The sequence below is a fragment of the Actinomadura sediminis genome (genome assembly GCF_042675525.1).
Lineage (GTDB): Bacteria > Actinomycetota > Actinomycetes > Streptosporangiales > Streptosporangiaceae > Spirillospora > Spirillospora sediminis.
The window spans coordinates 1-82301 of record NZ_JBHTJA010000021.1 but is presented as its reverse complement, the minus strand read 5'-3'; the positions used below and the strand labels follow the sequence as shown (position 1 = coordinate 82301).

Genomic DNA, 82301 nt, shown 5'->3' with positions numbered 1-82301 from the left:
GGCCGGGCGGACGCCGCGACGGCGGCGGCGCGCGAGCCCGACCTGGGCCGGCCGCGCAGCGTGGTCGTGCGCTCGGGCGGGACCAGGCCGGTCGCGACCGCGTCGGCGACGTCGGACGGGAGCGGCGCGGGGGTGCCGACGATCCGCCGGTAGTCGGGGTCGTCGGCGAGCGCCCCGTGCGACGCCGTCCGGTGGAGGAGTTCCTCCAGGGAGATGCGGGCGCCGGGGTCCTTGCGCGCACCCAGGCCGATGAGCTCGGCGAGGTGCGGATCGACCCCGTCGACGTCGATCTCGCCGCTGAGCGTCCGGTGGATGATCGCCTCAATGCGGCCGCCGCCGAAGGGCGGGCGCCCGGTGGCGGCGTAGGCGACGGTCCCGGCGAGCGCGAACACGTCGGAGGCGGGCAGCGGCTCCTGCTCGCGGACCACCTCGGGCGCGACGTAGCCGGGGGTGCCGTTCCACGCGCCGGTCCGGGTGATCTGCGTCTGGTCCTCGCCGCGCGCGATGCCGAAGTCGATGAGGCGCGGGCCGTCCGGGGCGAGGATCACGTTGCCGGGCTTGAGGTCGCGGTGCTGGACGCCCTGCCGGTGGATCTCCAGGAGCCCGTGCGCGAGGGCGGCGAGCAGCCGCAGGCACGTGCCGGGTGGCAGCGGCCCCTGCCCGGCGACGGCCTGCCGCAGCGTCGGGCCGGGAACGTACTCGGTCGCGAGCCAGTAAGGCGGCGCGTCCAGCCCCGCGCCGACCATCTGGGCGGCGAAGCGGCTGCGGACGCGCTCGACCGTCGCGACCTCGCGGCGGAACCGGGCGAGGGCCTCCGGCGCGTCGAAGCCGTCGCGGATCACCTTGACGGCGATGTGCCGGCCCGCGCCGGTGAGGCCGAGGTACACCTGGCCCATGCCGCCCGCGCCGAGGCGCGCGAGCAGCGGGTAGCCGCCGATCTCGGCGGGGTCCTCGGGTCGCAGTGGCTCCACGGTCAGCGACCGTCCCGTCGTGCGCGCATGCCCGGAATGATCTCATTCCGGACGGGCGCGCGCCGCCGGAACGTACGGTTCGGCGGGCGTTCCCGGGCGTGTGCGGCGCCCCGGCCCCGGTCAGGGCATGCGGCGGATCTCGTCGATGACGGCGGGCATCGCGGCGTTCGTGTCGCCGAACCAGGCGAGGAGGAAGTCGATCTGCTCGTCCGTGCAGCCCGCGAGCCGCTCGCGGAACCGCCGGGACATCGGCTCGAAGTACCGTCCGGTGCGCTCCGCGGCGCCGGGGACCAGTTCGACGATCACGCGGCGCCGGTCGTCGGGGTCGCGGGTGCGGCGGACGTGCCCGGACTTCTCCAGCCGGTCGATGACGGCGGTGATGGCGCCGCCCGTCGTGATGCCCATCAGCTCGGCGAGGCCGCCGGGCGTCTGCGGGCCGCCGAGGGCGAGCGCGTTGACGCACTGCGCGTCCGTGACGTTCATCCCCGACTTGGCCGCCGCCGCGTGGTGCAGCAGGACGGTGTACATGGTGGTGCGCCGCAGTTCCGCCGCCAGTCTGGCCGCCCGCCCGTCCGCCGGCCGCCCGCGTTCGGGGGTCGCCACGACCCACCTCCGTCATCTCGCGTCTGGAGCGTTCGGAGAGTTTAGCGGGCGGGCCGACGCGGCGGCCGGGGCGACCTCGCGGGCCGAGGCGCGGGCGTACGGCCGCGGGCGCCAGGCGTGTGGGTCAGGTCATGGTCACGGACGCCGGAACCAGTATCCGGGCGGCCCTATCATGGTTTTTGTTAGGCCCGCTAACAGTGGGTCCAGGCATGGCCCCGAACCTCACAAAGGCTCGGGGCCGACCCGTATCGAGGCCCGCACGGCGTCAGCGGGCCTCCTCCGCGACCTGCTTCGCCCAGCGGTAGTCCGCCTTCCCCGCCGGCGAGCGCTTCATCTCCTTCACGAACGCGTACGTCCGCGGCACCTTGTAGCCCGACAGCTCGCGGCGGCAGTGCGCGTCCAGATCGTCCGGTGCCGGGGCGTCCCCGGACGGCTGCACCACGGCCGCGACGCGGTTCCCCCAGCGCTCGTCCGGGATGCCCGTCACGACCGCGTCGTACACCGCCGGGTGCCCCTTGAGGACGGCCTCGACCTCCTCCGGGAACACCTTCTCGCCGCCGGTGTTGATCGCCTGCGACCCGCGCCCGAACACGGCGATCGAGCCGTCCTCCTCCACCGTCGCCATGTCGCCGGTGAGCAGCCAGCGGCGGCCGTCCACGACGGGGAACGTCCGCGCGGTCTTCTCCGGGTCGTTGTAGTAGCCGTGCGCGATGTACCCGCTGCGCGCTACCTGCCCGATGACGCCCGAACCGGGACGGACGGGCCGGAGCGCGTCGTCGAGGACCGTCACGTTCTCCACGTCCGGCGCGAACCGCAGCCCCTTCTCCGGCGACGACCCCGCCACCGCCTCCGCCGTCGACCCCGATTCGGTCGAGCCGAAACGGTCGAGGATCATGCTGTTCGGGAGGAGCTCCTGGATCCGCTCCCGGACGGTCCCGGTGAGGATCGCCCCCGTCGAGACGAACGCCAGCAGGGACGAGGTGTCGTATCCCCCGCGGGCGAGTTCGTCCGCCATCGGGATCGCCATCGCGTCCCCGGTGACGGTGAGGGAGTTGACCTTCTCGCGCTCGATCGTCCGCCACACCTCGGCCGCGTCGAACTTGCGCGTGTAGACGAGCGTCGCGCCCATGAACCACGCGATCCACGTGGCCATCTGCGCGGCGCCGTGCATGAGCGGCGCGATCGGCATCATCACCATCGGGCCGCCGTTGCGCGCCAGCTCCACGACGTCCTCGGGCCGCTCCGGGCGCGGGAACGTCGGGTTCCAGAACGCGAACAGCATCTGCTCGGTGGACCACATGACGCCCTTCGGCATCCCCGTGGTGCCGCCCGTGTAGACGATGTAGGTGTCGTCGGACGAGCGCGGCGGGAACCCGCGCCCGCCGTCGGCGTCCCGGACCGCGTCCTCGTACCGGACGGCGCCCGCGATCGCCGGGGCCCCGCCCACGGCGACGAGGTGCCGCAGCCTCGGGACCTCGGGGACGACCGCCGCGACCCGCTCCTCGAACTCCACGTCGTACAGCAGGGCGACGCTGTCGGAGTCCTGGTAGAGGTAGCGGAGCTCGGCCTCGACGTACCGGTAGTTGACGTTGATCGGCACCGCGCGGATCTTCAGCGCGGCCAGCAGCGCCGCCGCGTACTCGACGCCGTTGTAGAGCTGGACGGCGACGTGCTGCCCGGGTTCGACCCCGGCCGCCGCCAGGTGGTGCGCGAGCCGGTTGGCGTGCTCGTCCAGCTCGGCGTAGGTGAGCCGCCGGTCGCCGCACACCAGCGCGGTCCGGTCCCCGATCGCGTCCGCGACTCCTTCGAACAGGTCAGCGTGGTTGTACTCCATCGGACACCCTCCGAAGGGGGGTTGAGGTGGGGAGGGACGGGAGGTTCACGGCTTCTCGCTGCCGACGATCCACATCGCGTAGAACTGGGCGCCGCCGCCGTAGGCGTGCCCGAGGGCGCGCCGGGCGCCGTCCACCTGGTAGTCGCCGGCCCGGTCGCTGACCTGCATCGCGGCCTCCGCGAAGCGGATCATCCCGGACGCGCCGATCGGGTTGGACGACAGGACGCCGCCGGACGGGTTCCACGGGATGTCGCCGTCGAAGGCCGTCGCGCCCGACTCGGTGACCTTCCAGCCCTCGCCGTCGCCGCAGAACCCGAGGTTCTCCAGCCACATCGGCTCGTACCAGGAGAACGGGACGTACACCTCGGCGCAGTCGAGCTCGCGGCGCGGGTCGGCGATCCCGGCCTGCCTGTACACGTCGGCGGCGCAGTCCTTGCCGGCCTGCGGGCTGACGTTGTCGCGGCCGGAGAACGTCATCGGCTCCGAACGCATCGCCGCCGCCTGCACCCACGCGGGCTTGCCGGGCGCCTTCTTCGCGGCCTCCTCGGACGCGAGCACCATCGCGCACGCCCCGTCCGACGACGGGCACGTGTCGAGGTAGCGGATCGGCTCCCACAGCATCGGCGTCGACTCGACCATCTCGCGGGAGATGCCGGGAATCTTCAGGTGCGCGTACGGGTTGCGCAGCGCGTTCTCGCGGTCCTTGACGGCGACGAGGTGCCCGATGTGCTCGGGCGCGCCCGACCGGCGGATGTAGGCGCGGATGTGCGGGGCGAAGTAGCCGCCCGCGCCCACCACCAGCGACGTCGTGAACGGCGAGTTCACCGTCAGCGCCCACGTCGCGTTCGACTCCGACTGCTTCTCCCACGCCAGCGTGAGCACCCGGTCGTGGACGCCGCTGCGGACGAGGTTCGCCGCGACGATCGCGGTGGACCCGCCGACCGAACCGGCCGTGTGCACCCGGATCAGCGGCTTGCCCGCGGCGCCCAGCGCGTCCGCGAGGAACACCTCCGGCATCACGACGCCCTCGAACAGGTCGGGGGCCTTGCCGACGACGATCGCGTCGATGTCCCGCCACGTCAGCCCCGCGTCGTCGAGCGCCCGCCGGGCCGCCTCGCGCAGCAGCCCCGCGATCGACACGTCCAGGCGTTTGGTCTTGTACTGCGTCTGCCCGACGCCGATGACCGCACAGGAGTTGGCCATTACTTCTCTCCCGACATCACGCACACGAGGTTCTGCTGCAGGCAGGGGCCGGACGACGCGTGCCCGAGCGTCCGCGCCGCCGTCCCGTCGTGGATCCGGGCCGCGGCCTCGCCGATCCGGATGAGGCCCGCCGCCATCAGCGGGTTCGCCGCGAGCGCCCCGCCGGACGGGTTGACGGTGACGCCGTCGCCGAGCCCGAGGGCCTCGCGCAGGATCAGCTCCTCGTGGCTGAACTGGGCGTGCAGCTCCGCGACGTCCACGCCCGCCGCGCCGGCCTTCTCCCCCGCGATCCGCGTCGACTCCGAACGGGTCAGGTCGCGGGCGCCCGGCGAGTGCGGCTCGACGCGGTGGTCGAACCCGGTGATCCACGCGGGACGTTCGCACAGCTCGCGGGCCTTGTCGCCGGCCGCGAGGACGATCGCCGCGGCGCCGTCCGTCAGCGGTGCGACGTCGTGCTCGCGCAGCGGCGCGACGTCGTAGCCGGCGCCGTCCGCGGGGTCGGGCAGGTCGAGGGCGAACGGGTTGCCGCGTCCGGCCGCCCGGGACCGCGCCGCGACCGCGCGCAGGTCGTCCTCCTTGGCGCCCGACCTCTCCATGTACGCGCGGGCCTGCATGGCGGCGAGCGACACGTGGTCGACGCCGAGCGGCGCCAGGTAGTACGGGTCGTGCTGCTGCGTGAAGATCGCGCGGATGTCGTTCTGCGTCGACTTCCCGAACCCGTACACCAGCGCGGTGTCGACCTCGCCGATCTGCAGCTTCACCCACGCCTCGTACAGCGCCCACGCGCCGTCCATCTCGACGTGGCTCTCGGAGATCGGCGGCCACGCGCCGACCGTGTCCAGCGCCGACACGAACGCGAACGGGGCGCCCTGCAGGTAGTCGCACGACCCCGAGCAGGTGAACCCGAACCGGGTCAGGCCGGTCCGCTCCTTGATCGCGCCGATCACCGGGGCGAGGATCTCGGTCTCCAGCAGCCCCTGGTCCTCGCCGCTGTGCTCGCTCTGCGTGAAGGCGACGACGGCCACTTCTCGCATCAGAGGTAGTCCTTGATCTCGTCGAAGGGGACGTCCGGCTCGTCGATGGGCGCGAACCACTTGATGTTGTGCACGCTCGCGTCCCACTCCTCGCGGGGCCGCCACTCGGCCTTGACGCGCATGCCCATCCGGACCTGGTCGGCGGGGATGCCGGCGACCAGCGTCAGGATCGGGACGCCCGCGCCGTCCAGCAGGACGTAACCGGACACGAACGGCACCTCGGGCGCCCGCGGGTCGGGGATGTTGTTGACCGCGTACGTGGTCAGCGTGCCGACGTCAGGCAGCTCGACCTCCTCGGTCATCGGCACGCCATCGCGCGGGCACGTCTCCTTCATCGGGACGATGACCGCCTCGCACACCGGGCACCGGTTGCCGAGGATGCGGCCCCGCGACATGCCCTCCAGGTACCGGCGCAGCGCCCGCCCGCCGCTCAGCCGGTACTCCAGCCTCGCCTGCGGGTTGATCATCGTGACCTCGGGCAGGAAGCACTCGATGTCGCCGATCGTGCCGGTGCGTTCCGCCCGCCACTTCGGCCGCACCCGCATCCCCGTCTTCAGGAACTTCGGCGGCTCCGCGCCCGCGTCGAACACGCCGACGTCCAGCGCGTGGACGAGCGCGGTGTCGGCGCCGTCCGGGCGGATCAGCGCCCACGCGAACGGACGGTCGAACGGGTGCTCCTTCGCCGGGTGCGCCACCCACGACCAGGTGGTGACGGTCCCGACGGGCCCGACCTCGACGAACTCGTCCGTGACGTCGTCGCCGGTGTCGGGGTCGTACTCGGTCGGCGGCACGAGCACGCGGCCCCCGCCCGTCCGGACCCCGACCAGCCGGCCGTCCCGCAGCTCGCTCAGGAACCGCCCGATGACCGGGCCGACCGAGCGGGTGTAGCCGCCGGGGAACTCGACGACGTGGTTCACGTCAGATGGCACTCTCACGGTCCTTCCAGTACGGGTCCCTGAGCTTGCGCTTGAGCAGCTTGCCGTTCGGCTCGCGCGGCATCGTCTCGATGAAGTCGATCGACTTCGGCCACTTCATCTTCGCGAGCCGGCCCTCCAGGGACGCGAGGATCTCGGCCGCCAGATCCGGGCCCGGCTCGACGCCCGCGGCGGGCTCCACGACCGCCTTGATCTGCTCGCCCCACTCGTCGTCGGGGATGCCGAACACGGCGACGTCCGCGACCTTGGGGTGCATGGTGATCTCGTTCTCGATCTCGGCGGGGTAGATGTTCGCGCCGCCCGAGATGATCATGTCGGCCTTGCGGTCGGACAGGAACAGGAAGCCGTCCTCGGTGAGGTAGCCGATGTCCCCGACGGTGAAGAAGTCCTTGAGCCGGTCCTTCTGCGTCTTCTCCTTGTCGCCCTTGTACTCGAAGTCCGCACCGGCCATCTTCATGTAGATCGTGCCGTGCGTCCCCGGCGGGACGGGCTCGCCGTCGTCGTCCACGATGAGCAGCTCGCTGATCGGCCACGCGTTCCCGACCGTCCCGGGGTGCGCGCGCCAGTCCGCGGGGCTCGCGATCGTCCCGCCGCCCTCGGTCGCCGCGTAGTACTCCCAGATGCAGTCGCCCCACCACTCGAGCATCTGCTGCTTGATCGGCACCGGGCAGGGGGCCGCCGCGTGGATCGCCCACTTCATCGACGACACGTCGTACCGGTTCCGGACGTCCTCCGGCAGGGCCAGCAGCCGCTTGAAGTGCGTCGGCACCATGTGCGTGTTGGTGACGCGGTACTCCTGGACGAGCCGCAGGCAGTCCTCGGCGTCCCACTTGTCCGTGTAGACGAGCGTGTGCCCCATGTGCAGCGCCGTCCCGCCGAACTGGGTGACGGCGGTGTGGTAGTTCGGCGACGTGATCAGGTGCGCCTGGTCCTCGCCGCCCGCCGGGCGTCCCGGCGGGATGCCGAACAGGCCGAGCAGGAACGTCATCAGCTCCGCGCTGTCGTCCGGGTCGATCCCCATCAGCGCGCGCTTCACGCCCTTGGGCCGTCCGGTCGTCCCGGACGTGTAGTGCATCGTCGCGCCGTTGCTGCGATCGTCCGGCAGGGTGTCCGGCTGCCCGTCGACCAGCTCCGCGTACGACCGGAACCCCTCGACCTCGCCGAACGCGAACCGCCGGTGCGCCTCGATGGCCTCGCCCGCGCGCACGCCCTCCTTCGCGTACCGCTCGTGGACGAAGAACGCCTTCGCTTCGCTGTCCTCGACGATGTAGCCGATCTCCGGGCCCGTGAGGTGCCAGTTGATCGGCGTGTAGTACCAGCCGGCCTGCAATGCGGCGAGGTAGAGCACGAGCCCCTCGACGCCGTTCGGAACGAGCCCGCAGATCCCGTCGCCCGTCTTCAGGCCGAGACCGCGCAGCCCGTGGACGAGCCGGTTCGAGCGCGCGAGCAGGTCGCCCGCGGTGTACCGCGTCCCGTCCGGGTCGACGGCGGCCACCCATTCGGGATCGGCCTGCGCCAACCGCCAAAAGCCCAACGCTCCCATCGGGTCTCCCTCCGTGAGCACGGGTGAGCGCCGTCACACTCCGGCGCCCGACTGCCAAAGTAGATCACGTTCTCGTTTTGCAGAGCAAGACCTACCGGCCGGGGAAGACTCTTACTAGAATCTGTTCTCGTTTCTTAGCCTGCAGGAGGGGACCGCCGTGGAACGGCTGCCGATCAGCACCGAGCACTGCACCGTCGAGCGCGACGGTCACGTCGTCATCGTCACGATGAACCGTCCGGAGGCGCGCAACGCGTTCAGCTCAGAGATGCTGGTGGGGCTCGCGGAGGCCTGGCAGTACATGTCCGACACACCCGAAGTACGGGTCGGGATCCTCACCGGCGCCGAGGGGACGTTCTGCGCGGGCGCCGACCTGAAGGCGATGGGGCGGCAGCCGGACGACCCCGAGATCCGCGAGCGGATGGCCCGGATCGAGAACTTCCACTGGAAGGGCCTGCTCCGCGAGGGACGCCCCACCAAGCCGCTCATCTGCGCCATCGAGGGCTGGGCCGTCGCCGGCGGCACCGAACTCCTCGCGGGCACCGACCTGCGCGTCGTCGCCGAGGGCGCCACCCTCGGCCTGTACGAGGCCAAGCGCGGCCTGTTCCCGATGGGCGGCTGCGCCATCCGGCTCCCCCGCCAGATCGGCTACGCGAACGCGATGGACATCCTGCTCACCGCCCGCTCGGTCTCCCCCAAGGAGGCCCTCGACATGGGCCTCATCAACAAGATCGTCCCGGACGGCACCGCCCTCGCCGCCGCCCGCGAGCTCGCCGACCAGATCGCCGAGTGCGGCCCCCTCGCCGTCCAGGCCATCCTGCGCACCTACCGCGAGACCGAGCACCTCTCGGAGGAGGAGGCCCTCAAGATCTCCGACGAGATCGGCTGGCCCGTCATCGGCTCCGAGGACGCCAAGGAGGGCTCGAAGGCGTTCAAGGAGAAGCGCGCCCCCGTCTACAGGGGCGAGTGACGCCCTACTCGAACTCGATCGCCCCGATCGCGCCCGCCGCCAGGCCCCGCGCCTCCCGGACGGACTCCCCGTCCGGGAGGTCGACGCTGAGAACCACCGTGACCAGCACGTTCGCCTCCCGCGCCACGAGCCGGACGACTCCGTGCCCGGGCTTCTCGACGCACGCCTCGTCGCCCAGCCCGGGGACCGGCGCCGAACAGCCCTCCGCACGGGACGCGTAGAAGACGCGCGCGCGCTCGGACGCGCCGCCGTCCGGCCCTCGCCCCTGCATCTCCAGATGCACGCTCAGTACCGAGTCGTCACCGGCGGCCCAAAAGCACTCGCGTCGCTCCTCGCCGGCCTGCGCGACCGGCTCCGGCCGCGCCCCCGGGGCGATCCGGGCCACCGCCGCCTCGTCGACCACCGAGCACGGTGCGGGCAGCCGCGCCGCCTCGTTCCGTCCGGGCCACCACCCGGCCGTCCATGGGCTGGCCAGGTAAAGGCACAGGGCGCACACGAGCCCCAGAACGCCCACCAGCCCGGCATGGCCCACGACCGCCGCCCGCCTCCCCCAGGGCCGTAGCGGCACGAAAACGATCCGGTCCCGATGCGCCCCGGCCTTCGCGAGAATGGCCTCGACCTGAGCCGCCATCGCGCCTTCGGACGTCGGCGTTCCGAAGGTCGGCGCCGGCAGCGGAGCACGCCGCCCCGTCCGCGTCGTCACGACGAGGCCGAACCCGGCCGCCGGCCCCCGCGGCGTGACGGCGATCTCCGCGATCTCCCGCCACGGCAGGCGCGCGGACGTCCAGGCCCTCCGCCAGGCGATCCCCTTCGCGTTCACCGTGGTCCGCACCCACGGAGCCCGCCCGGTGAGCACGACGGCGACGTAGACGAGCAGGGGCGCGGCCGTCATGACCCCGCCGGGCCCCACCAGCATGGCCATGCAGACGGCGTAGAAGATCAACGTCACGATGACGGGCCCCAGGACCGCCCACTGCCGCCACGGACGCAGAACGAGCGATTCCGTGTCATCAGCCGGGATCATGGGGCGAGGCTAGCGAACCGCGCACGCCTGTCACGGCCCGGCGGAGGGGCCCGCACGGACGCCGGAGAACGCGCCGAGGTTGACCCGCCCGCCCGCCTGTCCGAACGAGGACAGGGCCATTGCCCAGCGAGAACGCGCACCAGCATGATTTCTCACCTCGAAGAGGGGGAAATCGTGACACGCACCTTCGCCGCCGCATGCGCGGCCGCCGCACTCGTCCTCACCGCCTGCGGCTCGACGCCCGCCACGCCGACGAAGGCCGCGGCCTCGGCGTCCCCCACGACCCCGGCGGCGACGACCTCGGCGGCGGCCGCCCCCGCCGGGACGACCCCGGCCGTCGAGAAGCGCACGGTCACCAGGACGCGGCCGATCCCGTTCAAGACCAGGAAAGTCAAGGACCCGTCGCTCGACGCGGGCACCACGCGGGTGAAGCGGCGCGGCGCCGCGGGCGTCATGACCTACAGCTACGAGGTGACGTACACGGACGGCGAACCGACCGGCAAGAAGCTGCTCGGCAAGAAGGTCACGAAGAAGCCCGTCACCGAGATCGTCGCGATCGGCACGAAATCGGAGCCGCGGTGCGACGAGAACTACAGCGGCGCCTGCGTGCCGATCGCGTCCGACGTCGACTGCGCGGGCGGCAGCGGCAACGGCCCCGCCTACGTCCAGGGCCCCGTCCGCGTGATCGGCGACGACGTCTACGGCCTGGACCGCGACGGCGACGGCACCGCCTGCGACACCTGACCCCGGCTCAGCGCCGACGGCGGGCGACCGCGAAACGGTAGAGGTCGCCGCCCACGGTGATGCGGCCCCGGTAGCCCACCTTCCGCGCGCTGCGGCGCGCGGCGGCCCGCCACCCCGCGTCGGACAGCACCGAGGGGCCGGCCGGCGAGATGCGGCCGACCACGATCTGCCGGGCGCCCGACTCGACCCCGATGGCGCCCCCCACCTCGGTGTGGACGGCGCCGATGCTCGACGACCGGGGGCGCGTAGTCGATGCCGGCAACCGCGTCCCGGTGGAGCGCCGGGCCGTGCGGGATCGTCGTCACCTTGACGTCGTCGTTCTCCATCACCCCGAACGGCTCCATCTCCGGCGCGGGTTCGCCGGCACTCGCCCCGAACGACGCGGGCGGCCGGATCTCGTGGAACCGCGTGTAGTCGGCGGGGCCGCTGCCCACGTGACGTCGATCGGGCGCTGGAACCCCCGTGCCCCCACGACCCCGGCGGCCGCGCCGAGCAGGACCAGCTCGGCGCCGCGGCGGACGGGACGAGCCCGGCGATGATCGCGATCTCGAATCCCGCCCATCACCCGCGCGAATCCCCCGGCACCGTCCGACCTAGTAGCCGTTCTCCTCGCACCAATTCGCGATCAGCGGCAGCGCCTTCTCCGGATTCTCCAGATTCTCGTCGTAGATCCGCACCAGCTCCTCGTCGAGGTACGGGCGGGCGGACTGCACCTTCATCAGCGCCATGACCGCCCCGCCCCGCGCCGGGAGAGAGCCGTCCGACCCCCGGGCCGCCGCCTCCGCTGCGCGGTCGATGGCGTCGCACACCTCCCCGGTGGCCTGCGCCTTGGACCTGGACGGCCGCGACGCCGACGGGGACGGCGAGACGGGCGGCGACGCGGCGGACGACGTCGGCCGCGAGGCGGACGGCGACTGCGAGGGCTCCTCGCCCCCGTCCCCTCCGCAAGCCGTCAACGCGAGCGCCGTAAGGACCGCGAGCGCCACTCGAACCATCGCACGCCTCTCATCCCGGGGACCGCTCGTCCGACACGGCCGCCCGTCGCCATATGTGTCCGGGTGATCACAAATCATCGCCACGCTAAAGCAGCCACGACACCACGCCGCTCACACGTCCGGATCCGGCCAAGCCCAAGCCGGACGACCGCCCGCCGTTCGACGCACGAGACGCGTCGGCGATGCTAGGCAGATGGACTCGCGGTTGCTGGACACGGCCCTTGAAACCGTCGAGACGATCCTGGCCATCGTGTCGGCCGCGCCCCAGGACCTGACCTGGCAGGAGCGTTACGCGAACGAGGACGAACTCGTGTCCGACCTGCGCGATCACGCCGACCGGCTCCGGCGCGGCGACGCCGCACGGCTGCCCGACCTCCGCCGCCTCCTCCTCCCGACGGCCCCGCTGTGCGAAATCGCGACCAGCAGCGGCTGGGCGGACACCTACCTGGCACTCGCGAACCGACTCGACGGCGCGGCGCGACCTGACCGGTCGGGCAGGGGCGCAGCGTTCACCCCGCCGCAGAGTCAGGGGGTACGGCCGTGGCGTGGACGCTATTGAGAATTTCCTCGATCGACGTCACCTCGGCCTCGGTGAACAGCATCTCCGGGCCCTGTGCCACGCGGGTGAAGGGCGGCTCGTAGAGGGCGCCGATGTCCACGACGCCGTTGTGGACGAGGAAGTCGATCAGCAACCGGATGAAGTGGAGTTGGTTGGCGGAGAGGTTCCTTTCGGCCTGGAAGCGGTCGAATGCCGCGGAGGCCGCCTCGGGGTCCAGGCCGGTGATGGACCGCAGGAACAGGCCGAATCCCTCGTGCTCCTGCGCGGCGCGCTCGATGTCGTCCTCGGTGCCGAAACCGGACGCGAGGAACACCTCGGTCAGCCGGTCGAGGTCGGCGGATGTGATCTGCCGGTTGCGGAGGAGCTTCTGCACGGCGAGATCGTTCTCGTGGCTGCGCAGGTACGTGCGGACCTTGGTCTCGAACCGCGTCCGGTCGGTGCCGAGCGTCACGCCCTTGAGCTCGGCTTCGGTGAGCTCGCCCAACTCGTCCTGAAAGCCGGTGTAGAGAATGCCGCGCCTGGTCTTCTCGATGAGTTTGGTGAGGCCCCGGACGCGCCGGCGCATCAGCTCCAGCATCGGAAGGGTGACGTCCTGCCACCACGCGTCGGTGACCAGGTCGGACAGCAGTTCCCGGTGCTGCGCCACGACCGGGTTCTGCAGCGTGATCGGGTCGAGCAGCGCCTCGGCGATGTCCTGCACCTGCCCGCGCAGCTTGTCGAAGGACGGGTCCGCCTGCAGAACCGCGAGCTGCAGGCGCAGCGCGAGCAGGTCGAACCGTTTGGCCTCCTCGCTGTTCTCGTCCTCCCGGAACTCGGTGGGCAGGCCCGCGACGTCCTCGGTGAGCTCATCGCGCTTGTCGGCGGTGATCTTCTGCCAGCTCGCCGATCGCTGGTAACGCTCGACGGTCTCCAGGTGGCGGCGCACCTCGATGTTCGCGTGGTTCATCCCGGCGACCTCGGCCTGGAGCCGGGCTGCGAGGTCCCAACGAAGGCCGGTGTCGCTCTGGGTGCCGTCTCGGGTGTCGTCCCCCGAGGTCCCGGAGTCGCCGAGCTGGACGTCCAGCCCGTACAGCAACTCGATGCGGCGCTGGAAGAGCCGTTCGGTGAGGGACGGCTGGACGCGGCCCTCGACGGACGCGACGTCCTGGTTGAAGAAGTCGAAGTTGCCGCACAGGTCGAAGACGAGGAAGCCCTGCTTGTCGATGTTCGGGCCGAACAGGTCGGGGCACAGCCGGGTACCGCGCCCGATCATCTGCCAGAACTTCGTCTTGGACCGGACGGGCTTGGCCAGCACCAGGTTGACGACCTCCGGCACGTCGATCCCGGTGTCCATCATGTCGACCGACACCGCGATGTGCGGCGCCGAGTCCTTGATCGAGAACTTGTCGATGAGGTCCTGCGCGTACGTCATGCCGTGCGTGATAACGCGCGCGAAGTCGCCCCGGTGCTCGGGATAGAGCTTGTCGAACCGCGTGACGATGAAATCGGCGTGCTTCTGGTTCCGCGCGAAGATGATCGTCTTGCCTAGCCGGTCGCCACCCGCGACCTTCGCGCCGTTCCCCATCAACGTCTGCAGCATCTTGTCGATCGTGTCGTCGTTGAACAGGAACTTGTTCAGCTCCTCGGCACCGATCTCGTCCGGAGGGTCGCCGTCTTCGTCCCATTCGAGGAGGTCCCAGTCCTCCTTCTCCTCCTCGGACAGCTCGTCGTACTTGATGCCCCTTTGCAGGAACTTCAGGGGGACGTTCACCGAAATCGGCTTGACGAGGTAACCCTCGGCAACGGCCTCATCCAGCCCGTATACGTCGGTGGGGACGTGGTCTTCGAGGTTGAACAGCCGGTAGGTGTTGCGGTCGATCTCGTCCTTCGGGGTGGCGGTCAGCCCGACGAGCAGCGCGTCGAAGTAGTCGAATATCGCCTGGTACTTCCGGTACACAGACCGGTGCGCCTCGTCGATGACGACGAGGTCGAAGTAGCCGGGGCCGAACCTGCGCCTGCCGCCGTCCACCTCGTTGATGAGCCCCATCATCGTGGGGTAGGTAGACACGTAGACGCGACCCTCGCCCGTCCGGTCCTCCACCAGGTTCACGACCGGGGTGGCGGGCAGGTGCCCTTTGAAGGCGTTCGTCGCCTGCCGGACGAGCGCCTGCCGGTCGGCGAGGAACAGCACCCGCTTGACCCACCCGGCCCGCTGGAGCTGGTCGACGAGCGCGATGACCGTGCGGGTCTTGCCGGCCCCGGTCGCCATGACGAGCAGCGCGTCCCGCTGTCCCTGCTCGAACGCCTCACCGATGCGGCGGATGGCGCGGCTCTGGTAGTGACGGCCCGCGATCTCGTCGTTGACCTTCACGCCGCCGAGCGCCTGCCGGCCCGCCCGCCGCTGGATCAGCAGCCGCAGCTCGTCCTTGGTGTAGAAGCCCAGCACTTCACGCGGGGGGTAGAGGGCGTCGTCCCAGATGAAAGTCTTGTAGCCGCTGGTGTAGAAGATCACCGGATGTTGCCCGAACCGCGCTTCGAGCGCGTCCGCGTACCGTTTCGCCTGCTCCTGCCCCTCGATCGGGTCCCGTGTGGTGCGCTTGGCCTCGACCAACCCGACCGGCTTGCCGTCGTCGTCCCACAGGACATAGTCGACCCGGCCTTCGCCCGTCTTCGTCGGCAACCCGGTGACGGGGAACTCGCGGTCTTCGCCCTTGTCGAGCGGCCAGCCCGCCTCTTTCAGCAGGAGGTCGATGATCAGTTCGCGGGTCTCGGCCTCGTCGTAGTCGTGATCGTCCGGACGTGCGGCGTTCGCCGCCTTCGCCGCCCGCACCTCGTCCCGCAGCCGCTCCAGCTCGGCGTCGAGGTCGCGGTTCTTGCGGCGTTCCTCGACGAGTTCCTTCTGCTGCCGCGCGAACTCCTCGGCCTGCCTCTGGATCTCGGCCTGCTTTTTCCTCCGGGCGTCCGCAGGAGCCGGAGTCGGGATTTCGGCCGAGTTGAAGGTGAGCCCCGCGTCGGGCACGTTCTCCCGATCCCGCGCGTAGTTCCGCGCGACCCAGTACAGGACGTGGAAGAGTTCGGCCACCGTCCGAACTGCGTCCCGCGGCTGCACCGGCCCCGCACGATGCACGGCCGTGTTCCCCTGCCGCCGGATGACGTCCATCTTCGTCCGGATCGCCGGCCCGACCAGCGTCACCATGGTCGGCTCCGCGATCAGTGCGGCGAGCTCGCTCCGGTACGGGAGGCGAAGGGTGTCGTCCGCCTGATACAGCCAGTTGACCGTGAGTTCGAGCGCCCGCCGAGCGTAGAAACAGGAAGCGCGCGGATCGGCATGCGCCAGCCGCTCCGCGCGCATCGACTCGTCGTACAGGTCAGGCCACTCGCCTTTGAGAAACCCGAAGTTGCTCACACGGCACCCTTCCCCCAGGGAACAGAGGGGTCAATCCTCCCACAACTCCCCCCGAAACGCCCGCTGTTGGACCGATGCAAACAACTCGTCCAGGTGCGCGAGATGAGCCTCATGGCTCCTTTTCAGCCGCTGGAGTGACCGCAACCTCTCCACGAAGCGCCGTTGCAGCTCGATAGGAGGAACCGGGACACTGAGTGCCGACATCTCTTTCGCATTGACATTGAACTGCACCGCCGACCGTCGCGCCGCCTTGAGAAAAATTCTCCTCCCCCCGGCGCTCCTCAGGAGACCCTGAACATATTCCGGCAGCAAGCGTGCGGGATCAAACCGCAGGCGCATTAGGTGCGAATCAAAAGCCCACTTCTCAATACCAGGATAAACGACTATAGCTTTCCCTAGATGCTCTTGTGAGGCTATCGCGCGCGCCAGGACGATATCACCCTCGGAGAGTGAGTGACGGGACAAGTCCTTAGGTGCAAGGTCGACATACTTGCGGTCACTAAGGTCAATTTGCCAGTTTTGAATGTTGGCAACTCGGAGACAAGTGAATGATTTGCTATCACTCGATGCCGGCACCATAGTCCCATAGTTCGGCTTAATGGTGAAGAAGTCTCCCAGCGGCTGGGTCGGCCAGCCCATTGGATTGAAAAGGGGGTCGCCGAACATATCAATAAAGACGGACTGGGTGAGTTCATCGAACAGTGCGATAGCCTCCCGCCGCTTCACCCGCAGTGCATCCGCACGATCAAGCATGCTCGCAGCCTGCTCCTGTGCCCCCTGTGGAGGGAACGGCACTGGCAGATTCAGAAAAGTGTCCTGCGGCAGGCTACGGCGTCGAGCAGTAGTTCCCTTAAGCTTAGATGCGTAGTAAGCAAGTGCACGAGGGGATCTCAGATACCTTTCAAGGTAGTCCCTACTAACGCCCCCATTCACGTTCCACACCCCGTAAGCAGGACTCACGATCGCTTCAGAGTAAAGTCTCTGAAAAGACAAAACTCCCTCATCAATCGGGAACCCGACAACCAACTGCCCCCGCTGCACCACCTTGTAAGATGAAGTGTCGGCACTTGCTATACGTTTTTTAAACTTATCGGCTTGCTCAACCAGTCCATTATGCATAGTCATCGACAAGATGGGGTATGTTCCCTCTCCTGCGCGTATGACAGGTGCAGGCTCTATGAGCTCCCCTAGGGGGACAGTGGCATACCTCATCGCAACATTCCTTTCAGTTCCGATATCCCGTGCTGGATTTCGGATTCCAGTTGCTCGAGGCCTTCGATGATTTCCAATGGCGGGCGGTACTCGACCTCTTCGTGGACGATCTCCTTGTAGCGGTTGACGCTCAGATCGTAGTCCTGGGCGGCGATGTCGTCCTTGGAGACGCAGAAGCTCTGTTCGGTGCGTGCGCGCTCGCGCTCAGTGCCGTCCCGGCGGTTCCAGCGGGCGAGGATGTCCGGGAGGTTGTTCTTGACGTGCTCGGACTCGTCCAACAGTGTGCTCGGCGTGGGGCCGAGCTTGGTCTCCTCCAGGAGCGGTGTGCGCTTGTCGTCGAGGCTGAATCCATCAGCGGCCATGTCGTAGAACCAGACGGTGCCGGTTCCGCCGCTGTCGGTCTTGGTAAGGATGAGGATCGCCGTAGAGACGCCCGCGTAAGGCTTGAAAACACCGCTTGGCAGCTTCACCACGGCGTCAAGCTTCTGGTCTTCGACCAAAAGCTTGCGGAGGCCCTTGTGCGCCTTGCTCGAACTGAAGAGCACCCCTTCAGGGACGATGACGGCAGCCCGGCCTCCCGGCTTGAGCAAGCGGAGGAAGAGCGCAAGAAAGAGAAGCTCAGTCTTTTTCGTCTTGACAATCTGCTGCAAGTCTTTCGCCGTGGTCTCGTAGTCGAGACTCCCGGCGAAGGGCGGGTTCGCGAGGATAAGCGAATACTGCTCTGCCTCGTCGGCAACGTTCTGAGCCAACGAGTCGCGATAACGAATATTCGGCTGCTCAATGCCGTGCAAAAGCATGTTCATGCTTGCGATGCGCAACATCGTGCTATCGAAGTCGAAGCCATGGAACATGCCAGAGTGGAAATGCCTCTGATTGGCAGCGTTCAGGAGGGCGTCGCGGTGTTCGCGCTGGACGTACTCGGCTGCGGCTACGAGGAAGCCCGCGGTCCCACAGGCCGGGTCGCAGATTTCGTCTTGCGGCCCGGGATTCATCATCTCGACGATCAACTGGATGATGTGCCGGGGCGTGCGGAACTGGCCGTTCTGGCCCGCAGCGGCGATCTTGCCGAGCATGTACTCGTAGAGATCGCCCTTGGTGTCACCCTCACCGAGCGGGATGTCATCCAGGAGGTCAACGGCCTTGGTCAGCAGATTCGCCGTGGGGATGGTAAAACGGGCATCCTTCATGTGGTGGGCATAGGTGGAGTCGTCTCCACCGAGGCGCTGTAGCCACGGGAAGACCCCGTCTCGCATCGTGGTGTGCATGGCCTCGGGATGGAGCTCCTTGAGCTTGCTCCACCGCAAAGCCATGGTGTCGTTCGTGTAGATCGGGCTCTCGATCGGCTTGCCCGTGCGGTTCGCCTTGCGCTCCTTGAGCGTCTGGATGTCCTCCAGCCGCCGGAGGAACATCAGGTAGGTGATCTGCTCGATCACTTCCAGCGGGTTGGAGATGCCTCCTGACCAGAACGCATCCCACAGCCGGTCGATCTTGTTCCTGAGCTCACCTGTGATCACGCCCGGAACTTTAGCCGACGCGAACGACAGCCCGAGGCAACTTCACGCAGCTCAGTCGAGCCGCGTCGCGTCGACCGTCCCCGCCACGCCCACGTGGGCGGACGGCTCACCGCGCGTCCGCCCATGCCCATCCGTACGTCCCGGCTGGTCGCCGGACACAGGCTCCAAGACCCGACCGTGGGGACAGGGGTCAGAGATCCTTGATCGTCTCAGCCAGGCGCTTGAAGTCGTCCCGGTTCACCATGAGCTTGGGACCGTCCCGGGTCCTTGCTGTCACGGACAGCAACGGCGCCGACCACGGACGCGATCTCGACGCAGTTGCGGCCGTTCTCCGTGTTCCGCCTCACCTTGCGCCAGGTTGCATTGCGCAGGTCCATGTTCGCTCCCAATGCGATGGGTGCAGGTTTGATCAAAGACGCTTGATCGCCGCAGCGAAGTGCCGGAACTCGCTGCGCGCCAGGGTGACCTTGGGGCCGTCCGGGTCCTTGCTGTCACGTACCAACATCGTCTCGCCAATAGACGCGACTTCGATGCATTGGTCTCCGTCGTCATGACTGCGGGAAGCCTTGCGCCATGCCACGTTACTCAGATCCATTTCTCCTTTATCACCTTTTCTATCAGCAATCGCGATCCCGTGGTATTCAGAGCTTGCGCGTTGAGCGTTTGCATGACTTCGCTCATCCTTGCGATTTCAGACGGATCGCGGCATATCTCACCGCCATTCACCTTAACGACGTAGGCGACCTCGCTTCGATCTGACTGGGTTGCTATGGTAAACGAACCTCGAACGCCGCGATAATACCCCGTCTCGGCAATCTGCAAGAAAACTCTTTCGCGCATAGACAGCACGATCAGCGCCTCGAGTTGCTCTCGCATGACCTCCTTCGAGCCGACCTGGCGATACAGGATGCTCTCCTCCATCACCACGCTGATCATGGGAGGGGGCTGTCGGCGCAGAAGTTCCTGGCGCCGCATCCGGGTAGCCACCGCGTCGTCGTCGACCAGCAGAGCACGAGCATACGCCTCGGTCTGGAACAGGCCATAGACGAGATAGTTCTCGTAGACCCGAAGCTGGTCCGCCGTCGCCTCAATCTTCGGGAACGAGATGAAGTGCGTCGGGTACCGAACGACCTTGATCTTCTCCAGGAGGACGTCCCAGGCTTCGACGATCGCGTTGTCCGCGTTGAGCACCTCGTCGAGGCGGCCGGCGAAGTCCCTGCGGCACTTGGTCCTACCACACTCGACGTGGCTGATGTAGGAGCGAGCCACGTTGACCAGCTTGGCCAGCTCCTCCTGGTTGAGGTCGGCGGCTTCCCGGAACCTCTTGACCTCTGAACCGAATCCGAGCAGTTCAGGGTCGATCTTCGGCCGGTCGCTACTGCTCGGAGACAACTTGCTCTCCCTCGCTTGCTAGTGGCGCGTTGGTATCCGCTACCCGGATGTGGGCGATTCCGTGCTCTCTGATGAGAGTACGCCGCTCCATGGCCAGATGGTGGTCATTCAGGCACACAGGGTGACCTTGGCGCGATCCGGCCACGTCGGCCGCGTGGGGACGCCCACCACACGGGAGGGATCTTCCGATGTCAGCCATGGCTTTTGCGGCGGAGGCGGCGACGCTCGTCCTGGCGCCGTCCGACCGGGCGCCCGGTCACGCGCGGCGCTTCTTGAGCGACCAGTACCGGGCGCTCGGAATCGAGGACGACTTCGCCGGGCGGCTCGTGGTTACGGAGCTGGTTACCAACGCCTACAAACACGTCGGTGTCGGGCACATCGTCGTGCGGATCTTCCCGGACGAGGCCAAGACCTTCGTGTGCGTAGAGGTCTGGGACGAGGGGGCCGCGTTTCCCATCGTCCGTCCGGAAAGCCTCGACTCGACGTGCGGGCGGGGGCTGCCGCTGGTCATCGAGCTCGTGCAGGAATGGGGCGTCCGTCCGCTGTACGAGACCGGAAAGATCGTGTGGGTTCGGTGGGCGCTCTGATCGCCTGGGTCGAGCCCGTCCTGCTCGGCCTGCGGGCGTGGTGGGGGCGGTCGGCGGCGATTCGGCATCTGGACGCGCTCGCCACCGTCCTCCACGCGCGGGGATACCGCTGCGTCGCACGGTACCGCGCCCGGCCTCGGCTGGCGGTGATCGGCCCCCGCGACCGAGCCCGGGCCGTGGTCGCCGTCCACGCCGCTCCTGGCGGGACCTGGGGTTACCACGAGCCGAGCCATCACTACCTCTGCCCCTGCGGCGACGCCGAAGGGGCCGCCGAGCTGGTGGACCACATCCTCAAGCGCCGCATGTTCACGGCGTCCTGGTAGACCGCTCCCCTTCTCCGGAGGCTCTCCATGCAACCCGCGAACCATCACCCGTCCGGCATCGAACTGGACGCCGACATCGACGCGGCCCTGGCCGGCCTGCGACGGACGTTCCCCGGCATCTGCATCTGGTACGGCGACTTCAGCGGCTCGCTGTGGGCGCTCCTCCCCGACCGGCTGGCCGAGGCCAAGAACGCCGCCGGGCTCGCCCACCAGCTCCGCGCCGCCCTCGGCCCTCCACGCCCCACCGGACGCGACGCACCCGCCCCGCCGCCGTCCACACGAAGACGCGACGGCACCTGGACCACGCCACGTCGTGAAGCCGCCCACCCGCGCCCGACCCTGCGCCCCGGACTCCTCAACCGGCTCGTTACCGCGTGGCGCCGATGGTTCCGGGGTGACGAACGGCCCGCGAGGCACGCTCGTCCCGTCCGTCGCCGTCCGGGCCGCGGATTCACTGGCCGGGCCGACTGGGGAAGCGCGGTTCCGGGGTAAGGAGGCCGGTGGTCCGCGTCGGAGAATGCGCCCAGTCCGTCCGGACGATGGAACCCGGCACTCGATTCGGCCGCTCATCTGCGGTTATCCACGTCAGGACATCGAACCGATGGTGCAGAGCGGGCAATGCCCGGCCGCGACGCGGAGACGGATCTCACGGTCGATTGCGACGGCGGAAGGATCGGGACGATGGCGAGGACGACGCAACTGCGAACGTACCGGGTACAGGACGGCCTGCTCGACGAGTGGGCGGCGAGGTGGCGCGAGCTGGTCGTCCCGCTGCGGCTGGAGTTCGGATTCGAGATCGGCGGCGCGTGGCTGGACTGGGAGCGGAACCAGTTCGTCTGGTTGATCTCCTACGACGGCCCGGAGACCTTCGCTGAACGGAACGCGCAATACTGGGCATCACGGAAGCACGAGCGGATGGCGCTGGACCCCAAGGAGTACTTGGTGGAGACGGACGTCCGCGAGGTTGGCACCGCCCTCTGAGAACGTCACGGAACCTGCACACGGACGGACGTCTCCGGGCGCATGAGCCAGGGCGGACGAATCGCAGCAGGTTGTGAGGCTGTCGAACCTCTACAAAGCGCGGGACGTGCGATGGTTCGCCCACTGCTGGGCTACGGCCAGGTTGGCGGCGGGCGCGGCGTTCGGATCGGCGGCGGCGCGTCGCCTCCACCGTTCGGCCGACGCGTGCGCGTGGAGGTCGATCGCGGCAGGTGCGGCGCCCGCCCAACTCGGGAAACGCGCGGCCCATCGTTCGGCGTCGGCGGGAGTGTGCCCGGCATGCAGCAGCCAGGGGACGACTTGGGCGATCTCAACCCATGGCGCGCCGCGTGAGGCGAATCCCCAATCCACCACGTAGGCGCGGTCGTCCGCTTCGATCAGGATGTTGTGCGGATTGAGGTCGGTGTGCAGAAACGCGTCACCTGCCATCGGGGAGGCGTCCGGCACGAGTGATTCCCAACGGCGTTCGACGCGCATCTCGACCGGGGCAGGGCAAGGGGTGCCCTGAAGGTGGTGGATCGCCTTGGCCAGCGTTTCGAGATCCGGGGAACCCGGCGAGTAGTCGGCGTGGCGGCCGTTGACGACCTCGAACCCCACGGCGAGCCACCCCCCGGCTTCGGCGGTGCACAGAAGCCGGGGGGCGAACTCCGGTACGCACGGGGCGATGAGGGCTTCTCTGCGCAGCGCGCGGACCTGGGCGCCGTCCTGGTCCGGTGCGGTCTTGGGGGCGGCCTTGACGAACGCTGCCCCTGCCGCGCCGGTCACCGTGGCGGCGAACGCTGCGTTGCTCCCGCTGGGCGCCGCCCGGACGCGGCGGACCGGGCCCGTCCGCTCAGTGATCCCGGCCCGGACGTCCTCCGGAAGCCGCGTCCAGTCGCCGCGCATCTGTGCCCTCGTCAGTCTCCGATGGTGCTGCACTCCGGCGGGCAGCAGCCCGCACCGGCACCGGCCTCCCAGAACTCCATGTCCACGTAGTACCCCGTGGCGCGCAGGATCGGGACGGTCCGTTCCAGCGCGGCCCCCGACAGGATGTCGGCATCCACCACGGGCACGTGGTGAAGGTAGGCGCCGGCGTGCGCCATGCCGAACTCGAAGTAGGGCTTGGTGCGCTTGAGGAAGGCGTGCCAGCCCTCGTCGACCGGTACCGAGGGAACGATCCGGACCCAGTCGGCCGGGTCCTTGGAAGCGGCCTTGATGAGGTCGGCGTGCGCCTTGAGGAACACCAGCGCTTGACCCATCAGACGCTCGGCGTAGGCGCGGGTGACGTGGTTATAGCGCATGATGTCCTCGACCAGCAGGCTGAACACCTCGGGTGCCACCAGTTCGCGGGGGTCTTTGACGGTTTGCGCCGTCCTCTCGGAAGTGATGGTCATTTCGCTACCTCCTGGAGTGAGAGAGGATGTGGCCGCGTGCCGGGGTGCCGAACACATGAAGGACACTAGGAAATAACTCACCGAGAGGGCCACTGACTTGCGCGGACTTGCACGCGGATTCAGAGAGCGGCGATCGCCGTTGTGATCAGTTCGCGAGCCGTCGGACCATGGGCGGCCATCGAGGCCAGTTCCGCGAAGGTTCGCCGGTACAGGTTCAACTCTCCCGTCTGCTCCACCGTGATCTTGGCGGAGACCGTCTCGATCACCACTCGTTCTTCGTCCAGAATCCAGAAACCTTCTACTGGCCACATCGAACGCTCAACGGAAAATGGAATGATTCCGAGCGACACTGAGGGCAGAGCCATGACATCAAGAAGGTAACCAAGTTGGCCGGCCATGATATCCGCATCGGCGATGCGAGCACACAACACGGCCTCTTCGATGACTACCGCAAACCGATGAACTCCAGAATGCAACAAGCGTTGCCGCTCCAAGCGCGCCGCAGCCGCTTCTTCGGCACCTCCGGGAATTGTAAAGAAATCTGCTATGCGATCAAGCAAGGCGCTCGCGTAGCCGTGAGTTTGAAAGAATCCGGGAACCACGCCTGGTTCATATATCCGAAAGAGTTCGGTCTGATCCCACAGTGGGAGCACGGCCTCCTGGAGCCGTTTGAGACCACCCAATTGCATCCGTGGCCATTCAACATAGGCCGAGTCGAGTTGACGATTGATCGTAATCAACTCGTCCACAGTCTGCCCACTGGCCCCGCATGCCGCACACCATGCTCTGATATCAGAGTTAGTAAATGACTGTTTACCGCTTTGCATGCGACTGCATTTCGACTCATGCCAGCCGCACACGCTGGCCACCTCGCGAGCCGACAGGCCGGATTCGAGGCGTATCTCTCGGAGCCGTGCAGCTAGCGCTTCCCGGGCTTGCTGAATAGAAGACGAGGGATGCTTAGGCATGGTCGAACGTCAGGACGGCCGGTACCCATGGTGATCGATCGCTCGATCCCACACGGCTTCAAAGGCTCCAGAACATAGGCCGACAAGCGCACGGTCACGCGTAACCTCATTGTCGGCCCACTCGCCATCGCCAGTGAAATGGTTCCACACGAGCACCGAGGAATCAAAGACCCAGAAATCCGCAGGAGGAACAACCAGACCGGCCGTCTGTTGGCGAGGCAACCAGCGAACTTTTTCTCCAGCCACCAGGTTAACCAAGGGCGTACATTCCCAGAGCCACCGAGCATACTTGGAAAGGGGCTCCGAGACGATTCGCACCCGCCGCACCTCGACCCCTCTGGCGACCGCCTCACCCACCGTGGATATCCACCACTCATCATTGATATCAGGAGCGGCAACACCAGTCTCTAGCCACTTCACATATGAATCGTCATACATATAGGCATCGCGCAACTCCAGATGGACAGCCGATCGGGATGCTCCCGAGAGGAGGTCGTCAAACGTCTCATTCGTTAGGGGTTTCCCCATCAAGAGCCTCCAATGCCCTAAGGATCACCGGTTTCATGCGCGCAGGCATACGTACCGATGATTCGTTTGACGCCGTGCGGCTGTAGGATGAGATCTCGTCCAGCACGGCCGCGTCCGTCTCAGTCCATCCCTGGAACAGGAGTTCACCTGTAGCGCGGTCCACAAAGACGGCAGGAGAGCCCTGGTTCTTGCTGGTGTCGTCCTTGCCATAGAACTCTAGAGCCACGATGACCTCCACGTCGGGTGGCATGCGCCGGCTTGCGTGCGCGCTGTGATGCGATCGTCTGGCTTGTGCGTCCTCCCCGTCAAGGTCGCGGACATGAAACTAGCGCCGAGGCCAGCGCCCTGGGGTTTGGACGCAAAGCGTCATCGGAAGATCAACCCAAACTTCTGTCTACCGGCCTCACCGGTGCGCTGCTATCGGCATCGGCTGAGGCACACTGGCGAGGGGCGCAGACCGCGTTTCGCCGCCCGCCCATCCCACGTCCGCATCTTCGGGAGGTCTGCCGTGTTCTCCGCGCCTGAAGACCCCGCCGTCCGCGAACGGATGCGCACCGCCTTCGCTTACGCGGCGGACCGCCTGGGCTGCACTCCTCTACCGGACGCACCCGGCGCCTGGGGACATGGCGGACGAACCCACGGCCGGGCCGTCGAGGGGCCTTCCGGACTCGCATGGCTTCGGGTCCTGGCCGCACCCGTGGAACGACGAGGCTCGAAACTGTGGACCGGCAATGAGCAGGCGGCTGCCACCCTCCCCCGGCTCGTCCCGCGCCCTCATCTCCTGGCCACCGTGGAATGGGACGCCGACGGGCTCGCCCACCGTGCCGAGCTGAGCGCATACATCGCGACGCCCGTCTGCTCGCCCGCCCCTGCTCTCACCGAGCGAATCCGCCTGCCGGACGCGTGGTGGGCACGGTTGAGGGAGGCCATTGAAGCCGTGGCCGTGACACCTTCGCCGGGCTCCCGTTCGCCCGTCATCACCCAGGAATACATTCACCGCGCGATACCCCGTTATCTCGGAAATACGGGCGTCGACACGACCGTCACGCGCTGGAGTCTCGCCCACGGCGACCTCCACTGGGCCAACCTCACCAGGCCCGAGCTCACGATCCTGGACTGGGAGGGTTTCGGCCCCGCGCCGTTCGGCTTCGACGCCGCGCACCTGTACGCCTACACGTTGCCCGTGCCCGAGGTGGCCGCCGACGTCCGGCGGACGTTCGCCGACGTGCTGGCGACACCGGACGGACGGCTCGCCGAACTCACCGTCGCGGCGATGATCCTGCAGGCCGCCGAACGCGATCCCGTCCACGCGCGACTCGCCCCGCTCGTCTCGGCGCACCTCCCCGTTCAACGCGAGCAAGCAAATCCGCGCTGATGGCCGCCCGGTGCACGGCCACAAATTGACCGCTCCCGCGCGGATGGTCCGTCGCCCGGGGGGCCGGAACCGCGTCAGTGGGTGGCGCCGAGTTCGATGAAGAGGACGCCCGCGGCGATCAGGGCGATGCCGAGGCCCATGACCCTGGTCAGGGCCTCCTTGAACAGGACGCGGGACGCGATGGCGGTGAGGGCGACGCCGGAGGCGGCCCAGATGCCGTAGGCGACGCCGATGCCCAGGCCGTCGTACAGCGCGAGCGCCAGGAAGGCGAACGCCGCCAGGTAGCCGGCGGCCACGAGCGCGAACCAGGCCCGCCGTCCGCCGGGCTGGGAGGCCATCCGCAGGGAGAGCGTGCCCGTGACTTCGGTGAGGATCGCCCCCGCCAGGTACAGCCAGGTCATGCGGAGGTGCCCTCCCGGTCCTGGGCGCGCTGGGAGCCGAGCTCCACGCACAGCACCCCGGCGATCACCAGGGCGATGCCGACGCCCATGGTGGCGGTGAGCGCGTCGTCGAAGATGACGGCGGCGAGCACGGCGGTGAGCACGACCCCGGCGGCGGCCCACACCCCGTAGGCGACGCCGACGCCGAGCCCGGCGCGCAGCGCGAAGCTGAGGCCGACGAACGCGCCGAGGTAGCCGACGGTCACCAGCGCGTACCAGGCGGGCCGGTCCACCGCCGCGCGCAGTGACAGCGTGGCGGTCACCTCCAGCAGGATCGCCGCCAGCAGCGGTGCCCACTTGTTCATCGGGCGTCTCCGGGAACGGAAAGGGTGGTCGTGAGCCGCCGGGGACTTTACCCGCCGGACGGTGGAGCACGCGTGCGGCCTCGCCGTCAGCGGCGGGTGCGGAGGTGGATGCGTTCGCCCTGCTTCCCGAAGAGGCTGAGCAGCTCGACGCCGCCGCGTCCGGCTGCGCCGAACCAGTGCGGGATGCGGCAGTCGAACTCGGCGGCCTCGCCGGGGCCCATGACGAAGTCCTGGTCGCCGAGCGTGACGCGGAGCCGCCCGCGGAGCACGTAGAGCCATTCGTGGCCCGCGTGGGTCCGCAGGTGGGGTTGTTCGTCGTGCGCCGGGATGGTCATCTTGTACGCGCGCGGCTCGCCCTGCTGGTGCGACAGCGGGATGAGCACCCGCCCGTCCTTCTTGGTGGGACGCTGCGGGACGCGCGGGTCGAGGATCCGGGGCGCGGCGACGATCTCGTCGAGGGGGACGCCGAGCGCGGCGGTGACCGGCAGGAGGAGTTCGAGGCTCGGCTTGCGCTGCCCCGATTCCAGGCGGGACAGCGTGCTGGTGGAGATGCCGGTGGCCCGGGCGAGGGCGGTCAGGCTGACGCCCTTCTTCTCACGCGCGCGCCGCAGCCGGGGCGCGATCTGCTCGATGACGGCGTCGACGGTCGGTTGGTCGTGCATGGGGGCAGTGAAACCGATGCGTCCCGGTTTCGGCAAGGTTCTTTGCCGAAACCGACCGGTTCTCCCGAGCCTGTCGGCGGAGGTGATCCGGATGGACACGACAATGACGAACGCGGAGCCGTCCACGGCGGGACGGTCGCGCCTGCCCGCGGGCGTGTACCTGCTGGGGTTCTGCCTGTTCGCGATGGGCACCGCGGAATTCCTGCTGGCCGGTGTGCTCCCGGCGGTCGCGACGGACCTGGACGTCACGCTCTCCTCGGCGGGGCTCCTGATCACCGCGTTCGCGCTGGGCGTCGTGGTGGGCGGGCCGCCGTTCGCCGTGCTCAGCCTGCGCTGGCCGCGCCGGACCGCGCTGGTGGCGACGCAGGGCGTGTTCGCGGGCGGCGTCGCGGTCGGGCTGGTCGGCGACTACCCGGTCCTGCTGGCGAGCAAGTTCCTGACGGGCGTCGCCTACGCGGGCTTCTTCGCGGTCGCCGCGGTGACCGCGATCGGGCTGGTGACGCCGGACCGGAACGCGCGCGCGTCCGGCGTGGTGGTCAGCGGCCTCAGCGTCGCGATGGTCGTCGGCGGCCCGGCGGGGACGCTGCTCGGCCACGTCACGACGTGGCGCGCCGGTTTCTGGGCCGTCGTCGCCCTGACGGCGGCCGGGACGGTCGGGTGCCTGCTCGGGTTGCCCGCCGGCCGGACGGACGCGGGACGGACGTCCCGGCCGAGCGTGGCCCGGGAGTTCGGCGCGATGCGGCGGCCGTCGCTCTGGGGGGTATACGCGGTCACGATCCTCACGACCGCCGCCTACATGATCACGTTCAACTTCCTGGCGGCCGTGCTGTCCGAGGTCACCGGCGTTCCCGAGTCGTGGACGCCCGCGATCCTCGCGCTGTTCGGGGTGGGCGCCTTCGCGGGCCTGTCCGTGGGCGGTCGGGTGGCCGATGGGCGCCCGCACGCCGCGCTGCTCGGCGGGACGGTCGCGGTCGCGGGGCTGTCGGTGGTGATGGTCGCGGCGGCGCGGGAGGTCTGGGCGGTCGTGCCCGCGGTGTTCCTGCTGGGGATCGCGGCGTTCGTGCTGAACCCCGCCCTGTACGGGCGGGTGTTCGCGATCGCGGCCGACGCTCCGACGCTGGCCGGGGCCACGACGGTGTCGGCGTTCCAGTTCGGCATCAGCGTCACGCCCGTCCTGGCGGCGGCCGCGTTCGCGGGGGGCGCCGGGCTCACGTCCGTGAGCGTGATCGGGGCCGTCCTCGCGGTGGCGGCGCTGCCGCTCGTCCTCCGCGACCGGGCGGCGGCCGGTCAGGCCCGCGACAGGAGGGTCAGGTAGTCGTCGAGGGGGGCTCCGGCGGCGAGCATCGCGCGGCTGCGGGTCCGGAGGCGGGCGCGCCATTCGGCGAGGACGTCCTCGAGGGCGGTGGTGTCGCCCGCGGCGCGGAGCTGCTCGACGAACAGCCGGATCCGGCGCAGCGGGTAGCCGCCGCGCCGGAGCTGGCGGGCGGCGTGCGCGTCGCGCACCACGTCCGGCGGGTAGCGGCGGCGGCCGGTGACGGGGTCGCGGCCGGGCCGCAGGATGCCCGCGGCCTCCCACTTGCGCAGGGAGGCGGGGTGCATGCCGAGCTGGTGGGCCAGCTCGCCGATGGACAGTTCCGCGCGCCGGTCCGCGGGCGGCGCGGACGTCAGGTCGCCGAGGGCGACCGCGACCTGGTCGAGGACGTCCCGTTCGTGGAGCAGCTCGGCGTGCGCCCCGTCGATCAGCCGGAACAGGGCCTCGTCGTCGCCGCGTCCGGCGGCCCGCAGGATCTCCGCGGCAGTCGCGTGCCCGTAGCCGGGGCGGAGGGCGAGGAAGGCGCGCAGGGCCTGGGCGTGGACGGCGGTGTACTGCCGGTACCCGCTGGCGCTGCGCCCGGCCGGGGGCAGGATGCCGTCCTCCTCGTAGTTCCGGACGGCCTGCGCGGAGAGGCCGTGCTCGCGGGCCAGGTCGACGGGTCGCAGGGTTCTCATGTCCTCGTTTTGAAGGTTAGGCCGCTGCTCAGCGGTGTTCTCCGCGAAAAGCTTCGCTCGATGTTTCAACGTTACAGTTAAGTGCGACCGTTCGGCCACGCCCGCGAAAGGGGCTCTTCGTGTCTGTCCGCGACATCGGTCTGCACTTCGGCGACGACCTCGCCGAGCTCGGTTCCGCACTCGATCGCCTGCTGGACGGGTTCCGTCCGGCACCCGCGCTGCTCGGGCTGGGCGAGCCGGCCCACGACATGGCGGAGTTCCCGCGGTTGCGAAACCAGGTCCTGCGGCACCTGGTGGAACACCACGGTTACCGGTCCATCACCGTCGAAAGCGACCATCTCGCCGGGACGGCCGTCGACGACTACGTCACCGGCGGCGTCGGCGATCTGGACGACGTCCTGGCGTCAGGCTTCACGCACGAGTTCGGGACACTGCCCGGCAACCGGGAACTGCTCGAATGGCTGCGGGAGCACAACGCGCGGGCCGCCCCGGAGGACCGGGTCCGGTTCTACGGGTTCGACGGACCGTTCGAGATCACCGGTGCGCCGAGCCCCCGCGCCGCGCTGACGGCGGCCCACGCCTACCTGGCGGAGCACCTGCCGCGCGTCCCGTACGACGCCGGGGACCTCGACGTCCTGCTCGGCGACGACGCCGCGTGGACCCATCCGGAGGTGATGATGGATCCCGCGCACTCGATCGGCGACACCGGCGAGGCGCGGCGGCTGCGGCTGCTGGCCGACGACGTCCTCTCCGTCTACGAGTTCGAGGCCCCGACCCTCATCGGGGCGACCTCGGAAGTCGCGTACTTCCGCGCGCACGCGCACGCCCGCACGGCCCGGAGCGTCCTGCGCTACCACGCGGCCCTGGCGTCCACGTCGCCCGCCCGGCTCCCGACCCTGCTCGGGCTGCGGGACGCCCTGATGGCCGAGCATCTGCGCGCCATCGTGGCGGCGGAGGAGCGGCGCGGGCCGTGCCTGGTGTTCGCGCACAACGCCCACCTGCAGCGGGCCCGCTCCCACATGCCCTGGTGGGGCGTGAGCGAGGGCCTGCACTGGTGGAGCGCGGGCGCGCTGACCGCCGCGTCCGACCTGGGGGGACGCTACCGGCTCATCGCGTCCGAGTACGGCGGCGACGGCGACGCGGCCGACAGCCTGCAGGGCCTGCTGGCGCGGGCCGTGCCCGGCCGGGCGTTCTTCCCGGCGGCCCCGCTCGCCGACGCGCTCGCGGACGCCCGGGGCCTGCGCGTCCCGTCCCGTCCGGGGAACATCCCGCTGGAGGTCGCGGAACTGCGCGGCGCGGACGCCGTCGCGTTCGTCCGCGTCGCGGGCTGAGCGGCGCTCGGCCGGGCGGCGGCACCGGGCGGGTCGGGGCGAGCGCCGTCCGCGGCCGAACCCGGGGCCGTCGCGGGGCGGGCGTGACAGCATCGGGCCATGGAGAAGAGGTCGCCTAGGGTCACGCACGTTTCGTGGGGGCGGATGGAGGTGGAGGGGCTCGCGCCGGGCAAGGACTTCAAGCTCTTCCCCGGCGGCGGCAGGGAATGGGACTGGACCGAGCACGGCACCCGCCACGATCCCGGGATCCAGCCCGGTGACGTGCGCGAACTCATCGACGCCGGATGCGACGTGGTCGTCCTCAGCCGGGGCATGGAACTGCGGCTGAAGACGGCGCCCGAGACACTGGAGGTCCTGGCGGACGCGGGCGTCGAGGTGCGCGTCGAGGAGACGACCGAGGCCGTGCGGCTCTACAACGAGCTGGCCGCCGGACGTCCCGCCGGCGGCCTGTTCCACTCGACCTGCTGAACCCCCCGGGCGGGCGCGTCGCCCGGGGGAGCCCGGTGGCCGCCGCCGCGCCACCCCCGACGCGGCGGCGGACGATCTCAGTCCTCGGTGATCCTGTTGAGCCGTTCCATCGACTCGACGAACTCCTCGACGAGGTCGTAGACGACCTGGCTCGTGGACTTCACCTGGTTCATCGAGCCGACGATCTGGCCGACCGGGAACGTGACCAGTTCGCCGTCGCCGGAGCGGGCGATGCGGGGCAGCGCGTCGGCGATGAGCATGAACTGCATCGGCATCGGGAGGGTGCCGGGCGAGTTCTCGCTCTCCCACGCGTCCGTCCAGGCGGTCTTGAGGAAGCGGGCCGGCTTGCCGGTCCACGCGCGGGACCGGACGGTGTCGCGGGACGTCGCCGCCAGCAGCTTCGGCATCGCGCGCTCGGGGGTGTCGGCCTCCTCGACGGTGAGCCAGATCGACCCCGTCCACACGCCGTCGGCGCCGAGGGCGAGGCCCGCCGCCATCTGCCGGCCGCGGCCGATGCCGCCCGCGGCGAGGACGATCGTCTCGTCGCCGACGGCGTCCACGACCTCGGGGATGAGGACCATCGTGGACACGTCGCCGGTGTGGCCGCCGGCCTCGGTGCCCTGCGCGACGATGATGTCGACGCCGACGTCGGTCTGCTTGCGGGCGTGCCGGGCGTTGGAGGCGAGGCCCGCGACCTTGACGCCCTTCTCGTGGGCCTCGGCGACGACGTCCGCGGGCGGCGGGCCGAGGGCGCTGGCGAGGAGGGCGATCGGGTGCCGGAGCGCCACCTCGACCTGGGGCCGCGCCGTCTGGTCGGTCCAGCCGAGGAGCGCGCGGTGGGCCGTCTCGGTGGACGGCTCGACGCCGTGCTCGGCGAGGAGGTCGTCGAGGAACTTGCGGTGCTCGGCGGGGATCATCCCCTGCAGCTTGCCGAGCATCTCCTCGGCGTCGCCGAGTTCCGCGCCCTCGTACTTGGCGGGCATGACGACGTCGACGCCGTAGGGCTTGCCGCCGACGTGCTCGTCGATCCATTTGAGCTCGAGTTCGAGCTCCTCGGGGCTGAAGTACAGGGCGCCGAGGACGCCCATGCCGCCGGCGCGGCTCACCGCCGCGACGACGTCGCGGCAATGACTGAACGCGAAGATCGGGTACTCGATGCCGAATAGTTCGGTAGCTCGTGTCCGCACAGCCACGACCCTAGGCGCGAATCCACGAAACTGCAACAGGTTCTAGTTAGGGAATTCGGTGTGACATGGGGGCGGACAGGTTCACCTAGAACAGGTATCAGGGGTGCGGCGCGCGGGCATGGCGAAAGCCGCCCGGACGGGGCCGGGCGGCGGGCGGGGACGTCAGGCGCGCGGCGCCGGTTTCCGCTTCGGCACGGGACGGCGGGCGGCGCGGGACGGCGCCTTCTTCCGCGCCGGCTTCTCCGGCTGCTTCGGCGGACGGGGCGGGGACAGGTCGCCGAACTTGCCGTCGGAGCGGCGCGGCGCCCGCGGCGGGGGCGGCGGCGCGTCGTCGCGGCCGAGGCCCATGATCCCGCCGATGAGCAGCCCGAGGAGCCCGAGGAGGACGGCCGCGCCCGGGACGAAGATCCGCACCATGTCGATCTGCAGCGCGGTGCCGTCGGCGAGGTCGACGGCCTTGCGCTGGTCGGCGTCGGTCGTGATGAGGTCGGCCTGCGCGACGATCATCTCGCCGCGCCCGTCCGGGGTCCGGACGGTGCTGCGGATGTTCTTGCGGTGCTTGACCGGGACGCCGGTGCGCGGGTCCACCCAGACCGTGTTGTACGCCTCGGTGTAGCGGTCGACCCGCTGCGGCTCGGCCTCCTGCAGGCCGAGCATCGTCCCGGGGAGCTTGGCCTCGACCGGCCCGGTCTTGGTCAGCGGGATGTGCTGGGTGAACCGGTACGCGGTCAGGCCGTGGACCTGCTCGACCGCGCCGAACTTCATCGGCGCGACCTGCCTGGTCGTCGGGTCGTAGACGGGGTAGTCGCGCTTCTGGACGTTCGCGATGGGGAACAGCAGCCCGTACCCCTCCATGCGCACGTTGCCGTCGCCGTCCACATGGACGCCGCAGCAGTTCACCAGCCGCCCGGTATCCCGGTCGAACGCGATCCGGAACCCCTGGATCTGGACGGGCTTCTTCGGGTTCGCCTTGTCGTAGATGTTGGTGGTCGAGTCCCAGACGGCGATGTCGTCGTTGCCGTTGTTGGCCCGCACGTCGCCGCGGACGGTGTTCGTGGCGAGGAGCGTGACGTTCGTCTTCGTCTTGAGCTCGGCCTGGTCGAAGTAGGTGCTGTTCGGCGACTCCAGGTGCGTGACCTGGTACCGGTTCAGCGGCGCGCGCACGACCTGCTCCGCCACGTAGAACCGGACGAGGGGCGCGAGGGTGAGGAAGAACGCTCCGAGGCCGATCAGGAGCAGTCCGACCCGTCGCCGCATGAACACCTCCGGGAGTGCCGTCCAGTCGCGGCCGGGGGGCCGTCTCCGGCGTGTGTCGGGTCAGGCTAACAGGACTCCCGCGCGTTCGTACCCGCCGGTAAGCTCCCGCTGTACTTTTCGTCGCGGTATTTTTCCGGCGCCGAATTCCCCGACCGAACGGACGCGAGGTGGCGATGGTCTCGGTGCGCCCGGAGCCCCGCACGCGCGAGCCGTCCGGGGACGAGTTCCCCGAGCACAGGGCGACGCTGGCGCGGTCGGTGCGGCTGTTCGGCGCGTTCCGGAACGAGGGTGACGACCCCGAGCGGTTCTACGACCTGTTGGCACGTGACACCGTCGCCCAGCTCCGCACGTACACCGACCTGGACGGTGCGACGGTCGTCGACGTCGGGACGGGCTCGGGGTTCTTCGCGCGCGCGCTCGAACGGGCGGGCGCGCGCTGCACGGGCGTCGACCCGGACGTCCGCGAGCTGCGGGCGCACGGCGCCCCGGGGCCGAACACGCTCGTCGCGAGCGGGCTCGCGCTGCCGTTCCGGACGGGTTCGGCCGACGTGTGCTTCTCGTCGAACGTCCTGGAGCACGTCCCGGACCCGTGGCGGATGGCCGGGGAGATGGTGCGGGTGACCCGGCCGGGCGGGATCGTGTACCTGTCGTTCACGAACTGGCTGTCGCCGTGGGGCGGGCACGAGACGTCCCCGTGGCATTACCTCGGCGGTCACCGGGCGGCGCGCCGGTACGAGCGGCGCCACGGCCGCCCGCCGAAGAACCGGTTCGGGCGGAGCCTGCATCCGGTGTCGGTGGGGGGCGCGCTGGCGTGGGCGCGGGGGTGCGGCGACGCGGACGTCCTGGACGTCCTGCCGCGCTACCACCCGGGCTGGGCGCGGCCGATCGTCCGCGTGCCGGGGCTGCGGGAGGTCGCCACCTGGAACCTCGTCCTGGTGCTGCGGAAGCGTCCGGGATGACGACCGCCGAACAGGTCGCGCGGACGGCGGTGCCGCCGCAGATCAGCGGGCATCAGGAGCCGCTGGACGGCGTCCGCGCGGTCGCGGCGCTCGCCGTGCTCGCCGTCCACGTCGCGAGTTCGGCGGGCACGATGACGCGGGGCGAAGGCGCGGGCTGGCTGTTCAACGGCGGCCAGGTCGGGGTGGCGATCTTCTTCACGCTGTCCGGGCTCCTGCTGTACCGGCCGTGGGCGATGGCGGCCCTGGACGGACGGCCCACGCCCAGTGCGGGCACCTACTTCGCCAAGCGCGCGCTGCGGATCCTGCCCGCGTATTGGGTGCTGATCGTGGTCTACATGGTCACGGCAGGGCGAGACCACATCGGCGACCCGCTCACGTGGGTGTCGCTGCTGACGTTCACGCAGATCTACGTGCCCGACCCGTGGTGGGCGTCGGATCTTGGCCCGGCGCATCTGGGGCAGTTGTGGAGCCTCTCGGTCGAGGTCGCCTTTTACGTGACGCTGCCCCTCACGGCGGCGGTTCTGCACTGGGTCGTCAGGCGCGCGCGCACGGGAGACATGGGCGGCATCGCCAAACGGCTGCTGTTCGCCATCGGTGTCTATGGGGCGCTGTCGCTCCCGTTCACGGTCCTCGCGTACTTCCCGGAGCGGAACTCGCAGATGGGGGTGTGGCCTCCTCGGTACTTCGCCTGGTTCGCGCTCGGCATGGCGCTGGCCGTGGTCACCGTGTGGGCCCGGCTGGACGGGCGCCGCCCGGTCGCCGCGCTGTGCAACGCCGTCGCGGACTCGTGGAAGGCGTGCTGGATCGCGGCGGCGATGCTGTTCGTGGTCGCGGCCACCCCGGCGACCGGCCCGCTCAGCCTGTCGGAGCCCGGCGGCCCGTGGACGTCGCTGCTGCACATGCTGCTGTTCGGGGCGTGCGCCCTGGCGTTCATGGCGCCGGTGGCGCTGGCGCCGCCGGACCATCCGGCGATGGAGGCCGCGCTCGGCAACCCGGTGATGCGGTGGCTCGGCCGCGTGTCCTACGGGCTGTTCCTCTGGCAGATGATCATCATCGTCGGCTGGTACGAGGCGTTCGACCGGACCTTCCGCGGGAACCTCTGGACGGACCTTCCGCTGCTCACCGCGGCGTCCATTGCAGCGGCGGCGCTGAGCTACTACCTGGTGGAACGTTCGGGGCAGGCGGTTCAGCGGCGGCTCCTGGGGCGTCCCAGCTGACCGCGATCGGCCCGCCGCCGGGACCGCCCGGCGGGCGGGGCCGCCACAGCTCGATCGCGAGACGTCCCACGATCACCAGCCCGAGGACCTGCGGCGCGACGTCGCCGAGCGCGCCGGACGGGCTCGCGGGGTTGCCGAGCAGGTCCCAGCGGGCGCCGACGGCGAGGCACGCCGTCCCCGCGACCATCGCGGCGGCGACCGGCCACGGCGAGGCGATCGCGCGGAGCGCGGCGGAGCGGCGGGTGCGCGCCCAGCCGCACACGGCGGCGACGCCGAACGCGACGGCGGCGCCCGGGGCGCCGCCGATCTACGCGCCGCGGCCCGCCGCGGGCCGCGGCGCGGCCCAGACCGGCCAGCCCCGGGCGGGGGCGAGGACGGTCGCGGGGGCGGGGCCGCGCGGCGGGCGGCGCCTCCCCGGCGGGCGGACGGCGACGGCCAGCAGGACGACGAGCAGGCCGAGGCCGCCCGTGACGGAGACGAGCTGCGCCCGGTCCGGCAGGTAGGTCAGCTCGACGGTCCCGCGGGTCCCGGCGGGGACGACCCAGCCCTGCTTCCACCCGTCGAGCCGGACGGGCCGCAGCTCGGTGCCGTCCGCAGTGGCCCGCCAGCCGGGGTTGAAGTTCTCGTTGACGGTGAGGAACGAGGCCGCGGCCGCGTCCACGCGGACCTCTCGGGACCCGGGCTCCCAGCGCACCACCTCGACGGGCGCCGACCCCCCGGAACCCGCCGGCTTCGCGGCGCCCGGCACGAGGTCGGCGTCGCCCGCGATGACCGTTTCGACACGGTAGGAGTCGAGCGGCGCGGCGGCCAGCCGGTTCTCGCCCTTCTCCAGCGGGACGGGCGCGCAGGCGGCGAACCGGACGGGACGGCCCGCGAGCAGGTCGCCGAACGTGCCCGCGACCTTCGTCCGCACGGCCGTCCCGCCCAGGTCGAGCCGCGGCCCGAGGCCGCACGGGAGTTCGAGGTCGAGGCCGCGCACGTCCGGCATCGGCGCGACCCCGGGGATCACGAGATCGGTGAGCTGGACGGGGTTCAGGGGCCGGGCGTCCAGGAAGACGACCTTGATCCGCTCGGTGGTCATCGGGGCGAACGCGATGCGGCCCAGATCGTCCGACAGGCCCTCGCGGGTCTCGCCGCCGTCGCCCTCGATCCGCACCCGGGCGGGTCCGGACGCGCCGGGCGGGCGGCGCAGCTCGAGCGTCCCGACCTTGCGGGGCTCGCCCCACGCGACGGCGAACGCGGGCTCCCGGTCGCCCGCGTCGGCGATCCAGGCGGTGGCCGGGTCGCCGTCGAACCCGGAGCGGGCGCCGTTCGCGGGGTGGCGGGTGAGGGTCGAGGTCGCCTTGACGACCGGCTGCCCCTCGGCCTCGGTGTACTTCGCGACCAGCTCGGGATCGGTGAGGACGGCCGTCCCGGCGATCTTCACGTCGTGGGCGGTCGCGGCGGTGAACGTCCGGTCGAAGCCGTCGCCCTCCTCGCCGCGCGCGCCGAGGTCCTCGGAGCAGACCCAGCGCGCGCTCCCCCGCATGCAGGGCGCTTCGCCCCCGGGCACCCGGCTCATCACGTACGTCGCGGGCTCGCCGGTCCCGCCGGGTGAGGGCATGACGTAGGTGCGGGTGGGCTTCACCCCGGCGACGGTCAGCTCGCTGATGCCCGCGCGGGCGAACCCCGGGACGGCGGGTTCGGCGACCAGCCCGGTGATGCGGATCCGCAGCCATCGGGTCTTCCCCTCGGGCGCGCGCAGCGGCTGCGCGTCGGCGGTGCGCCGGACGTCCTGCTCCACGGTCCCGCGCTCGGTCTCGACGGCGACGCGCGCGACGGCCGGTCCGAGGGAGTCGTCCCGCAGGAACGCCGCCTCCAGGTCGCCGACGTCGCGGGGCCGGTCGAAGCCGACGCGGAGCCACTGCCCCACCGGGCCGTCGAACCCGCCGGTGCGCCACGCGGAGAACGGGTCGCCGTCGAGCGCCGCGTACGGGACGGCGGCGGGCAGGCGCCCCTCGGGGGCCGTGTCCTCGCCGGACGCCGAGGTCGACGCCGTCACGTCCCGGACGCCGCCGCCGTAGGCGACGTGCGCGGCGTACCGCTGCCAGCCGTCGTCCAGGACGTCGGCGGCCTCGCGGCGCTGCGCGGCGCCCAGCGTGTGCGACGTCTGGTGCAGCTCGCCGAAGTTGCGCCGGACGAGCCGCGGCGCGTCGGTGGCGACCGGGGCGCCGCCGAGGCCGGCCCCGTCGTCGTTCAGCAGCACGGGACCGTCCGGCAGCGCGCCGCCGTCCGCCATCGTCAGCAGCGACTCCGGCCCCCCGTACACGCGGACGGGCTCGGCGGCGTCGGTGAGCGTCGCGACGGGCGCGGCCCTCTCGACCTCGTACACCTCCAGCGCCGGATAGGGCTGGTCGACGGCCGACACCGCGTCGTCCACCGGGGTGTGGCCGACCGGTGGCCCGAACGCCGCGACCCGGCGCAGGCCCGGCGACCCGTCCAGCGTCTCGTGGACGCGCGCGGGCCGTGCCCCGTCGAGGCTCTCCCGCCGCAGGTCGTTGCGCACCAGGACGTACCGGACGCCCATCCGGCCGAGGAACGCGCTCAGCCCCGGCGACGGCCGCCCCGACCTCGCCTGGAGCTCGATCGCGTCGAGCGCGCGCGTGTAGCCGGGCGATCCGGCCGGGACGAGCTGCCGGACGCCCCAGCGGGCGTCCAGGAGCGGCTGCACGATGTCGTCCATCGGGCGCCCCCACAGGTACTCGCCGAACGCCGCACCGGGGACGGCGAGGACGCCCTGCCGTCCGGCGCGCTCGTTCAGCCAGGACGCCGCGTCCTTCCAGTACCCGGGCACCCGGTCGAAGCTGCCCGAGCCGCTGAGGCCGCGGGCGGCGCCGGTGAGGCCGATGCCGCCGAGCGCGACCGCCGCGACGACGGGCAGGACGGCGACGGCGCGGAACCGCGCGCGGAGCCCCTCGGGCTCGGGGTAGACGAGCGCCGGGTCGCCGTCCGGGCGCCGCTCCTTCAGCCACCGCGCCGCCGCGACGAGCACGTGGGCGAGGCCGAGGGCGAGCGGCAGCCGGATCACCGCGTCGAACTTGTGCAGGTTCCGGAAGGGGGCGAGGACGCCGTCGAGCAGCGCCCGGACGTCCCCGGCGAACAGGCCCGGCAGGTCGCTCACGTGCCCTGCGGTCAGGATCGCGAGCCCGGCGAGCAGCGTGAGCAGGAGGAACATCCGTTCCGGCAGGCGGCGCCCGACGAGCCCGGCGAGGCCGAGCGCCGCGACGGCGCCCGTGCACAGCATCGCGAGCGGCGTCAGCGACAGCCCGTACCCGACCGGCGACCAGATCTGCCCGTCCGCGATCAGGTAGTTCACCCAGCGTTCCGCGCCGCGCAGCACGTTGACGAGCCCGGTCGGGCCGGTCGTCGTGGCGGCCTTCTCGGTGTAGGTCAGCCACGAGAACCCGTACGTGCCGGTCAGCGCCAGCGGGACCAGCCACCACGCGATCGCCGCGGCCACCGCCGCCGCCCACCAGGCCGCCAGCCGGAACCGGAACGTCCCCCGGGGCCGGGTCAGCAGGTAGACCGCGGGGACGACCAGGACCGCGAGGGTCGCGGTCGCGTTGATGCCGCCGCAGCACGCGATCGCGAGACCGGACCGGGCCGCCGCGCGCAACCGCCCGGTGTCCCCGGCGATCGCGCTCACCAGCGGCAGGACGATCCACGGCAGCATCGCGACCGGCATGTACTCCGACGAGATCAGCCCGAGCGTGGACAGCGCGTTCGGCGCGAGCGCGTACGCCATCGCGGCGAACGGGCGGGAGCGGGGGCCGCCGACGCCGAGCCGTCCCGCGAGCCGGAGCGTGCCGGTGAACGCGAGGCACATCAGCAGCGCCAGCCAGAGCCGCTGGGTGATCCACGCGGGCATCCCGGCGAGGTCGCCGAGCGCGTAGAACGGGCCCATCGGGAACAGGTAGCCGACCGCCTGGTTCTGCAACTGGCCGAACTGCTCGGGGCTCCACAGGCGCAGAGCGCCGCCGAGGAACCCGCGCGGGTTCACCGCCATGTCGATCTTGGTGTCGGCGAGGATCTCGCCGGGCCGGGTGCAGAACGCGAGCGCCGCCAGCGCGCAGCAGCACGCGACGGCCCGCAGCCGGTCGCGCAGCCGCGCCGCCGCCGCGTCCGGGTCCGCCCACCGGTCGTGGCCCGCCGGCCGGCCGTGCGACCGGACGCCCGCGCGAGGCGGGTCAGCCTCTCCGACGGCCATGGTCCCGGCGCTCCCCTTCCCTCATGACGCGCGAGTGCTCGTCACCGTACCGGTGGCGGGTCGCGGCCTCGACGAGCGCGGCCAGGCGCGCGGTCGTCCGGTCCCAGCCGAACCCGGCGGCCCAGGCCCGGCAACCGGCGGCGACGGCCGCGCGGCGGCGCGGGTCGTCCAGTTCCTTGAGGGCGCGCTCGGCGGTGTCGAGGAAGTCGCCGCCCGGCGGGACGAGCCAGCCCGTGACGTCGTCGCGGACGGCGTCGCGCAGCCCGTCGACGTCGGCGGCGACGGTCGGGACGCCGAGCGCGGCGGCCTCGATCACGCTGAGCCCCCAGCCCTCGCCCCGCGACGTCGACAGGTGCAGGTCGGCGCGGGCGACGAGCGCCGCCTTGACCTCCTCGGAGACGTAGCCGTGCGGGACGACGACGCCGGTGAGCCCGCGCGCGGCGATGCCGGCGGCGAGCGCGGGCGCCTCCGGGCCGTCCCCGACGACGTGCAGGCGCAGGCCCGGACGGCGCTCGGCGAGGCGTTCTGCGAGGTCGAGCAGCAGGCCGAGCCGCTTGTGGGGGACGAGCCGCGTCACGCAGACGAGGTCGGGATCGCCCCGCGGTCCCGGGGCATCCACCGCGGCGGCGTCCGGGACGGTGGTGCCGTTGTGGACGATGTGGGCGGCGCCCGTCCAGCGCAGTCGTTCACGGACGGCTCGCAAGGTCGACGGCGACACGACCACGAAGGCGTGCCGCCGGTACGTCCAGCGGCTCACCGGCCCTTCCAGCACACGACCGATCCAGGCCATCCACGGCGGGAAGTAAAGGCCGAACTGGTCGTCGTGCACGTGGTGAACGACGCAGAACACCGGCACGCGGCGCGGCAGAACCCACGGGGAGAAGAACGGGATGCCGTTCTGGCAGTCGATGACCGCGTCGAACGACCGGCGGTGCAGGAGCAGCCAGAGGAGGACCAGCGGGTAGACGGTGAACCGTCCGCCGAGCCGCACGAACGTGACGTCCTCGACCCGTTCCCTGCGCGCCTGCCCGCGCGCGCGTGCCGTGATGTAGGTGACGCGGGCGCCGCGCCCGGACATTCCCCTGGCGACCTCCCACGCGTACCGTTCGGCGCCTCCGGCGGACGGATGCCAGGGGTCACGCCAGTTGACGACCGCGAGCCGGATGCTCATCCCCGCCCGAAACCCGGTGCCGTCCGGGACACCGCCTCGGCGGGCGGCGCGGGCGCCTGCGCCGGGACGTGCGCGTCCTGCGGGGCCCGGCGCCGCAAGGGCCCGCCGCCCGCGCGCGCCCGGATCAGGGCCAGGTCGATAAGGCAGCGCAGCGAGTGCCGCCGCACCGAGAACGTCGAGCCGGGACGGTCGCGCCACACGACCGGGATCGCGGTGACGTCCGCGCCGCGCCGCACGCAGTGCGCGAGCAGCTCGACGTCGAAGGAGAACCCGGCGGTGCGCAGGTCGGCGGCGGCGGCGCGGGCCAGCGGGCCGGCGAAGAACTTGAAGCCGCACTGGGTGTCGGCGACGCCGCCCGCCAGGTCGCGGACGAGCCGGTTGAACGTGACGGCGCCGAGCCTGCGGAGCGGCAGCGCGTACGCCTGCACGACCGACCGGTCATGGCGGCGGGAGCCCACCACCACCGGGCGCCCGTCCCGCAGCAGGCCGAGGACGTCGTCCAGCGCCGCGAGGTCGGTGGCCATGTCGGCGTCCATGAACCCCACCCAGGGGGCGCGCGTGGCGAGCAGACCGGCGCGGACCGCGGCGCCCTTGCCGGGGCGGTCGCACCGCACCAGCCGCACCGGCACCGGCCCGCGCCACGAGCGGACGATGTCGGCCGTGCCGTCGCCGCTGGCGTTGTCGACGACGATCACTTCGGCGCGCACCGGCAGCCCGGCGAGCGCGTCGCTGAGCAGGCCGAGGCCCGCCGGGAGCCGCGCCGCCTCGTTGCGGGCCGGGACGACGATCTCCAGCAGGACGGGGCCCGCGCACCAGGTCCCCATGAGGACGGGAGGGTCAGCGCTCGCCGTAGTTGTACAGCGGCTTGATCACCGGGTCCTCCTGCGAGGCGCTGGCGAGCTGCACGGCGCCCAGTGAGGTTCCGGCGGCCAGCAGAGCTCCGACCACAATGGCGATGGCGATGCGCATCAGGGGGCCCTTCGTTGGTCATGGCGAGAACGAGGTCGCTCGCGGCGGGGCGAACGGGCTTTGATACTCCCGAGTAGCGGGGTGCTCAGGCTAGTACCTGAACCCACAATTGACCAGAAAACCCCTGCGCTCGCCAGAGCCCACGCCACCCCCACGGGCGCCACGGGCACCCGCTCGTCCACCCGCGCCACCTGCCCGCCGATCCGGTAGACCGCCAGGTGAGGGCCGTGGAGCACCCGCGCCGCCCCGATCGGCCGGAACCGGTCGATCTCCGCGTCGACCACCACGTACCGGACGCCCGCGTCGCGCAGCACCGCCGCCGGCGGGCTCCCGGACACCGCCGCCCCCGCGAGCCGGACGGCGCGCGGATCCTCCGTCGCGACGGTCGTCCCGCCGACGGTGACGGAATCGTTCACGATCACCCGGCGGTCCAGGTAGCGGGGCAGGGGGTCGAGCACGCGGCGGCCGTGGTTCCACTCGTAGCTCCGGTACTGCGCCCACGGCAGGAGCAGGACGTCGCCGCGTGCGGGGTCGCCGTCGATGATCGTCCGCGCGCGCTTCCAGTCGTCCGGATACTGGACGGCTCGCAGTTCGCCTGCCGCGCCCCATGCGAGCGTCGGCAGCAGCAGCACGGGAACGAACGCGAGCCCTACAGGAACCAACGGCAGGCGTGCTTCGGCCGCCCGGTCGGCGGCCGCCCCCGCCCCCACGGCGATCACCACGGCGAGCGGGGCGACGAACTGCTGACCGTCCCGCAGCACCGCGAACCCCGGCCACAGGCCGATCAGGCCCGCGAGCACCGGCTCGGCGACCGCGCCCAGCGCCGCGACCGCGAACCCGGCCGCCCCCGCCGCCGCGAGGCCGCGCCGCCACGGCCCGTCCCGCGTCCACAGCCCGTACGCCGTGACGGCCCCGACCACCGCCACCAGCCACAACGCCGCTGTCAGCGGCGCCCCGTACCCGCGCGGCACCGTCTCGCCGTTCCACACGCCGCCCAGCAGCAGCAGGCTGCCGAGCGTCCCGAACGGGGTGTCCGCGCGGGCCGCGAACAGCCCGACCGCCGCGTCGTCCCCCGGCACGCCCCCCGGCCGCAGCAGGCCCGGCACCAGCCACGGGAGGCTCAGCAGCGCCGCCGCCGCGACCACCCGGCCCGCCGCCCGCCGCCCCGCGAACAGCGCGACGACCAGCGCCGCCAGCCCGGTGACGGCCAGCGCCGCGAACCCGCCGACCGCCGCCGGGAGCAGCGCCCGCACCAGCCGCCGTCCCCCGCCGCGCTCCCCCGCGCGGGCCGCCGCCGCCAGCGCCCACGGCAGCGCCGCGTACCCCAGCAGCAGCGCCCACTGGCCCAGCAGCAGCCGCTCCGCGACGAACGGGTTCCACGCGTACAGCACGCCCGCCGCCAGCCGGGGCGCGAGCCGCCGCGACGGGACGATCGACGCCGCCGACGCGCACGCCATCACGAAGATCGCCAGCAGGATGAGCTTCTGCGCGAGATCGGCCGGCAGGACGGTCCCGAGCGCGACGGCGAACGCGTCGCTCGGGACGTGCCGCGGCACCGTCCCGGTCAGGCCGAACGTCATCGAGGTGAACGCCGGGTCGGGGACGAACACCATGTCGTAGGACAGGACGAACCCGGGCGCGAGCCCCGGCCCGAGCGCGAGCACGCCGAGCAGCAGGCCGGTCAGCGCGGCCGCCAGGTGCCGCGTCCGGTCCCTCACCCGATCCGTCCCGTCATCGCCGGAAAACTACCCGACCGGTTCGGGGTCGCGGGGCAGCCCGAGGATCCGCTCGCCGATCACGTTGAGGTTCACCTCGGTCGTGCCGCCGCCGATCGTCATCGCGCGCGACGCCAGCAGGTGCCGCGTCCAGCGGGCGCGCAGCTCCGACTTCCACCCGCCGGTCAGCGCGCCGTGCTCGCCGAGCAGCCCGAACCCGAACTCGGTGACCCGCTGCCCGTGCTCCATCGCGACCAGCTTCCGGACGTTCGCCGTCGCGCCCGGGTCGGTGCCCGAGATCTGCTTCAGCGTCGCGCGGAGGCTCAGCAGGCCGAGCGCGTGCTCGTCGCAGACCAGATCGCCCACGCCGTCCCGGACGACCGGGTCGCCGGCGACGTCCAGCTCCTCGGCCAGCCGCAGCAGCTTCGGGACGTCCCCGCCGAGCTGGAACGACGTCGTCAGGCCGACCCGCTCGTTCGCGAGCGTGTTGCGGGCGACGCGCCACCCCTCGTTCACGGGGCCCACGACCAGGTCGTCCGGGACGAACACGCCGTCCAGGAACACCTCGTTGAACACCGCGTCGCCCGTGCACTCGCGCAGCGGGCGCACCTCGACGCCCGCGGACGCCATGTCGACGAGGAAGTACGTGATGCCGTCGTGCTTCGGGCGGTCCGCGTCGGTCCGGGCGAGGCAGATCGCCCACTGCGACTCGCGGGCCAGCGACGTCCAGATCTTCTGCCCGGTGATCTTCCAGCCGCCCTCCACCCGCTCGGCGCGCGTCCGCAGCCCGGCCAGGTCGGAGCCCGCGCCCGGCTCGGAGAACAACTGGCACCATATGATCTCGCCGCGCAGCGTCGGCGGCAGGAACCGCCGCTGCTGCTCCGGGGCGCCGTACTGGACGAGCGACGGCACCACCCACGCGCCGATCATCAGCGGGACGGGACGCACGCCCGCCGCCTTCAGCTCCTGCCGGATGACGATCTGCTCGACCGGCCCCGCGTCCCGGCCCCACGGCTTCGGCAGGTGCGGCGTCACCCAGCCGCCGTCCGCCATCGCGGCCCGCTGCTCCAGCGGCTCCATCGCGGCCAGCTCGGCGACCTCCGCGCGGATGCTCGCGCGGAGGTCCGCGGCCTCCTCGGGCAGGTCGATGTCCATCGGGCGCCGGACGCCGCTCAGCGCGCGCGCCGCCGCCTCTGCCCGATGCTCGCTCGCCCTCCCGAGGATCGCCCGCAGTGTCAGGGCACGCCTATAGAGAAGGTGGGCGTCGTGCTCGTACGTGTAGCCGACGCCGCCGTGAACCTGGATGTTGCCCTCGGCGCACTGCACCGCCGCGTCCGCCGCCAGCACCCCCGCCACAGCGACCGCGTACGCCCGCTGCTCCTCCGGTTCGTTCAGCGCGCGCGCCGCGTCCCAGACGGCGGCCCGCGCGCGCTCCAGCGCGATGAGCATCCGCGCGCACCTGTGCTTCACGCCCTGGAACTGCCCGATCGGACGGCCGAACTGCTCCCGCAGCTTCGCGTACGCGACCGCCTCGTCGAGCGCCCGCCCCGCGACGCCGCACGCCTCCGCGCCGAACACCACGACCGCGAGCGCCCGCACGTCCGTCCCGTCGAGCCCGTCCACGAAGCGGGCCTCCGCGTCGACCGTGACCGCACCGGCGGGACGGCCCACGTCGAGCGACTCCAGCTCCTCGACCTCGCAGGACGCCCGGTCGACGACGGCCCAGCGGTCACCGGCCGGGAGGACGAACACCTCCGCGTCCGCCGCACCGACCACCGGCCGCACGGTGCCGGACACGCGCGTCCCGTCCGTCCGCAGGCTCCCCGACAGGCCGACCGCCCCGGTGCGCGAACCGTCCCGCAGGATCGCGGACGCGAGCACGGCGGGGGCGTACCGGCCCGGCCCCATCGCGCGCCCCAGTTCCTCGAGCACGACGGCCTGCTCCGGAAGGCCGAACCCCTGGCCGCCCGCGCTCTCCGGAAGGTGCAGGCCATGGAGTCCCTGCTCCACCAGCGCGGGCCAGAGCCCCTCGCCCGCGTGCCGCTCGACGAGCCCGCGCACCGACGCCGCCAGCGCCGCGTGCTCCTCCGTCACTCCGATGGCCATGGCCGCACCTTTCGTCGGGTGCGGCCAGCCTATTAGAACGCCATTCGGTTACGACAGGGGATTCAGATGACCTTGAGGCTCCCCAGGAACCGGTTCAGGTCCGGCCACAGCTTCTTGTGCGTGTTCGGCAGCGACGCGAACACCACCGCGGGCGCCTCCCGCCCGGTGTCGATCACCGCCGTCGCGACGATCTCGCCCGTCGCCCGCACGCCCTCGCGCTCGTACGTCAGGTACGACGCGACCAGCCAGCCCTTCCGCCCGTCCACGTCGAGCGCCTGCGACGCCAGCGGCTTCGTCCCGTCCTGGAATCCGTAGTACTGCGCCAGGTACCCCTCGGCCGCGAGCCCCGCGACCTGCTTCACGCTGTCCGGACCGGTGTAGGAGCCCTGCAGGCTCGGGATCAGCGTGCCCGTCAGCAACTGCCCGTACCAGAGCTGGTCGCCGCTGCGCTCGGTCACCACGATCTGCTGCCCCGACCAGCCGGGCGTGCCCAGCTTGTTCTCCTTGGTCGGCACCTGCCACGGCGGCCCCAGCCGCGGGTACGACAGCCCCGCCATGTCGTCGTTCACCCGGCCGAGCACCTGCGACGGCGTCCCCGCGAACGTCTCCAGCTTCGCGTCCGGCGGCATCGACACCTGCGCCGCCACCGACCGGTCCGCCGCGCCCGTCCGTCCCGCCTTGTCCGGCTCGTCACCGCCGCCGCGCGTCAGGAAGTACACGCCGCCCGCCGCGATCAGCGCCGCCACCAGCAGCCCGACACCGCCGAACAGCACCAGCCGGGACCGGCCGCCCGTCTCCAGCGCGTCACCGGACGCGCCCAGCTTCTCGTCCGCCGCGGCCTCGTCGGCCATCCAGTCCGGCATCTGCCAGTTGCCGCTGCTCGGCTTCCCGGGCTTCGCCGGCTGCGTCGACCCGGTCGGCACCGCCGGCACGTAGTTCGGCACGCCCTCGCCGCCGTCCGCGTCGTCCCCGTCGAAGAGGTCGCCCTCCCACTGCGGCGCGTCCTGCTCGTCCGGCCTGGGCGCCACGCGGACGTCGGACTCCTCCGCGGGCGCCTCCGCCGCGGCCTCGCCCCCGGCGGGCTGCTCGGCGGGCGTCTCGATCTTGCCCCACACGTCGTGCGGCGCTTCACTCTCGTTCAAACCGGTCCAGCGCGCATCGCGCTCCCCCTGATCGGACATGCGGCACACGTTACGCGAAGATCATCAAACGCGGCCCGCAGAGAATCACGCTCCGGACACAGCTTGCTATCGGTCCCGGCCCTGCTGCCACTGCTCCGGCCGCACCTGCGGCGCCGCCCGCCACTCCGCGGGCCGCGGCGGCCCCGGCCACCTGTCCGCGCCGAGCCGCTCCCGCACCATCAGCGTCGCGCCCGCCACCGCCCCCGGCATGGCCAGCACCGCGCCCAGGGGCACGAGGAACAACGCGAACGTCGCGACCCCGAACCCGATCACCAGCGGACGGTTCGCCTTCATCCGGGCGAACCGCTCCTTGCGCAGCACCTCCCTGCGCTCCAGCGCCACCGACGACAGCTCGCCCGCCAGGAAGTAACCGGAAACACACGCCGCCGCCAGCGGCACCACCGTCTGCCCGACGCCCGGAATCAACCCGCACGCGAAGAAGGTCACCGCGAACCCGACGGCCACGAGACCGAGCAGCAGCGCGTCCTTGATCGCCCGCCCGATCTGCGACATCAGCGGCTCGTCCGGCTCCGGCGGCGCACCGCCCCGCGAGTCCTCGACCCGCACCGCGATCGCCTCGTAGAACGGGTCGCCCACCATCAGCGTCACGGCCGTGAACGTCAGGATCGCCAGGAACACCGACGCGCCGAGCACCGCGATCCCCGCGATCACCCGCGTCGCCCTCCGCACGCCCTCCGACCAGTCGTCCGCGAACCACGTCGCCCAGCCCGCGACGTCCCCGATGTTGTAGACGAGGAACCCCAGCGCCGTCCCGTAGACCAGCAGCACGATGAGCGCGGGGATGAGGCCGAACAGCCATTGCACCGGATGCCGGGCGACCCACCCGATCCCCCGCAGCAGATACCCCGCGCCGGCGAACACGTCCTTGAAACTCGACTGGTGCTCCACGCCGCGAGCCTAACGAAGCCCCACAAGGCGCGCCGAACGTTCCCAGACCGCCCGCGCCAGCGCCTCGTCCTTCAACGGCCCCGCCGTCGGCGCACCCGGCACCGAACCGTGGAACTCCCCGCTCCGCTCGGCGAACTCGTCGTCCACCGCGAGCCGCAACGCCGTCCGCGCCCCCCGCTCGGGCGTCCGCACCACCGGCGTTCGCGACAGCAGCGCGCCCAGCCGCTCCGTCCCCCACATCTCCCGCGTGAGATGCGTCGCGACGGGCCCGGGACACATCGCGTTCGCCACCACCCCGCTGCCTTCCATCCGCCTCGCCAGCTCCTGCGCGAACAGGATGTTCAGCAGCTTGCTCCGCCCGTACACCCGCAGCGACCCCGGCTTCCCGTACGACCCCGGCTCCGCCAGCCGCTCCACATCGAGCCGATCCGCGAACCGGTGCGCCTCGCTCGCCACGATCACCACCCGCGACGGCGCCGCCTTCTCCAGGTGCCCCAGCAACAGGTTCGTCAGCAGGAACGGCCCCAGATGATTCGTCGCGACCATCCGGTCGTACCCGTCCGCACTGACCTTCGCCCGCATCTGGTGAACCCCCGCGTTGTTCACCAGGACGTCCACCCGCTCGAACCGCTCGCACAACGACGCGGCCACCCGCCGCACGTCCATCAGCACCGAAAGATCGGCCAGAAAGGTCTCCACCCTCCCCCCGGGCACCTCGCCCGTCAGCTCCTCGACCGTCGCCCGCCCCCGCATCTCGTTGCGGCACACGATCCCCACCAGGAACCCCCGCCGCACCAGCCCGCGCGCGATCTCTTTCCCGATCCCCGATGTCCCCCCGGTCACAATCGCGATCTTGGTTTCCATGCCCCAACCCCACCACCCGTCCATCCCCCGGACAACCCCCTTGTGATAACGCGCGGCCCGGCCGCCAAAGCCGCTCGCCGCCCGAACGCATCAGGCCCCAAAGAAGAGCGGAATCGACGTCCAGGGCGCAGTCCGAGTAGGCGGTGACCGGTTTGCGCCACGGTCGCGTGTGAACGTGATCAACGCATGGGACGTCTCCTGAAAACCACGTCCAACGGTTCCCCCGGCACGACAGGAAACCCATGTATCCACCACCGCCCGGCCCGCGTCCCTTCCCGCAGCGGGCGCGGACGACCGTCCCGCTGTTCGCCGTGATCCTCATCGCCGCCGGCAGCATGCTGTTCGGTTGCGTCACCGGGATCGCGATCGGAGTGACCCCGGCACCGGAGGAGACGAGCGCGGTCGGCGCTTCGTCATCGCCGTCCCCTTCGGAGTCGGAACCGCCCGCGTCGCCCGAGCCCACGGCCAGCGCGACGCCGACCACGCGGGCCGCCGCCCCGACGCCGACCGTCGAGGACGTCCCGGACCCCGCCCCGACCACCACGAAGCCGAAGCCGCGGCGCACGACGCAGCGGCCGGAGCCCGAGCGCGAACCGGAGCCGCGGACGGATCCGCGTTTCTCGACGTGCACGGCGGCGAAGCGCGCCGGGTACGGGCCCTACACGCGCGGCGTCGACCGCGAGTACTCCTGGTACCAGGACCGCGACGGCGACGGCGTCGTCTGCGAAAGCTGACCCGGCCCGCCCCCGGACCGTCCGCGACCCCTTTCCGGATGCGGCCCGGAGGCCGAGATCACCCTCCGCGGCTGGAGTATCACAGGCGCGGCAGGCAAGGAACCGTAGTGCTCACGTTCACGGCGCCGGTTCGCCGGCGGCGCACGACAAGGAAGCCAAAGGGGTGCAGACCTTTCTCCCGTACGAGGATTTCGCCGCGACGGCTCGCGTTCTCGACCCGCGGAGGCTCGGGAAGCAGCGCGTCGAGGCACTCCAGGTGCTGCGCGGGCTGACGGTGCCGGGGTACGGATGGCGGCATCATCCGGCCGTACGAATGTGGACGGGGTACGAGGAGGCGCTGGTCCGCTACGGCCTGGAGGTCTGCCGGCAATGGTGCTCGCTCGGGCACCGGGACACCTGCGCCGCCTCGCTGACGTCCGACCTGGCGAACGCCACGGGCGTCCAGCGGCCGCGGAGCCAAGAGAGCCTGGCCGACGCCGGGGCGCTGCCGCCCTGGCTCGGCGACCCGAAACTGCACCTCAGCCACCGGTCCGCACTGATCCGCAAGGATCCCGGCTTCTACCGCCCGATCTTCCCCGACGTCCCCGCCGACCTCCCGTACTTCTGGCCCGGCTCCGATGCCGGAGGACCCGCTCGTCCATGAACCGCCTCACGCAACGACGGGCCCGTATGTCCAGGGGGCACTGGCCGAGGCCGGTCACGCCACGCCTGGCGCGGACCCGCGCGCTCGCCTCCCACCGCAGCGACAATACGCCCATGGGCATGGACGAACGATGCGTGCACGACTTGATCGTCGGACAGTGCGGCCTCTGCGCGCCCGTCCCCCGCGGGCTTCGCAAGCAGGTCTATGTGACTCAAGGCGGCAGCGTCTTCCACGCCGGCACGAAATGCGAGGCTCTGCGGGAGGGACAACGCAAGGCGGCCCGCTTCGGCATGGAGATCCACGATCCCCGGCTCGTCGCCTTGAACGATGCCTTCGCGCAAGGACGTGGAGCCTGCGAGATCTGCTTCCCCGACTACACCCCCGACCGCCCTTCCGCCCGCTGAACAAGCGGGCGGCTGGTCCGGACGTGCCGAAGACGCCCCCGAACGCAAAAACGCCCAGCGGCGAGCCGCTGGGCGTCTGAACGAACACGAGCCCCATCCCCCCGATAGGCCGGGGGGGCGTGGGGGCGGAGCCCCCACACCGGGGGGTCTGGGGGGTCGTCCCCCCAATGAGAACCGGAGCGAGTGGGCGAAGTCGGCCGCCAGGCCGACGAGCACACTTCTCCCGAGTGGAGGTGGCGGGAATCGAACCCGCGTCCTTCGGTGATGAGTCAGGGCTTCTCCGGGTGCAGCCTGCTAGGCGGTTTCTCGGCCCCGGCGCTCACGCAGGCTAGTCGCCGACGGGCCCAGTCGCTGTTTGTTTTCCCTTACAGCCCCGCGACCGGGCTGCAAGGTGGAGTCTCCTGATGATGCCAGACCCCGGGACGGAGACTTACCCGGGCTGACAGAGTTCGCTCCTCGCTCAGGCGGCGAGGGCGAACTCGGACTGCTTCTTGTTGGCAGTTATTGGTTTGCTGTCACAGGATTTACGAGGTCGCGACAGCAACCCTCGACCCGCTTCTCCTGACTCGACCGACCGAAGTCGAAGCCGGTCACCCCCATGTTGAGTTGTCAAAGCGGCCCCGGGGGCCGCGCACGTTGACGTTACTAGCATAACGCGTGGGCGGGCAACGTGATTCCCGGCGGACGCGTGAAACCCGGGCGGGCGACGTCGCGCCCGCCCGGGTTCGACCGGCAGGGTCGGGCCGGTCCGGACGGCAGAGCCTCCCCCGAGACGAGGCTCTGGTCTCATCACGGCGACTGAGTCCGCAACCCCCCAAGCGGTTTCTCAGTCATAGGGGAAGACGCTCGGAGCACTGGCGTTGGTTGCGGTCCGGACGTAAACAGGTTCCAAAGTCAGCCGAAGAACGCTCCGGCGACCTTGGCGGCGTCGACCTGGCCCTCGATGGCGATGGCGACGGCGAGGTCGCCCTTGGAGCCGACGAACCAGGAGACGTTCTTGGTGTCGCCGCCCTCGTTGTACGTGGTGAAGGAGGTGACCCCGGCGACCTCGCTGTCGACGTGGGCGGCCTTGGCGGTGCCGTTCCGGGCGGAGTTGTCCAGGACATCCTTGAGGTTGGCGATCGACTCCGACGGGAGGCTCTGGTAGGGCGCGCGCTGCTCGGCGTTGGCGACGTCGTTGCCCTTGAAGACGTACGGGGGACGCCACGTGCCGTTCTGGGCGACCGCGGCGACGAGGGCCATCGCGAGGGGGCTGACCTCGACGCCGCCCTCACCGACCATCATCGCGGCCTTCTCGCCCTCGTTGGCGGGGGACGGCACCGAGCCGGTGAACGCGGGGACCTGCAGGCCCCAGTCCTGGCCGATGCCGAAGCGGGCCGCCTCGGCGACGAGGGTCTTACCGTCGATCTTGCCGCTCTGCTGCGCGAGCGTGGTCTTGCAGGAGAGCGCGAGGTGGTTGGTGAACTTGCTGTTGTCGTACGCCTTCGTCGTGAAGTTCTTGCCACCGACGGTCGTCGTGCCGGGGCAGGACGTCTCGGTGTCGGGGGTCAGGCCGCCATGGGTGAACAGCGCCTGGGCGGACACCACCCCGAACGTCATGCCGGGCGGGTAGTGGCCCTCGAACGCGCGGTTCTCGCCCTTCGTCCCGTGGTTGGACACCGCGAGCACCTCGCCGGTGGCGGGCCGGACGGCCACGAGGGACGCCGGGAACGGCAGCCCGTACAGCGCCCTGTCGGCGGCGCGCTGGACGCCCGGGTTGAGCGTCGTCTGGACCTCCTTCGGCTTCTCGCCGGGCCAGCTCGTGAGAGTCGAGGTGCGCTGCCCGTCCGGGTCCTGCGCGACGACGCTGACGGTCGGGGTGCCGGCGAGGCGGCGCTGCATGAAAAGCTGGACGCCGCTGACGCCGATCGTGTCGCCGGGCTGGTAGGGGGCGCCGACCTCCTGGAGCCGGTCGGACGTCGCGGGGCCGAGCGTCCCGATCAGCTCGGGGGCGGCCTTCGGCGCGATCGGCGCGACGATGTCGCGGAACTCCAGGCCGGGGACGCCGCCGCTGAGACGCTGGATCAGCCGGTGGTGCGTCGTCGCCTGCAGGGTCATCAGCGGCAGGAACTCCTGCGGCGGCGCCGACAGGACCCGGCCGTAGAGGCGCTCGGCGTCGAGCCGGCGGCCGCCGTCCATCCGGGTCGCCTTCGCGAGGGCGTCGAGGGTCTTCCGCGGGTCCTTGAGTTTCCCGGGGACGACCCCGACCTGCCAGGCTTTGGCGGGCTTCAGCATCGAGCTGCCGTTGGTGTCGGTGATCAGCGCGCGCTCGGGCACCTCGCTGACCACCGCGAGCCGCTGCCCCGGCTGCAGCTTCGGGTTGATGATGGACGGGCTCCAGACGACCTTCCACTGGCCGCCGACCCGCCTGAGGTCCATGTGGCCCTTGTACTCCCAGGGCCGCCCGTTCTCACCGAGGTCGATCTTGACGGAGAACGTCGCCTGCGCGCGGTCGCCGTCCTTGACGATCGCCGCGGCGTCGGGGTCGGCGCCGACCGCGCCGATCGACAGCCGCAGGGACGCCGCGTCCAGTTGGGCGCTCACCTTGCCGAGGGCGTTCGCGACCTCCTTCTCGCTGGCGCCCACGGTCTTGCCGGCGGCGGCCTCGTAGTTGCCGACCGACCAGGCGATCAGGAAGTCGCGGACGGCCGGCATCGCCGATCGCTCGGCGAAGCAGCCGGTGGTGAGGGACGCGACGAGGGCGCCGCAGCCGGCCAGCGAGATCGCTCGGCGCCGGACGGTGCGCGTCCCGCGGGGGGCGCGCCTCCGGCCTCGGTTGGTCATCGACACCTTTCACCGTCTCCTGAACCGGGCCGCCTGGGCACGCTGCATCTCCCGCTGTGCCTCCCGCTTGGCGATGGCCTGGCGCTTGTCGTAGGACTTCTTACCACGGGCCAGCCCGATCTCGACCTTGGCCTTGCCCTCCTTGAAATAGAGCGAGAGCGGGACGAGAGTCCAGCCGGGGTCCGACGTCTTGTCGACGATCTTCTGGATCTCGCGCCGGTTCAGCAGCAGCTTGCGGCGGCGGCGCGGGGCGTGGTTCGTCCAGGTGCCCTGCGTGTACTCGGGGATGTGGACGTTCTCCAGCCACACCTCCCCGTCCCTGACCTGGGCGAAGCCGTCGACGAGGGAGGCGCGGCCGGCGCGGAGGGCTTTGACCTCGGTGCCCATCAGCACCATGCCCGCCTCCCAGGTGTCGTCGATGTGGTAGTCGTAGCGGGCCCGCTTGTTCTGGGCGATGAGCTTGCGCCCTGTGTCGCGTGACACGTGATCAGCCTCGGTCCTTGTCCGGCAGCGTCGCGTCCAGGCCGCGCAGCACCGTCCGGGCGCGCTGCTCGGCCGCTTCGGGAGGGCGGTCGGCGGAGACCGCCACGTCGGGTTCGACCCCGACACCGTCGAGATTACGGCCGCTCGGGGTGCGGTAGCGACCGACGGTCAGCTCGATCGTCGAACCGTCGGAGAGCCCGATCGGCTCCTGCACCGACCCCTTGCCGTATGTACGTGATCCTACGAGGACCGCGCGGTCGCGGTCGCGCAGGGATCCGGCGACGATCTCCGCGGCGCTCGCGGTGCCCGCGTCGACGAGCACGACCAGCGGCGTCCGCGCGTCGCCGGGACGGTCGGCGGTGTAGCGGCGGGACGGTTCGCCGCGCCGCTCGTAGGTGACGACCGGGCCGCCGGCGAGGAACGCCGACGCGGCCTCGACGGACTCCTCCAGCAGCCCGCCCGGGTTCCCGCGCAGGTCGAGGACGAACCCGGCGGACGGGGCGGGCTCGACGGCGGCGCGGACCCGGTCGCCGGTCCCGCGGGTGAACGCGCCGACGCGGATCGTCCGGACGCCGCCGGGCCCGTCGGTCACGGTCACGTCGCCCTTGCCGACGGGCGTCCGGACGAGCCGGAACGTGCGGGTGCGGGAGCCGCGGGCCACGGTGAGGTCGACGGCGTCGCCCGCGGGCCCGCGCAGCGCGGCGGCGACGCGGGCGAGGTCCCAGCCGGCGGCCGGGGCGCCGTCCACGGCGGTGACGACGTCGCCCGCGCGGACGCCGGCGCGTTCGGCGGCGCCGCCGGGCTGGACGCTCGCGACGCGGACCCGCTCGTCGCCGTCCTCGGCGCCGAGCCACAGCCCGACCCCGCTGTAGTGCCCGTTGAGGCGGCCCTCGACGTCGTCGTACCGGCGGGCCGGGTAGTAGCGGGCCCACGCGTCGCCGAGCCCGCGGAGCATGCCCTCGATCGCGTGCCGGTCGAGTTCGGCGCGGCCGACCGGGCGCGCCGCACTGCCGCCGATCTTGGCGGCGGCCTCGTCCAGGACGGATCCGTCCGCGACGGCGGCGTGCCGGTCGGGGCCCGGTCCGCCGACCGCGCCGAGACCGTACGCGCCGAGGACGGCGGACGCCATGGCGGCGCCGCGGAGCACGCGACCGGACGGGAACATGCCGCAAGTCTAGGGTCGGGGCCGGTGCGGGCCCGGCGGTCCGCTCAGATGCGCAGGTATCGCCGGAGGGTCATGAAGGAGGCGAGCGCGCACAGCAGGACGCCGAAGCAGATCGACACCACGATGACCGAGAACACCTGCCCCCATCCGAGGCCGGCGATGAGCTGGATGTCTGCGGCGAGCTTGTCCAGCAGCAGGAACTTGCTCATCACGAGCAGGATCGAGGCGAACAGGCCGCCGATCAGGCCGGCGATCGCGCCCTCCAGGATGAAGGGCAGCTGGATATAGGTGTTGGAGGCGCCGACGAGCCGCATGATGCCGGTCTCCCTGCGCCGGTTGAACGCCGACAGCCGGACGGTGTTGCCGACCAGCAGCACCGAGGCGACGACCTGGATCAACGCGATCACCAGGGCGCCCCATTGCAGCGCGTTCAGGATGCCGAAGAACCGGTCGAGGATCTCCTGCTCGTTGATCACCGTGTCGACGCCGGGACTGGGCTGCACGGCCTGCGCGACGGACTTGTACTCCTCGGCGTTCTTGAGCTTGACGCGGAAGGAGTCGGGGATGTCGCCCTCGCGGGTGCTCTCCACGAAGCCGGGCGATCCGGCGTACCGCTCCTTGAACCGCTGGTACGCCTCCTGCCGGCTCTCGTAGGTGACCTCCGAGACCTCGGACATGCCCTTGAGCTTCTGCTCGAGCTGCTTGCGCTGCTCCTCGGTGACGTCCTGACCCTGGCATGCCGGGTTCGAGCTGGTCTTGGCGCAGAGGAAGATCGAGACCTCGATCTTGTCCTGCCAGTAGCTCTTGGAGGCGGAGACCTCGGCGCGGATGAGCAGGCCGGTGCCGAAGAGCGCCATGGCGATGGCGACCGTGATGATGAGGGAGATCGTCATCGTCAGGTTCCGGCGGAGACCGATCCAGATCTCCTGGAGAACGAACTGTACGCGCATGCCTCGCTGTCCTTGGTCGCCTGTCGTCGTCCCGGCTGTCTTCGCGGTGGCGGGAACGGGTGGTTCAGATGGGAGCCGTCAGTGGGCCCGGCCTGCTCTCAGTAAGCCTGGCCGTAGACGCCGCGCGACTGGTCGCGGACGACCCGTCCGTCCTCGAGTTCGACGACGCGCTTGCGGAAGGCGTCGACGATCGCGGCGTCGTGGGTGGCCATGACGACGGTGGTGCCGGTCCGGTTGATGCGGTCCAGCACCTTCATGATGCCGATGGAGGTGGCCGGGTCGATGTTGCCCGTGGGCTCGTCCGCCAGCAGGATCATCGGCCGGTTGACGAACGCGCGCGCGATGGCGACGCGCTGCTGCTCGCCGCCGGACAGCTCGTGCGGCATCCGGTGCGCCTTGCCCTCGAGACCGACCAGGTCGATGACCTCGGGCACCACCTTGCCGATGAAGCGCCGCGGCTTGCCGATCACCTCGAGGGCGAACGCGACGTTCTCGAAGACGTTCTTGTTCGGGAGCAACCGGAAGTCCTGGAAGACACAGCCGATGCGGCGGCGCAGGTGCGGCACCTTCCAGTTGCTCAGTTTGTTGAGGTCCTTGCCCGCCACGTGCACGTGACCCTGGGAAGGACGCTCCTCCTTGAGGATGAGTCGCAGGAAGGTCGACTTGCCGGAGCCGGAGGGACCGACCAGGAACAGGAACTCGCCCTTGTCGATGGCGACGTTCACGTGCTGGAGGGCGGGCCGGTTCTGGCTCCGATAGACCTTGGTGACGTTGTCGAAATTGATCACGGCTGCATCACGGCGGTTCAGTCTAGGGGTCAGGGAGCGGCCCGACCTGCGGCGGCGGATCCGTTCCGTCGCGTTCGGCCTGCGCCGCCCGGCTCTGCGGCCGGGCGGGCCGTGGAGCCTGCGAGCAGTGTAGAGGGGACAGTCAACTACCTCGTCCCACTCGATGTGGTGGTAATGACGCGGTGGGAATGACCGGGCCCGCACCGTGCGGGGTCTGGGGGTCGCCCCCGGGTGGTTCGTACCGTTCAAGATTCCGGACTTGCCGGAACGACCATACAGTCCGGCTAGGCTGGATGACGGGAAAGATGCCTAATAAGTCGGTGATCGCCGCATCCGCACGGACCCGCGTGCCGAGCACGGAGATTGGGGCCACACCATGAGCTGCGAAGATCTGATCTGCGCCCGCTGCTCGAACCCGGTCGTCGAGGGACGCTGCCCGACCTGCAGGATCGCCCGCTCCCAGATGCACCGGCACGGCCCGTCGCTGCCGCCCGCGCTCGTCCTCGCGATCCTGGTCGCGCTGCTCTTCGTGGCGCTCGTGCTACAGCGCGTGTACTGAGTGCGCTGAGAGCCTTCTCACCAACTCCGCGATCGGGAACCCGAGCCGACCCCAGAAGCGGACGAATCAGGACGAACAACCTCAGTTCTTCTTGAGCGGCGGGGTGCTGGCGCGGGTGACGGCCCCGTTGTCGCCGATGACCCGCGCCCGGGCCGTCCCGTCCTCGCCGTCCTTCTTCTCGCTCCCCCGCTCGCCCCCGTCGCCCTCACCGGACGGACGGTCGCCGCTCGGACTCGGGCTCCCGCTCGCGCTCGGCGACGGCCCGCCGGAACCGCCGTCCGCGCCCTTCTCGCCGTCCGTTCCTTTCTCGCCGTCCTCACGCGGGGGGTCGTAGGCGGCGAAGTGCAGCGTCGACGCCATGTCGACCCTGTTCCCCTCGACGGTGCCGTCGAGCAGGTGCTCCGCCTCGGCCGGGATCTCGGGCCTGGGCGCCTCCGGGTCGTCCGCGGCGGCCTCGGAGATGAGCGAGGCGTTGCGGTACAGCGAGTAGATGATCAGTCCGCCGCCGTCCTCGGTGCGCAGCCCGAAGTAGGGGAAGGACGTCGCCGTCGGGACGACCGTCAGCGTCAGATCGTCCTTCGCGGCGTCCTCCTTGGCCTCCTCGGCCCGCTCGTAGTAGCCGCTCGTGCGCGCCCCGGCCTCCATGACCTTGGCGGCGACGCTGCCCTCGCCCTCGGCGGCCATCGTCGCGTGGATGCCGCCCATCTCCTGCGGCCGGATGAGCACGGACGTGTCGTCGCTGCGCAGCGCCTCCGCGTAGCCGTCGTCGTCGACCGCGACCGCGGGGATCTCGGCGTCCCGGTCGAGCACGACGACGTTGGTGAGCGACCAGCGGCGGTCGGCGCCGCGCAGGATGAACGACATCAGCACCCGGCGGCCGCTGTCGGGCTCGCCCACGACCGAGCGGTCCACGGACGCCACGAACCACTGCGGGTAGCCGCCCGGCCGCAGCTTGGGGACGTACAGCTCGGGCCTGCCGTAGTCGAAGCGGCGCACGGGGTCGCCGTCGTAGGCGGCCTTGCGGAACTCGGCGGCGGTGAGCTGCGACTGCCCGTCGGACGTCCAGGTCAGCGCGAGCCGCTCGTCGCCCGCGGCGCGCGCCACGTCCTCGTTGATGACATAGGTACGGAAGGCGTCCTTCGCGACCTCCGGGGTGAGGTCGACCGGTTCGGGCGGCGAGGGCGTGGGCATGGCGGCGGTGGGCCGCACCTCGGGCGCGCTCTTCTGGGCGCAGCCCGCGGCCGCCATCGACACCAGCAGCGCGAGAGCCGCCAGCGCGCGCGCGATCGTGTGCAAAACTCCGTCCCCCGGCCCGACGTCCGCCTGCCGCTCAGGCCGTCCGGCAGGGCCTCCCGTTCGCCGATTCTGCCACCCAGGGTATGGGGCGGACGCCCCCGGCACTGCCGGGACGGCGATAAGCTCGGAAGCGTGGCAGGCATGGAACCGGAAGAGCGACTCAAGGAGCTCGGCGCGACCCTGTCCGGCATCGAGCAGGTGCTGGACCTCGACGGCATGCGGCGCGACATCGCCGAGCTGCGCGAGCAGTCCGCCGACCCCGACCTGTGGAACGACCAGGAGCGCGCCCAGTCGGTGACCCGCCGCCTGTCGTACCTGGAAAGCGAGCTGGGCAAGGTGGAGGGCCTGCGGCAGCGTCTCGACGACGCCGCGACCCTGTACGAGATGGCCGCCGAGATGGACGACGCCGAGACGCGCGCGGAGGCCGACGGGGAGCTGGCGGAGCTGCACAAGGCCGTCCAGCAGCTCGAGGTGCGGACGCTGATGTCGGGCGAGTACGACGCCCGCGAGGCGCTCGTCACCATCAACGCGCAGGCCGGCGGCGTCGACGCGGCCGACTGGGCCGAGCAGCTCCAGCGCATGTACCTGCGGTGGGCCGAGCGGCACGGCTACCCGACCGAGGTCTACGAGACGTCCTACGCCGAAGAGGCCGGGATCAAGTCGACGACGTTCACCGTCAAGGCGCCCTACGCGTACGGGACGCTGCGCGGCGAGCACGGCACGCACCGGCTCGTCCGCATCTCCCCGTTCGACAACCAGGGCCGCCGGCAGACGTCGTTCGCCGGCCTCGACGTCGTCCCGGTGGTCGAGCAGAGCGACCACGTCGAGATCGACGAGAACGATCTGCGGGTGGACGTGTACCGGTCGTCCGGTCCCGGCGGGCAGGGCGTCAACACGACCGACTCCGCGGTCCGGATCACGCACCTCCCGACGGGCATCGTGGTGTCCTGCCAGAACGAGCGGAGCCAGCTTCAGAACCGGGCGACGGCGATGAACGTCCTGCAGGCGAAGCTGCTGGAGCGCAAGCGGCAGGAAGAGGCGGACAAGATGTCCGCCCTGCGCGGCGAGGGCACGAGCAGCTGGGGCACGCAGATCCGCAACTACGTCCTGCACCCGTACCAGATCGTCAAGGACCTCCGCACGGGCGTCGAGGCGGGCAACCCCTCGTCCGTCCTGGACGGCGACATCGACGAGTTCATCGAGGCGGAGATCCGCTGGATGCGGCAGCAGGAAGCCGGAGCCTGATCTTTTTATCGCGTTCCCAGAGTGATCAGGTGGTCACTCTGCGATGATTCCGGGTGGACTCAGCTCGTCGATTCCACCCGGGGGACCGCATGCCCGCACGCACACCCGCACGTCCGCACGCGCGGCACCGCCCGCGCCCGGTCGTGGCCGCGCTGGCGGTGCCCTGCCTGCTCGGCGCCGCCGCGGGGTGCGGCGAGAGCCCGTCCGGTGCGCCGGCCGCGGCGGACGGCCCGCCCGCGCTGAGCCGGGCGCAGGCCGAGCGGGTGCTGGCGTCCTACACCGCCGCGGCCGACCGGGCCGGGCAGAAGCTGGACCGGCGGGCGCTCACCGCGATCGAGACCGACCCGCAGTTGTCCATGGACGCGGCCATGTTCAAGAAGTACCGGGCGACGCGCCAGCGGCCGCCGAAGCTGAGCTTCGCGAAGACCACCTTCTTCATCCCCCGGATCCAGGGGCATCCGCGCTGGTTCGCGGTGGGCGCCGGAGGCGGCGGGGGCGCGGGCTCGCGCCCCCACGCGATGCTGTTCACGCAGGAGAAGGCGGGCGGGCCGTGGCTGCTGGCCGCCGACCCCGCCCCCGGTGACGGCGCGCTCGGCCGGGTGAAGCTGGACGACCAGGGGTTCGCCGAACCGGTCGCGCCGGAGGCGGACGGGCTCGCCGTCGCGCCCGCGCGGCTCCCGAGGGCGCACGCGACGCTGATGACGGACGGGCCGGACGCCTCCGGGGCCGCGGCGTTCGCGGACGGGCCCACGACCGGCCGGGCCTACCAGGCGCTGCAGCAGGTCACGAAGTCGCTGGCCGGTCAGGGCGTCGAGCTCTCGTCGACGTTCGCGCCCGCGCCCTACCGGGTGTACGCGCTGCGCACGAAGGACGGCGGCGCGCTGGTCTGGTACGCGATGAAGCAGTACGAGGCATACTCCGCCGCAAAACGGGGCAGCCTGGCGGTAAGCGGTGATCTCGTCGGGCTCGCCCCGGCGAGATCGGTCAGGACACGCCTGAAGACGATGGTGCTCACCCAGTATCTCGCCGTCGTCCCGCCGGACGGCCGCGCCATGGTCGCCGGCGTCTACCGCAAGGCCGTCGCCGCCAAGGGCGCCTGAACCCACAGGCCCCCGAGCCGCGGGGGCCGTCCGCCGCGCACGGCGCCGAACCGCGCGCGGCCACCGAATCTCCGTCGGGTGCCGGGCCGTCCCGCTCTTCCCGACCGCTGCAGCGGGAGCGGTCCGGCACCCGGCGGGTCCTCCGATTGTGCCCCGCGCACCGTCCCGACCCGCCGCACGCGGGCCGGGACGGCGCGTCACGACCGGCCGGTCAGGACTCGGCGGGCGGCAGGGAACTGCTGGTGACCAGCGTGCGGACGGACCGCAGCGCCACCGACAGCGTCGCGAGGTCGAAACCGTCGCTCTCCCAGATCTCGCCGAGCATCTGCTGGGCGCGGTCCACCGCCGTCTTGTTCTTCTCCGCCCAGTGCGCCAGCCGCTCCTCCGGCCGCGCGCCGGGCTCGCTCGTCACCAGGACGTCCCGGGTGAGGGCCGAATGCGCCGTGTACAGGTCGTCGCGCAGCGCGGACCGCGCCATCGAGCGCCACCGGTCGTCGCGCGGCAGCGCGATGATCCGCTCCCGCAGCCGGGACAGCTGCAGCCGCTCGGCGAGGTCGAAGTACACCTCCGCGACCTCCTCGACCGGACGGCCCGTCTCGTGCGCGATGCCCACCAGGTCGAACGTGCTGTAGGCGGCGACGAGCATCGCGCACTGCTCCGCCAGCTCGCCTGGCACGCCCCGCTCGGCGAACCCGTCCCGGCGCTGCTCGAACGCCGCGAGGTCCGCCCCGGTGAGCAGCTTGGGGAGCTGCGCGCTGAGCGTCGCGGCGCCGCCGGCGAAGAAGTCGACCGTCTCGCGGATGTCGAACGGGGGCCGCCGGTTGTGCAGCAGCCAGCGGGCGCCGCGCTCGGTCAGCTTCCGCGCCTCCAGCAGCATCGCGATCTGCGTGGACTGGTCGACCTGCCGCGACAGGCCCTCCACCGACCGCCAGAACTTCGGCATCTCGAACACGTCCCGGGCCACCAGGTAGGCGCGGGCGATGTCGGACGACGACGCGCCCGTCTCCTCGTTCATCCGGAAGACGAACGTGGAACCGGAATTGTTGACCAGGTCGTTCACCACCGCCGTGGTGATGATCTGGCGGCGCAGCGGATGCCGGTCCATGTAGGAGCGGAACCGTTCGCGCAGCGGCGTCGGGAAGTAGTCGACGAGCCACGACTCCAGGTACGGGTCGTCGGCCAGGTCGGACTCGACGAGCTCGGCGTCCAGCGTCAGCTTCGCGTACGCCAGCAGCACCGAGAACTCGGGGCCGGTCAGCCCCAGCCCGGACTGCCGCCGCTCCGCGATCGCCTTGTGGCCCGGCAGGAACTCCAGGTGCCGGTTCAGCCGCCCGTCCCGCTCCAGCTTCCGCATGTGCCGGGCGTGGACGTGCAGCATCGCCGGGGCCTGCAGCCGGGACGCCGCGAGCACCACGTTCTGCGCGTAGTTGTCGCGCAGCACGAGCCGCCCGACCTCGTCGGTCATCTCGTACAGCAGGGCGTCGCGCTGCTTGCCGGTCAGCTCCCCGTCCCGGACCGCCTGGTCCAGCAGGATCTTGATGTTGACCTCGTGGTCGGAGGTGTCGACGCCGGCGGAGTTGTCGATGAAGTCGGTGTTGACGAGGCCGCCCTGCCCGTTCGCGCCGCCGCGCGCGTACTCGATCCGGGCGAGCTGCGTCAGCCCCAGGTTGCCGCCCTCGCCGACGACGCGGCAGCGCAGCTCGGCGCCGTCGACCCGGACCGGGTCGTTCGCCTTGTCGCCGACCGAGTCGTTCGTCTCCAGCGAGCCCTTGACGTACGTGCCGATCCCGCCGTTCCACAGCAGGTCGACCGGGGCCCGCAGGATCGCCCGGATCAGCTCGTACGGGGTCAGCGCGGCGACCCCCTCCTCGATGCCGAGCGCGGCGCGCACCGGCGGCGTGATCTTGATCGACTTCGCCGTCCGGGGGAAGACCCCGCCGCCCTTGGAGATCAGCGACGTGTCGTAGTCGGCCCACGTGCTGCGCGGAAGCTCGAACAGGCGCCGCCGCTCCGCGAACGACGTCGCGGCGTCGGGCTCGGGGTCGAGGAAGATGTGCCGGTGGTCGAACGCCGCGACCAGCCGGATGTGCTCCGACAGGAGCATCCCGTTGCCGAACACGTCACCGGACATGTCGCCGATCCCGACGACCGTGAAGTCCTCGGACTGCGTGTCCTTGCCGAGCGTCCGGAAGTGGTACTTCACCGACTCCCACGCGCCGCGCGCCGTGATGCCCATCGCCTTGTGGTCGTAGCCGACGGACCCGCCCGACGCGAACGCGTCCCCGAGCCAGAACCCGTACTCGGCGGCGACCCCGTTCGCGATGTCGGAGAACGTCGCCGTGCCCTTGTCGGCCGCGACGACGAGATAGGTGTCGTCGCCGTCGTGCCGCACCACGTCCGGCGGCGGCACCACCTTGCCGTCCACCAGGTTGTCGGTGACGTCGAGAAGCCCCGAGATGAAGTCCTTGTAGCAGGCGATGCCCGCCCGCTGCCACGCCTCCCGGTCCACCGCCGGGTCGGGCAGCTGCTTGCCGACGAACCCGCCCTTCGCGCCCGCCGGGACGATCACCGTGTTCTTCACGGCCTGCGCCTTCACCAGGCCGAGGATCTCGGTGCGGAAGTCCTCGCGGCGGTCCGACCAGCGCAGCCCGCCCCGCGCCACCGCCCCGTACCGCAGGTGCACGCCCTCGACGGACGGCGAGTACACGAAGATCTCGTACATCGGGCGCGGCTCGGGCAGCTCCGGGATGCGCGCCGGGTCCAGCTTCAGCGACAGGTACGGCTTGTGCTGGTAGTAGTTCGTGCGCAGCGTCGCCTGGATCATCGCGAGGTACGCGCGCAGGATCCGGTCCTCGTCGAGGCTCGCGACCTCGTCGAGCTTGCCCTGCAGCTCCTCGGTGATGCCGAGGTTGCGCTCGCTCTCCCCGCCCGCCAGGGACGGGTCGAACCGGCTCTCCCACAGCCGCACCAGCAGCCGCGTGATCTGCGCGTTCCGCAGCAGCACCTGCTCGACGTACCGCTTGGAGAACGACGTCCCCGCCTGCCGCTGGTACAGCGCGTACGCGCGCAGGATCATCGCCTGCCGGAAGCTCAGCCCCACGTGCAGGACGAGCGCGTTGAACCCGTCGTTCTCGATCTCACCGCGCCACAGCGCGCGGAAGGCGTCCTGGAAGAGCTCCTTGACGGACTCTTCGGGCACGTCCGGGGACGGCGTGTACCGCAGCCCCAGGTCGTAGATCCAGTACCGCTTCCCGTCCGCGGTGTTGACCTCGTAGGGCCGCTCGTCGACGACCTCCACGCCCATGTTCTGCAGCAGCGGCAGCACCCGCGACAGCGAGATCGGCTCGCCCAGCCGGTAGATCTTCAGCCGCCGCTCGCCGTGCTCCGCGCCGAACGGCTCGTACAGGTTGATGGACGTGTCCGCGTCCGGCCCGAGCTCCTCGAGGAACCGCAGGTCGGCGACCGCCGTCCGGGCCGGGAAGTCCGCCTTGTAGCCCTCGGGGAACGCGTCCGCGTACCGTCGCGACAGCCGCCCCGACCGCTCCTCGCCGAACTGCTCGACGACCGCGTCGGCCAGATCGTCCGCCCACGACCGGGTCGCCGCCGCGAGCCGCGCCTCCAGCTCGTCCACGTCCACGTCCGGCAGCGGACGGCCGCGCTCGCCCCGCACGACCACGTGCAGGCGCGCCAGCAGCGACTCGGTGACGTTCGCGCTGTAGTCGACGCTGACGCCCTCGAACGCCTCCTTCAAGATCCCCTGGATGCGCAGCCGGACCTTCGTCGTGTACCGGTCGCGCGGCAGGTACACCATGCACGACATGAACCGGCCGTACATGTCCTTGCGGAGGAACAGCCTCAGCTGGCGGCGCTCCCGCAGCCGCAGCACCCCGAGCGCGATGCCCAGCAGGTCGTCCACGGAGATCTGGAACAGCTCGTCGCGCGGGTAGCCCTCCAGCACCTCGATGAGGTCCTGCCCGTCGTAGCTGTCGCGCGGGAACCCGGACCGCTCCAACACCTCGTCGAGCTTGCTCTTCAGGACCGGGACGTGCGCGATCGACTCGCTGTACGCGACGTGCGTGAACAGGCCGAGGAACCGGCGCTCCCCCACCACCTCGCCGGACGCGTCGAACTTCTTCACCCCGATGTAGTCGAGGTACAGCGGGCGGTGGACGGTCGAACGCGAGTTCGCCTTCGTCAGCACCAGCAGCCGCTTCTCGGTCGCCTTCTCCCGCACCTCCGGCGGCAGCGCGGCGAAGCTGCGGGACTCGCGCGTGTCGTCGCGGAGGATGCCGAGCCCGGTGCCGGGCTCCGGCCGCAGCGCCGTCCCGCCCTCCACCAGCGTGTAGTCGCGGTAGCCGAGGAACGTGAAGTGCCCGTCGGCCAGCCAGTCCAGCAGCTCGACGCCCTCGGCGAGCTCCTTCTCCGGCAGCGCGGGCCCGTCCCCGCGGACCGCGTCGGCGATCTCCCCCGCGCGCGCCCGCATCTTGGGGCCGTCCTCGAACGCGACCCGCACGTCCTGCAGGACCCGCAGCAGGTCCTTCTCGAGCTGCTCCAGCAGCGCGCGGTCGCTCGTCCGGTCGATCTCGATGTGCATCCACGACTCGTCGATGTCGGTGGACACGTCGAGCTTCCCGCGGAACGCGTTCAGGTGGCCGGCGACGTCCCTGTCGACGCCGAGCAGCGGATGCACGACCAGATGCACCGCGAGCTGGTGCCGGTTCAGCTCCATCGTCACCGAGTCGACGAGGAACGGCATGTCGTCGGTGACCACCTGCACGATCGTGTGCCCCGGGTCCCAGCCGTACTCCTCGACCGTGGGCGTGAACACCCGCACCTTCGGGCGTCCCTGCGGACGCTCCTCGCCGAGCAGCCGGTGCGCCATCGCCGGGCCGCAGATGTCGGCCGGGTCACGCTCGAGGAGATCCTCCGGCGCGACGTGCCGGTAGTAGAGCCGGAGGTACGCGACGGCCTCCTCGACGTCGCCCCCGCGGGCTCCCGGACGCTGGACGCACGTCTCAGCGGCCCTCCGTAGGAGATCGTCCTTCGCCTGATCGAGCTTGCCGCCCATCAACAACTCCCCTTAGAGACTCCGCCACCCCGTTGTGGCGCTCCTCACGCGCCAGCGTAGCCAGGCCGTGCTCGCCGCGGCATCTTCGGCGTCCGGCCCCGGGGCCCTCCGCCGGCGGCCGCCGCGGCGATCGCGGCGTCGCTCCGACCCGCCCGGGGTTCGCCGCGCGATCAGATTCTCGCAAGCTCGAATCCGGCTCGCACGCGTTCGCGGTGGCCGACATGGGCGCACAGCCGGGCATAGGCGCGTTAAGCAGTCAGTAAAGGCTATGTGTTCATGATGTCGTCGGCGAATCGCCGTTTCCCGGCCCCTGGGCGTCTCCAGGGACCGAGCCGGTCATCGCTTCCGTGGACGGGCGTACGGGCCCGCCGGGGCGCGGTCAGGCGGGCTTCTGGCCGCCTTCGCCACTGCCGGGCTCGCCGCTCGGCGTCGGTTCCCCGTCCCCGGGCGGCGGCGGGTCCCCGTCGCCGGGGTCACCGCCGGTCGGCGGGGGCTTGCTGCTCGTCGGCGTACCCGTGGGGGTGTCGGACGCCGTGGGATCGGGGGACGCGCTGTCGGACGGGCTCGGCGAGCCCGACACGGTCGGGGACCCCGGGGAGGACGGGCTGTACGAGGGGTCGGGCGTGTAGGCCGGGGCGTCGGAGTCCGGGTCCTCCGGCGTCGTGGTCGTGGGGACCGTCAGCGACGGGGTGCCGCCGCCCGGCGTCGGCGGGACGGTCGGGTCGCCGACGTGCTCGCCGGCCTTGCCCTCCCCGCCCGAACTGAAGAGCATCACCGAGGACACGATCACGATCGCGACGAACACCGCGGCGACGCCGGCCAGCACCGCCGAGCGGCCCGAACTCTCGACGAGATGCCGCAGCGTGGGGCGTCCGCCGCCGGGGAGGCCCGCGACGGAGACGGCCTGGGTCCGGTCGAGGTCGCCCGTCCGGACGGGGTCGTCCTCGAAGGCCGCGGACGGGGACGCCTCGCCGGGGTCGTCCACGCCCCCGCCGGCGGGCTCGTCGAGGGCCTCGGCGGCGCGGACGGACCCGGCCGCGAGCATCGCGGTCGCCTCGGGGTCGCCGGTCACGTCCGGGACGGCGACCGGGGCGGGCACGGCGGCCTCCTCGTGGCCGAGCAGCCGCATCAGCACCTGGCGGGCCGTGGGCCGCCGCTCCGGCTCCTTGCGCAGGCAGTCGGCGACGAGGTCGCGCAGTGCGCCGTCCAGGCCGCCGAGGTCGGGCTCCTCGTGCAGGATCCGGTTGATCACCGCGGGGATGGTGTCCTGCCCGAACGGGGGCTCCCCCGTGGCGGCGAACACCAGCGTGGCCGCCCAGCAGAAGACGTCCGAGGGGGCGCCGATCTCGTCGCCGCCGATCTGCTCGGGCGACATGTACGACGGGGTGCCGATCACCCGGCTGGTCAGCGTGGTGCTGCCCGCCATCGCCCGCGCCACCCCGAAGTCGATGACGCGCGGGCCGTCCGGGCCGAGCAGGACGTTGTGCGGCTTGAAGTCGCGGTGGATGATCTCGGCCTGGTGGATGGCGGCGAGCGCCGTCGCGGTGCCGACCGCCAGCCGGTCGAGGGCCGCGCCCTCCAGCGGGCCGTCCTTGGTGACGTGCTGGTTCAGCGACGGGCCCGGCACGTACTCGCTGACGATGTACGGACGTTCGCCGGTCGCGTCGGCGTCGATCACCTGCGCGGTGCAGAACGGCGCGACCTGCTTGGCGACGTCGAGCTCCCGCAGGAACCGGGCGCGCGCCTTGTCGTCCTCCTCGAGCTCGGCGTGCAGGAGCTTGATCGCGACCTGCCGGCCGTCCTCGTCCTCGCCCAGGTAGACCGTGCCCTGCCCGCCTTCGCCCACCCGGCCGATCAGGGCGTAGGAACCAAGCCGCTCCGGATCCCCGGATCGCAGCGCCCCAATCTCCATGCGTGGAACCGTCCCTCTCCTGATCGTCCGGGTCGAGCGGACCACCGGCCGATCGCCACGGGCCGGCGCTGTGCGTGTCAGTGTGACGTCCGAGTCGGGCGGGAAGTTCACCCGGCCATGGGGCCATACGGTGCGTTCTGACCCAGTGCTTCCGATCGGACAGGTATGAGCAGGCTCTTACCTTAGTGCCGAACACCGACGAACCGCGAGATCATTCGCCGTTCGATCCGCATCGGCGAGACTGGTCCCATGTCCTTCCTGCACGGCCGCCGCGTCCGCACCCGCAACGAGATCATGGACGTTCACGGGCTCGGGCGCAGCACCCTGGAGAAGTGGTACCGGGAACGCGCGTCCAACGGGCATCCGGAGCCCGTGGGGAAGGTCGGCTCGCAGCTCGCCTGGGACGCCGACGCGTGGGACCGCTGGTACGCGACGCGCGAGGCCCCGGCCGTCCCGCCCGGCCTGGTCGCCCGCGACGACCTCGCCGCCCGGCACGGCCTCAGCCGCCACCGCCTCAAGCAGCTCTGGGCGGACCGCGCGTCCAACGGCCACCCCGAACCGGCGCACCGCTCCGGCAAGGCCATGTACTGGGACGAGGCCGAGTGGACGGCCTGGTACGCGGCGCTCGCGGAACGGCCGCCCGCCGAGTCCCCGGACGATCTCGTCACGCTCGCCGAGGCCGCCCGCATCCTGGGGCTCGCGCCGTCGAGCGTCACCGTGTACGCCAAGCGCCCGCCCGCCGGCTGGCCCGAGCCCGCCCGGGTCGAATCCCTCGGCGGCGGCCGCGTCCGCCGCCTCTACCGCCGCCGCGACGTGGAGTCGTACGCGGCCGTCCGCTCCCGCTGAGTTCCGTCGTTCTCGATACACTGAGGGTGATCAGACCCCTACGATGTCACCATCTGTCGTCAAAAGGGAGCTCAGTGCAATGAGCGTCGCCACCGTACACGGCTTCCCGCTGCCGGACACCCCGTACGAGATGTGGGTCCGCGGCGAACTGGACGAGTACCTCCACCTCCCCGACGACGGCACCAAGGTCGAGGTCGTCGGAGGAGAGATCGTCGTGTCCCCCAGTCCGGTCCCGTCTCACTACTTCGTGGTGAAGTCCATCGAGCGGGCCATGTACCAGGCCGAAATGGCCGATCCCGATTTTCGCTGGGAATCCATGCAGGCCGTCGACCTCAACATGGCGCCGATCAAGGACGGCTACATCCCCGACCTCATGATCATGGACAGCGGAACGGCCTTCGGCATCTTCGAGGACGACCGGAAGGCCGTGCGGCCCGAGCAGCTGGAAGCGGTCGTCGAGGTCACCTCGCCGTCCAACGCGCGCAACGACCGGCCGCCCCGGCTCGTGCAGGTGGCGGGTACGAAGTGGAGCGCCTACGCGCGCTCGGGCATCCCCTTCTATCTGCTCGTGGAACGTGACCCGAGCAAACCCGGCGTCACGCTCTTCGGCGAACCCCACCTCCCTTCCGGAACGTACGAGACCCTGCACTTCTGGAAGTTCGGCGAGACCGTCAAGCTGCCCGAGCCGCTCGGATTCGAGATCGAGACCGAGCGGTGGCGGCCCTGGGACGAGTGACGTCCGTCAGCGGGTGAAGTGGGTCAGGACCTCCGGGTTGGCCATCGAGTCGCGGTTGGCGGCCTGGTCGACGGGGGTTCCCTGGAGGATCTTGCGGACCGGCACCTCGAGCTTCTTGCCCGACAGCGTGCGCGGGATGCCCGGGACGGCGACGATCTCGTCCGGGACGTGCCGGGGTGAGAGCGCCGACCGGATCTCCCGCTTGAGACGGTCCAGCAGGTCGTCGTCCAGGGACGCGTCCGGGGCGAGCTGCACGTAGAGCAGCAGGCGGCCCTCCTGGCCGAGGCGGCCGGTGTCGATGACGAGGCTGTCGGTGATCTCGGCGAACGCCTCGACGACGCGGTAGAAGTCGGACGTCCCCATGCGGACGCCGCCGCGGTTGAGGGTCGAGTCGGAGCGGCCGTAGATGACGCAGCCGCCGTCCGGGAGGATCTTGAGCCAGTCGCCGTGCCGCCAGACGCCCGGGTACATGTCGAAGTACGAGTCGCGGTAGCGGGCGTTGTCGTCGTCGTTCCAGAAGAACACCGGCATCGACGGCATGGGCTCGGTGATGACGAGCTCGCCGACCTCGTCGATCACGGGCCGGCCGTCGTCGCCGTACGCCTCGACCTTGGCGCCGAGGCCGCGGCACTGGATGACGCCGGCGCGCAGCGGCAGCAGCGGGGACGGTCCGACGAAGCCGGTGCACAGGTCGGTGCCGCCGGAGAACGAGCCGAGCAGGAGGTCGCGCCCGACGGCGTCGTACACCCAGGCGAACCCCTCGGGCGGCAGGGGCGACCCGGTGGAGCCGATGCCGCGCAGCGCCGACAGGTCGAGTTCCTCGCCGGGGCGGCGGCCCTCCTTGGCGGACGCGGTGATGTACGGGGCGCCGACGCCCATGTAGGTGACGCCGCTGTCGGCGGCGAGCTTCCACAGGTCGAGGGGCGCACCGTCGTACATGACGACGGCGGACCCGGTGAGGAGACCCCCGACCAGGTAGTTCCACATCATCCAGCCGGTGGTGGTGTACCAGAAGAACACGTCGCCCGGGCCGAGGTCCTGGTGGAACGACAGGGCCTTGAGGTGTTCGAGGACGACGCCGCCGTGGCCGTGCACGATCGGCTTGGGCAGCCCGGTCGTCCCGGAGGAGTAGACGACCCACAGGGGGTGGTCGAAGGGGACGGGCTCGAACTCCAGGGTGTCGTGGTCGGGGCGGGGCAGGTCGGCGTAGTGCATGCCGACGCGGAGGCCGTCGGGGGTCGCGGCCGGGTCGAGGTAGGGGACGAGCACGGTCGCGGCGAGCGTCGGGAGGGCCGCCTCGATCTCGCGGACGGCGTCGCGGCGGTCGAACGTCTTCCCGTTGTAGGCGTAGCCGTCGACGGCGATGAAGACCTTCGGCTCGATCTGCGCGAACCGGTCGATGACGGACGACGAGCCGAAGTCCGGCGAGCAGGACGACCAGATCGCGCCGAGCGACGCGGCGGCGAGGAAGCAGATCAGCGCCTCGGGGATGTTCGGGATGTACGCGACGACCCGGTCGCCCTTGCCGACGCCGAGGTCGGCGAGGCCCGCGCGGACCTCGGCGACGTGCAGCGCGAGCTCCCGGTAGGACAGCACGCGGTGCCCGCCGGCCTCCGACCGGAAGATCACCGCGGTGTCGTCGGGGGTCTGCTCGGCGCGCCGCAGCGCGTTCGCGGCGTAGTTGAGCGTCGAGCCGGGGAACCAGCGCAGGCCGTCCACCGGCATGGGGCCGCCGGCGCGGACGGGCCCGTCGCCGCGCTCGCCGACGACGTCGAAGTACGTCCAGATCGCGTCCCAGAAGGCGTCCACCTCGGTGACGGACCAGCGCCACAGGTCGTCGTAGGTCTCGGTGAGGACGCCCCGGTCCCACAGCCAATGGACGAAGTGCGTCACCCGCGCGTTCGCGACGACCTGCTCGGACGGTTCCCAGAGCGGTACGCCCTCGGCGACGGTGTGCTCACCCGACATCTCTCCACCTTCCCGCCGCGACCCGGCCGCACGACGCTCCCCATATTCGTCGCGGGCCGCACCCGGCGCAACCTCGCGGCGCGCGCCGGTCCGGGGGCTCCCGCCGCAGGTCACGCGCAATGCCCGTGGCCCACACACTGCCCGTACCGATCATGGTCACGCGGCCCATGGCCGAGGTTTTCCACAGGGCCGGATTCTGGTTCCGCGCCGTCCCGGCACCGCGGACACTGAAGCCGACGGAAGGAAGGGACATGTCAGGGACCGGTCAGGTCGGCAACGGCCCGCAGCACGGAATCGGTGTCGGCGAGCGTGGGGAGCACGACGTCCGCGCCCGCCGAACGCAACTCGGCCTCGGTGGCGCTCCCGGTCGCGACCGCGACGATCGGCGAACCGGCGATGCGCGCCGCCTGCACGTCGCGCGGCGAGTCCGCGATGTAGACCGTGGCGCGTTCGGGGAAGGCGGCACCGTACCGCTCGCCCGCGCGGGACCGGGCGAGTTCCAGCAGGGCGGCCTTGCTGTAGACGCCGTCCTCGTACCCGCCGGCGTCCAGGTCGAGGTGGCCGGCGAGCCCGAGCTCGGTCACCTTCAGCACCGCGTTCGGCCGGACCGACCCCGTGAGGACCGACTGCACGACACCGGGCACCCGCGCGAGGGCGTCCACGGCCTCCCGCGCGCCCGCGAGCACCCGGCCGTGCTCCCGCAGCCCGGCCCGCCGGGCCGCGAACGCCTCGGTCAGCGCGGCGATGAACGGGGGCAGATGGTCGTCGGTGGTGACGACGTCGTTGAACGCGAGCGTCTCGAACACGATCTCGGACTCGGTCCGCCCCGGCGTGGGCGCGAGCCGCAGCAGCGGGCGCCCGACGGTCGCCTGGAACGCCTCGGCGTAGGCCTCGCGGGTGACCCGCCCGACGTCGACCAGCGTGTGGTCGATGTTCCAGAGCACCAGCCGGTTCAGCGTCGACATCCCGTTCCCATGGTCGTCGGAGGAGCGCCCGGGCGTTCCGGGGGCGGTGGGCGCCCTTATCGTCGGGCCTGCCGGGCGCTCCTGGCAACCGGGCGGTCAGGGCCCCATGTGCGGGTAGCGGTGATCGGTCGGCGGGACGAACGACTCCTTGATGACTCGCGCGCTCGTCCAGCGGGTCAGGTTGAAGACGGACCCGGCCTTGTCGTTCGTCCCGCTCGCCCGGGCACCGCCGAACGGCTGCTGCCCGACGATCGACCCGGTGGGCTTGTCGTTGACGTAGAAGTTGCCGGCGGCGAACCGCAGGCTCTCGGTGGCCGCGGCGATCGCCGCCCGATCATCGGCGATGATCGCGCCCGTGAGCCCGTACTCGGAGACGCCCTCCATCTGCCGGAGGACGGCGTCGTAGTCGGCGTCGTCGTAGACGTGCACGCCGAGGATCGGCCCGAAGTACTCGGTCGTGAAGATCTCGTCGTCCGGGTCCGCCGACTCCAGGACCGTCGGCCGCACGAAGTACCCCCGCGAGTCGTCGAGCTCGCCCCCGACGAGGATCTTCATCGAGTCGATCGACCGGGCCCGCTCGATCGCCGCACGATGCTTGGCGAACGCCCGATCGTCGATGACTGCGCCCATGAACGCCGACAGGTCCGCCCCCACGTTGCCCATCGTCAGCGACTCCGTCTCGGCGCAGAAGTCGTCCCGGATACCGTTCCAGACGCTTCGCGGGATGTAGGCCCGGGAGGCCGCCGAGCATTTCTGCCCCTGGTACTCGAACGCCCCCCGCACCAGCGCGGTCTTGAGCACCGCGGAATCCGCCGACGGATGCGCGAGCACGAAGTCCTTGCCGCCGGTCTCGCCGACGATCCGCGGATATCCCCGGTATCCGGCGATGTTCTCCCCGATCGTGCGCCAGAGCCCCTGGAACGTCCGCACCGACCCCGTGAAGTGCAGCCCGGCCAGATCGGGCTGCCGCAACGCCACCTCGGAGACCGCCGCCCCGTTGCCCGTCACCATGTTGACGACCCCGGGCGGCAGACCGGCCGCCTCCAGCAACCGCATCGTGAAGTGCGCGGCGAGCTGCTGCGTCGGCGACGGCTTCCAGACGACGACATTCCCCATCAGGGCGGGCGAGGTCGGCAGGTTCCCGGCGATCGCGGTGAAGTTGAACGGCGTGATCGCGAGGACGAACCCCTCCAGCGGCCGGTACTCCATCCGGTTCCACACGCCCGGCGACGAACTGGGCTGCATCTCCTGGATCTGCCGGGCGTACGCGACGTTGAACCGCCAGAAGTCGATCAGTTCGCAGGCCGCGTCGATCTCGGCCTGCTGCACGGACTTCGACTGCCCGAGGATCGTCGCCGCGTTCACCGTCGGCCGCCACGGCCCGGCGAGCAGATCGGCCGCGCGCAGGAAGATCGCCGCCCGATCGTCGAACGACATGGCCCGCCACGCGGGGGCGGCCTCCCGCGCCGCCGCGATCGCCTCGGCGACGTCGGCCGCCGCGGCGTCCCCCATCCGCCCGAGCACGTGCCCGTGGTCGTGCGGCTCGACGACCGCGATGGGCTCCCCCGCGCCCATCCGCCGCTCGCCCCCGATCGTCATCGTCAGCTCGGTCTCCGTCCCGCCGAGCTCCTTGATCCTGGCCTCCAGCGCGGCCCGTTCCGGGCTGCCCGGCGCGTACCCCTTGACCGGCTCGTTCACCGGGACGGGGACGGTGGTGACGGCGTCCATGCGTTGCTCCCGCGAAGTCCGACGACGATGTCGACGTGCCGGTCCCTACCCCCGCCCCCGGCCCCCAATGCCTCCGCCCACGCCCGGACCCCGCCCTGATGGGCGGGTCACCCGCCCGCCGGTGAGCGGCGGCCGATGAGTTCGCCGGCCGCGTGCGGTCCGCCCTTGTGGCAGCCCGCCTCTGCGGGAACCGGCAACCGGTGCATGCCGATGTCATGGAGGGGATGAATGCCAGGATGCGAAATCCGATTCGGCTGTACATGTCGATGTCGCTCGACGGCTACATCGCGGGCCCGGACGACCGACCCGGCCAGGAGCTGGGACGCGACGGCGGGCGTCTGTTCAACTGGCTCGACGACCGGGAAACCGACGGCCCGAACGGACAGGTCTACCGCGAAGCGCTCGCGACCGGCGCGGTGATCTCCGGCCGGCGGACGTTCGAACTCGCCGGGCGCTGGCAGGGCGACCACCACGGCGGCGTACCGATCTTCGTCCTCACGCACCACGTGGACGACGGTGACGTGCCCCCCGGCCACGCGCAATTCGTCACCGACGTCGAGGACTGCGCCCGCCGGGCTCGAGCGGCCGCCGGGAGCCTCCCGGTCATGGTCCATGGGGCGGGCGCGGCCCAGGCCCTGCTGCGGGCGGGGCTGCTCGACGAGATGGAGATCCACCTGGTTCAGGTGCTCCTCGGGGACGGCCGGCGGTTGTTCGACCACCTCGGTGGCGAGCACATCGAACTCGATCTCGTCCGCCGGCTGGAGGGGCGAGACGTCACGCACCTGCGCTACCGCGTACTCCACTCCGGCCGGGAGGCCGCATGAAGACGCTCTTCGTCTCCTACCGTGTCACCCACCTGGATCACTCGCTGCGCTTCTACACCGGCCTCGGCTACATCGAGATGGGCAGGGTCGAGGGCGGCGACGGCACCCGCCTCGTGATCCTCAAGTTCCCCGGCGAACCGGCGGCCTCGCTCGAACTGGTCCACCGCCCAAGCGACGGACGCGTCGACGTGGGCACGGGTTTCGACCACCTCGCGATCCAGGTGGACACGCTGGCCACCACCCTGGAGATGCTGACCGACCGCGGCCTGGAGCCGGAGCCGGTCCAGTACCCGGCCGGCCCGGACGGGCCGAGAACATCGTGGCTCACCGACCCGGACGGTTACCGGATCGAGTTGGTGCAGTGGCCGCCCGGACACGCCGACGGCATCACCGAGGCGGACCTCCCCTGAAACGATCACGATGAGCGCCTGGCACATCTCTTCTGCCGAGGAGGGCGGTGACCGGGACGAATGCTGCCCGATGGGCGCGGGCCGCTCGCCTCGCAGCGCTCGACCGGACGGTGTGAGCGGCACCGTCGCCCGGGGTCGAGGACCATGGGGACGGGTCTTCGAGCGGCCCGGCCACGATTTCGGGGGTCCGCGGTGGTGTCCAAAAGGCACCGGAGGGCGCATTATTGCCGTATGGGCGATGGAGAGCAGCGCAGCGAGAAGACGTCGGGCCGGTGGCGGACTCTTCCGCCGCGTACTCCCTTGCCAGACCTGATGACCGGCCAGGAGGTTCCCCCCGAGCCGCAGGTGATCGCGGATGCGGACAGCGCGAAGGTCGACGAGGCCACCCGGTACCCTGCCTGACCTCCTAAGACGGTCCGGGAGTCCGGTGGCCGCGACGAGCCGCAGGGTAACGAGCCGGCCGTTCCGCTGCCCTTTCGGGACCGCGTGGCCGCCGGAGCGGGGACGCCGGAGCGCGCCCTCGCCGCGATCCTGGCGGTCGGCCCGCCGAGCGTGGTGGTGACCACGGCGCGGCCGGCCTTTGGCGCATGGGCCGCCGTCGATTCGGGCTTGGCTGCGGCCCGGCGCGGACGGTACGCCGACTCGGCCGAGCTCGCTGATCCTTGGGGGCGTGTGCCGCGGCGGGGTCAGAGGAGGTGCTGGAGCTCCTGGGTCGCGTACCAGAGGAGTTCGTGGCCCTCGGCGCCGTCGACGGTGAACCCGGCGTCGTCGTCCCCGGCGTCGGCGGCGGGGAGCGCCGCCACGGCGGTGGCGACGTCGGCCTCGGCGTCCGCGTCGTCCACGTGCCCGGACGCGATCTTCTTCCAGGGGACGGGCGCCGACAGCCGGACGAGCGACGGGTCATCGTCGTCGAGGGCCGCGTCGCCGCGCCGCTGCTCGATGACCTGGTCGGGCATCTCGGCGGCCAGCACGACGCGGCGGCGCGGGGCGGACGGGTCGGCGGCGAGCAGGCGCAGCGACGCGCGGGCGGCGGCGGTCAGGGCCGCGTACTCGAGTTCCTCGGTGTCGCCGCCCGCGTACCACTCGCGGAGCGCGGGCGTCACCGCGTGCGCGGCGAGCGGCGCGGGGCCGATCTCCCGGGATTCGTGGACGCCGGCGAGGAGTGCGAGCGTGCTGGGCAGGTAGACGCGCATGATGGCCGACAAGTCTGCCAGATGGGCGTCGCCTCGCCCGCGGGACGCACCGCTGCGCGGGCGCCGGGGTCACGGGAGGACGTTCAGGGCGCGGAGCTCGGCGATGGTCGACTCGGGGGCCGTGTGCAGGATGCCGCGGATGCCGAGGGCCTCGGCGGCCTTGATGTTGTGCTCGATGTCGTCGATGAAGACGCACTCGGCGGGCTCGAGTTCGAGGAGGCCGAGGGCGTGGCGGAAGATCCGCTCGTCGGGTTTGCGCATTCCGACCTCGCAGGAGATGACGACGGCGTCGAAGAGGTCGGCGAACAGGTCGCGGGGGTACTCGTTGCCCCACGAGTTCGACAGCAGGGCGGTGCGGGTCCCGGCGGCGCGGGCGGCGCGCAGGGCCTCGTACATGGGCTCGACCGGGGAGAACGCGCCGAACATGCGGGCGATCAGCCCGGCGGCGGCGACCGGTTCGCCCTCGACGGTCAGCAGTTCGGCGGCGAGGAGCCGCTCGAACTCGGCGGGGTCGAGGGTGCCGTCCTCGAGCCCGTGGATCGGGTTGACGCCGCCGCCGTCGTACGCCTGCTTGACCCAGGCGCGCATCACCGTGCGGTAGCGGTCGGCGTCGATGCGGTCGGCGGCGAGCCAGGTGGCGATCGCGTCGGGCAGCGGGGACGTGAGGACGCCGCCCCAGTCGGTGATTACGGCTTTGACGGTCACGAGGCGATCGTAGGCGATCGAGGCGCAATGACCGAATCCTGTTCGGCGTGGTCGCGGCCGGGGTCAGTGGCGGGCGGAGGCCAGCCATCCGGCGACGGCGACCAGGGTGATGCCGGTGGCGCGGTCGAGGAGGCGCCGTACCCGCGACGTCAGGCCGGAGGAGGCGAGGGCCCCGCCCGCTCCGGCGTACGCCAGGGCGGCGGCGAACTCCACGGCGATGTAGGCGGTCCCGAGCGCGAGCAGTTGCGCGGGCACCGCGCCCGCGGCGCGGTCGACGAACTGGGGGAGGAACGCGGCGAACAGCAGGAGCGCTTTGGGGTTGGTCACGGCCACCAGGAATTCCTGCCGGGCCAGTTCTCTCCGGCTCCGCCGGTGCGTTCGGTGGTCGGTCTCCTCCCCCGCGCGGGGGGTCCGGCTCTGGTAGATCATGCGTCCGCCCAGGTAGAGCAGGTACGCCGCGCCGCACCACTTCACCGCGGCGAACACCGGCTCCCAGGCGAGGAGGAGGCCGCCCAGTCCGGCCGCCGTCGCGAGAACGAGAAGGAGGAAGGCCGAGAACCGGCCGGTGAGGGCGACGACGGCGTCCCTCGTCCCCTGCTGGAGCGCGTTGCGCAGCGACAGCACCTGGTTGGCGCCCGGGCTGATCGCCAGGAGCGGGGCGGCGACGAGGAAGGCCTGCCAGTGGGGGCTCGGCATGGCCTCTCCCTACCCCGGGCCGGGCCGCCGATGTCGCCGCGGGCGTCCGCACGGTCCCGGGCACGGCGACCGAATCGCGTTCTGCAAGACTGCGGGGATGGACTTCGAACTCAGCGCGAAGGCCCGGGAGTACCGGGACAGACTCCAGGAGTTCATGGACGAGCGGGTCTATCCGGCCGAGCCCGTCTACGCCGAGTGGCGCGCGGCGAACGATCCGCACGCGCTGCCGCCCGTGGTCGAGGAACTGAAGGCCGAGGCGCGGGAGCGGGGGCTGTGGAACCTGTTCCTGCCCGACATCTCGGGTCTCTCGAACGTCGAGTACGCGACGCTGGCGGAGCTGACGGGACGGTCTCCCGACCTCGCGCCGGAGGCGGTGAACTGCGCCGCGCCGGACACCGGGAACATGGAAGTCCTGCACATGTTCGGCACCGAGCGGCAGAAGCGGGACTGGCTCGAGCCGCTGTTGAACGGCGAGATCCGCAGCGCGTTCGCGATGACGGAGCCCGCGGTGGCGTCGTCGGACGCCACGAACATCACGACCTCGATCGTCCGGGACGGCGACGAGTACGTGATCAACGGCCGCAAGTGGTTCATCACCGGCGCGGCCGACGAGCGCTGCAAGATCTTCGTGGTGATGGGCAAGACGGACCCGGACGGCGCCCCCCACCGGCAGCAGTCGCAGATCCTCGTCCCCCGGGACACGCCGGGCGTGACGGTACTGCGGCACCTGCCGGTGTTCGGCTACCAGGACCAGCACGGGCACTCGGAGATCCTGTTCGAGGACGTGCGGGTGCCGGTGTCGAACCTGCTCGCCGAGGAGGGCGACGGGTTCATGATCGCGCAGGCGCGGCTCGGGCCCGGGCGGATCCACCACTGCATGCGGGCCCTCGGGATGGCGGAGCGCGCACTGGAGCTGATGTGCCGGCGCGCGGTGGACCGGGTGGCGTTCGGCGCGCCGCTCGCGAAGCAGGGCGTCGTGCGGCAGCAGATCGCCGAGTCGCGGATGGCGATCGAGCAGGCCCGGCTGCTGACGCTGAAGACGGCGTGGCTGATCGACCGGGCGGGCGCGAAGGGCGCCCGCTCGGAGATCGCGGCGATCAAGGTCGTGGTGCCGCGCATCGCCCACGAGGTCGTCGACCGGGCGATCCAGGTGCACGGCGGCGCCGGGGTCTCCGACGACACGCCGCTCGCGAGCATGTACACCTGGTTGCGCGCCATGCGGATCTTCGACGGTCCGGACGAGGTGCACGTCCGGACCGTCGCCGGGCAGGAGCTTCGTCGGTACGAGAAGTGAGCACGCGGCCAGTGCGGGGATGACCGCATGCCCCGGGGCGGCTCGCGGCCGGGCCGGGCCGGAGCCTGTCCTGGTTACGCGGAACTCGGTGGGGTCACGCGGATCTCAGTCGTTGCAGCGCCTCCCGGACGCCGCCGTCGGTCTCTTCGAGGACGAGCGTGGCCCGTGCGGCGGGCACCTCGCCGAGCAGGGACACGAGCGCCACGCGGGTGTTGCCGCCCGCCTCGGCCAGCGCGTTCTCGCACGTCCGGGCGTCCATGCCGGTCGCCTCGGTGAGGATGCGGACGAGGCGGGCGCGCAGCTTGGCGTTCAGCGCGTTCACGCTGATCATCAGGTTGGAGTAGGTGCGTCCCATCCTGATCATGAGCGTGGTGGAGAAGCTGTTGAGCACCAGCTTGGTGGCGGTGCCCGCCTTCATCCGGGTGGACCCGCTGATCACCTCGGGTCCGGTGGCGAGGCCGATGTGGACCTCGACCTCGTCGCCGTAGGGGGTGTGCGGGTTGCAGCTGATCAGCGCGGTGCGCGCCCCGACGGCGGCGGACGCGCGCAGCGCGCCGACGACGTAGGGGGTGCGGCCGCTCGCCGCGATCCCGATGGCGATGTCGCCGGGCTGCACGTCCCGGGCGTCCCGGGTGCCGAGCTCGGCGTCGTCCTCCACGTCGGAGATCGCCTGGGACAGCGCCCCGGGCCCGCCGGCGTGGTGCGCCACCACGCGGCCCCAGATGCCGAACGTCGGGGGCAGCTCGGCGGCGTCGATCACCGCGAGCCGGCCCGAGGTGCCGGCGCCGAAGTAGTGGACGCGTCCGCCCGCGCGCAGCGAGACGACGGCGAGGTCGACCAGCCGGGCGACCTCGGGCAGGACGGACGCCACCACCATCGGCACCGTCGCGTCCTCGGAGTTGATCAGGCGCAGCACCTCCATGGTCGGCAGCGTGTCGACGTCGAGGGTGCGGGGGTTCCGTCCCTCGGTGGGGAGCTCGCAATCGATCACCGACGCCTCCGGTCGGGTCGCACGGTCCGGCCGCGGACCGCCTCGTACGTGGCTTCCAGGGCCTTGCGGGTCGGCCCGTAGGTGCGCTGCGCCACTCCGACGAAGACGCAGTCGACCACAGTGAGCTGCGCCAGCCGGCTGGCGGTGGCGCCGGAGCGGAAGGTCGTCTCCCTTGCCGCCGTGGTGAGGATCAGGTCGGCCACCTCCGCGATGGGTGATTTCGGGAAGTTGGTCAGCGCCACCGTCGTGACGCCGTTGCTCTTGGCGACCTCCAATGCGTCGATGGTCTCGACGGTCGCGCCGGTGTGGGAGATCCCGATGGCGACGTCGCCGCTGCCGAGGACCGCCGCGCTGGTCAGCATGATGTGCGCGTCCGCCCACGCGGAGCACACGCGTCCGATGCGGTGCAGCTTCTGCTGGAAGTCGGCCGCGACGAACGCGCTGGCGCCCACCCCGTAGACGTCGACGCGTTCGGCGGCGACGACCGCGTCGACGACCTGTTCCAGCATCTTGATGTCGAGCTGGGAGGCGGTCTCCTCCACGGCTCGGGCGTCGGCGAAGGTGACCTTCTCGACGATCTGTTCCAGCGAGTCGTCCGGGCTGATGTCGCTGCCGATGACGCGGCCGCCGCTGGCCGTCTGCGCCCGTCCCGCCTCGGTGGCGAGGGTGAGCCGCAACTCCGGGTAGCCGTGGAACCCGATCGCGCGGCAGAACCGGATGACGGTCGTCTCGGACGTCCCGCAGTTCTGCGCGAGTTCGGTGATGGTGGAGTTGGCGACCCCTTCCGGGTCGTCGATGACGCGTTGCGCGACGCGCCGTTCGGCGGGGGGTAGCGAGGGCAGCAGCGAGCGCACGCGCACCACTGTGCTGAGCGGCGTCGGGTCCTTGCCCCGCGCCTCGTCCCCGGGTGCACCGGGCGCCGCCCCCGTGCCCCCCGGCTCGGGTCCGATGGGTTTCCTCATGGAGGAAAGTTTCTTACGCTCACAATGTCGCGTCAACGGTAGAAAAGGCTACGGTTCGCCATGTGTTGACCCATTTGGCCGGTCCGTATGTGGTCGGTATAGACGCGGGTGGCACGAAGACCCGCTGTGTCGTACTGACCCTCGGGGGAGCCTTGGCCGGTTCCGGCACCGGCCCAGGGGCCAACCCCAACTCCGGTGGAGACACCGCCGGGGCGCTGAGCACCGCCCTGAGCGAGGCGCTCGGAGACCTGGACCGCACCCACGTCCTCACCGGCGTCTTCGGGATCGCCGGCGCCGGCTCGGCCGGGCGGCCCGCGGCGGTGGCCGCCGCGCGGCGCGCCTGGCAGGCCATGGGCCTGCGCGGCTCCCCCGCGGTGGTGACCGACATCGCGGTGGCGTTCGCCGCCGGGACCAGCAGGTCCAAGGGGATCGTCGTGTTCTCCGGCACGGGCGCCGGGGCGGCGGTGATCAGCGACGGGACGATCGTGCAGCGCGCGGACGGCTACGGCTTCCTCGTCGGGGACGAGGGCTCGGCGGTGTGGCTCGGCAAGGAGGCCGTGCGGGCGGCGCTCGCCGCCTACGACGGCCGCGGCTCCCCCACGCTGCTCACCGACTCGGTGCCGCGCGCGCTGCTCGGCCCGTCGGTCGTCGCGGAGATCGACGCGGCACGGCGCCGGCAGCACCGGGCGCACCGGCCGCTGGCGATGGCGCACACCGCGCGCGGCACCGAGTCGGTGAGCAGCGTGGGGGAGCCGCGGCCGTCGTAGGC

At 71.3% G+C, this 82301-nt stretch carries 77 protein-coding genes, 1 other RNA gene and 1 pseudogene; 25 read left to right on the top strand and 54 right to left on the bottom strand.

Annotated elements, in window-relative coordinates; genetic code table 11:
* The 7 genes from ACFQ11_RS14025 to ACFQ11_RS13995 form a co-directional block, all read right to left on the bottom strand.
* The coding region (locus ACFQ11_RS14025) for a serine/threonine-protein kinase (RefSeq protein WP_378298728.1) at positions 1-971 on the bottom strand (971 nt) is incomplete at its 3' end.
* Positions 972-1091: 120 nt separating this feature from the next.
* Positions 1092-1574 carry a MarR family winged helix-turn-helix transcriptional regulator gene (locus ACFQ11_RS14020; protein ID WP_378298727.1) on the bottom strand — a complete coding sequence of 161 codons (483 nt, stop codon included), beginning with the start codon at positions 1572-1574 and terminating at the stop codon, positions 1092-1094.
* Positions 1575-1839: 265 nt separating this feature from the next.
* Positions 1840-3408: an acyl-CoA synthetase gene (locus tag ACFQ11_RS14015; RefSeq protein WP_378298726.1), complete on the bottom strand. Its 1569-nt coding sequence runs from the start codon at positions 3406-3408 to the stop codon at positions 1840-1842.
* 45 nt (positions 3409-3453) lie between these two features.
* Positions 3454-4611 (bottom strand): thiolase domain-containing protein, encoded by a 1158-nt coding sequence (locus ACFQ11_RS14010; RefSeq protein WP_378298725.1) that lies wholly within the window; start codon positions 4609-4611, stop codon positions 3454-3456.
* Positions 4611-5645 (bottom strand): thiolase domain-containing protein, encoded by a 1035-nt coding sequence (locus tag ACFQ11_RS14005; protein WP_378298724.1) that lies wholly within the window; start codon positions 5643-5645, stop codon positions 4611-4613. The genes ACFQ11_RS14010 and ACFQ11_RS14005 overlap by 1 nt, the downstream gene beginning before the upstream one ends.
* Positions 5645-6574 (bottom strand): Zn-ribbon domain-containing OB-fold protein, encoded by a 930-nt coding sequence (locus ACFQ11_RS14000; protein ID WP_378298723.1) that lies wholly within the window; start codon positions 6572-6574, stop codon positions 5645-5647. The genes ACFQ11_RS14005 and ACFQ11_RS14000 overlap by 1 nt, the downstream gene beginning before the upstream one ends.
* Complete coding sequence (locus ACFQ11_RS13995; RefSeq protein WP_378298722.1) at positions 6564-8123, bottom strand: acyl-CoA synthetase; 1560 nt, start codon at positions 8121-8123, stop codon at positions 6564-6566. The genes ACFQ11_RS14000 and ACFQ11_RS13995 overlap by 11 nt, the downstream gene beginning before the upstream one ends.
* 157 nt (positions 8124-8280) lie before the next feature.
* Here ACFQ11_RS13995 and ACFQ11_RS13990 point away from each other — a divergent pair, with 157 nt between their 5' ends.
* A complete protein-coding gene (locus ACFQ11_RS13990; protein WP_378298721.1) occupies positions 8281-9090 on the top strand; it encodes a crotonase/enoyl-CoA hydratase family protein in 810 nt (269 codons plus the stop codon).
* A 4-nt stretch (positions 9091-9094) separates the two neighbouring features.
* Here the strand turns inward: ACFQ11_RS13990 and ACFQ11_RS13985 are convergent, their stop codons facing one another.
* Positions 9095-10114 carry a PH domain-containing protein gene (locus ACFQ11_RS13985; protein WP_378298720.1) on the bottom strand — a complete coding sequence of 340 codons (1020 nt, stop codon included), beginning with the start codon at positions 10112-10114 and terminating at the stop codon, positions 9095-9097.
* 174 nt (positions 10115-10288) lie between these two features.
* Here ACFQ11_RS13985 and ACFQ11_RS13980 point away from each other — a divergent pair, with 174 nt between their 5' ends.
* Positions 10289-10858: a G5 domain-containing protein gene (locus ACFQ11_RS13980; RefSeq protein WP_378298719.1), complete on the top strand. Its 570-nt coding sequence runs from the start codon at positions 10289-10291 to the stop codon at positions 10856-10858.
* 7 nt (positions 10859-10865) lie between these two features.
* Here the strand turns inward: ACFQ11_RS13980 and ACFQ11_RS13975 are convergent, their stop codons facing one another.
* Both ACFQ11_RS13975 and ACFQ11_RS13970 read right to left on the bottom strand, forming a co-directional pair.
* Positions 10866-11120 (bottom strand): hypothetical protein, encoded by a 255-nt coding sequence (locus ACFQ11_RS13975; protein WP_378298718.1) that lies wholly within the window; start codon positions 11118-11120, stop codon positions 10866-10868.
* Positions 11121-11451: 331 nt separating this feature from the next.
* Positions 11452-11814: a hypothetical protein gene (locus ACFQ11_RS13970; protein WP_378298717.1), complete on the bottom strand. Its 363-nt coding sequence runs from the start codon at positions 11812-11814 to the stop codon at positions 11452-11454.
* Positions 11815-12046: 232 nt separating this feature from the next.
* On the opposite strand from ACFQ11_RS13970, the gene ACFQ11_RS13965 reads away from it, so the two are divergent.
* Positions 12047-12412, top strand: coding sequence for a hypothetical protein (locus ACFQ11_RS13965; protein ID WP_378298716.1), 366 nt, complete (start codon positions 12047-12049; stop codon positions 12410-12412).
* On the opposite strand, the gene ACFQ11_RS13960 is transcribed toward ACFQ11_RS13965, so the two are convergent.
* The 6 genes from ACFQ11_RS13960 to ACFQ11_RS13935 all read right to left on the bottom strand — a co-directional run bounded on the left by ACFQ11_RS13960 (position 12363) and on the right by ACFQ11_RS13935 (position 19915).
* Entirely contained in the window at positions 12363-15797 is a 3435-nt protein-coding gene (locus ACFQ11_RS13960) for a DEAD/DEAH box helicase family protein (protein WP_378298715.1), read from the bottom strand. The two genes, ACFQ11_RS13965 and ACFQ11_RS13960, sit on opposite strands and share 50 nt — an antisense overlap.
* 30 nt (positions 15798-15827) lie before the next feature.
* The gene (locus ACFQ11_RS13955; RefSeq protein WP_378298714.1) at positions 15828-16550 is read right to left on the bottom strand and encodes a restriction endonuclease subunit S; all 723 of its coding nucleotides are present in this window, start codon (positions 16548-16550) and stop codon (positions 15828-15830) included.
* 455 nt (positions 16551-17005) lie between these two features.
* Positions 17006-18523, bottom strand: a complete 1518-nt coding sequence (locus tag ACFQ11_RS13950; protein ID WP_378298713.1) for a type I restriction-modification system subunit M — start codon at positions 18521-18523, stop codon at positions 17006-17008.
* A 209-nt stretch (positions 18524-18732) separates the two neighbouring features.
* Positions 18733-18900 carry a DUF397 domain-containing protein gene (locus tag ACFQ11_RS13945; RefSeq protein WP_378298712.1) on the bottom strand — a complete coding sequence of 56 codons (168 nt, stop codon included), beginning with the start codon at positions 18898-18900 and terminating at the stop codon, positions 18733-18735.
* A gap of 32 nt (positions 18901-18932) precedes the next feature.
* Positions 18933-19118 carry a DUF397 domain-containing protein gene (locus ACFQ11_RS13940; RefSeq protein ID WP_378298711.1) on the bottom strand — a complete coding sequence of 62 codons (186 nt, stop codon included), beginning with the start codon at positions 19116-19118 and terminating at the stop codon, positions 18933-18935.
* Complete coding sequence (locus tag ACFQ11_RS13935) at positions 19109-19915, bottom strand: helix-turn-helix domain-containing protein (protein WP_378298710.1); 807 nt, start codon at positions 19913-19915, stop codon at positions 19109-19111. Before ACFQ11_RS13935 ends, ACFQ11_RS13940 begins: the two co-directional genes overlap by 10 nt.
* Positions 19916-20112: 197 nt before the next feature.
* On the opposite strand from ACFQ11_RS13935, the gene ACFQ11_RS13930 reads away from it, so the two are divergent.
* From ACFQ11_RS13930 to ACFQ11_RS13915, 4 genes are all read left to right on the top strand, one after another.
* Positions 20113-20502 carry an ATP-binding protein gene (locus ACFQ11_RS13930; RefSeq protein ID WP_378298709.1) on the top strand — a complete coding sequence of 130 codons (390 nt, stop codon included), beginning with the start codon at positions 20113-20115 and terminating at the stop codon, positions 20500-20502.
* Positions 20490-20825 (top strand): hypothetical protein, encoded by a 336-nt coding sequence (locus ACFQ11_RS13925; RefSeq protein ID WP_378298708.1) that lies wholly within the window; start codon positions 20490-20492, stop codon positions 20823-20825. Before ACFQ11_RS13930 ends, ACFQ11_RS13925 begins: the two co-directional genes overlap by 13 nt.
* 27 nt (positions 20826-20852) lie before the next feature.
* A complete protein-coding gene (locus ACFQ11_RS13920) occupies positions 20853-21317 on the top strand; it encodes a hypothetical protein (protein WP_378298707.1) in 465 nt (154 codons plus the stop codon).
* A 189-nt stretch (positions 21318-21506) separates the two neighbouring features.
* The gene (locus ACFQ11_RS13915; RefSeq protein WP_378298706.1) at positions 21507-21806 is read left to right on the top strand and encodes an NIPSNAP family protein; all 300 of its coding nucleotides are present in this window, start codon (positions 21507-21509) and stop codon (positions 21804-21806) included.
* A gap of 90 nt (positions 21807-21896) precedes the next feature.
* On the opposite strand, the gene ACFQ11_RS13910 is transcribed toward ACFQ11_RS13915, so the two are convergent.
* The 6 genes and pseudogenes from ACFQ11_RS13910 to ACFQ11_RS13885 form a co-directional block, all read right to left on the bottom strand.
* Entirely contained in the window at positions 21897-22709 is an 813-nt protein-coding gene (locus tag ACFQ11_RS13910; protein ID WP_378298705.1) for a phosphotransferase family protein, read from the bottom strand.
* Positions 22710-22720: 11 nt separating this feature from the next.
* Entirely contained in the window at positions 22721-23197 is a 477-nt protein-coding gene (locus tag ACFQ11_RS13905) for a glycine-rich domain-containing protein (RefSeq protein WP_378298704.1), read from the bottom strand.
* A 119-nt stretch (positions 23198-23316) separates the two neighbouring features.
* Positions 23317-23946 (bottom strand): DUF5753 domain-containing protein, encoded by a 630-nt coding sequence (locus tag ACFQ11_RS13900; protein ID WP_378298732.1) that lies wholly within the window; start codon positions 23944-23946, stop codon positions 23317-23319.
* Positions 23947-24165: pseudogene (locus ACFQ11_RS13895) on the bottom strand (helix-turn-helix domain-containing protein); the annotation flags it as partial. It abuts the gene before it with no gap.
* 9 nt (positions 24166-24174) lie between these two features.
* Positions 24175-24693: a DUF6879 family protein gene (locus ACFQ11_RS13890; protein WP_378298703.1), complete on the bottom strand. Its 519-nt coding sequence runs from the start codon at positions 24691-24693 to the stop codon at positions 24175-24177.
* Positions 24671-24931, bottom strand: coding sequence for a hypothetical protein (locus tag ACFQ11_RS13885; RefSeq protein ID WP_378298702.1), 261 nt, complete (start codon positions 24929-24931; stop codon positions 24671-24673). The genes ACFQ11_RS13890 and ACFQ11_RS13885 overlap by 23 nt, the downstream gene beginning before the upstream one ends.
* Before the next feature lie 552 nt (positions 24932-25483).
* On the opposite strand from ACFQ11_RS13885, the gene ACFQ11_RS13880 reads away from it, so the two are divergent.
* Complete coding sequence (locus ACFQ11_RS13880) at positions 25484-26068, top strand: phosphotransferase (RefSeq protein ID WP_378298701.1); 585 nt, start codon at positions 25484-25486, stop codon at positions 26066-26068.
* A 74-nt stretch (positions 26069-26142) separates the two neighbouring features.
* Here the strand turns inward: ACFQ11_RS13880 and ACFQ11_RS13875 are convergent, their stop codons facing one another.
* From ACFQ11_RS13875 to ACFQ11_RS13865, 3 genes are all read right to left on the bottom strand, one after another.
* The gene (locus tag ACFQ11_RS13875; RefSeq protein WP_378298700.1) at positions 26143-26469 is read right to left on the bottom strand and encodes a DMT family transporter; all 327 of its coding nucleotides are present in this window, start codon (positions 26467-26469) and stop codon (positions 26143-26145) included.
* A complete protein-coding gene (locus ACFQ11_RS13870; RefSeq protein ID WP_378298699.1) occupies positions 26466-26813 on the bottom strand; it encodes a DMT family transporter in 348 nt (115 codons plus the stop codon). The genes ACFQ11_RS13875 and ACFQ11_RS13870 overlap by 4 nt, the downstream gene beginning before the upstream one ends.
* Positions 26814-26899: 86 nt before the next feature.
* A complete protein-coding gene (locus ACFQ11_RS13865) occupies positions 26900-27475 on the bottom strand; it encodes a helix-turn-helix domain-containing protein (RefSeq protein WP_378298698.1) in 576 nt (191 codons plus the stop codon).
* Positions 27476-27566: 91 nt separating this feature from the next.
* Here ACFQ11_RS13865 and ACFQ11_RS13860 point away from each other — a divergent pair, with 91 nt between their 5' ends.
* Entirely contained in the window at positions 27567-28790 is a 1224-nt protein-coding gene (locus tag ACFQ11_RS13860; protein ID WP_378298697.1) for an MFS transporter, read from the top strand.
* Here ACFQ11_RS13860 and ACFQ11_RS13855 read toward each other — a convergent pair.
* A complete protein-coding gene (locus tag ACFQ11_RS13855; RefSeq protein ID WP_378298696.1) occupies positions 28763-29464 on the bottom strand; it encodes a MerR family transcriptional regulator in 702 nt (233 codons plus the stop codon). The genes ACFQ11_RS13860 and ACFQ11_RS13855 overlap by 28 nt on opposite strands.
* A gap of 119 nt (positions 29465-29583) precedes the next feature.
* On the opposite strand from ACFQ11_RS13855, the gene ACFQ11_RS13850 reads away from it, so the two are divergent.
* Together ACFQ11_RS13850 and ACFQ11_RS13845 are read left to right on the top strand one after the other, a co-directional pair.
* The gene (locus tag ACFQ11_RS13850) at positions 29584-30795 is read left to right on the top strand and encodes an erythromycin esterase family protein (RefSeq protein WP_378298695.1); all 1212 of its coding nucleotides are present in this window, start codon (positions 29584-29586) and stop codon (positions 30793-30795) included.
* Between the two features lie 99 nt (positions 30796-30894).
* A complete protein-coding gene (locus tag ACFQ11_RS13845; RefSeq protein ID WP_378298694.1) occupies positions 30895-31263 on the top strand; it encodes an Mth938-like domain-containing protein in 369 nt (122 codons plus the stop codon).
* Between the two features lie 77 nt (positions 31264-31340).
* On the opposite strand, the gene ACFQ11_RS13840 is transcribed toward ACFQ11_RS13845, so the two are convergent.
* Positions 31341-32450: an NAD(P)H-dependent flavin oxidoreductase gene (locus ACFQ11_RS13840; RefSeq protein ID WP_378298693.1), complete on the bottom strand. Its 1110-nt coding sequence runs from the start codon at positions 32448-32450 to the stop codon at positions 31341-31343.
* Between the two features lie 162 nt (positions 32451-32612).
* Complete coding sequence (locus ACFQ11_RS13835) at positions 32613-33707, bottom strand: PorA family protein (protein ID WP_378298692.1); 1095 nt, start codon at positions 33705-33707, stop codon at positions 32613-32615.
* A gap of 173 nt (positions 33708-33880) precedes the next feature.
* On the opposite strand from ACFQ11_RS13835, the gene ACFQ11_RS13830 reads away from it, so the two are divergent.
* Together ACFQ11_RS13830 and ACFQ11_RS13825 are read left to right on the top strand one after the other, a co-directional pair.
* Positions 33881-34666, top strand: a complete 786-nt coding sequence (locus ACFQ11_RS13830) for a class I SAM-dependent methyltransferase (protein ID WP_378298731.1) — start codon at positions 33881-33883, stop codon at positions 34664-34666.
* Positions 34663-35883, top strand: coding sequence for an acyltransferase family protein (locus ACFQ11_RS13825; RefSeq protein ID WP_378298691.1), 1221 nt, complete (start codon positions 34663-34665; stop codon positions 35881-35883). Before ACFQ11_RS13830 ends, ACFQ11_RS13825 begins: the two co-directional genes overlap by 4 nt.
* 307 nt (positions 35884-36190) lie before the next feature.
* On the opposite strand, the gene ACFQ11_RS13820 is transcribed toward ACFQ11_RS13825, so the two are convergent.
* The 9 genes from ACFQ11_RS13820 to ACFQ11_RS13780 all read right to left on the bottom strand — a co-directional run bounded on the left by ACFQ11_RS13820 (position 36191) and on the right by ACFQ11_RS13780 (position 49023).
* Positions 36191-40129 (bottom strand): alpha-(1->3)-arabinofuranosyltransferase domain-containing protein, encoded by a 3939-nt coding sequence (locus ACFQ11_RS13820; RefSeq protein ID WP_378298690.1) that lies wholly within the window; start codon positions 40127-40129, stop codon positions 36191-36193.
* On the bottom strand, positions 40110-41300 hold the full coding sequence (locus tag ACFQ11_RS13815) for a glycosyltransferase family 4 protein (RefSeq protein WP_378298689.1): 1191 nt from the start codon (positions 41298-41300) through the stop codon (positions 40110-40112). Before ACFQ11_RS13815 ends, ACFQ11_RS13820 begins: the two co-directional genes overlap by 20 nt.
* Positions 41297-42124, bottom strand: coding sequence for a glycosyltransferase (locus tag ACFQ11_RS13810; RefSeq protein ID WP_378298688.1), 828 nt, complete (start codon positions 42122-42124; stop codon positions 41297-41299). The genes ACFQ11_RS13815 and ACFQ11_RS13810 overlap by 4 nt, the downstream gene beginning before the upstream one ends.
* 13 nt (positions 42125-42137) lie before the next feature.
* A complete protein-coding gene (locus ACFQ11_RS13805; protein WP_267898580.1) occupies positions 42138-42269 on the bottom strand; it encodes a hypothetical protein in 132 nt (43 codons plus the stop codon).
* Complete coding sequence (locus tag ACFQ11_RS13800) at positions 42269-43987, bottom strand: hypothetical protein (protein WP_378298687.1); 1719 nt, start codon at positions 43985-43987, stop codon at positions 42269-42271. The genes ACFQ11_RS13805 and ACFQ11_RS13800 overlap by 1 nt, the downstream gene beginning before the upstream one ends.
* A 27-nt stretch (positions 43988-44014) precedes the next feature.
* A complete protein-coding gene (locus ACFQ11_RS13795; protein WP_378298686.1) occupies positions 44015-46090 on the bottom strand; it encodes an acyl-CoA dehydrogenase in 2076 nt (691 codons plus the stop codon).
* A 62-nt stretch (positions 46091-46152) separates the two neighbouring features.
* On the bottom strand, positions 46153-47271 hold the full coding sequence (locus tag ACFQ11_RS13790) for a flagellar basal body-associated FliL family protein (RefSeq protein ID WP_378298685.1): 1119 nt from the start codon (positions 47269-47271) through the stop codon (positions 46153-46155).
* 66 nt (positions 47272-47337) lie between these two features.
* A complete protein-coding gene (locus ACFQ11_RS13785) occupies positions 47338-48180 on the bottom strand; it encodes an EI24 domain-containing protein (protein ID WP_378298684.1) in 843 nt (280 codons plus the stop codon).
* Positions 48181-48189: 9 nt separating this feature from the next.
* Positions 48190-49023 carry an SDR family NAD(P)-dependent oxidoreductase gene (locus ACFQ11_RS13780; protein WP_378298683.1) on the bottom strand — a complete coding sequence of 278 codons (834 nt, stop codon included), beginning with the start codon at positions 49021-49023 and terminating at the stop codon, positions 48190-48192.
* A gap of 263 nt (positions 49024-49286) precedes the next feature.
* Between ACFQ11_RS13780 and ACFQ11_RS13775 the strand changes: the two genes are divergently transcribed.
* From ACFQ11_RS13775 to ACFQ11_RS13765, 3 genes are all read left to right on the top strand, one after another.
* On the top strand, positions 49287-49778 hold the full coding sequence (locus ACFQ11_RS13775) for an excalibur calcium-binding domain-containing protein (protein WP_378298682.1): 492 nt from the start codon (positions 49287-49289) through the stop codon (positions 49776-49778).
* 163 nt (positions 49779-49941) lie between these two features.
* Positions 49942-50421 carry an MSMEG_6728 family protein gene (locus tag ACFQ11_RS13770; protein ID WP_378298681.1) on the top strand — a complete coding sequence of 160 codons (480 nt, stop codon included), beginning with the start codon at positions 49942-49944 and terminating at the stop codon, positions 50419-50421.
* 113 nt (positions 50422-50534) lie between these two features.
* Entirely contained in the window at positions 50535-50825 is a 291-nt protein-coding gene (locus ACFQ11_RS13765) for a hypothetical protein (protein ID WP_378298680.1), read from the top strand.
* Positions 50826-51050: 225 nt separating this feature from the next.
* Here the strand turns inward: ACFQ11_RS13765 and ssrA are convergent.
* The 6 genes from ssrA to ftsE all read right to left on the bottom strand — a co-directional run bounded on the left by ssrA (position 51051) and on the right by ftsE (position 57034).
* Positions 51051-51423: a transfer-messenger RNA gene (gene ssrA, locus ACFQ11_RS13760) on the bottom strand.
* A 296-nt stretch (positions 51424-51719) separates the two neighbouring features.
* Positions 51720-53648, bottom strand: coding sequence for a penicillin-binding transpeptidase domain-containing protein (locus ACFQ11_RS13755; protein WP_378298679.1), 1929 nt, complete (start codon positions 53646-53648; stop codon positions 51720-51722).
* 9 nt (positions 53649-53657) lie between these two features.
* Positions 53658-54131, bottom strand: a complete 474-nt coding sequence (smpB, locus tag ACFQ11_RS13750; RefSeq protein ID WP_378298678.1) for an SsrA-binding protein SmpB — start codon at positions 54129-54131, stop codon at positions 53658-53660.
* 4 nt (positions 54132-54135) lie between these two features.
* Positions 54136-55296 carry a S41 family peptidase gene (locus tag ACFQ11_RS13745; RefSeq protein WP_378298677.1) on the bottom strand — a complete coding sequence of 387 codons (1161 nt, stop codon included), beginning with the start codon at positions 55294-55296 and terminating at the stop codon, positions 54136-54138.
* A gap of 44 nt (positions 55297-55340) precedes the next feature.
* Positions 55341-56246 carry a permease-like cell division protein FtsX gene (gene ftsX, locus ACFQ11_RS13740; RefSeq protein ID WP_378298676.1) on the bottom strand — a complete coding sequence of 302 codons (906 nt, stop codon included), beginning with the start codon at positions 56244-56246 and terminating at the stop codon, positions 55341-55343.
* A 98-nt stretch (positions 56247-56344) separates the two neighbouring features.
* A complete protein-coding gene (ftsE, locus tag ACFQ11_RS13735; RefSeq protein ID WP_378298675.1) occupies positions 56345-57034 on the bottom strand; it encodes a cell division ATP-binding protein FtsE in 690 nt (229 codons plus the stop codon).
* Positions 57035-57410: 376 nt separating this feature from the next.
* Between ftsE and ACFQ11_RS13730 the strand changes: the two genes are divergently transcribed.
* Complete coding sequence (locus tag ACFQ11_RS13730) at positions 57411-57593, top strand: hypothetical protein (protein WP_378298674.1); 183 nt, start codon at positions 57411-57413, stop codon at positions 57591-57593.
* An 81-nt stretch (positions 57594-57674) separates the two neighbouring features.
* Here the strand turns inward: ACFQ11_RS13730 and ACFQ11_RS13725 are convergent, their stop codons facing one another.
* On the bottom strand, positions 57675-58889 hold the full coding sequence (locus ACFQ11_RS13725) for a hypothetical protein (RefSeq protein WP_378298673.1): 1215 nt from the start codon (positions 58887-58889) through the stop codon (positions 57675-57677).
* Positions 58890-59030: 141 nt separating this feature from the next.
* On the opposite strand from ACFQ11_RS13725, the gene prfB reads away from it, so the two are divergent.
* Both prfB and ACFQ11_RS13715 read left to right on the top strand, forming a co-directional pair.
* On the top strand, positions 59031-60134 hold the full coding sequence (gene prfB / locus ACFQ11_RS13720) for a peptide chain release factor 2 (RefSeq protein WP_378298730.1): 1104 nt from the start codon (positions 59031-59033) through the stop codon (positions 60132-60134).
* 89 nt (positions 60135-60223) lie between these two features.
* Positions 60224-61234 (top strand): hypothetical protein, encoded by a 1011-nt coding sequence (locus ACFQ11_RS13715; protein ID WP_378298672.1) that lies wholly within the window; start codon positions 60224-60226, stop codon positions 61232-61234.
* 211 nt (positions 61235-61445) lie between these two features.
* Here the strand turns inward: ACFQ11_RS13715 and ACFQ11_RS13710 are convergent, their stop codons facing one another.
* Entirely contained in the window at positions 61446-66302 is a 4857-nt protein-coding gene (locus ACFQ11_RS13710) for an NAD-glutamate dehydrogenase (protein WP_378298671.1), read from the bottom strand.
* Between the two features lie 379 nt (positions 66303-66681).
* The gene (locus ACFQ11_RS13705; protein WP_378298670.1) at positions 66682-68214 is read right to left on the bottom strand and encodes a serine/threonine-protein kinase; all 1533 of its coding nucleotides are present in this window, start codon (positions 68212-68214) and stop codon (positions 66682-66684) included.
* A 249-nt stretch (positions 68215-68463) separates the two neighbouring features.
* On the opposite strand from ACFQ11_RS13705, the gene ACFQ11_RS13700 reads away from it, so the two are divergent.
* Both ACFQ11_RS13700 and ACFQ11_RS13695 read left to right on the top strand, forming a co-directional pair.
* Positions 68464-69060: a hypothetical protein gene (locus tag ACFQ11_RS13700; RefSeq protein WP_378298669.1), complete on the top strand. Its 597-nt coding sequence runs from the start codon at positions 68464-68466 to the stop codon at positions 69058-69060.
* Between the two features lie 79 nt (positions 69061-69139).
* Entirely contained in the window at positions 69140-69796 is a 657-nt protein-coding gene (locus tag ACFQ11_RS13695) for a Uma2 family endonuclease (RefSeq protein ID WP_378298668.1), read from the top strand.
* Positions 69797-69802: 6 nt separating this feature from the next.
* Here ACFQ11_RS13695 and ACFQ11_RS13690 read toward each other — a convergent pair whose 3' ends face one another.
* The 3 genes from ACFQ11_RS13690 to pruA form a co-directional block, all read right to left on the bottom strand.
* A complete protein-coding gene (locus ACFQ11_RS13690) occupies positions 69803-71764 on the bottom strand; it encodes an acetoacetate--CoA ligase (RefSeq protein WP_378298667.1) in 1962 nt (653 codons plus the stop codon).
* 254 nt (positions 71765-72018) lie between these two features.
* On the bottom strand, positions 72019-72729 hold the full coding sequence (locus ACFQ11_RS13685) for an HAD family hydrolase (RefSeq protein ID WP_378298666.1): 711 nt from the start codon (positions 72727-72729) through the stop codon (positions 72019-72021).
* A gap of 96 nt (positions 72730-72825) precedes the next feature.
* Positions 72826-74457 (bottom strand): L-glutamate gamma-semialdehyde dehydrogenase, encoded by a 1632-nt coding sequence (gene pruA, locus ACFQ11_RS13680; RefSeq protein ID WP_378298665.1) that lies wholly within the window; start codon positions 74455-74457, stop codon positions 72826-72828.
* 236 nt (positions 74458-74693) lie between these two features.
* Here pruA and ACFQ11_RS13675 point away from each other — a divergent pair, with 236 nt between their 5' ends.
* Positions 74694-75281, top strand: a complete 588-nt coding sequence (locus ACFQ11_RS13675; protein ID WP_378298664.1) for a dihydrofolate reductase family protein — start codon at positions 74694-74696, stop codon at positions 75279-75281.
* On the top strand, positions 75278-75691 hold the full coding sequence (locus tag ACFQ11_RS13670) for a VOC family protein (RefSeq protein ID WP_378298663.1): 414 nt from the start codon (positions 75278-75280) through the stop codon (positions 75689-75691). The genes ACFQ11_RS13675 and ACFQ11_RS13670 overlap by 4 nt, the downstream gene beginning before the upstream one ends.
* 686 nt (positions 75692-76377) lie before the next feature.
* Here ACFQ11_RS13670 and ACFQ11_RS13665 read toward each other — a convergent pair.
* The 3 genes from ACFQ11_RS13665 to ACFQ11_RS13655 all read right to left on the bottom strand — a co-directional run bounded on the left by ACFQ11_RS13665 (position 76378) and on the right by ACFQ11_RS13655 (position 78285).
* Entirely contained in the window at positions 76378-76884 is a 507-nt protein-coding gene (locus ACFQ11_RS13665; RefSeq protein ID WP_378298729.1) for a DUF6912 family protein, read from the bottom strand.
* 69 nt (positions 76885-76953) lie between these two features.
* A complete protein-coding gene (locus tag ACFQ11_RS13660; RefSeq protein ID WP_378298662.1) occupies positions 76954-77589 on the bottom strand; it encodes an HAD family hydrolase in 636 nt (211 codons plus the stop codon).
* A 63-nt stretch (positions 77590-77652) separates the two neighbouring features.
* Positions 77653-78285, bottom strand: coding sequence for a LysE family translocator (locus ACFQ11_RS13655; RefSeq protein WP_378298661.1), 633 nt, complete (start codon positions 78283-78285; stop codon positions 77653-77655).
* A gap of 97 nt (positions 78286-78382) precedes the next feature.
* Between ACFQ11_RS13655 and ACFQ11_RS13650 the strand changes: the two genes are divergently transcribed.
* Positions 78383-79579: an acyl-CoA dehydrogenase family protein gene (locus ACFQ11_RS13650; protein ID WP_378298660.1), complete on the top strand. Its 1197-nt coding sequence runs from the start codon at positions 78383-78385 to the stop codon at positions 79577-79579.
* A gap of 94 nt (positions 79580-79673) precedes the next feature.
* Here ACFQ11_RS13650 and ACFQ11_RS13645 read toward each other — a convergent pair whose 3' ends face one another.
* Together ACFQ11_RS13645 and ACFQ11_RS13640 are read right to left on the bottom strand one after the other, a co-directional pair.
* Positions 79674-80570 carry an N-acetylmuramic acid 6-phosphate etherase gene (locus ACFQ11_RS13645; protein WP_034518384.1) on the bottom strand — a complete coding sequence of 299 codons (897 nt, stop codon included), beginning with the start codon at positions 80568-80570 and terminating at the stop codon, positions 79674-79676.
* Positions 80567-81532 (bottom strand): MurR/RpiR family transcriptional regulator, encoded by a 966-nt coding sequence (locus ACFQ11_RS13640; protein WP_378298659.1) that lies wholly within the window; start codon positions 81530-81532, stop codon positions 80567-80569. Before ACFQ11_RS13640 ends, ACFQ11_RS13645 begins: the two co-directional genes overlap by 4 nt.
* On the opposite strand from ACFQ11_RS13640, the gene ACFQ11_RS13635 reads away from it, so the two are divergent.
* Entirely contained in the window at positions 81478-82299 is an 822-nt protein-coding gene (locus ACFQ11_RS13635) for an N-acetylglucosamine kinase (RefSeq protein ID WP_378298658.1), read from the top strand. The two genes, ACFQ11_RS13640 and ACFQ11_RS13635, sit on opposite strands and share 55 nt — an antisense overlap.
* Positions 82300-82301: the final 2 nt, after the last annotated feature.

Bases quoted from the DNA above. Each gene is read 5' to 3' on its own strand.
- prfB (WP_378298730.1), top strand. From the start codon at position 59,031: ATGGAACCGGAAGAGCGACTCAAGGAGCTCGGCGCGACCCTGTCCGGC.
- ACFQ11_RS13825 (WP_378298691.1), top strand. From the start codon at position 34,663: ATGACGACCGCCGAACAGGTCGCGCGGACGGCGGTGCCGCCGCAGATC.
- ACFQ11_RS13675 (WP_378298664.1), top strand. From the start codon at position 74,694: ATGCGAAATCCGATTCGGCTGTACATGTCGATGTCGCTCGACGGCTAC.
- ACFQ11_RS14010 (WP_378298725.1), bottom strand. From the start codon at position 4,611: ATGGCCAACTCCTGTGCGGTCATCGGCGTCGGGCAGACGCAGTACAAG.
- ACFQ11_RS13875 (WP_378298700.1), bottom strand. From the start codon at position 26,469: ATGACCTGGCTGTACCTGGCGGGGGCGATCCTCACCGAAGTCACGGGC.
- ACFQ11_RS13775 (WP_378298682.1), top strand. From the start codon at position 49,287: ATGTATCCACCACCGCCCGGCCCGCGTCCCTTCCCGCAGCGGGCGCGG.
- ACFQ11_RS13995 (WP_378298722.1), bottom strand. From the start codon at position 8,123: ATGGGAGCGTTGGGCTTTTGGCGGTTGGCGCAGGCCGATCCCGAATGG.
- ACFQ11_RS13690 (WP_378298667.1), bottom strand. From the start codon at position 71,764: ATGTCGGGTGAGCACACCGTCGCCGAGGGCGTACCGCTCTGGGAACCG.
- ACFQ11_RS13820 (WP_378298690.1), bottom strand. From the start codon at position 40,129: ATGGCCGTCGGAGAGGCTGACCCGCCTCGCGCGGGCGTCCGGTCGCAC.
- ACFQ11_RS13915 (WP_378298706.1), top strand. From the start codon at position 21,507: ATGGCGAGGACGACGCAACTGCGAACGTACCGGGTACAGGACGGCCTG.
- ACFQ11_RS13815 (WP_378298689.1), bottom strand. From the start codon at position 41,300: ATGAGCATCCGGCTCGCGGTCGTCAACTGGCGTGACCCCTGGCATCCG.
- ACFQ11_RS13845 (WP_378298694.1), top strand. From the start codon at position 30,895: ATGGAGAAGAGGTCGCCTAGGGTCACGCACGTTTCGTGGGGGCGGATG.
- ACFQ11_RS13705 (WP_378298670.1), bottom strand. From the start codon at position 68,214: ATGGAGATTGGGGCGCTGCGATCCGGGGATCCGGAGCGGCTTGGTTCC.
- ACFQ11_RS13755 (WP_378298679.1), bottom strand. From the start codon at position 53,648: ATGACCAACCGAGGCCGGAGGCGCGCCCCCCGCGGGACGCGCACCGTC.
- ACFQ11_RS13985 (WP_378298720.1), bottom strand. From the start codon at position 10,114: ATGATCCCGGCTGATGACACGGAATCGCTCGTTCTGCGTCCGTGGCGG.
- ACFQ11_RS13790 (WP_378298685.1), bottom strand. From the start codon at position 47,271: ATGTCCGATCAGGGGGAGCGCGATGCGCGCTGGACCGGTTTGAACGAG.
- ACFQ11_RS13865 (WP_378298698.1), bottom strand. From the start codon at position 27,475: ATGCACGACCAACCGACCGTCGACGCCGTCATCGAGCAGATCGCGCCC.
- ACFQ11_RS13945 (WP_378298712.1), bottom strand. From the start codon at position 18,900: ATGGACCTGCGCAATGCAACCTGGCGCAAGGTGAGGCGGAACACGGAG.
- ACFQ11_RS13855 (WP_378298696.1), bottom strand. From the start codon at position 29,464: ATGAGAACCCTGCGACCCGTCGACCTGGCCCGCGAGCACGGCCTCTCC.
- ACFQ11_RS13810 (WP_378298688.1), bottom strand. From the start codon at position 42,124: ATGGGGACCTGGTGCGCGGGCCCCGTCCTGCTGGAGATCGTCGTCCCG.
- ACFQ11_RS13730 (WP_378298674.1), top strand. From the start codon at position 57,411: ATGAGCTGCGAAGATCTGATCTGCGCCCGCTGCTCGAACCCGGTCGTC.
- ACFQ11_RS13965 (WP_378298716.1), top strand. From the start codon at position 12,047: ATGGACTCGCGGTTGCTGGACACGGCCCTTGAAACCGTCGAGACGATC.
- ACFQ11_RS13650 (WP_378298660.1), top strand. From the start codon at position 78,383: ATGGACTTCGAACTCAGCGCGAAGGCCCGGGAGTACCGGGACAGACTC.
- ACFQ11_RS13910 (WP_378298705.1), bottom strand. From the start codon at position 22,709: ATGCGCGGCGACTGGACGCGGCTTCCGGAGGACGTCCGGGCCGGGATC.
- pruA (WP_378298665.1), bottom strand. From the start codon at position 74,457: ATGGACGCCGTCACCACCGTCCCCGTCCCGGTGAACGAGCCGGTCAAG.
- ftsX (WP_378298676.1), bottom strand. From the start codon at position 56,246: ATGCGCGTACAGTTCGTTCTCCAGGAGATCTGGATCGGTCTCCGCCGG.
- ACFQ11_RS13765 (WP_378298680.1), top strand. From the start codon at position 50,535: ATGGGCATGGACGAACGATGCGTGCACGACTTGATCGTCGGACAGTGC.
- ACFQ11_RS13640 (WP_378298659.1), bottom strand. From the start codon at position 81,532: ATGAGGAAACCCATCGGACCCGAGCCGGGGGGCACGGGGGCGGCGCCC.
- ACFQ11_RS13700 (WP_378298669.1), top strand. From the start codon at position 68,464: ATGTCCTTCCTGCACGGCCGCCGCGTCCGCACCCGCAACGAGATCATG.
- ACFQ11_RS13920 (WP_378298707.1), top strand. From the start codon at position 20,853: ATGCAACCCGCGAACCATCACCCGTCCGGCATCGAACTGGACGCCGAC.
- ACFQ11_RS13710 (WP_378298671.1), bottom strand. From the start codon at position 66,302: ATGGGCGGCAAGCTCGATCAGGCGAAGGACGATCTCCTACGGAGGGCC.
- ACFQ11_RS13715 (WP_378298672.1), top strand. From the start codon at position 60,224: ATGCCCGCACGCACACCCGCACGTCCGCACGCGCGGCACCGCCCGCGC.
- ACFQ11_RS13670 (WP_378298663.1), top strand. From the start codon at position 75,278: ATGAAGACGCTCTTCGTCTCCTACCGTGTCACCCACCTGGATCACTCG.
- ACFQ11_RS14015 (WP_378298726.1), bottom strand. From the start codon at position 3,408: ATGGAGTACAACCACGCTGACCTGTTCGAAGGAGTCGCGGACGCGATC.
- ACFQ11_RS13905 (WP_378298704.1), bottom strand. From the start codon at position 23,197: ATGACCATCACTTCCGAGAGGACGGCGCAAACCGTCAAAGACCCCCGC.
- ACFQ11_RS13890 (WP_378298703.1), bottom strand. From the start codon at position 24,693: ATGGGGAAACCCCTAACGAATGAGACGTTTGACGACCTCCTCTCGGGA.
- ACFQ11_RS13805 (WP_267898580.1), bottom strand. From the start codon at position 42,269: ATGCGCATCGCCATCGCCATTGTGGTCGGAGCTCTGCTGGCCGCCGGA.
- ACFQ11_RS13860 (WP_378298697.1), top strand. From the start codon at position 27,567: ATGGACACGACAATGACGAACGCGGAGCCGTCCACGGCGGGACGGTCG.
- ACFQ11_RS13930 (WP_378298709.1), top strand. From the start codon at position 20,113: ATGGCTTTTGCGGCGGAGGCGGCGACGCTCGTCCTGGCGCCGTCCGAC.
- ACFQ11_RS13830 (WP_378298731.1), top strand. From the start codon at position 33,881: ATGGTCTCGGTGCGCCCGGAGCCCCGCACGCGCGAGCCGTCCGGGGAC.
- ACFQ11_RS13940 (WP_378298711.1), bottom strand. From the start codon at position 19,118: ATGGATCTGAGTAACGTGGCATGGCGCAAGGCTTCCCGCAGTCATGAC.
- ACFQ11_RS13745 (WP_378298677.1), bottom strand. From the start codon at position 55,296: ATGTTCCCGTCCGGTCGCGTGCTCCGCGGCGCCGCCATGGCGTCCGCC.
- ACFQ11_RS13870 (WP_378298699.1), bottom strand. From the start codon at position 26,813: ATGAACAAGTGGGCACCGCTGCTGGCGGCGATCCTGCTGGAGGTGACC.
- ACFQ11_RS13795 (WP_378298686.1), bottom strand. From the start codon at position 46,090: ATGGCCATCGGAGTGACGGAGGAGCACGCGGCGCTGGCGGCGTCGGTG.
- ACFQ11_RS13695 (WP_378298668.1), top strand. From the start codon at position 69,140: ATGAGCGTCGCCACCGTACACGGCTTCCCGCTGCCGGACACCCCGTAC.
- ACFQ11_RS13665 (WP_378298729.1), bottom strand. From the start codon at position 76,884: ATGCGCGTCTACCTGCCCAGCACGCTCGCACTCCTCGCCGGCGTCCAC.
- ACFQ11_RS13655 (WP_378298661.1), bottom strand. From the start codon at position 78,285: ATGCCGAGCCCCCACTGGCAGGCCTTCCTCGTCGCCGCCCCGCTCCTG.
- ACFQ11_RS13955 (WP_378298714.1), bottom strand. From the start codon at position 16,550: ATGCTTGATCGTGCGGATGCACTGCGGGTGAAGCGGCGGGAGGCTATC.
- ACFQ11_RS13835 (WP_378298692.1), bottom strand. From the start codon at position 33,707: ATGCGGCGACGGGTCGGACTGCTCCTGATCGGCCTCGGAGCGTTCTTC.
- ACFQ11_RS13685 (WP_378298666.1), bottom strand. From the start codon at position 72,729: ATGTCGACGCTGAACCGGCTGGTGCTCTGGAACATCGACCACACGCTG.
- ACFQ11_RS14005 (WP_378298724.1), bottom strand. From the start codon at position 5,645: ATGCGAGAAGTGGCCGTCGTCGCCTTCACGCAGAGCGAGCACAGCGGC.